Origin of the sequence: Undibacterium sp. Ji50W, assembly GCF_049340445.1 — a bacterium.
Lineage (GTDB): Bacteria > Pseudomonadota > Gammaproteobacteria > Burkholderiales > Burkholderiaceae_D > Undibacterium.
The window spans coordinates 1-115,343 of sequence record NZ_JBMPOX010000003.1 but is presented as its reverse complement, the minus strand read 5'-3'; the positions used below and the strand labels follow the sequence as shown (position 1 = coordinate 115,343).

Sequence of the window (115,343 nt, the reverse complement as noted above, 5' to 3'; positions counted from 1 at the left end):
GAAATAACGGGCGATTTCAAGCCCGAAGCCGGACGAACAGCCGGTAATGAGGATTGTTTTCATGCGAACTCCTGTGGTTGGGTGTGAGTCACTATAGCGCGCAGGGTCTGGACTTGCTACAATCAACCGTCCATATTTCGTTAGTCAGAGTCCAGATATGATCGATCCGCTTGCCGAGGTGGTGACGCTGCTGCAGCCGCGTGCCCGGTTCTCGAAAGTCGTTGGCGGCGCTGGCGCCTGGCGCGTGCGCCGCTCACTCGAGGGACAGCCGTTTTACTGCGTAGTGCTGGAGGGCACCAGCTGTCTCACGGTGGCAGGGCAGGCGCCGCTGCCGTTGCAGCAGGGCGATTTTGTACTGATACCGGAGTCGCACGATTTTGTCATGTGCAGCATGCAGCCACTGCCGGAAGATGCGCCCGACCTGTTGCCGGTCGCGCTGCCAGGTGGCGAAGTCCGCCTTGGCAGCACATCCGGCCCGGCAGAAACAGTGCTGCTGGTTGGCCATTGCGCTTTTGATTCGCCGGACGCAGCCTTGCTCGTGTCCTTGCTGCCGCGATTGATCCACGTGTGTGGTGAACAGCGCCTGGCCACCATCGTGCGACTGGTCGGCGAGGAATCGCGCGCCAAACGGCCGGGGCGTGATGTGGTGCTGGCGCATTTGCTGGAAGTGCTGCTGATCGAAGCACTGCGCTCGACGGCGGGTACGGCCGCTTCGCCAGGCTTGCTGCGCGGGCTGGCCGACGAACGTCTGGCACAGGCACTGCGGCGCATGCACGCGGAGCTGACGGCGCCCTGGACCGTAGCACAACTGGCCAAGGAAGCGGCCTTATCGCGCTCCGCGTTCTTTGATCGCTTCAGCCGCGCAGTCGGCGTGGCTCCGATGGAATATCTGCTGCGCTGGCGCATGGCCAAGGCCAAGAGCCTGCTGCGGCAGCGGACCGATAGTGTGGCCGAAGTGGCCGAGCGTGTCGGCTACGGTTCAGCCAGTGCGTTCAGCGCTGCGTTCACGCGGCATGTGGGTTTGTCACCCTCACGTTACGCACTTACGCCGCCGCCCGCTTGACCACTTGCGGCTGGCTATGCAACACGTCAAGCCGCTGGGTGGCCGGGTTTCCACAAGGAGGAAGAAGCGGAGATGCCATAGCACCATGATCGGGCTCTCCGCGTTTCGATCATACATCCACCGCCTTGAAAAATACTCAATGCACTTACCACGTGATCAGCGGAGAGCGATGCAACCAGGTATTGGCACTCACTTGATCCAAGACGAAGCTAGCAACGTCTTCTCGTGAAATGGAGCCGCCATGGAAGTCGGAAAGATCCGTGAGCGCGCGAATCGAGTTGCGACGAGTCTTATCGTTCAGGACGGTGGGTCGAACTATAATCCATTCGAGCCCGCTGTCCCGAATGATAGATTCCTGCCGATTTTTGTCGGCATACACTTTACGCAAAAGAAGTGGGAGGATCAGCTTGTCGAAGGCAAAGCCGCCGTGGCCAGCACTGTCACCCGCACCAAGCCCGGTGATGCAGACCAAGCGTGATACATGTTCCGCCTTCATCGCACTGACCAACTCGCGCGTCGCTGCGGAGAGCGACGTAACCTCTTTGAATGGACTGACTGCGGTGCCCAGCACGCTTATCACCGCATCCTGGCCTTTCACGGCTGGCGCAATGACATCGCATTGCGAGCGTCCCCTGTGACTAGCGTTACCCCCTTCAGATCAGCCGCTTTCTGCGGCGACCGTACCAGCGCGGTGACTTGGTGTCCCCGGGCCAACGCCTGTTCGACGATATGGCGGCCGGTTCCGCCGGTCGCTCCAAGGACGAGGAGTTTCATTGTTGCTCTCCTGCCTGTGGGTAATCGATATAACCCTTGGCGGTACCGCCGTACATCGTCGCGTGGTCCGGGGTGGCCAAGGCATGCCCGTCACGGAAGCGCTCGGGCAGGTCAGGGTTGGGAATGAACAGCGAGGCGAAAGAAACCGCATCTGCCAAGCCTTTGCTCACGACTTCTTCCGCGGACTTCTGATCATAACCATAGTTCAGAATTAACATGCCCGAGAAAATCTCGCGCACCTTCGGGGAAAAAGGCTGCACGCCTTCGGGCAATGTCGCCAATTCCATAAAGTGCAACATGCCCAGCTTCAGTTTCTCCAGCTCACGGACGACGTGCAGATAGGTTGCCTCTGGGTTGCTGTCGCTCATGCCGTTATAGGGATTGCGAGGCGACAAACGCACGGAGACGCGCTCGGGGCCCCAGACATCGCTGACGGCCTTCGTCACTTCCACGAGAAAGCGTGAGCGGTTTTCCAGGCTACCGCCGTACTCGTCCGTGCGTTGGTTGGAGCCGTCTTCCAGGAATTGCGCAGGCAGGTAACCGTTTGCCGCATGGATCTCGACGCCATCGAAGCCGGCTTCCTTGGCCAGTTTCGCCGAATTCTTGTAGTCGGCGATTATGGCCTTTACTTCGTGCGTTTCCAGCGCACGCGGAGTCACCACGTCCTTCGGGCCGGACGGGGTATATGCTTGTCCTTGAAAGGCAATAGCCGACGGCGCGACCGGTAAGCTGCCACCGTGGAATTCAGGGTGGGAAACGCGTCCCACATGCCACAGCTGCAGGTATATCTTGCCACCCTTGGCGTGAACGGCTTGTGTGATCTTCGTCCAGCCTTGGACCTGCTCCTGCGTATGGATGCCCGGGGTGAAGATGTAGCCGACACCTTGTGGGCTGATCTGGGCGGCTTCGGTGAAGATCAGGCCGGCCGATGCCCGTTGGACATAGTATTCAAGCATCATGTCATTGGGCTTCTGCTCCACGGCCCGTGAGCGAGTCATGGGCGCCATGAAGATGCGATTTTTGAAGCTGAGTTGGTTCTTGGTAAAGCCTTGTTGTAAAACTGACGTGGTCATGATGTTTTCTTTTAAGTTGGATAATTAACAGTGGTGGTCGAGTAGATCATGATGATGTTCCCTGGCCTGATGTTCAGCCGTCAGGCCAAGGTCACAATCTCGGAAACGAAGTCGCGATAGGAACGAAGGGGACGCCCCAGGAGCGTGGTCAAACGTTCCACATCGCCGGCTTCCGGAATCATTCCCTCAGTGAGAAAACGCTCGCTCATCAGGCGCATATCAAAGGCCATCCAGCTCGGCATGAATTGTCGAAGGTTTTTCTCAAACCCGGCGGTATCATCGCCCGGATAGCCGATCGGACGACCCAAGACTTCTGTCCAAATCGCAGCGACATCTGCGCCGGTCAACGTGTCAGGGCCAACGAGATTAATCCGGTCCAGTGGAAATGGGACGGTGGTTCGTTCTCGGCGGATAAGTTCGATGGCTGCGATCTCAGCGATGTCGCGCGTATCGACCATTGCCAGGCCCTTGCTACCGATCGGCATGGGATAAATGCCGTAGCTGGTTACCACATCCTTGATCGTGAGGTCGTTACCCATGAAGTAGGCGGGGCGCAGGATGGTTGCGTTGAGTCCCATTTGCTCGATCATGCGTTCAACGCCGAATTTGCCTGCGAAGTGCGGCACGTTCACGTAGAGGTCACTATGAATCACGGAGAGGTAGACGATCCGTTCGATGCCGGCCTCTCGGGCGACGTTAAGCGCGATCAGCGCCTGAGTGTATTCGTCGGGTGCCACCGCGTTGAGCAGGAACAGCGTCGAGGCACCGGAGAAGGCGGCGCGCAGCGAATCGACGTCGAGCAGATCGCCTTGGACGACGTCGACGCCTGTTGGGAAGTTTGCCTTCGAAGGGTCGCGAACGAGAGCGCGAACATCGGCGCCTCGCTTCACGAGTTGCTCGACAACTTGGCGGCCGATAGTGCCGGTAGCGCCGGTAACGATAATAGTCATGATGATTACTCCTTGGTATGGTTAGTAAATTCAAAGGTGGATAGAAACTCTCGATCAACTCGACACTGCTCTATCCACAGAAAGCCGTGCCGGGTGCACGTAGCGTTAGAGGAGATTGGCGAAATGCCTGGCGACGTGCCTCAAGCAGACGTCCATATACCCCTTCCACTGGGTACCGACAAATAGCCCCAGCGGAATCTTGGTAAAACTGTTTCTGGCCAAGAACGTATAAGTCCATGTCACCTGAGTACCGCCTTCCGTAGGTGTGAACCAAAATTGCCCACGTGCATAAGACATCAGATGTTTCAACGAAAAGCTCGGATCGCTGACCCGGTATGCGAAATACGAGGGACGGTCGTAATGCGTAATCTCTTCGTTGACGGTGCTGCCATCCAGTAGGTGCACGATACGGGTTGAACCGGGCTGATCCCACGGGCCGGAGACGTTCGAAGTTGACGCGACACCAGGCACAAGCCCGTAACCCGTCAGGATCTTCGGCAAAACATCTTGCGCGGCAACGAAGTCGAAAACGTCGCTGATGTCGCCAGGAATGAACATCTCCCGTGTGACAGCAACTTCTAACCGCGCCGTGCGATCGGCGGCAGGATCGACACCGTCTTTACCCAAATGTCTGCTGCTCGATTCAGGATCGGCACGCATGGTGTTTGCAATGCTCATGTTTTTCTCCTGTTAAGAAAGGTGATTAAAGGGAGAAATTCACTACGGTCTTACCGACTTGCGGCTGAGTCCGGTTACGCTCGATCGCTTCAGGCAGTTTGTCGAAGCTGACGACGGCGTTGATCTTTGACTGTAAGCGTCCGTGCACCACGTCTTCTGCGATCATTTGCAGCCGTGCGGCATCCGATGTGTTCATGAACCACAGGCCCCGGCGCCCTGCGGGGGTGCTCGCCAGAATGGCTGGCGATGCGGTGCTGACGATGACGCCATCTTCGGCAAGAACGGACCACGAGCGATTCAGCATCTCGCCGCCGACGTAGTCGAGTACAAGGTCGATGTCGTTAGCCGAGGCTTCGAATTGCGCTTTGTCGTAGGCGATGACATGGTCAGCGCCCAGGCTGCGGACGTAGTCCGCGTGACTATCCAAGGCGGTGGCAAAAACTACTGCTCCGGCTTGATGTGCGTACTGCACCGCGAATCCCCCAAGACCACCAGCCGCGCCTTGGATAAGGATCCGCTGGCCGGCCTGGATCGGACCGGCAAAATTCAGGCTTTGCCATGCCGCCACAGACGCCACAGGCAAGGCCGCCGCGTCCACGAAGCTCAGCGAGTCTGGTATCAGGCTAAGATTGGCCTCGTCTACCGCTACCAACTCGGCATAGGCGCCCAGGCCACCGCGTGGTCCCATGACGCGATCGCCTTTGCGCAGTTTGGTGCCCGGACCCACCGCTTCGACCACTCCGGCCAGTTCGATGCCTAATACGGTCGGCAATTGCAATGGGAAAGCATCTCGGACATAGCCTTCACGGACCTTCCAGTCCAGTCCATTGACACCGGCGGCCTCGACGCGGACCAGCACTTGGCCTTCTTTTGCCGTTGGTGCCTCGATGGACGAAATCTGGATGGCGGATGGGCCGCCGTATTCGGTAAGAATCAATGCACGGATGTTGTTCATGACTAAACTCCTTTGTGGTGTGGGTTGCGTACGAACAAATAATATGTTGTTCCACATTAAAAACAAAGACTGTAAAATGTAGACACTTCGTTTCAAAAGTGAGACATAATGGATTTCAATGCCCTTGAAGACTTCCAATTGGTGGCCGCTCACGGCGGCTTCGGAAAAGCCAGCCGCGCCAGCGGGCGGTCGAAAGCGACCCTGTCGCGTCGTGTTGCTGACCTCGAAGAAGCATTGGGGATACGGCTCATCGAGCGGGGTGCCCGTAGCCTGGAGTTGACCGAAGCAGGTCAACTGCTGCGAGCCAGAACGGAGGGACCAATGCACGAGGTCGCCGATGCAGTTGCAGCAGCGCGAGACGGCCTGGCGACGCCGCGAGGGCGTCTGCGCATCGCGGCACCGCTCCTGTTTTCGCAGTTGGCACTCGGGCGAATTGCCGCCCGGTTCCTGGCCAGCTACCCGGAAGTACAGATCGAAGCCGTGGCTGAGGACCGTCTCGTCAATCTAGTAGACGAACACTTCGATGTCGCCATACGGATAAATCCGAGCAAAGACAGCGCCTTGGTTGGCAGATGCTTTGCCAGGGACAGGATGGTCCTTGCGGCAGCACCATCCATTCAGATGCCGAAGGGAGATCGTGACAAGCCATTTCCCGTTCCTGCGGTCGTCACGACTAGCTATCGCGACGGGGACATCTGGTCCGTTCGTAATGGTCAGTTCACCATCGAACCGCAGCCTGTTCTGCGTCTGTCTTCGCTCCTGATGGTTCGGGACGCTATTGTCGACGGCGCAGGGGCAGCGATGCTGCCGCAATCCATCGTCGGGAGCTTGCTGGAAAAAGGGGAACTGGTATCGTGGGGAATTGCCGGCGGCGAAGTTGAGCTTTGGGTTCTGCACACCTCTCGCCGTTTGCAGAGTCCCAAAGTCCGGGCTTTCGTGGAGTTCATGTGCGAGCAATATCCCAATGGGTCGTTCAACATTCCAATCCGATGAATTGAATCAGGCTGTGACGCGATTAAGCTGAGGACTTCGCCGCCGTTCGGTTATAGATTGTTCTTTTGCTCGCTGAATTGATACTCATCTAGCCATCCTCCCTTCGGCAAGCGCCGAGAGATAAAGTTACGGTGCGAACCCACTTTATCAAAGGAGAACGGCATATTATTTTGTGGCATAGACCTCCATTCGAACAACAGCATTGACGCGGCGCACGAATTGAACGGACATACGCTCATCGGCCTCAAGCGCCTGATGGAAGTGGTCGAAGACGTCGGCGGCCGCCTGTCAGTGGTCCTGGCCGGTCACCCAAAACTGCGCAAGGATTTGTGCCGACCGACAATGGAGGCAATCGGCTACCGCACCGACATTGCGGAGTTCGTATGGACGGCCATTGCCCGAGTCCGTACAAATCATAGAAAAAGATCACGAGGACTCAAGCTTGGATGTCTGGCGCAAAAGCTGCCAGGCCCTGAGTGCTCGAGCGGTGGCGAGGTACTCGTGGACCAACGGCGTTAAGTCCACGGTGTCGGTATTCGCTTGCACCTCGTTCTGGGACGCAATTCCATTATTGACTTCACGCAGATGAGGGATTTCTTCTACAGTGTGGACTTGCGACATTGACGCGCTCCGAAAATAAATAACTTCTGCCGTGCGTATTTCACGCGGTAAATAGTCAAGTTTTTTATTTGTTGATATGGATAGGGCTTACCTAAATTTCATGATGTCGATGGGCTTTTTGGTTGCATACAAAGATAATCGTCAATTAATCCTTGCTTGACACGCTAATGGTTTGTTGAGTTTGTCTGGCGATGACGGGCAGTCTGATCTGAACCAACATGGCACAGGCAATGTGATTGCGCTGGATACGTGCCCGGCCCTGACAAGCTTCGATCGTAAAGTGCCACTATGGGGCAGTAACAAAGATGTGATTGAATTTCTTGTGGCCTGGTAACCTTGGCTTTGGTCAAGTATCGTCGGACAAAAAGTAATTTCTTTGTACGCTACCGTACGATTGATGGGCTTCGCCGGAGCTATAGTTGCACGAACTATAAAATAGAATAGTTTCCGGACGATCATGCCGCCATCAGGCCTCGTTCGGTTTGACGCGTCGTGGAAGTACGATACCCAGCTCTTATCCGTTATGGCAAATACGGTTGATACACTAGCTTACAAAGTTTGTTACCGTGGAAACAGCCGATGTCCATCCGAAATTTACCTGAAGATAAAAAACTCATTGAGGTGCCGCGCTTTCAGCTATTGGTTGATGCGATCACTGACTACGCGATATATATGCTGGACATTGATGGCCGCGTGATAAGTTGGAACGCCGGTGCGCAAAAATTCAAGGGCTACCTATCGCAAGAAATCATTGGCCAGCATTTTTCCCGGTTTCATACAGCAGAGGACCAGAAGGCAGGTGTTCCCGTGCGTGCGCTTCAGATTGCTGACACTGAAGGTCGTTACGAGAATGAGGGTTGGCGCGTGCGTAAAGATGGGTCCTGTTTCTGGGCCAGCGTGATCATAGACGCCATCCGGGAAAACGGTCAGCTAGTTGGCTTTGCACAAATTACCCGTGACATCACTGACCGCAAGAAAGCGGAAGAAGCATTGCGTCTGAGCGAGCAGCAATTTCGTATGCTGGTGCAGGGGGTGACGGATTATGCGATCTATATGCTGGACAAGGACGGTTATGTCAGTAACTGGAATGCCGGTGCGCAACGTATCAAGGGATATCGACAGGAAGAAGTGATCGGTACGCATTTTTCTCGCTTCTACACGCAGGAAGATCAGAATAGCGGGGTACCACAACGCGCGCTATTGACAGCCAGGACCGAAGGTCGTTTTGAACAGGAAAGCTGGCGTGTGAGGAAAGATGGCAGTCAATTTCGTGCCCATGTGGTGATTGATCCTATTTACAATGCCTTCTACGAATTCGTTGGTTATGCCAAGATTACCCGGGACATTACCGAAAAGTATGAAGCGGCAATCGCGCTGAAAAAAACCGAGCAAGCATTGCAGCACGCGCAGAAGATGGAAACAATCGGCAAATTGACGGGTGGCATAGCGCATGATTTTAATAACCTGCTACAGATCATTTCAGGCAACCTTCAACTATTGTCCGCAGAGATCGTCGGTAATCCGCATGCGCAGAGGCGCGTTAACAATGCGCTTGCCGGTGTCAGGCGTGGTGCTAAGCTGGCCAGCTATTTATTGTCTTTTGGGCGGCGTCAGGCGCTCGACCCCAAAGTTGTCAACATTGGTCGTTTTGTGATTGATATGGAAGATATGCTGCAGCGCAGCCTGGGTGAAACTATCGAAGTTGAGACCATACTGGCTGATGATTTGTGGAATACCTTTGTCGATGTCGCTCAAGTCGAAAATGCTTTACTTAACCTGGCAGTCAATGCACGCGATGCCATGGATTCCGTCGGTAAGCTCACCATAGAAATCGGTAACGCGGTTCTGGATGAAAATTACGCGCGCACTCACGCAGAAGTCGACGCTGGTGATTACGTGATGCTGGCGGTGTCCGACGTCGGCTCAGGCATGCCGCCAGAAGTTGTGGCCCAGGCATTTGAACCGTTTTTCTCGACCAAGGCTGAGGGCAAGGGAACAGGATTGGGTTTGTCCATGGTGTATGGCTTTGTCAAACAGTCGGGTGGCCATGTCAATATATATAGTGAACTTGGCTATGGTACTACCATCAAACTTTATCTTCCACGTTCGACAGAGCAGGAAGGTAGATTGGCGATACAGACAGCGGAAAAGATTGTCGGAGGAACCGAAACTATTCTTGTGGCAGAAGATGATGAGCAGGTTCGTACTACTGCCATCGAGATACTGAGCGATTTAGGCTATAAGGTATTGCATGCCGGCGATGCCGAAAGTGCCCTGGCAATCATTGGCACCGGTGTCAAGATTGATCTCTTGTTTACTGATGTCGTCATGCCCGGGGCATTGCGAAGCCCTGAACTGGCACACCAGGCGCGCGAGCGTTTGCCGGATCTGGCGGTATTGTTTACCTCGGGCTATACGCAAAATGCCATCGTACATGGAGGACGGCTGGATGCCGGCGTGGAATTGCTGAGCAAGCCCTATAGCCGTGAAGCGCTGGCACGCAAGGTCAGGTCTGTGATTGCTAATTGCAAGCAGCATAAAGCATCCAACCCCTTATAGTAACCAGTAATATCGATGTCACAGCTATGCAATACCGCACATTGCATCGTATCGGATAGATGTCGAGCCTGCCACAGCGCGCTGATATATTCGCATACCACTCAAATTCAAAATACTTTCAGATGACGACTGCCGTCGGTTCCTGTGCTGGTAACGAATCGGTTTTGTTGCTACAGAGATTGATTGGTTATGGCCATCTCGATTTTTCGCAAAAACTGATCCTTGGCGGCACTTATTTCTATATCTGACATTGAAGGCAGGCGGCTGATCAATTTATCGAGTGTATCTTTAAAATCTGCACTTGAACTGTCGTTTGGATTGTTCGAATTTTCTTTGACTTTCTTGGCCATGCCTATTCCTGTCTATTAAATATACGCCTGGCGTTGGCTGATTCCATGAACATAAGCAGTAAAGAAAAATATATGTTCCAGTTTATTGCATCGTCTTTCGTTTCCGGTGCGCAAATGAACATTGTCAGTTACTGCGCCAGACAGGTGAGCGCCAGGCTTTTTTGGGGCTCCCTCCATTTAGCTGGAGAAATACATGGTTCGCAAATTTCGACGGTGCTCTTCCATTTTCTTCAATTGCATATGGTGCTTTGCGGGAGTCAAGTTTTTCGGATTTTTAGCGCAGCCACCCTCTGTCGCTGTAATACCAGGATCAACTTTTTGTTCGTTGAGCGCAGAAAGTTTTTGATTTTTGGTTGAAAAATGGAAACCGAAAAAATTCCTCATGATGACTCCTCTGAAAAGATAGGTTGGTTACGTAATTTCTCTAGCGCATCAGTAACAGTATCAGCAGGGCCGACAAATTATTGCAGTTACTCTGCGATAGAGCTGTCATGGTAACTAGAATCCCGCATATTCAGTACCGGACAATAGCGACCACATTTGTAGGAAAAATCTTACCACTCGCCTTTATGCAATCTATACAGGATTTTCTGTTTATTCAACATTGTTATAGGTAAAAAAAGGCCAACGTGATCAGCCACATTGCTGAAATCCGGTATTGATAAAGGTGTATTTCTCCGATGAAATAACATTGCTTATCTTTGCCTCTTCCTGCTTCCAGTTCCGTGTGACTTACCGCACAGATGGTAGGTGATTAATTATTTTAATCTATCGCCACTTGTCCACAATGGACTTAATCAGGAGGAAAGAATGGGACGAATATTAAATCAGGTTGGCTGTGCCGCTTTGCTGGGCCTCGCCATTTTGCCAGGGACAGGTTTTGCAGCGGATCCAGTTCCCCCCGTTGTTACAGAAGGGAAAAGTGCGTCTAACGTCGACAATACGGCGATCAATAACCGTGACAAATATGCCGGGAATAAAACGCCAGCAGATCAAGTCAATACAAAAGCAGACCGCAAGCTTCTTGCTGCAGTCCGACGTTCGGTCGTGCACGAAAAATCGCTGTCAATGATGGCCCATAACATCAAAATTATGGTGGATGCGGGTGTCGTTACTTTACGCGGTCCGGTAAAAACCGCAGACGAAAAATCGCAAGTCGAAAAAATCGTCCAGGCTGTCAATGGTGTTAGTTCTATCAATAATTCACTGGATGTAAAAACCAATTGAACCTGGGCAAGCAAGGCAGGAAGGCAAGGCAGGCAAGGCAGGCATGTAAATAACTCACCAAAGGAAATCAAATGAAAACCGCTATCTACTGTATCGCAACAAATCGTGTTCAAGCAGAAACCATCGTCGACAAGTTGAAAATTTCAGGATTTTCAAGTGCTGATATCTCGGTCTTGTTGCCTGATCAAACCGGTACCCGGGATTTTGCGCATGAGCAAAATACCAAATTGCCCGAAGGGGCCGCCACTGGCGGGATTGCAGGTATGGGTGTAGGCGCCATACTGGGTTGGTTGACAGGCATAGGTACGTTGGCAATCCCTGGCGTTGGTCCTTTCATTGCGGCTGGGCCTATTATGGCTGCATTGAGTGGTGCTGCGTTGGTGGGGGCGGCCGGCGGCCTCATTGGTGGCCTGGTGGGTATGGGTATTCCCGAATATGAAGCAAAATTATATGACGGAAAAATTCGCGGCGGCAACGTTCTTATCTCTGTGCATACCGATAATTCTGATCAAGCTGAAATTGCAAAAGACATTTACAAAAAAGCTGGCGCAGAAGACATCAACTCGACGTCCGAGGCCAGCGTCGCTTAAGGTTTTTTCGGGGTAACAGATTACTTGTATCGCAAGAACGGACTGTGTAAGCAGTCCGTTTTTTTTCTTGAACTTGAAATACAAAATTCACGAAAAAATCATTAGAAATAAAAGGGTATTTCTATTGCCAGCCTGCCCTGAATGTTCGCTTCCGAACAAATGATTCAGACATTTTGGTCTATCGTCAAATCAGAAAAAATTAAGCGTCGATCTGATCTATGTTTGATTTTTATTGTGTCCAACTCGTCCTTTTGTAGATTGCCTGCCATGTCTAAAACTAATACGACCATCGCCAATCCCGAAATACAGGAAACAAAAAATCTGACTACCACTTCGATTGGTAATGGGGGAGAACTACATCAGATTGCTGGAAATACTCATCCTGAACTGACAACCAATCAAGGGGTCGTGATTGCAGACGATCAAAATTCTCTCAAAGCCAGTGTCAGAGGACCGACTCTGCTGGAAGACTTTATCTTAAGAGAGAAAATTACCCATTTTGATCATGAGCGTATCCCGGAACGTGTCGTGCATGCACGTGGAACCGGTGCTCATGGATATTTTGAACTGACACATTCACTGGAAAAATATACCACCGCCAAAATCCTGACCGAAACAGGGCATCAGACCCCGGTGTTTAGCCGTATTTCCACGGTGGCGGGCGGCTCTGGCTCTGTTGATACGCCAAGAGACGTGCGCGGGTTCGCCGTCAAATTTTATACATCAGAAGGCAATTGGGACTTGGTCGGCAATAATATTCCAGTCTTCTTTATCCAGGATGCCATTAAATTTCCTGACCTTGTCCATGCGGTAAAAATGGAGCCTGATCGCGGTTTCCCGCAAGCGGCGACAGCGCACGATACATTTTGGGATTTTATTTCACTGACGCCAGAAGCCATGCATATGGTGATGTGGATCATGTCCGACCGCACGCTGCCTAGATCACTACGCATGATAGAAGGTTTTGGCGTGCATTCATTCCGCCTCATTAATGAGATGGGTGAATCTACCTTCGTGAAGTTCCACTGGCGCCCGAAGGCCGGGCTGCAGTCCACCGTTTGGGATGAGACAGTAAAAATTGCCGGTGCTGATCCTGACTTTCACAGGCGCGATTTCTTCGATGCCATCGGTGCCGGTGATTTCCCCGAATGGGAATTGGCAGTACAACTATTTACGCAAGAGGAAGCAGACGAATTCCCGTTTGACCATCTCGACGCAACCAAGCTCATTCCTGAAGAGCTGGTACCACTGACTGTGATTGGACGCATGGTGCTTGACAGGTGGCCGGACAATTTCTTTGCCGAGACGGAACAAGTCGCATTTTGCCCGTCGCATATTGTTCCCGGCATCGATTTTTCCAATGACCCTCTGTTGCAAGGGCGTTTATTTTCCTATCTGGATACCCAACTGTCCAGGCTGGGTTCAGCCAATTTCCATCAGATCCCCGTTAATGCGCCGAAGTGTCCGTTTGCCAATCACCAGCGTGATGGCCACATGCAAATGACGCACCCTACCGGCAGGGTTGCGTACGAACCAAATTCGTTGGCAAAAGATGCGCCACGCGAACAACCGGCGACAGGTTTTAACAGCATGGCAGAACCTGTGGCGGGTGACAAAGGCAGGATACGCCCAGAAAGTTTTACTGATCATTACAGTCAGGCACGCCAGTTTTTTGCCAGCCAGAACGACACTGAACAAGCACATATCGTTGCGGCGCTGGTTTTTGAGCTGTCAAAAGTCGCGCATCCGCATATACGCGAAGCAATGGTCGGCCATATGCTGCATATCAACGAAGAACTGGCGCGACGTGTTGCCACTGGCCTGGGCATCAAGGATTTGCCAGCGGCACCAGCTATCCCGGTAGCGGTACAAAATTTACCTGTGTCACCTGCATTGCGATTGATCGACAAGATGAAGGACACCCTGGCCGGCCGCGTGGTTGGTATTCTTATTGCCGAAGGCTCCGATGCCAAGACCCTGGAAAAACTCAAAGCGGCTGTTGCCAGTGCAGATGCCAAGTACAAAATTATTGCTCCACAGATTAATGGCATACACCTGTCTGATGGCAAGGAAGCCAAAGTGGACGGACAACTGGCAGGTAGTCCCTCGGTAATATTTGACGCAATCGCGCTTGTTCTCTCCAGCGAATCGGCAAAGAAACTGGAGCGAGATATGGCAGCCGGCGACTTTGTCAGGGATGCTTATAGCCACTTGAAAGCGATTGCTTATGATGCAGGTGGTGAGATCCTGTGGAATGCGGCAGGTATCAATAAAGACACCGCTGTTACATCGACAGATAATGTGAAAGACTTTCTGGCGGCGGCAAAAACACGGCAATGGGGTCGCGAGAAATTGGTCAGGCCATTGCTGTGAGAAGGCAACTCCCACAAAACGGTTACGGACCGGACATCAAGGAATCTTGCGTCCGCAAGCAGGATAAAACGCTATCTTTGGTTTCTGTCCTACACGGCTTCAGCGCAGCGGCTTACTCCCATTTACAGCACAGGTCTTAAGATGACCATACCTGCTCGCCTGAGCTTGTTTTACAACCAGCTCTTGGTTTTTGAATGCGGCCAGACAGGCAGGTTTATTGCACTCTCTCTTATTAATGACATAACAACGACATAAAGGAATCACCATGCGTACTGCGACACCCTCGGCCAAAGCCAAGCTTGTAGAAAACCCAGCTGTTATCGCTAAAAAGGCTGATGACACGACGGCACAAGATGCTATCAGCCTGCTTAAGCAAGACCATGAAAACGTGAAGGCATTGTTCAGTAAATTCGACAGTCTGGGCGACGGCGCTTTAGTCAGCAAGAAGAAAATTGTTGCCCAGATCTGCCTGGAATTGACCAAGCACACCATTGCCGAAGAAGAGATTTTCTATCCAGCCATGCGTGAGATCGGTGAAGATACCAAGGACATGATGGATGAAGCCAATGTCGAACACGCTGCTGCCAAGGACCTGATTACACAGATCCTGGCGATGGAGCCTGGTGACGATCTCTATGATGCCAGAGTCAAAGTCTTATCTGAACAAATTGAGCACCATGTACAGGAAGAAGAAGGTGAGATGTTCCCCAGAGCAAAAAAAGCAAAGCTGGACCTGATGGCCCTGGGCGAAGCGATACAGGAGCGTAAGGATGAAATTGACCTGCCCCCCCTGCAATAAGTAAAGTAACACCAGGACCCAGGGTATGAAAGAGCTTCTTTCCTGCCCGAAGTTCTTAAATGTTGTGTCTGGGGTATCGCCATCAAGAACAGCTGTGCCACCCAGGATTGAGTTCAGAATTTTTTTGGGTGCAGTGATGATTACCCGGGTTTTTAAATTTTCGCCTTGATGACTCGTCAGATTGATTGGGAGCGGGAAGTTCCAGCGTCTGCGCGGGCTAAGTGCGCTGAATGTGTTCTAGCGCACAGATTTATTAAGGACAAGACTCCACCATCATGGCATGCGTCTCACTTTCTTGACGTAAATCCCCATAACGGCATTTCTCGCCGTAGGCCTGCAATTGACAGGCATGGGATACCTGCGAGGTCTACCATGATGCACGAATTTTTGATCGCCCATCGTGCGGAGCTTGAGCGTAGATGCCGCGAAAAAGTGTTAGCCAGATCTGGTGGATCCCCGAACAAGCAACAACTGGAACAAGGTATTCCTATGTTCCTGGATCAACTCATACGTACATTACAGGCGGAACACCGGGGCCGCGCGATTGAGGCACTGGCTGTATCAGGTTCGGCATTAGGCGACCCTCATCGGCGCGCTGAACTAGGCGTAACCGCTGCAATTCATGGAGCCGATCTTCTGACGCTGGGCTATTCGATTAATGAGGTAGTGCATAATTACGGTGATCTTTGTCAGGCTGTATCGGATTTGTCGATTGACCTTAAGGAGAAATTTGAGGTCAGTGAGTTCCGTACGCTCAATCGCTGCCTTGACAATGGTATCGCAGACGCTGTGACGGCATTTAGTGAACACCGCGACCTGGTGATCGCGGATGAACAGGCTTTGGAGGCGAACCAGCGTTTGGGATTTTTCGCTCATGAGCTTCGCAACTACTTGCACACGGCAATGCTGGCGCTAGCGGCCATCAAGTCTGGCAATGTGGGTCTGACTGGCTCTACCGGAGCCGTACTGGATCGCAGTATGGTGGGGCTTCGAGGACTGATTGACCGTTCTCTCGCTGAAGTCCGCATAGGGCCCGGTATGACGCTGCACCGCGTAGTTTTCAATCTTGCCAATTTTATTGGAGAAGTACAATATTCCTCTTCGCTCGAAGCTGAACTACACCAGTGCAACTTCAATGTTGAACAAACTCCTCCCCTATTGATGGTCAATGCTGACAAGGATTTGCTGTTCTCGGCGCTGGGCAATCTGTTGCAGAACGCATTCAAATTTAGTGGCAAAGGTGGTGTCGTCACGCTTGACGTCGACGCTACTGTTGACCGCATACGCATCAATGTCAAAGACAGTGGGCCAGGACTGAGCGAGGATGCTAGCCACAATATATTTTTGCCGTTCACGCAGAGTGGTTCCAACAAAAGCGGCCTGGGACTGGGACTCTCCATCGCACGGCGCAGTGTCGAAGCGAACGACGGCTTGCTGACGGTGAAAAGCCAACCCGGCCAAGGTTGCGTGTTCACTATCGATTTGCCTCGACGATGATTGAAAAATTGAATGATGTTTCCTTTTATAATTTATTGAAATAATGAAAAAAACTTCGATCCAGATAGATAAATTGAACGCAGGTGATCCTGCGTATACCATGTTGCCAGAGCTGCTTTCAACCCCAATAGGTAATCATGGTAAAGTCAAATCCTGATAAAGGGCACGAAACTTCCCTCATTATTGAGCCTGCCAGTGAGCTTGCCAATGAGCCTGCCAATGAGTTTGCCAGTCCGGCTGGGTCAGGCTTGCGTATTCTGGTTGTAGAAGATAATCAGGATTTGCTGGAAATGCTATGTGAAATGCTGGATATGACAGGGCATTTCCCTACCCCTGCTGCGACTGGGGAAAACGCTTTGGAATTACTGCGGCAACAGCGTTTTGACGTACTGCTGACAGATATCAATTTACCCAAAATGTCGGGTATCGCCCTGGGAAAACAAGCTATGCTGGATGCACCAGAGATGCATATTGTTTTTTCATCCGGTCATGGCCCTCATATTCATACTTATCTGAATTTCCGCTGCCATGTGTTGACCAAGCCGTATGAATTGAGTCAGATTCAGCAGCTACTTGATGGATTTTCCGTGTCGTCGTGATAGGGAAAACCGGTGTTATGAACGACGTACACTAAAGATTCCATTGCTTGATGCACTTTGATCACTACCGGGACGGTAACAATTTCCTATAAATTGGCTCTTTAATTGTCGGAGTTATCTTGCTCTATTTAATGTGTGGTTTGAATACGCAGGCGGAATAGCGCCAGCAGCTTCAGATTTGATCCATGTCGGGTGTGTTGGAAGGGGCAACCCAGAGTATTCCCTGGATTTACCAATTTGAGGAAACTTGACCTGCTGGACCTGAACTTCATTTTATTTTTCATGATAAGCACCGACCGCAGTTGACTAAATGAGATGACCAATCTTAAAGTCACTCAGGCGCGCCGCATATCAGTGGGCCCCTACCAGTCGTGTAGGAGGGGGACGACAAAGTAAGCTGAGCTTGACCAAGCCAGTTACAATGGCTTGATTATGGAATCGGACAAATACAGAAATGCGTCTGTGCACATGTAGCTACATATACCTGTGCATATATATCAGGCAGATTGGAATTTTAACTTCAGGCAAAGATCTGAGCTTTTTTTCAGGCAACTTGAAGAGTTTCTATGGCAAGCATAAGTTGCTGGAGTTTTAAAGGTTTGACGAAGTGGGCATCAAAGCCGGCTTCCATCGTCAGTCTATGGTCTTCACCGAGCCCATAACCGGTCAGTGCAATTAAGTACATGCCCTTGGTATCTTTATCACTGCGTAAGCGTCGTGCCACCTCATAACCATCCATGCCTGGCAATCCGATATCGATAAGGGCAATACCAGGCTTTTCCTCTTTCGCCAGGATGAGTCCCTCGGCCCCGGTCGCCGCATCAAGAACCTGAAACCCGTGCGCCTTGAGTAACTGTGTGGTCATTTCACGGGCATCTTCATTATCTTCAATCAGCAGCAGCTTCCTGGTCGTTTTCAGACTTCGAACCTCGTTAAGCTCAGGTGAGGGCCGGCTCTTCATATCCTGGGGTAATACGATAGAAAAAGTGCTGCCCAGATTTTCACCTTCGCTATGGGCGAGGATGTCGCCTCCGTGCAATTCAACCAATTGCTTAACCAGGGCCAGGCCTATACCGAGGCCGCCTCTAGCACGGTCCAGGGAATGTTCTCCCTGGACGAAAACATTAAAAATGCGGGGGAGCAAGTCTTTGCTAATACCTATTCCCGAGTCGGTGATCGTCAATTTTGTGGCACCCTTGCATACGGAATTTTTGATGCTGATGGTTCCACCCGCGGGGGTGTATTTGATGGCATTGTCCAACAAATTGGTAATGATTTGCTCTACACGAGTAGGATCTGCGTCTATCCACGTATCGATAGGATCAATACTCCATTGGTAATTGTCAACCGCGCGACTGGCCCTTAGGCTATCCAGGCAGGACAAGACAACTTCGCCGAGATTGACTGCAGTTTTGTTGAGAACGATTTTTCCGGCCATCACTCTCCCCAAATCCAGCAAATCATCGACTATACGCGTCAGATGGAGTGATTGTCTTGAGAGGATTTTTTTTGCACGCTCCACGCTATCTGCTTTTGCGCCCGGAAATCCTATGATGGATGCGGCGCTGGTGATTGCGCTTAAAGGATTGCGCAACTCGTGACCAAGCATGGCCAGGAATTTATCTTTCGCTTCATTTTGTTTAACAGCGATTTTTCTTTCTTTTATTTCACGCTGAAGTTTGTCATTTGCAGCCTGTAAATCCTGCGTACGAAGACCAAGAACCTCTGTTTGCGCTTTCAATTCCTGATTTTTTTTTGCCAGCGAAACAAATACGGATACCTTCGCTTGTAAGACCTGGGGAATGACGGGGGTGAAAAGATAGTCTACGGCTCCTTGCTGGTACGCTCTTAATTTATTCAGATCGTCGACCAGAAAAGCGGTAATGAAAATAATCGGTATCGAAGAGGAGCGTGCGCGCTTGTGTATCGCTTCTGCGGTTTCGAATCCATCCATGCCGGGCATGTTGACATCCAGCAGTATCACGGCAAAGTCATTCAGCAATACATGACGCAGTGCGTCCTCGCCAGATTTCGCGGTAACGACCAGGCAATTATTCTCATCAGCCCAACTCGTGAGCAGCCCGCTTAAGGCAAACAAACTCGCCGTATCGTCATTGACCACCAGAATCTTAGGTTTATATTTTTCTTGCACGGGTTTCCTCGCCGGCAGGATTTCCAGTTGGAGACATTTTCACCATTATATAAATATTCAATTGTCACGAATCTTTAAATTTGAAGTAAATTATGGCATCGTATCTCATTTTAAGGAAAGAAAAATACCTGGATATTTTTGAAAAGGTGTTTGCGGATTTTTTACTACTGCTTTCCCCGCATATTGCAGTGCAAGTTACATGCGTTATTTTGATATTGCCTGGGGGACACTACATCAATTCCAGTCAAATTCTTGCAGAAAAAGGGCAAGACAGTTGGTTGGGTAACATTTGCTATCAATCTTATTGCATAAAAGGCCCGAATGAACATGCTCACTGACATCTCAGAAACACTAGATTCCAAGCTATTGCTCGCTGCACTGACGGCGCTCAAGAAGGGTGATTTCTCAGTCAAAATGCCGTCTGACCTGACTGGCCTCAACGGCAAGATCGCCGATACCTTGAATGAGATTATCGAAAATAGCTCATCGATGACGCAAGGCATTCTCAGCGTCAGTCAATTAGTTGGTCAGGAAGGTCGCTTGTTGCAGCGTGCTTCTTCCGTACGGGCTGAAGGTGACTGGGGAACGATCGTCAATTCTGTCAATTCACTGATTGATGATCTGGTCCGTCCCACCACAGAAATGGCAAGGGTGATTGGTGCGGTGGCAAAAGGTGATCTTTCCCAAAGCATGGCACTGGAAGTCGATGGGCGCGCCTTGCAAGGGCAATTCCTCAGCGCCGCAACTACGGCTAACACGATGGTCAGTCAGCTCAGTTCTTTTGCGTCAGAAGTGACCCGCGTGGCGCGTGAGGTCGGCACTGAAGGTAAGCTTGGTGGTCAGGCGAATGTCCCTAGCGTGGCAGGTATCTGGAAAGACTTGACTGACTCGGTCAATTCCATGGCGGGTAATTTGACTTCACAGGTGCGCAATATCGCCGAAGTGACCACTGCCGTGGCAAACGGTGACTTATCCAAGAAGATCACGGTTGACGTGCGCGGTGAGATCCTGCAACTGAAAGATACTATCAACACCATGGTCGATCAGTTGCGGTCTTTTGCATCTGAGGTCACGCGAGTGGCACGCGAGGTGGGTACCGAAGGCAAGCTAGGTGGCCAGGCATATGTACCAGGCGTAGGCGGTACCTGGAAGGACCTGACCGATAACGTCAATTTCATGGCATCCAACCTGACGGGGCAGGTACGCAATATCGCCGAAGTGACAACAGCGGTGGCGAATGGAGACTTATCCAAGAAAATCGCGGCGGATGCCAAGGGTGAGATTTTGCAATTAAAAGATACCATTAACGTCATGGTGGATCAGCTCAGCTCGTTTGCGTCTGAAGTGACGCGGGTGGCAAGGGAGGTTGGTACCGAAGGCAAACTCGGTGGACAGGCGCAGGTCAAGGGTGTAGGCGGTACATGGAAAGATTTGACTGACTCTGTTAATTCCATGGCGGGTAACCTGACAGGCCAGGTACGTAATATCGCGGAAGTGACAACAGCGGTGGCCAACGGGGACTTATCGAAGAAAATCACGGTGGACGTGAAAGGGGAAATTCTTGAACTGAAAAACACTATCAACGTGATGGTGGATCAATTGAATTCGTTTGCATCTGAAGTAACCCGTGTGGCACGCGAAGTGGGTACTGAGGGAAAACTCGGTGGACAGGCAAACGTGCCCGGCGTAGCGGGTACCTGGAAAGATCTGACCGATTCGGTCAATTCCATGGCAGGTAATCTGACAGGGCAGGTAAGGAATATTGCCGACGTGACGACAGCGGTGGCGAATGGCGACTTGTCCAAGAAAATTACTGCGGATGCCAAAGGCGAAATTCTGGAGTTGAAAAACACCATCAACGTCATGGTGGATCAGCTCAGTTCTTTTGCGTCTGAAGTGACCAGGGTGGCCCGCGAAGTGGGCACCGAGGGTGAATTGGGCGGACAGGCGAATGTGCCTGGGGTGGCGGGTACCTGGAAAGATCTGACCGATTCGGTCAATTCCATGGCAGGTAACCTGACGGGGCAGGTGAGGAATATTGCCGACGTGACGACTGCGGTGGCGAATGGTGACTTGTCCAAGAAAATTACTGCGGATGCCAAAGGTGAAATTCTGGAACTGAAAAACACCATCAACGTCATGGTGGATCAGCTCAGCTCTTTTGCATCTGAAGTAACGCGTGTGGCGCGTGAGGTGGGTACGGAAGGTGTCTTGGGTGGCCAGGCGAATGTGCCTGGGGTCGCGGGTACCTGGAAGGATTTGACGGATAATGTCAACTTCATGGCATCCAATTTGACGGGTCAGGTGCGTAATATCGCCGATGTGACGACGGCGGTGGCGAAAGGTGATTTGTCGAAAAAAATTACGGTCGACGTCAAAGGCGAAATTCTGGAACTGAAAAACACCATTAACGTCATGGTGGATCAGCTTAGTTCGTTTGCGTCTGAAGTGACCCGCGTGGCGCGTGAAGTTGGTACGGAAGGCAAGCTGGGTGGACAGGCATTTGTGAAAGGGGTCGGCGGCACCTGGAAGGATCTGACGGACAACGTCAACTTCATGGCGTCCAATCTGACTGGTCAGGTGCGTAACATTGCCGAAGTGACGACGGCGGTAGCGAATGGTGATTTGTCGAAGAAAATCACGGCCGACGTCAAGGGTGAAATTCTCCAGTTGAAAAACACCATCAACGTCATGGTGGATCAGCTCAGTTCTTTTGCGTCTGAAGTGACCCGTGTGGCGCGTGAAGTTGGTACAGAAGGCAAGCTGGGTGGGCAGGCGAATGTGCCCGGCGTTGCTGGTACCTGGAAGGACTTGACAGATTCGGTGAACTCCATGGCAGGTAATCTGACTTCACAGGTGCGCAATATTGCCGACGTGACGACAGCGGTGGCGAATGGTGACTTATCCAAGAAAATTACCGTGGACGTGCGTGGCGAGATTTTGCAACTGAAAGACACCATCAATACTATGGTCGATCAGCTCAATTCCTTTGCCTCTGAAGTCACACGGGTGGCGCGTGAGGTGGGTACTGAGGGACGTCTGGGGGGCCAGGCGAATGTGCCCGGCGCTTCCGGCACCTGGAAGGATTTGACGGATAATGTCAACTTCATGGCGTCCAACCTGACTGGCCAGGTACGTAATATTGCCGACGTGACGACTGCGGTGGCGAATGGTGACTTATCCAAGAAAATTACGGTGGACGTAAAAGGTGAAATTCTTGAATTAAAAGACACCATCAACGTCATGGTGGATCAGTTGAGTTCCTTCGCTTCAGAAGTGACACGGGTAGCACGCGAAGTGGGCACAGAAGGCAAGCTCGGCGGGCAAGCGCAAGTGAAGGGCGTTGGTGGCACCTGGAAAGACTTGACAGAAAACGTCAATTTCATGGCGGCGAATCTCACAGCACAGGTCCGCGGCATTGCGGGTGTGGTGACAGCCGTGGCGAATGGTGACCTTAAAAAGAAACTGACTGTCGCCGCACAGGGTGAAATTGCCTCGCTGGCCAATACCATCAATGAAATGACGGACACGCTGGCCGTGTTCGCGGATCAGGTGACTACGGTTGCGCGTGAGGTCGGTGTCGAAGGTAAGCTCGGTGGCCAGGCCAGTGTGCCCGGCGCATCTGGCACCTGGAAAGACTTGACTGAAAACGTCAACCAGCTTGCTGCCAACCTGAGTACACAGGTTCGTGCCATCGCGGAAGTGGCAACCGCAGTGACGCGGGGTGACTTGTCACGCTCTATTCAGGTCAAGGCGCGTGGTGAAGTGTCCGACTTGAAAGACAATATTAATGAAATGATCCGTAACCTCAAAGAAACGACACAGAAGAATGCTGAACAGGATTGGCTCAAGACTAATCTGGCACGCTTTACCCGTTTGCTGCAAGGCCAGCGTGATCTGAGTACGGTCACCAAGCTGATCCTGTCTGAACTGGCTCCGCTGGTTTCTGCCCACCATGGGGTGTTCTACATGATGGACTCCAATAACGACGCCTCCTTGTTGGAAATGATCGCCAGTTATGGTTACCGTTCCAGTAGTAAATTACCGACTTCGTTCCTGCCGGGCGAAGGCCTGGTAGGACAGTGTGCACTGGAGAAAAGCAGGGTCTGGCTAACGAATGTGCCGCGCGACTATATCAAGGTGTCTTCCGGCCTTGGCTCTGCACCACCTACCAATATTGTGGTCTTACCTATTTTGTTTGAGCAGCAGGTCAAAGCGGTGATCGAGATTGCTTCGCTCGATAAATTCACGCAGACACATATGGGTTTTCTCGATCAGTTGATGGAATCTATTGGCGTCGTGTTGCATACCATCGAAGCTAATAGCCGTACTGAGAGTCTGCTGACACAGTCCCAGTCATTGGCGCAAAAGTTGCAACAGACTAATCAGGAGCTGGCAGAAAAAGCCAGTCTGCTGTCCGATCAGAACATTGAGGTGGAACGTAAAAACCGGGAGGTGGAGCAAGCCAAACTGGCACTGGAAGAAAAAGCGACTCAGTTGGCTTTGTCATCCAAATACAAATCCGAATTCCTGGCCAATATGTCACATGAGTTGCGTACGCCACTGAACAGTTTGTTGATCCTGGCCCAGCAATTAAGTGATAATCCGCAGGGTAATCTATCTGGAAACCAAGTGGAATTCGCCAGGACCATCTTTGGTTCTGGTAGTGATTTACTGACGCTGATCAACGATATTCTGGATTTGTCGAAGATAGAATCCGGTACCGTCACACTGGAACTCAGCGAATCGCGCCTGTCCATACTGGCCTCTTATGTCGAGCGCACTTTCCGTCACATGGCAGAAGCCAAGAATATCAATTTTTCGATTACTCTGGATCAAGGTTTGCCAGCTGCTATTAAAACCGATACCACACGCTTGCAGCAGATTTTAAAAAACCTGTTATCCAATGCCTTCAAATTTACTTCTCGCGGTGAAGTGCGGCTCAGCATTGGTGTCGTGCAGTCAGGCTGGACACCGGATCTGCCCCAGTTAAGCCATGCAGATGCCGTGCTGGCATTCTCGGTAGCTGACACGGGTGTTGGTATCGCCAGTGACAAATTGCAATTGATTTTTGAGGCGTTCCAGCAGGCAGACGGTAGTACGGCACGTAAATACGGTGGTACAGGACTGGGGCTTTCCATTAGTCGCGAACTTGCGCGTTTATTGGGAGGGGAAATCCGCGTTACCAGTATAGTCGGGCGAGGTAGCACATTTACCCTGTTCTTGCCATACAGCGGTGGGGGGCTGATTAGTCCGATGCCACACCAAAGCACGATCTCAACGCCTCCCACACTGACCAGGGTGTTAGAAACACCCGCGAGTTCTGCTGACGGCTCGGTGCATCCTGTCACTAGCGAAGCAGCGACGATGAGCCTGAACTATGCTGACGGTGAGGCTGCATTCGATGACAGGAATATGATTGCCAGCGGGGACCCAGCGCTATTGATCGTTGAGGATGATGCCAGGTTTTCTGCGATTTTACTCGCTTTCGCCAGAGAGAAAGGCTTCAAGGGTATAGTCAGCCAACGTGGCGATGCGGCGTTGACGCTGGCACGCGATTACAGTCCGACTGCGATTTTGCTCGATATGGATTTGCCGGACTGCGATGGTTTTACCGTGCTCGACCGTCTGAAACGCGACCCCGGCACCCGGCATATCCCCGTGCATATCATGTCCAACGCAAATGAGCGCGAGCGTGGTCTGCTACATGGTGCCATTTCTTATCTTACCAAACCGATCAGGCGCGAGAGACTGGAAGAAGAGTTCAACCGCATTCAACAATTTCTGATTCGCGGTAAGCGCAGTTTGCTGGTAGTGGAAGATGAAGAATTGCAACGTGCCCATATTGTAGAGTTGATAGGGGAGCATGATGTGCAGATCACTGCTGTAGAGAGTGGCCAGAAAGCGCTGGACGCACTAAAAAGCACGCATTTTGATTGCATGGTATTGGATCTGACTTTGCCTGATATTGACGGTTTTGAGTTACTGGACATCATCAGCAAGGATAAAAAACTCAGAGATTTGCCGGTGATTATCTATACAGCCAAGGAATTGTCACGCAAGGAAGTCACAAAGATACGCAAGGTCGCGAAAACCATTGTGGTTAAAGATGCCCGTTCTCCAGAGCGCCTGCTTGATAAGACGGCACTTTTCCTCCATCGGTCGCCAGCCGATTTACCCGAGTTGCAAAGACGCATGCTGGAAGACATGCATGCATCCGATCGCAGCCTGGCAGGACGTAAAGTGCTTGTCGTTGACGATGATTTACGTAACATCTTTGCCCTGACGACAGTATTGGAAAGGCAGGACATGCGGGTCGTCTTTGCGGAAAATGGCAGGGATGGCATAGAGTTGCTGGAACAGGACTCCGATATCGAAATAGTCTTGATGGATATCATGATGCCGGAAATGGATGGCTACGACACCATGCGCGCCATCAGGAAAATACCCAAGTTCAAAAGCATGCCTATCATCACCCTGACTGCCAAGGCCATGAAAGGAGACCGGGACAAATGCTTTGCGGCGGGGGCGTCCGATTATATTACCAAGCCGGTGGATAGTGCGCAGTTACTGTCATTGATGCGTGTCTGGCTGACGGAATAAAGCAGGTATCTGATGAACGCATTAAAAGTCGAAGATATCGAACTTGATATGCTGCTGGAAGCCATCTACCGCTATCGCGGTGATGTCTGTGTGCTGGTTTCATGCTTGTCATGTCTCAATCTGATTTCTTAGATTGAGTGTCAGAGTAAAGCACTATTGTGCCGTGCTGTATCGGACTTTTTGACGTTCTGTGGTAGGAGAGTGGCTAATCACGGCAGGCAAAGAGCATCGTTGTCAAGGGGTGCGTGACATAGAAAAGATGCAGCAAAAACTGACAGTACCCCTCAATGGAGATAAATACATGGGGATAAATACATGCGGACAAATACATGGCGACGCTAACAGGCTTGGAAATAGTGAAGCATCATGATGCAGACCACGCGGGTATGAATCAGTTTCAAATTTCCAAGCCTGTCCTTTCATTCAGCGACTGTAGCAATTAAACACTGATTGCGCAGTCGCAGCCATTCAGATTGAATGGCAAAAAGAGTTAACGATTCTTGGAATCCGAACTGGATTTGGAATCGTTACGTTGCGAGTTGCCAGCGCTGTTATTGCCGCCGGTAGATTTGGAACTCTGGTTCGAGCCCTGGGTGTCATTTTTGTGGCTTTGTTGACCGGCTTTCACATGTTGCTCATGCGTGCCGCCTTGTGAATTACCTGATTTCTGAGATTGGTTGTTGTTTGCTTGAGAGGGCATACTTAACTCCTTAAAGTTTTCCGCTGAATGCCGCGGCTGCATTTCACTGATCGTTTGCAATCAGTAAGGCCATGATAGGTGCAATACTTTTGGGAGGGAGTAGGACCAGCGTAGGAGAGTGCGCACTATCCATGTCAGAAGATGAAGCGGTAAATTTGTGCGGGCGTAGTTTCATTCCGCAATGTTAAAGCAGATATTTCGCAATCCTTGCCAAGGCATTTTACTTTTACAAACCCATCTTCAATGGGGGGGCTTGGCAACAACAGATTGACGTTACCTATCCATAATCTACTTACTGTTCACTTATCTGTGTAGTGGAGTTTTGGAGTTTTGGATGTCTTACCTGTCACCGATACATGTTTTGCAGGTTTCAGGCAGTACTTGTGACTGCGCCTGCCTATGCTTGTGACACATTCACCATCCATGACAAACCAAAGCGATCGACTACCATGCCGGACAATGATGACCAGAAAGTTTTTGCCAGTGGCATTTGCACCTGTCCACCATTGCTGAGTGCAGCAAACAGGTGTTTGGCCTCATCATCGTCTTTGGCCCCAAGATTAAGTGTTATGCCCTTGAAATCCGGTTGACTCAAGGTGTCGATACCGTCCGTTAACATCAGTGTGGTTTCGCCGATGCGAAATGAAGCATGCATGATTTTTTCTGGATCAGAAGAGACAGTGCGTAGAACCGGGTCTGGGCTGTCTTTCCAGCGTATCATGACGATCAGTTCGGCACCGAGTGCTTCGGTATAAAATTTGAGTGCTTGTTCGCTATGACCACCAAAGGCCAGAATGGCTTCAACTTGCATGATAATTTCCCTCACTTTTCCGTTAAAGAAGGTGTGACAGCAGGTCAGAACTCCTGGGCTGGCTGTATTGCAGGTTGTGCCAGTTTTTAATCCTTACGCAAGCCCTCAACCGCCTTCAATTCTTTCGCACGATCAACAGTTTGATTGCTTGTGGCAAATAGTTTGTTAGCCGGCAGTTTGATTTCAATATCAGATACGGCACCTACCTTGATCACACCCTGGCTGAGGTTGAGGGCCAGTACGTGGCCGCCAGCTTTGTGGTCGTTGGAAAGATAGTGCCAGTGATAACCGGGTACATTAAAGCCCTTGGAAAAACCGGGGCTGCGAAAGGCTACCAGTACGCCATTAGTATTGGTGAAGTTGAACAGGGTCTGTGTCTTGGTGACTTCGGCCAGTGGTTTGTAGGGCTTGTCCTGTGGCGCAATGGCGCGTGTGGTCAACTGTTTAAAATCACCCTCTACCCGGATCGCATAGAAAAGATTTTTATTTTCCAGGCGCTGATCCAGCATGTCTTCCAGTTCTTTCATGCTGGTTTCTTTACTGACCTCATAGCGATAGTCGGTGTTGAATCTGGTGACCACAGCGAAGGGTGTCAATTGCGTGCCGCTGGCTTTTACCACGGTGCCATCGGCTTTGAACTGGAACACCTCACCGTCGAGGACGATCATCTCCCCATCCACCCGGTTGAAGGTGCCAATACCAAAATCACCCTTGAGTTTGAGCTCATCGACTGTCAGTTCACCTTCATAGGCACCCGCCAGCAATGCGTCTATGGTGGAGTAATGAAACGCTTTGCGTTCCTGTGGTGTTTGCGCGCAGCTTAATGTTGCAACGAGGAAAAGCAGGGATGCAAGACTCAGATTTTTCATGGTTTCAATGGATGATAGTGTTGCGATAGCAGGGGGTAGAAAAGACGTGCGCCATATATTAACCCAGGATAAGTTTACTATATGGTCAAATAGGTAATTGTGGATTGTGCTGCAAAAACCGACAAAAGGCACGTTTTAAAATGATGGCGGGTTTTTGCTGAATGGACATACTGAACTCGAACTATAGGAAGACGCGACTGTCTGAGACTCTATGGAACTGTCTTGACTGTCTGACATTGGCAAGCAAGCGGACTGCGTGTGTCCATAAAACATCGGTGATCATCATGAAACGATTAATTGAAATACGGACTTATCGCCTGAAACCAGGTACGGCCGAGGCCTTCCATCAGGCGGTACATAGTCTGGCAGTACCCATGCTGAAGAGCTGGCACATGGATGTTGTTGCTTACGGGCATACAAACCATGAAGAGGCCAGCTATTTCTTGATACGCTCCTATGAAAGCCGTGAGGCACTGGAGCGGGAGCAGAATGATTTTTATAGTTCCAGCGAGTGGAAAGATGGCCCCAGGAAAGAATTGGTGGATCGCATAGACAGTTATCTGAACACGCTGATCTGGCTGTCGGCTGAAGCGATTGACAGTATGCGGGAATTGAATCAAGCCTGAGCCTACCTTGCTTTGCTACAAATCTGCAACTTTGTGGTATTCAGGAATTGTGAAAACCACCAAATCGAATAACGATTCTTCCTAGCTGTGACCAAAGCAATGGGCTGTTTCATTTTCATCTGATAAGCTTTTTGAACTTGAATCAGACTTGGTGCTGATCATGCAAAAGCAATTTGCAATACTATAAAATATAGTCAACCGTGCAACCTCGGCCATCGCTTAGCAGTGGTCCTCGTTTTAACGGCAGGGAGTACGCGAGGTGCTCCAGTTAAACGTCATGCCGCAGGCATGTGCGTTAGTGATAACTGGAGACTGGCAATGTACCGTTTTACTTCCGTTCGAATTCATCAACCTGGCCTGAACGTGCAGGGTTTGCTTGGCCTAATCGCACTTGCTTTATGGGCCAATGTGGCCCAGGCGCAAGACACACGCGACGTGCATGAACCCGTGATGCCACCAACCTGCGCAGTGTTGCAGGCAGAACCAGCGACACCCAATCGTAACGATGCGCCGCGCATTCAGGCCGCGATGGACAAATGTACGCCAGGCCAGGCGGTGCATTTGGCACCCGGCAATGGCAATACGTCGTTCACTTCTGGCCCGTTGAAGCTGCGTTCTGGCGTAACGCTGGCGGTCGATGCTGGCACAACTTTGTATGCCAGCACCAATCCTTTGCTGTTTGATCGTGGTACAAAAACCTGTGGTATCAACGATGCTGCGGGCAAAGGTTGCCTGCCATTTATCACTGTCGAAGGTGTACGGGGCGCTGGTATCATGGGCGAGGGTGTCATCGATGGCCAGGGTGGACAACTGATTGAGGGCAAGAGTGAGACGTGGTGGCAAATTGCACGCCGGGCGCAGAAAGAAAAGCAGCGCCAGAATGTGCCGCGCCTAATCCAGTTGGACAAGGTGCAGGATTTCACCATGTACCGTATCACCTTGCGTAATTCACCGAATTTCCATGTGGCGATGAATCGTGTCGATGGCTTTACGGCCTGGGGTATCCGCATCGATACCCCGCATGATGCACGCAATACCGATGGCATAGATCCGGGTGCATCGCGCAATGTGACGATTGCGTATAGCCACATCCGCACGGGTGACGACAATGTCGCCATCAAAGCCGGCAGCAGCGGGCCTAGCGAAAACATTTCCGTCCTGCATAACCACTTCTATAGCGGCCATGGGATGTCCATAGGCAGTGAAACCAATGGTGGTGTACGCAACGTGCTGGTCGAAGACCTGGTGATGGATGGAACCACGTCTGGCTTGCGCATAAAGAGTAATGACAGGCGCGGCGGCATCGTCTCTGGCATCGTGTATCGCGATGTCTGTCTGCGCGACATACGCTGGCCGCTGTACATCAATACGCAATATGAACCAGGTCCATCGGGCGATTTGATTCCTTCCTATACCGATATCCGCATGGAGCGCGTGCACAGCCTGACCCCGGGGCAAGTGATCTTGCAAGGGTATGACGAGCAACGTCCACTGCAACTGGGATTGAAGGATGTGGTGGTGGATGGCAACCCGGTGGTCAAGCTTGAATTCGCCAAATTGACGGGGCAACTGAATGCAGCGGGAGCGCAGGCGGTCAATTGCACAGAACGCTTCGTGCCGTTTCCACAATCATGATGCAAGAGCCTCAGTCGCCAGTTTAATGACTGCTACTGGCTGAGGCTTCTTTCAGAAAATCTCACAACACATATCAATGAACACAAGACATTTACTGCTTGCTTTGCTGGCGGCCATATTGTCATTGCCCGCATGCGCCGGTACCTGCCCTGGCAATGCAAGCTGGTGCGACGATTTTGAAAATGGTGCAGGGCGCTGGTTAAGCAAGGGCACTGGCGCATCTGAGGTGGCCGCTTCTGACGTGACCGCATCTAACCTGATAATACGCAGCCAGGAGGGATCGAACAATCATGTGCTGGTACTGAACGGCCAGGGCGGCCCCTTGCTGGTATCCGACCCGGCAGCACAGGTAAACGGTGCTTACTTCGTAGAGGCACGCATGCGTCCAGTTGCAAGCGCCACTACGGCAGGTGGGCAGGGCTACCTGATCGCCCGCTATCAGGATGATAACAATTGGCTGGGTGCCAGTGTCAGTGTCAATCGTGACAAGCAAAGGCTCGCCGTTGACCTGGTCAAAATGCAGAATGGCAAGCTGCTACGCTTGAAACAGTCTGGAAAAGATGCGGGCCCCAATGGCAGTTTTTACACGATCCGGCTGGAAGTTGCCGGTGACGCGCTGGTGCTGTACCTGAATGGCGAAATGCTGGTCAGCGCCACGGACTCTTCGCAGTTTGAAGGCCGGATAGGCTTGCTGGCCAAAGGCCAGAGTGTCGAGTTTGATGATGTGCGTATAGGTACAGGTGCCGGTACAGGTGCAGCTGCCAGCAAGCCAGTGCGCCTTGCCTTGGCACGTATGATGGATCGCGTTAGCTTGCAGCTAGGTGAGGTGCCTCAGCCTTACCCAGTGCTTGCGTTCTCAGGCAAGGACAAGCTCACACTGCCTCTGAGTGCAGTCTCCAGTGATGCCAGTATTGTGGGCGTTGTTGTGGAAGACGGGAAGCTGGTATTCACAGCAAAACACCCTGGCCTGGCGACCATCGTTGTCAGCAGCCAGGCGGATGCCAACGTGGCCACCTATATCGCGGTGCGGGTTGATCCGGCTTTCACAACATCATCGCAGCAGTATGTGCTGCAAGGCAAAGTCAAACCAGCAGCGCATGCTGAAGACGTGCCAGTGGATACCCCTTTGCAGATGGAATTTGATCAGGTACCTACCTTGGGGCAAAGTGGATCGGTGCGAATTTATCGTACAGCAGACAATGCCCTGGTCGATGTCATTCGCGTCGGTGACGACATCGATGAGATTGGTTACGAAGGGCAGGAATTCAAACGTGTGGTGCGCTTCAGGCCTATCAGGATAGATGGCAAGACGGTGACTATCCAGGCGCACAATGCGCGCCTGGCCTATGGCACTGCGTATTACATCGCCATTGACGCCGGGGTTTTCGTCAACGCCAGCCTGGCGGGGCAAGCATTTACCGGCCTGGGGCAATCTGCCGCTTGGGGTTTCAGCACGCGCAAGCAGGCACCGTCTGGCACCAGTCTGACCGTTGACGCTGATGGCACGGCTGATTTCCGCACGGTACAGGGGGCCTTGAATCATGCAATGCACTATTTGTCGCGGTCAGAACCGGTATCCATACACATTGCCAATGGCCGCTATGACCAGTTACTTTACTTGCGTGGAAAAGACAATATCACCCTGCGCGGTGAAAGCCGCGACGGTGTCATTTTGCAAGCCTACAACGACGATGGCAATAATCCGGGAACAGGTGTCAGCCAGGGGCCAATGACGCCATCCATCACCGGTGGCCGGTCAGTGTTCCTGATTGAAGATGCTGACCTGCTGACGCTGGATACGCTCACCCTCATCAACACCGCAGTGCGTGCCAAAAGTGTCGGCGCGCAGGCAGAAACACTGGTGTTCAGCAGTGATCGTGGCCGCCTGGTGGTGCAGCATGCCAGTTTTTTCAGCGAGCAAGACACCATACAGGTGAAGGGTTACTCGTGGTTTTACCGCTCGCTGATTGCCGGCAATGTGGATTTTATCTGGGGTGCCAACAGGGCTGCCTTGTTTGAAGAAAGTGAAATCCGCTCGGTCGGTGACAGTGCCAATCCCGGCAAGGGTGGCGGTTATGTGGTGCAGGCCCGCACGGTTGCTGCCAATGAAGCCGGCTTTGTTTTTCTGAACAGCCGCCTGACGCATGGCAATGGCCCCGGGCAGAACGATGTCTTGCCCGGCACGGCGTATCTTGCCCGTCAGGGGCCACCAAGTACCTGGGACAGCGTCAGTTTCATCCACTGCATGATGGACAAACATATCGCACCCGTGGGCTGGCTGATGCCACGCCCGGAATCCGCCCAGGCGCAGCCCGGTGCTGGCTGGGGTGAGTACGGCAGCATGGATATCCACGGCAAGCCACTGGATGTATCGCAGCGCTTGCCGGGGCACACATTAACTGAACAACAGGTGGCGGCACGCTTCGCCAGCCGCCGCCTGGTTTTCGCAAGTTTCGATAACGGCAAAGGCTGGAACCCATCGCCATCGGATAGCAAGTAAGGCTGTAAATAAGGTCGTAAATAAGATCGTAAATAAGGCTGTAAATAAGGTTGCAAAACAGTAATACACATAAAAAATGATAAAACAAGGAGATAGACAATGAACAAAATCAGGCGCGCCACAGCCCCACAGTTAGTACTCAGCACGGTCACCCTGGCCGTGCTGAGCTTGATGAGCCAGGCCCAGGCTCAACAGGTGCAGCAAGCCCCGGCGACCCCCACCCCACAGCCGGTAGCCAAGATAGAAATAACCGGTTCGTCGATAAAACGGCTAGCCACAGAAAACGCCTTGCCGCTCACCACCTACAAGGCAGAAGAACTGGAAGCACAGGGTTTAACGACCATGTCCGAAGTGGCCACATCCTTCGTCATGGGTGCCACCAATGAACCCGTTGGCGGTGGTGGTGGCGGCACCATGATTAATATGCGTGGCCTGAACACCAACCGCACCCTGGTCTTGCTGAACGGGCGGCGCTTGCCGAATGAAGCCATTGGTGACAGTTCGATTAACGTCGACGTCGTACCTATGAGTGCGATTGAGCGCGTTGAAGTCTTGCGTGATGGCGCATCGTCAATTTATGGTACCGACGCGATTGCCGGGGTCGTCAATTTCATCACCCGGCGTACGATGAACGAAATCAAATTGACTGCCAGTGTTGTCGCACCAGAGCGTGCGGGCGGTGGTGATCAACGTCGCTTTTCCATCGCCGGTGGCAAGGGGGATTTGAATAAGGATGGTTGGAACGTGTATGCAGTATTTGATACACAGATGCGCTCGTCCCTGCTGCAAAAGGACAGGCCTAACATCACAGATCCAGATGCCATCGCCCGCTTGGGTGGAAGTGTATTCAGCACCAATACCGCTGGGTCTTCCTCTGCCCCTGCCAACTTTACGGTGTACACCAATGGCAAGGCGACCAGCACTACCGGAAACCCGTATTGGGCTACCGGTTGCTCCAGCACATATGGCGCGCAATATAGTCTTCCTTCGATCAAGACTTCTGGTTCTGGCATCAAGACCTGTATTCTTGACCCGACTCTTTACCCACAATTGTTGCCAGAGAACAGGCAGACTACCTTATTTACCAAAGGGTCTTTGCGCCACGGTGACAACAAATTGCTGACGGTTGAAGTGCTTGCCAGTGAATCCTATATTGATGCACTCAACCCGCCGCAGGTGTTTGGTGCACAGACGGATTACGATAAGTTCAACCCCGGTGTACGCAAGCCGCTGTTTATTACCAAGAGCAGTAAATGGTATCCGGGTGGCAGTGGCGGTGTGCCGGCGGTCGCCGGGGTAACCGGGCAGGATTTGGCATTGACCTGGAGCATGGATGAACTCGGCCCTGCCGCTACAGATGACCGTCAAAACACCAATCGTTTCGTCATCGCTGATGAAGGCGAATTCATGGGGTGGGATTATCGTATAGGCTTCAATGCCGCGATGAGCAAACGGCGCGTAGGCTGGAAGAGTGGCTTTGTCACCACCCCGAAACTGTATGACGGTGTGGCAAATGGCATCCTCAATCCATTCGGTGCGCAGGACGCCACTGGTCAGGCCTATCTCAACAGTATCAAGGTGGATGACACTACCTATCGCACCGCCAGCGTGAAGTACTTCGGCCCTGATGTTAACCTGTCACGCGCATTGACAGAGCTGGCCGGCGGTTCACTGTCGGTGGCAGTGGGTGGCGACCTACACCGGGAAACCTATACAGATTCCACGAGTCTTCTAACCAATGATGTAGTCTACAAGGTATCTGGTACGCCCGGCGCCAATCCAAGTGGTGCCCGTACTATTGCGGGTCTGTATGTGGAACTGGATGCACCGCTGACCAAACAGCTTGACCTGACCTTTGCTGCCCGTGCTGATCGTTTCAGTGATTTTGGCTCTACCGTGAACCCCAAGGCGAGCATACGTTGGGAACCGCACAAGTCTGTCATGCTGCGTGGTACCGCCAGCACCGGCTTCCGCGCACCGACCTTGCCTGAACTGTATGGCACACCGCGCACCAAGACGGCATCTACCAATCGCTGGGATGACCCTTTGCTTTGCCCAAGCGCCACCCCGTCACAGCCAAATACCGGAACGCTGACTACCGACCCTAAATATGCCAGTTTGAATCTTGACCCGGCACGCGTATGTAATACCCAGCAGACCATACTGACGGGTGCAAATCCTGATCTGCAGCCAGAAAAATCACGCACACTGACGGCTGGTATCGTGCTTGAACCTGTGCAGAACATGATGCTGTCTTTTGACATCTGGGATATCCGCATGAAGGGAACCATCGCCCAGATTACGGAAGAAACGATTTTTTCTGACGTGAACAAATATGCCAGTCTGTTTGTGCGCAACCCTGATGGCACGCTGAACTACATCGTGGTGACGCGTCTGAACATGGGTGGAGTACACACCCGTGGTGTGGATGTCAATTTGCGCTATCTTTTCCCAACTGCCAGATGGGGTAAGTTCGGGGTAAGCATGGATGGCACTTACGTCAACAAGTATGAAGGGCAAAACGATGTCGGCGGTGCCTGGGTGGATAGTGTAGGCCGGCCAGGCGCCTTGGCGACTGGTTCTACCTCGGCCAATACCTATATCTACCGCTGGCGTCATAATTTGCGTCTGTCCTGGGGTATGGGGAAATTCGCAACGCAGTTGTCTCAATCGTATACCGCCAGCTATGAGGACACCAATGCACTGCCGACGCAAAAAATCGGGCAGCCGTATTACAACGTGATCGATTCCTACATCATCTATAACCTGAGCGCCAACTATAGATTTTCGGATAAATTCAGGTTGAACTTTGGCATCAACAATCTGTTGAATGTTGACCCGCCTCTGTCGAATCAGCGATTGAGTTCACGTGTGGTGTTTGCGCAAAATGTCGCCAAACCTATAGGTCGTGCTTATACTGTCAAGGCAGAATACGCATTCTGATTTTTGCTTTGAGCATTTTCCGCACTTAACAAGTCGAAGAGTTGCCTGCGCAGCTCTTCGCGCGAATATTAAAATGATCGTTACCAGCATGCCCACTTACACGTTTTCCACTATGCACCGCATCACGTCAACCATCCTTCTCGGGCTCAGCATGGCTGCCTGTCAGCACACCCCGACTACGCAAGGCGAGGCGACCAAAGAACCGTGGGTGGCTGACCTGGGTGATGGGCGCTATAAAAACCCGGTGCTGCATGCCGATTATTCTGATCCGGATGCGATACGGGTTGGTGACACGTATTACATGACATCGTCGAGCTTTAACAGCTCACCGGGTTTGCCTTTGCTTCAATCCAAGGATTTGGTGAACTGGGAACTGGTGGGCCATGCACTGCCGCAATTGGTTCCTGCAGAACGTTTTGTAGTGCCACGCCATGGCGAAGGTGTCTGGGCGCCATGCCTGCGTTATCACGACAATCAATTCTGGATATTTTACCCCGACCCCGACCTGGGTATTTTTGTCATCACGGCAAAAAGTTTTTCCGGGCCATGGAGTACACCCAAGCTCTTGCTGCCGGGTAAAGGCATCATCGATCCCACACCGCTGTGGGACGACGATGGCAAGGCTTACCTTTTGCATGGCTGGGCCAAAAGCCGGGCCGGGATCAACAATCTCCTGACCTTGCGTGCCATGGCCCCGGATGCCAGCCATCTGCTGGACAGTGCTGGCCAGATTATTATCGATGGCAATAAAATACCAGACTACCGTACGCTGGAAGGCCCGAAATTTTACAAGGCTAACGGCTATTACTATGTATTTGCGCCGGCAGGTGGGGTTGAACAGGGCTGGCAGGCGGTATTCCGCTCGCGCAACATCAATGGGCCGTATGAAGTCCGTACTGTCATGGATCAGGGCAATAGTCCCATCAATGGCCCGCATCAGGGTGCCTGGCTGCGGGCGCAGGATGGCAAGGACTGGTTCCTGCATTTCCAGGACAAGGAAGCCTATGGCCGCGTCATGCATCTGCAACCCATGCGTTGGGTGGATGACTGGCCTGTCATTGGTGAGAATGGCCCGAAAGCTGGCATAGGCCAACCGGTGCTGACGTATGCAAAACCGGTAGCAGGTGCGGCAATCAAGGTGCCACCGACGTCCGATGAATTCAATGGAACCAAGCTGGGCCTTCAATGGGAATGGAATGCTAACTTTAGTGAGCAATGGTATTCATTGAGTGAACGTCCCGGCATGCTGCGTCTTTACACGCAAATTGAACCAGAAATGATCAATAGCATAAGGCGCGCACCATCGGTGTTGGCGCAAAAATTGCCGGCACCAGAATTTGTAGTCAATACCCATGTCCAGTTAAACAATGCAGCAGATGGCGACAGGGCTGGCTTGATTTTGAATGCCATGCAATATGCCTGGCTGGGCTTGCAAAAAACCGCTGGCATGACGCAACTTGTGTATGTGACTTGTACCGCGTCTGCCGACCGCTGCAAGGAAACACCTGTGGTGATCTTGCCATCCGCACCAGCTTCCATGTATCTGCGCCTGAGTATGGCCGACGGTGCAATGGCAAGTTTCGCTTACAGCACAGACAATGTGAATTTCCAACCAGTCGCTCAAAGCTTCAAGGTCGGCAAGGGGCGCTGGGTGGGCGCACAGGTGGGGCTTTTCAGTATTGGGGAAAAAGCTGCTACACCACGTTCCAACCTGGATGTCGATTACTTTCGCGTTACAGCGAAATGATGAGACTCCTTCGATAAAGGCGCATTGCAGCAGTATTATCCGCACAAGGATGCATATAAAAAACGACGCCCAATAAAAATTGGGCGTCGTTTTTTTAAGCGGCAATCTCTCGACGAGACCGCCATTCCCAGCGGATTACTTCGATGCTGCTGGTGTTGATGCAGCTGGTACTACTTTGGCATCGTCCGCTTTCATGTCTTTTTTCGCGTGCTTTTCATGCTTCGCGTGTTTCTCATGTTTCATTGTTTTTTCTGTCGCCGCTGGTTTGGCTTCAGGTGTTGCCGGTGCAGCCAGTGCTACAGCGGCAGGAGCCGATTTTGCGATGCTGGCTGCAGCCGCTGCAGATGCTGCCTTGACTGGCTTATTTGCTGCCGCACTTGCCGCTGTACTGGCTGGCGTCTGAGCAAATGCGCTACCCATGATAACGGTGGTAGCAACGAGAGCGGTGATGAGCTTGTTCATGTTTATTTCCCTGATATAAATGTTTTGTTTTGATGATTTCTTTACCGGCAGCTTTTGCTGCCGGTAATACCTGCGCTTATTGCCTATTGCTTATGGCTTATAGCTTATTTCGATGCTGCGCTAGCTGAGGCTGATGCAGCTTTGGTGTCATTTTTCTTGACTTCTTTTTTTGCATGTTTTGTCGTTTTGTCTGTCACTGGTTTGGCTTCAGTTGTTGCGGCGGCAGAGGCAGGGGTAGATGCAGCGCTGGCTTTGGCAGCGGGAGCGGCTTTCGCTACGCTGGCTGCTGTGGCTGCCGACGCGGCCTTTACTGCTTTTACTGGTGTGCTGGCAACTGTTGCAGATGCCGCTGGCGTCTGTGCAAATGCGCTACCCATAACAACAGTGGCGGCGATGAAAGCGGTGATGATTTTGTTCATGATGTTTTCCTATTCCTGTTTGGGTTTGCTTGCTTTGTTTTGCGTAGTCAGCCTACGTAAGCCAAGAACGCGGTCGACGACAAGCCCGTTGACGAAAAAAAGACAGTTTCAGCCTGTTAGTGTTGTTGATCTAATGGGAGTGCAGGCTGTCAACCAAAAGCATGGTTCGTACGTTACGCACGTATGCTTGTATAAATCCTGGAAAGCAAGGGAACAAAAAACGACACCTGCATAGAGCCAGGTGTCGTTTTTTTTATAGGCCGTTAGCCTGGCCTGCGGCAAGCCTGCTAGCTATGGCTTGATTTTTTCGCTATAACTGACACGATAGAGGCGTCCGCCAAAGTCATCCGAGATGAGCATGGACCCATCCGGCAGGAATGCGATATCGACGGGGCGGCCGATCACCTTTTCATCTTGCAAGAAGCCATCGACGAACACGGTGTCACTGACAACCTTGTTGTTATGTAAGGTGATCAGGGCGACGCGATAACCGATTTTTTGTGTGCGGTTCCATGAACCGTGTTCTGCGATAAATAGCTGATTCTTGTATTGCGTAGGGAACTGCGTGCCTTCGTTGTAGGCCAGGCCCAGTGAAGCAACATGCGGCCCCAGCTTGGCTGCGGGCTCTGCAAATTCTTCGCAGCGCCTGTTTTTGTGGAACTCCGGATCTTCCACCACACCGCCAGCGCAATAAGGAAAACCAAAGTGCATGCCGGGTTTAGGGGCGTAGTTCAATTTATCAGAAGGCATGTTGTCGCCCATTTCATCGCGACCATTGTCGGTGAACCACATTTCCCTGGTTATCGGATGCCATGCAAAACCGACGGAATTTCTGATGCCGCGTGCATAGATTTCAAAGCCTGAGCCATCGGGATTCATACGATAAATCTTGGAATGTGGGGCATCTTCCTTGTCGCAGACATTGCACGGTGCACCTATCGGTATATACAGTTTTCCATCCGGGCCTGCCTTTATTATTTTCTCACCATGCCATTTGTCTTTGGGGAAGTCATCTTTGACTACATGCAGTTGCGGCGATTTTTCATACGTCTTTTCAATGTCGTCAAAACGAATGACACGCGTCATTTCTGCTACGTACAGTGAACCATTCAGCAAGGTCAGCCCGATAGGAGAATCCAGGCCTTTGGCGACGGTGACCACTTTGGGCGGCACATTGTCCTTGCCGCTATTGATGACGGCATAAATTTTTCCGACTTTACGTGAACCGACGAAGACAATGCCGGATGCAGTCACCGCCATGCCACGAGCGTTTTCAAGTTGGTCGCTATATACGGAAATGGAAAAGCCGACTGGCAGGCGGAACTTTTTGAGTTCGGGATAAGGGTCTGCTGGTGCCTCCTTTGTGTTTGCTACCTGAGTCGCTGGTTCAGGCAGCAACAGATATTCAGCGATGGCAGCAATTTGCTTCGGGTTCAAGACATTCTTCCATGCAGGCATGCCGGTATTGGGCAAACCTTCGCTGATGAAGCGTTGCAGGCTATCTTTTTTTCCATCGACCTTGACCCATGGTCGCTTGAGCAGGCTGGGGCCTAAGCCTCCTTCGCGATGGGCACCGTGACATTGGGCGCAACTTTGTTTATACAGGTCGCCACCTTCCCCGGCAAGGACAGAGGAGGTGTTCAGTAGCAACAGGGTGGCGAATAGAGTAATGATTTTCATAGGGTGTTGTCAGTGTCGGAATGGCTGGAATGTCTTTTAATAGCCTAACCTTACCAAGGAAACAGCCTGGCGCGGTAGCTGCATGTGCAGGGTCACTTGCTGCTCACGTACCTGCAAGTACGTAGGAGCTTCGAGTTCAGCCAGTTGCCCGGCTTTTTCCAGTTCTGCAATCTGCGCAGTGCTTGGGTTTTGTGGTGAGCCCATCTTTTTCCAGACTGCATAGGAATTGCTGTGTGTTTCATCAATGCGATAGTGACGCATGGTGAGTTTGTCTGCAGGTATGCCCTTGATGGTCAGTGTCACGGGCGAGCCCGCATCGATGATGTCGGTGTCGTGGTAATTCCACACCAGAATGCTGACCCCCTTTTTATCTTTGGCGGCAAGTGCATTGATGTCGGTTCTTTCTGCACGTACACCGGTTTTGATGACGGCTGCGGTGTCGTAGGCAATATCGCCACTGACTTCAACCCGTTGACCCGACATCATGCCCAGCATGCGAAATACATTGAGTACTGGCTTATCGACGCCATTGGTGGCCAGGTCGCGAAAGCCGGCAAACCATGGCTGGTCTTCAAATTCAAACGACCAGTTGACGGCACCCAGCAGATTGACGCCACGCTGATCGGCAATCTCGTATTCACGGGCAATGGATGCAGCAGTGTAGCTGGAATACAGGGTGCCATTGCGATAGGCATTTTCTGGATTGGTCTGCATGCCGCAAGCAGCACAGCCTTCGGGGTCAGATTCACCGATGATGATGGGTATGTTCTTCAACTCGGGATAAGCAGCAATCATGGAAAAGCCGCGATCAATTTTGCTGAGATGCGCCATGATGCCCATTTGCACCACGCCATTGACCAGTCTGGGTGAACCCTTGGCATGAAAGGCGACAAAATCAAGCGGCGCGCCGGTCTTGCCTGTTGCCATATTGGTTTCGTACAGAGCGTGCTTCAGGAAATGATCAAAAAATTTGCCTAAGCTGGCAGTGTGCGGGCCACCCATGCGCGCCGTTGGCAAGGCGCGTTTGACGGCATCGGCTGCATAATCGTACATCTTGAAATATTCGCGCTCTGTGTCTGCGGCTTTTAAATAGGCACCGTCTGGTTCATTCCATAATTCCCAATACCAGCTTTCGACTTCGGCTTGACCATAGCGGTCCACGCTGTGCTTCACCCATTGATAAATCAGTGCTGCCCATTTGTCGTAGTCCTTGGGCGGGTGGGCCCATCCTGTCATGATGTCTTTGTATTTTTTACCAGGCTCCCAATTGTGGCGGTAGGGTTGCGGTACTACGGACAGTGCTTCCGGCATAAAGCCGATTTGCGCCAAAGGCTTCATTTTTCGTTCGACATAGGTATCGAAAATCTTGTCGATGATGGTCCAGTTATAGATGGGTTTGCCATCTTTGTCTTCTTTGTACATATCGGTCGACCCCCATTTCAGCGCGGCTGTGCCATCGCCGGAAGTCATCAGATTGTGAGCGCGTACATACACCGGGACCGGGCTCAGCGCGGCGATCTCGCTGAGTAATTTCTTGCCGTCTTTCATTGTCGTGTAATTGGGTTCGTCATAACCAAACCATGCCCATATCGGCTTCATGTCACCTTTTTCCCTGGCCAGGTCGACTTGCAGGGCCACGGCAGGGGCTTGACTGTGCGCTGTGACAGACGCACCCAAAAGGCAGCAACTAAGAATGATACTTTTCATGATCTTGTCGTTTTTCAGATGGTGAAGATGGTGATTGGGCGCGCAATGACATACAACTGCGCAACGGAAGGTGACTGCCAGGCCTCCGGGATTACTGTGTTGAGTACGGATTTTTATAAGGATCAGTACTCTTGTTTGCCTGGGGCAGTATTGTGGTTGAAGGGAATATTGTCAATAATATTGCTCTCACATTTTTGATTGAATCCTATGTTGGATAGTTAATCGATTGTTTTGTAAGGTAAAATTTAGAAATGCCACAGATCGCTATTTATTTTACTTAGTTAATATTATCGATAATAGATGAATGGCAGATTTTCATCGCCATCAACCATACTTCCATCCTGACGAGTTTTACCCATGCCTCAAGCACAACGCCGCACTATTGATCCATCCCTTGATAGCGTGCAGGCCATCGGCGAAGCCGAACTGGTCATGCAACTGGAGGAGGACATACTTTTTTTGCGTGTCAAACCAGGCGAGCGGCTGGTGGAAGATCTCTTGATGCAGCGCTTTGGGGCAACAAGGCATTGCGTGCGTCAGGCGCTGAATCGGCTGGAGCGCACCGGGATAGTCACGCGTGAACCCAACAAAGGCGTGCGTGTACGTTCGTTTTCGCAAGAAGAGGTGAACCAGATTTATGAGGTACGCGAGTTTTTGCAGCGCCAGGCCGTACTGATGTTCAAGCTGCCAGCACCGCCAGAATTTATTGATGAATTGAATGCGATTCATCAGACGTATTTAGTGCATGTGAAGAATGCTTACCTGCGTGGTGTGCATGAATTGAATGATCAATTTCATTCGAAAATATTTTCTCTGTGTGGCAACAGCTATCTGGAACGCTCGATTCAGGATTATATGAATTTGAGTTATGCAATCCGCACCAACTCATTGGCTGTGCCAGACAAATTGCAGATTTCTGTGGCCCAGCATGCATTGATGATAGAACTGCTGAAGGGACGTGACAACTGGACGCTGGCACAACTTTGCGTCGACCATATCTTGCCCAGCAAGTACGAGTATCTTGCGCAACGCAAGGCTAGTGACGCTGCAGATGAAGCCTGATTTGGCTACTGTTTGCGTGCCGCTTGGCCTGAATACTTGAAGCAAAGAAGAGATATGCATAAAAAGAGAGTTTTTCTGGGGCTGAGCCTGCTTGTACAGTGTAGTCTGATTGGTCTGATGCCAGCATATGCCGATACGCCGGGTGATGTCGTAGTCATCAGTGGCAGTCGTGTTGAACGCAGCAGCTTTGATCTGGCGGCTGCGATTGATGTCGTTGACGATACCCGCACGGGTGAGGCGCAGATGCGCGTCAATCTGTCTGAGGCGCTGGTATCGGTGCCTGGCCTGGTGGTATCGAACCGGCAGAATTATGCGCAAGACCTGCAAATATCTTCCCGTGGTTTTGGTGCACGCTCTGCCTTTGGTGTCCGTGGCATGCGTTTGATCAGCGACGGCATCCCAGCCACCATGCCTGACGGTCAGGGACAGGCGGCCACATTTAACCTCGATGTCGCCAGTCGCATCGAGGTTTTGCGCGGCCCGCTTGCCGCCATCTATGGAAATCATTCTGGTGGAGTGATGCAGTTGCTGACCAAAACTGGTGAGGGCCCGGCTTCGGTTGAGCTGAACCTGCTCAGTGGCAGTGATGGTGTCGGTAAGATTGATGTCAACGCCCAGGGGGAAAGTGCAGGCATTGCCTATGTGGTAGATAGTTCGCGTTTTCAGACTAGCGGATATCGACAGCACAGTGCCGCAAAACGCGAGGCTAATTTCGCCAAGATAGCGCTGGTCCCATGGGAGAAAAGCAAGCTGACACTGGTGGCAAACAGGCTGGTCCAGGCGGATACCCAGGACCCGCTGGGCGTGCAATGGCTGACATTCCTGAATAATCCACGCCAGGCAGAAATTGACAGTTCTGACACGCAGAACCCAAAGCGCTCATTTGCCGAACGTTACAACACCCGCAAAAGTATCAATCATGTGCAATTCGGGCTGACTTATGAGCAACTGATGGATAGCGGTCGCTTGCGGCTCAGCTTGTATGACGGTGACCGTCAGGTGAGCCAGTACCAGGCGTTTTCCAAGGCGTTCCAGGCAACTGCCAGCCAGTCGGGTGGCGTGGTTGATTTTGACCGGCATTTTTACGGCGCGGAAGTTAACTGGCTTACTACCACTGAATTGGCTGGCGGCGTGTTGACCACGACACTGGGACTGGATTACGCAAGATCCAGCGACAAACGCCAGGGGTTTGAAAATTTTATCCTTGCGCAGTATGGCGTGAAAGGTAATTTGCGACGTGATGAACAAGATATCGTCACCAGCCTTGACCCCTATCTGCAAACGGAATGGGTGGCTGGACCATGGCGATTCAGTGCTGGCTTGCGACGCAATCAGCTGGATATCCGGGTATATGATTATTTTCTGGCGAATGGCAATGACAGCGGCAGCCTGAGCTATGCGAAAACCACGCAATTTGCCGGACTATTGTATAAATGGAACCCCGATCTGAACCTGTATGCCAGTGCAGCGCGTGGTATGGAAAGCCCTACGCTGAATGAATTATTTTATTCAGGCAGTGGTAGTGGATTTAATTTCAATTTGCGGGCGGCACAAAATACCCAGATGGAAGCAGGTGCAAAAGTCGTCTTGCCGGGTGGTGCAAGATTGAACGCGGCCATTTTCCAGGTGCGTAGCACCGATGAACTGGTGGTTGACACAGCCGTCGGCGGGCGGACCAGCTACTGGAATGCTGCCAGGACTTTGCGCCAGGGAGTGGAAGTGGCGCTGGACTGGTCCTGGCACAATGGGGTCAGTGCCCGGTTTTCCGGCACGGCTTTGCGGGCAATCTATGACCAAGCCTATGGAGCGATTGCGGCAGGTAACCGCTTGCCAGGTGTGCCAAATACCAACTGGTATGGCGAACTTGCATGGCATGCTCAGGATGAGCGTTTTAATGTGGGATTGGAAATGCTCGGTAGCGGCAAGTTATATGTCGAAGACAGCAATAAAGAGACAGCTGCGCCGGCTTATGCCATTGCCAATTTCCGTATTGGTGCCAGACAAGATGCTGGTGCCTGGCGCTTCAAGGAATTTTTGCGTGTGAATAATTTATCGGATAAGACGTATGTCGGCTCGGTGATCGTCGCTGATACAAACCGGCGGTTTTACGAAGCAGCCCTGGGGCGTAACTGGCTGCTGGGCGCAAGCATCCAGATGACGTTTTATTAATGCAATCCTTGCAAGCACAGGCAGCGATACTGTCCCTGGTTATTGAAGGCAGGATGTGGTCAACGTAAATCCGGTCAAGCTGAATGCGTAAGCGGAATGAATAAGTTGAATAAGTAAGTTGGGTAAGTAAGTTGGGTAAGTAAGTTGGGTAAGTAAGTTGGGTAAGTAAGTTGGATGGGATGCTGTCGACGTGCTTTTTCGACATCTGCCTGGTAAGTCGAAGTGAAAAAACACCTTGTTAGTTGACTTCCTATTTGTTACGGATTGTTAAAGAAAACTGGCGAAAAGCCTGTTTTTTACGCAAAAACAGGCTTTTTTATTGTTTTTTTATAAAAAATATGAAAAAAATCCGGGCTTTTGTAACGTTCCGTGTCAACTGAACTGCGGGTCGAATCGTTTTGGACTAAAGAATCTTTGCTGACTACTTCCATTAAGCAAAGTTTCACTTACAGGAGTCAGAAAATGATTTACGAAATACTGGTTCGCCCCTCGGACAATAGCAAGAAGATGACGTCAGATCATTTGATCTGGATAGAAAGCGACATGACTACCCGTTCTTTCGAGAACTGGCTGCGCGAAAGATCCTTGCTGGACGGTAGCGGCCATGCGCCTGTAGCGCGCTGGAGTATCGTACAGACGCAGCGTGCTGCGCATTTTAAACTGGTTACGCAAGCCAAGGCCCTGAAAAGCCGTATTTCCGAATTGATGACCGGTGTACCGGAAGTTGTCGCCGTACCAGATGCGAAACGTGCACTGAAAGTGTTCCGTCTGAAGAGTCCAGCAACACCACAGTTGATCGCAGCCTGATTTTAGTACGGTCTGACCTCAGTCAGATCGCCAGCTGAAGTCTGGCGTGCTTGTCAAAATATATTGCCCTGTGCTGCGTCAGGGCAATATATTTTGACAAGCACGCCTTGGGCAAGCACAATCCAGTCTCTTTTTCGGATTGCACCTTGCTTGCCCTGCCATGGCCAGATTAGCCCGACTCGTTATCCCGCATCAGCAACATCATGTCATCCAGCGTGGAAACGCTGGTGCCATGGTTTTTATTGATGCGGAAGATTACACAGCCTTTCTCGATTGGCTGAAGCAGGCGGCTAACCTGTTTGATGTCGCCATCCACGCCTATGCCTTATTACCCGATCACCTGCATTTGCTGCTGACACCAGGTGATGAAACCGGTCTGGGCAAGATGATGCAATGGCTGGGGCGGCACTATGTCCCCTATTTCAATCGCAAATACCAGCGCAGTGGCACCTTGTGGCAAGGGCGCTATCGGGCCACGGTGATCGAATCTGCCGCTTACTTCATACCCTGCAGTATTTACATTGAAAGCAACCCCCAGCGGGCTGGGCTGGTGGCGGATTTGCTAGATTACACCTGGTCCAGTTACCGTCATCACATAGGTCTGCATATTGATCCGCTGATCACCGATCACAGCACCTATTGGGCTTTAGGCAATACGCCGTTTCAACGCGAAGCTGCGTATCGCGAAGGGATGGAGCAGGGCTTGTCCAGCCAGCAGATTATGGAAATTACCCAGGCAACTTCCAAAGCCTGGATGCTGGGTTCATCCCGTTTCAAGATAGAGATGAGCAAACTGACAGAAAGACGGGTAGAGCCCATCAAGCGTGGCCGCCCCCGCAAAGCTGTCGTTAATTCCTGAACACCATCATCCCGCAAGACGCAAACCATTCAGTTTACATTCCAAAGAATGTCGAAACAGCTATAAATTTCCCTGTATTTACTATGTCCCCAATTAAATAAATTTGAAAATTTGATTGATTTAATTTGACACTGACCCTAAATAAACTTGTTGAATAATCTTTTGCACCGCAGTATTCTCTCCCTTAGTCCTTTTCAGGATTTACGCAAAACTGTTTACTACCCTGTCTTCATGCCTGCAAGTCACTGTCGGCGACATTGCCGGCGAGTTTCCAACAGACACCCAATCCTGATCTACCAGGGTATGGCTGTGATGGCCCCGGGTTTGAACAAGCGATAGCAGTTTTGCGTAAGTGCTGAATTTATATTTGTTTTCCGGAGATCGCTATGCATGCTCAAGGTTTATACGACCCATCCAATGAACACGATGCCTGTGGCGTCGGTTTTGTTGCCCATATCAAAGGTAAAAAGACCCATGCCATCGTTGATCAGGGTTTGCTGATATTGAAAAACCTGGACCACAGGGGCGCCGTAGGTGCGGATGCCCTGATGGGTGACGGTGCCGGTATCCTGATCCAGATTCCTGACCAGTATTATCGTGAAGAGATGGCCAAGCAGGGCATCAGCCTGCCGCCGCCAGGTGAATATGGCGTCGGCATGATCTTCTTGCCTAAGGAACATGCATCCCGTCTGGCCTGTGAGCAGGAAATCGAACGCGCCGTGCGCGCCGAAGGCCAGGTCGTACTGGGCTGGCGTGATGTGCCGGTGGACCGCGACATGCCGATGTCGCCGACCGTACGCGAAAAAGAACCCGTCATACGTCAGATTTTCATCGGTCGTGGCCCGGACATCATGGTGACCGATGCGCTGGAACGCAAGCTGTACATCATTCGCAAATCTGCGGTACATGCGATTGAAGCGCTGAAGCTGATCCACGGTAAAGAATACTTTGTTCCGTCGATGTCGGCCCGCACCATAGTGTATAAAGGCTTGCTGCTGGCGGATCAGGTTGGTGTCTACTATAAAGACTTGCAGGATGAGCGCTGTATTTCTGCGCTGGCGCTGGTGCATCAGCGTTTCTCTACCAATACTTTCCCTGAATGGCCGCTGGCTCATCCTTACCGCATGATTGCGCATAATGGTGAAATCAATACAGTAAAAGGCAACTTCAACTGGATGCGCGCCCGCGAAGGGGTGATGAAATCCGCCGTGCTCGGTGATGATTTGCAAAAACTGTATCCGCTGATTTTTGAAGGCCAGTCCGACACAGCCAGTTTCGACAATGCGCTGGAACTGCTGGTCATGGCTGGTTACCCTATCGCCCAGGCAATGATGATGATGATCCCGGAAGCCTGGGAAAATCACACCATGATGGATGAAAACCGTCGCGCCTTCTACGAATACCATGCGGCCATGATGGAACCATGGGATGGCCCGGCTGCGATGGCATTTACCGATGGCCGCCAGATCGGTGGCACGCTGGATAGGAATGGCCTGCGTCCGGCACGTTACATCATCACCGATGATGATTTGGTAGTCATGGCATCCGAATCCGGTGTCTTGCCAATTCCTGAATCCAAGATCATCAAGAAATGGCGCCTGCAACCTGGCAAGATGTTCCTGATCGACCTGGAAGCAGGCCGCATCATCGACGACAAGGAAATCAAGGATACCTATGCCAATGCCAAGCCTTACAAGCAGTGGATACAATCGGTACGCATCAAGCTCAATGACCTGAAACCCGGAGCAGACAAGGCTGACTACAGCGCCAGCCTGCTGGACCGCCAGCAGGCATTCGGCTACACCCAGGAAGACCTGAAGTTCCTGATGGCACCGATGGCTATTGGTGGCGAAGAAGCAATCGGCTCCATGGGCAATGATTCTTCACTGGCCGTCATGTCGAACAAGCTGAAGCCCCTGTACAACTACTTCAAGCAATTGTTTGCCCAGGTGACCAACCCGCCTATCGATCCTATCCGTGAAGCGATGGTGATGTCGCTGGTATCCTTCATCGGCCCCAAGCCGAACCTGCTGGACACCAATAACATCAATCCACCTATGCGCCTGGAAGTGTCGCAGCCTATCCTGGATTTTGCCGATATTGCCAAGTTGCGTAACATCAGCGCGAATACCGGTGGCAAGTTCCAGTCGTATGAACTGGACATCTGCTATCCGGTGGCATGGGGCAAGGACGGCATTGAAGCACGTCTGGCTTCCATCTGTGCTGAAGTCGTGGATGCGGTCAAGTCTGGCCATAACATCATGATCATCACTGATCGCAAGATGGATGCCAACTATGTGGCGATTCCAGCATTGCTGGCAACATCGACCGTGCATCAACACCTGGTCAGCAAGGGCTTGCGTACCACCACTGGCCTGGTAGTGGAAACAGGTTCTGCCCGTGAAACCCATCACTTCGCCTTGCTGGCAGGATATGGCGCAGAGGCAGTTCATCCTTACCTGGCGATGCAGACACTGGCAGACATGGCGAAAGACCTGTCCGGCGATTTGTCGGCAGAAAAAGCCATCTACAACTACACCAAGGCAATTGGCAAAGGCTTGATGAAAGTCATGTCCAAGATGGGTATTTCCACCTATATGTCTTACTGTGGCGCGCAGATTTTTGAAGCCATCGGTTTGAACAAATCACTGGTGGACAAATATTTCAAGGGTACGGCCTCGAATGTGGAAGGTATAGGCGTGTTTGAAGTGGCAGAAGAAGCTCTGCGTTTGCACAAACTGGCTTTCAGCAGCGACCCGGTATTGGAAAATGCCCTCGACGCCGGTGGCGAATATGCGTACCGTGTGCGTGGTGAAGACCATATGTGGACACCGGATGCGATTGCCAAACTCCAGCATTCCACCCGTTCCAACAACTACAATTCGTACAAGGAATACGCCCAGATCATCAATGATCAAAGCAAGCGTCACATGACTTTGCGTGGCCTGTTTGAATTCAAGATCGATCCGGCCAAGGCCATCCCGCTGGACCAGGTAGAACCAGCCAAGGAAATCGTCAAACGCTTTGCGACTGGCGCGATGTCCCTGGGTTCCATCAGTACGGAAGCACATGCCACACTGGCAGTGGCGATGAACCGCATAGGCGGTAAATCGAATACCGGTGAAGGTGGTGAAGACCCGGCGCGTTATCAGCAAGAACTGAAAGGTATCCCGATCAAGCAGGGCCAGACCCTGGCTTCGGTGGTTGGCAAAGACCAGATCGAAGTCGATATTCCCTTGCTGGACGGTGATTCGCTGCGTTCAAAAATCAAGCAGGTAGCTTCCGGCCGCTTTGGCGTGACGGCAGAATACCTGAGTTCGGCCGACCAGATACAGATCAAGATGGCGCAAGGTGCCAAGCCGGGCGAAGGCGGTCAGTTGCCAGGCCACAAAGTGTCTGAGTACATTGCCAAACTGCGTTTCTCGGTACCTGGCGTGGGCTTGATTTCACCGCCGCCACACCATGATATTTATTCGATCGAAGATCTGGCGCAGTTGATCCATGATTTGAAAAACGTCAATCCTAAAGCGTCGATCTCGGTCAAGCTGGTATCTGAAGTGGGGGTCGGCACGATTGCTGCCGGTGTATCCAAGGCCAAGGCTGATCACGTGGTGATCGCTGGTCATGACGGCGGTACAGGTGCATCGCCTTTGTCGTCCATCAAGCATGCCGGTACACCATGGGAACTGGGCTTGTCTGAAACCCAGCAAACACTGGTCTTGAATGGCTTGCGTGGCCGTGTCCGGGTACAGGCTGATGGTCAGATGAAAACCGGCCGTGACGTCGCGATTGCCGCCATGCTGGGTGCCGACGAAATCGGTTTTGCGACTGCACCGCTGGTGGTTGAAGGCTGCATCATGATGCGCAAATGCCATCTGAATACTTGCCCGGTCGGTGTCGCTACACAAGACCCTGTATTGCGCGCCAAGTTTTCTGGCAAACCTGAGTATGTCGTGAATTACTTCTTCTTCGTTGCTGAAGAGCTGCGTCAGATCATGGCGCAACTGGGTATCCGCACGTATGACGATTTGATCGGACGTGTTGATTTGCTCGACAAATCCAAGGCTGTCGGTCACTGGAAAGCCAAGGGGCTGGACTTCAGCCGCATTTTCCATCAGCCAGAAGTGGCTGAAGGGGCTGCAATACGGCATATTGATGTGCAGGATCACGGTCTGGAAAAAGCGCTGGATAACAAGTTGATTTCCCAGGCAAAAATTGCCCTGGAAAGCGGTGAAAAAGTATCCTTTATCTCTCCTATCAAAAACCTTAACCGTACTGTCGGCACCATGCTGTCCGGTGAAGTGGCGAAAAAATATGGCCATGCCGGTTTGCCGGATGACACCATCCATATCCAGTTGCAGGGTACGGCGGGGCAGTCTGCTGGTGCCTTCCTGGCGCATGGCGTGACGCTTGATCTGGTGGGTGAGGGCAATGACTACGTCGGTAAAGGTTTGTCAGGTGGTCGCATCATCATCCGCCCGAATACTGAATTCCGTGGCTGGGCTGTCGATAACATCATCTGCGGCAATACCGTGCTGTACGGGGCGATTTCTGGTGAAGCCTTCATCAACGGCGTTGCCGGTGAACGTTTTGCAGTACGTAATTCCGGTGCGCTGGCAGTGGTTGAAGGAACCGGTGACCATGGTTGCGAATACATGACTGGCGGTACCGTCATCGTGCTGGGTGACACCGGCCGTAACTTCGCTGCCGGTATGTCGGGCGGTATCGCTTACGTGTATGACCCGGAAGGCGAGTTCGAAGCCAAATGCAATATGTCCATGGTGACACTGGAGCCAGTGCTGGCTGGCGATGTACAGGTGGCCACGCTGGATAAATCGATCTGGCATAGCCGCCTCAGCGGCGGTGAAAGAGAGACGGACGAAGCTATCTTGCGTAATCTGATCGAGCGTCATTTCAAACACACAGGCAGCACCCGTTCCCGCAACCTGCTGGACGACTGGGCGCGCAGCCGTGCCAAGTTCGTCAAGGTATTCCCTACCGAATACAAGCGTGCGCTGGGTGAAATGTATGCGGCCAAGCAAGCCGCAGCCAAAAAGGAAAAAGTCGCCGCCTAGGCTGGATGGTCGCGCCGCAGCCTGGCTGCGGTGGCGTCTCCATGTGTTGTTCAGACTATTTAGCTTATTCAGATTAAGACAGGGCAGATGCCCGCAACGATATTGAGGTTAGAAAATGGGTAAAGTTACCGGCTTCATGGAATACAAGCGCTTGCAGGAAGCAAGCGAGGCACCACAGTCACGTAAAAAGCATTACAAAGAATTTTTGGTGCATCTTGATGATGGCCAGGCCAAGGTGCAGGCAGCGCGCTGCATGGATTGCGGCATTCCTTTCTGTAACAACGGCTGTCCAGTGAATAACATCATTCCCGACTGGAATGATCTGGTCTTCAACGGCAATTACAAACTGGCGCTGGACACGCTGCATTCCACCAATAACTTCCCGGAATTTACTGGTCGTATTTGCCCTGCACCTTGCGAATCCGCCTGTACCCTGGGTATCAATAGTGATGCAGTAGGTATCAAGTCGATCGAACATTTCATCATTGACAAAGGCTGGGAAAACGACTGGGTCGTGCCGCAAGTGCCGTCCATCAAGACCGGCAAGAAAATCGCCGTGGTTGGCTCTGGTCCTGCAGGCATGGCGGCGGCGCAGCAATTGGCACGTGTCGGTCATGATGTGACCGTATTTGAAAAGAATGATCGCGTCGGTGGCTTGTTGCGTTATGGCATTCCTGATTTCAAGATGGAAAAATCGCATATCGACCGCCGTGTCGACCAGATGAAAGCAGAGGGCGTCACTTTCCGCACCAGTGTGTTTGTCGGCAAGGATTTCCCGGCCACCGTCACCAACTGGGCCAAGGAAACCGTCTCACCTGAACAACTGCAAAAAGAATTTGATGCGGTCATCATTGCCGGTGGAGCAGAAACCCCGCGTGATTTGCCAGTGCCTGGCCGTGAACTGAAAGGCGTGCACTTTGCCATGGACTTTTTGCCCTTGCAAAACAAGGTCAATGCGGGTGACAAGGTCAAAGACCAGATCATGGCCAGTGGCAAGCATGTCGTGGTGATCGGTGGTGGTGATACCGGTTCGGACTGCGTTGGAACCTCGAACCGCCATGGTGCCAAATCGGTTGCCCAGTTTGAACTGATGCCACAACCGCCAGAACAGGAAAACAAACCCATGGTCTGGCCTTACTGGCCTACCAAATTGCGTACCTCTTCTTCCCATGAAGAAGGGTGCGAGCGTGACTGGGCGGTTGCCACCAAACGTCTGGAAGGCAAGGGCGGCAAGGTTGATAAGTTGATCGCCTGCCGCGTTGAATGGAAAGATGGCAAGATGCAGGAAGTGCCGGATTCCGAATTTGAAATGAAGGCTGACCTGGTCTTGCTGGCCATGGGCTTTGTTTCACCAGTCCAGCAGGTGCTGGATGCTTTCGGTGTCGATAAGGACGCGCGTGGCAATGCCAAGGCAACGACAGATGGTGCTGGCTGCTACAAAACCAATGTCGACAAAGTGTATGCGGCAGGTGATATGCGTCGTGGCCAGTCGCTGGTTGTATGGGCGATCCGTGAAGGCCGTCAGTGTGCACGCGAAGTGGATGTCTTCCTGATGGGTGATTCGGTACTGCCACGTTAATCTGCATCGGCTTGCCGGGCAGCTGATGTGCATATGGCTGGCATGACAAGACATAAGACAGGGAGCAGGCACGCAAGGCTTGCTCCCGCTTCATTTGTGCAGCTATTAGAGTTACTGATTTGTGTTGTTATTGGCACTTATAGTGCCCGGCATTGATCATGAACAAGCAGTTTTTGTGTATGCTTGGCGCATAAACCAGACTGTCAAAATAGCGAAGAACTTAATGAAAGAGTAAGTATTTGTAAATAACTGACTTCTTGTTCATTAAAAAATTTATTTTTTCACCCCTCATTTTCGAATAAAATTTTGAGATGGGTGACTTTGCTGTGTTTTGCGTGGATTTATTCAGTTATTCCGAATTTATCCTGAATCATTGTATTTTTGTCATAGTTGTCTGTACAACTCTCTTTGCTGTTCTGCATTACAATCTAGCTTTTACAAAACTATCTCCTCTGCTGTGCCAAATCTTGTAGAAATTCGTGATATCCATTTTGGGTATGGAGACCGGGCGATTTTGTCTGGACTGCATATGGATTTTCCACGCGGTAAACTGATTGCCGTGATGGGTGGTTCTGGATCAGGTAAGACAACCATACTGCGTTTGATCGGTGGGCAGATTCGCGCCCAGCAAGGTAGTGTCAGCGTCAATGGACAGGAAATCAGCGGGCTTGATAATGATGGCTTGTATGCCATGCGCCGCAAAATGGGCATGCTGTTCCAGCATGGTGCCTTGTTCACTGATCTGAGCGTGTTTGATAACGTGGCTTTTCCCTTGCGTGAGCATACGGATCTGAGCGAGTCCATGATACGCGACCTGGTGCTGTTGAAATTGCAGGCCGTCGGTTTGCGTAATGCGGCAAGTCTGATGCCATCTGAAGTGTCGGGTGGTATGGCCAGGCGTGTAGCTCTGGCGCGCGCGGTGGCGCTGGACCCGCAACTGATCATGTACGATGAACCATTTGCCGGTCTGGATCCGATTTCCATGGGGGTTGCTGCCAATTTGATACGGAACTTGAACGACGCTTTGGGGTCTACATCCATTCTGGTTTCGCATGACGTGCATGAAACCTTTGCGATTGCGGATTATGTCTATTTCTTGTCCAAGGGCAAAATCGTCGCACAGGGTACGCCGGAAGAAATGCAGGTTTCGGATGATCCTTATGTCAGGCAGTTTGTGCATGCCGAGGCAGATGGTCCGGTTCCTTTTCATTACCCCGGCGCTTCCCTGCAGGATGATCTTGGACTGGAGAAGCGTGCATGATAATTGAAAAAATAGGCGGTGCTGTCAGATCGACTGTGGCTGATCTTGGCTATTCTGCACGCAGCTTTTTTTCTATCCTGAGTAATTGCCTGGGTTTGTGGCGCCGGCCACGCCTGGTGACAGACCAGATACATTTCATCGGCAATTATTCCATGCTGATCATTGCCGTATCCGGATTATTCATCGGTTTTGTGCTGGCTTACCAGGGGTATTATGTCCTGAACCGTTATGGTTCAGAAGAAGCCCTGGGTTTACTGGTGGCCTTGTCACTCACGCGCGAACTGGGCCCGGTGGTGACAGCATTGCTGTTTGCCGGACGTGCCGGTACGTCATTGACGGCAGAAATAGGCTTGATGAAGGCTGGTGAACAATTGGCCGCTATGGAAATGATGGCAGTCAACCCCATACAAAGGGTGCTGGCACCACGTTTTCTGGCTGGCATTATTGCGATGCCGGTGTTGACATCGGTATTCAATGCGATGGGTATTATTGGTGGTTACATCGTCGGCGTGAAGCTGATCGGCGTTGATAATGGCGCGTTCTGGTCGCAGATGCAGGCTGGCGTAGAAATCTGGCAAGACATCGGCAATGGCGTCATCAAAAGTATCGTGTTCGGTTTCGCAGTCAGTTTTGTCGCCTTGTTTCAAGGTTATGAAGCACAGCCTACCCCTGAGGGCGTGGCACGTGCTACTACCAGGACGGTGGTTGTTTCTTCCTTGCTGGTGTTGTGTCTGGATTTCATACTGACTGCGTGGATGTTTCAATGATCGTGCATGACATGACGAAGAAACATGTAGCTTGTATATAGTAGATAGTAGACACGAGCAACTAAGAGCAACTGTAAGCAACTAAGGTATATCTGAATTTTAAACATCGCCCGCCTGTAATGATGCACGGTTTCATTCATACAGGCAGCGCATACGGATTGATTTGTTGATGCCTCGCTCAATGGCTGGCTAACAAAATGTAGGAAAAAAGAAAATGCAAAAAAAATCTCTGGATTTCTGGGTAGGTCTGTTTGTGGTGCTCGGCGCTCTGGCTTTGCTGTTCCTGGCGCTGAAGGCCGGTAACCTGAGCTCGCTCTCATTTGAGCAAACCTATTCCGTAACGGCACGTTTTGACAATATCGGTGGCCTTAAACCACGGGCGGCGGTGAAAAGCGCAGGCGTGGTGGTCGGTCGTGTCAGCCAAATCAAATTCGATGATAAAACCTTCCAGGCTACGGTCGTGATGGATCTGGAAAAACGCTACAAATTCCCGCAAAACTCGTCTATCAAGATTTTGACGGCTGGTTTGCTGGGCGAACAATACATAGGTCTGTCACCTGGCAGCGATGAAGAAAAAGTCCTGGTTGCCGGTGACAGAATTAAATATACACAGGATGCCATTGTGCTGGAAAACCTGATCAGCCAATTCCTGTTTAGTAAAGCCGCGGATGGCAATACGGAAGAGAAAAAATGAAATCCCAATCCCCATTCCCTGCATTCTCCGGGTTACGCAGACTGCTTCCCCTGTTATTGCTACTTACCAGCATCGTGTTGACGGGATGTAGCACGGTCACGGTAGAAAAGATCAAGGACAAGGCAGACCAAACCCTTGATGTACTGAGCACCAAGACCAATATCGGTAAAAACCCGCGTGATCCGCTTGAGGGTTTTAACCGTGCCATGTTCAGTTTCAATGACACCGTCGATCAGGCGATCGTCAAACCGGTGGCGGAAGGCTATCGTGCTGCTTTGCCGACGTTTGTGCAAACCGGTGTCGGTAACTTTTTCAGCAATATCGGCGATGTCTGGAATGCAGTGAACAATATATTGCAGGGCCGCGTCAATGATGGCGTCACCGATGTGATGCGTTTTGCGGTGAACACCACCTTTGGTATTGGTGGTTTGCTGGACATCGGCTCTGCTGCCGGTATGCCCAAGCACAATGAAGATTTTGGACAGACTTTGGGCAAATGGGGTGTCAAGTCCGGACCTTACCTGGTGTTACCGGTGTTGGGGCCATCAACGGTACGTGATGCGCTGGCGACCCCGGTTGATTTGAAAGGTGATTTGTGGACATACAAGCGGCCGGTCTACGTGAAAAACATAGGCACAGTGTTGCGCCTGGTGGATAAACGGGCATCGGTGCTGGATGCCGGCAGTTTGCTTGAAGAAGCGGCGCTGGATAAATATGTATTTTTCCGGGATGCCTATTTGCAACGTCGTGCAGGTCAGGTGAATCCTGACGACGATTAAAATTATTGTATTTGTGCAAATTATTTGCCGGATCTGCTGATCTGGTGTGCACAAATTGTAAGAAATAATAACTGCCGTCAACCTGCTTGCAGGCTGGCAGGTTAACGCGATATGCATATCGCATAAAAAAGGAATAAAAAATGAAGAATCTAATCACAAAAATAATTGCTCTGACCTTGCTTGGTGTGACCCTGTTCAGTGGTAATGCCATGGCGCAACAGGAAGCGCCGGATGTATTGATCAAGCGTCTCAGTCAGGAAATTCTGGATCTGGCCAAGAACGACAAGGAAATTCAGGCCGGTAATCAAAAACGTGTCTATGACATGGTGGAAAGCAAGATCCTGCCGTTTATCGACTTCCCACGCATGACATCGCTGGCTGCCGGTAAAAGCTGGAAAGAAGCCACGCCTGAGCAGCAAAAGCAGCTGACCAATGAATTCCGCACCTTGTTGGTGTTCACTTACTCTGGTGCTATAGCCCAGATCAAGGATCAGCGCGTGGAATTCAAGCCTATGCGTGCGGCAGCTGAAGACACTGAGGTGGAAGTGCGTTCCCAGGTGATTCAGACCCGTGGCGAGCCTCTCCAGTTGAACTATCGCCTGGAAAAATTGCCAGCCGGTTGGAAAATTTTTGACATCAATGTACTCGGTGCCTGGTTGGTGGAAACCTATAAAGGCAGCTTTTCAGCAGAAATCACCAAGTCTGGTATCGATGGCCTGATCAAGACACTGTCTGAAAAAAATAAGAAACTGGCATCTTCCGGGGCTGCCAAGGCTGCTGCAAAATAAGCATGACGAAAATAAGCTGACGAGGTATTTGTGTATAAAGTAACAGGCGAGCTATGCCATGACAATGCCCCCGCAGCAGTGACTGCGGGCTTGTCTGCGATTGCCTCGGGGCAATTAGCTTTTGATTTATCTGAATTGAGCAAGATAGATTCCAGTGCCGTGGTTGTCATGATTGAATGGCAACGTAACGCCTTGCAGCAAGGTAAAGAATTGCAATTCCAGGGACTGCCAGCCAGTCTGCTCAGCCTGATCGCTTTATATGGCCTGAGCGAACAGTTTCAGGTCACCGTTCCAGAACGACATTGACGCTTCTTAGAACCTGATTACGATCTGTAGCGAGCGTCAGCGGGAGTAAGGGTAACAAAAAACGCAGCGCAAAAAGCGGAATGTACTTAAGTACATGAGCATTTTGAGCAGCACATGAGCCCCGATCACGCATGCGCAGTAAGATCGTAAACAGGTTCTTGCCTGGCGGCGTCGTGCTGCTAGCCACCGAAATGCACAGTACCTACCCATGAAGCTGTGCCATTTCAGATCAAATCCGGAAAATCCCCTATAATCAAAGGTTTCGCCACCTGAATGGCGTTTAGCCCAAGCTTCCGGTTCTTTCTACCCCTGATGAGCACGTAAGTGCAAACAACGCCAGATGGCAGCCATACAAATTACCAATATACAAAAACGCTACCAGTCGCTACAAGCACTGGGTGGTGTTTCACTCACGGTTGAAGAAGGTGAGTTCTTCGGCTTGCTGGGCCCAAATGGTGCTGGCAAGACCACGCTGATTTCCATACTGGCGGGCTTGAACCGGGCTGATGCTGGCAATATCACTGTGCAAGGGCACGATGTGGTCAGTGATTATCGCAATGCGCGCAAGAAGCTTGGTGTGGTACCACAAGAACTGGTGTTTGATCCTTTCTTCACGGTACGTGAAACCTTGCGCATGCAATCCGGTTACTTTGGCCTGAAAAACAATGACAAATGGATAGACGAGGTGATGGAAAACCTCGACCTGACCAATAAGGCCGACACCAATATGCGTGCCCTGTCCGGCGGCATGAAGCGCCGGGTGCTGGTGGCCCAGGCACTGGTGCATAAGCCACCCGTCATCGTGCTGGATGAACCGACTGCAGGTGTGGACGTCGAATTGCGTCAGACGCTGTGGCAATTCATCGCCCGTCTGAACCGCGAAGGCCATACGGTCGTGTTGACCACCCATTACCTGGAAGAGGCGCAGGCCCTGTGCAATCGCATCGCCATGCTGAAACTGGGCCAGGTAGTGGCACTGGACAGTACGGCCAACCTGATCAAACGCATTTCTGGCTCGCAGTTGCGGATTACGCTGGCGGCCAGTGGTGTGGTTGCGTTGCCAGTCAGCCTGCGCGACAAAGTCATTACCCATGAAACACCGTCTGACCCGCGTTCGTTTGCCCTGCGTGTGACGGACTACAACCAGGTCGAAGGCATGCTGGCAGCTTTCCGTGCCGATGCTTGTGTCATAGAAGATATGCATTTACTGCAAGCCGATCTGGAAGATGTCTTCCTGCAAATCATGGAGGGCTCCAAATGAGCAGCATGACGGGCTTTAATACACTGTTCTACAAGGAAGTCTTGCGTTTCTGGAAGGTGGCCACCCAGACCATTACTGCACCTATCATGACGGCTTTGTTGTATCTGCTGATATTCGGCCACGTGCTGGAAGAACATGTACAGGTGTATCCGGGCGTGAAATACACGGCTTTCCTGGTGCCGGGCCTGGTGATGATGAGTGTTCTGCAAAATGCCTTTGCAAATTCGTCGTCGTCGCTGATACAGTCCAAGATCACCGGCAACCTGGTGTTTATTTTATTGCCACCCTTGTCGCACTGGGAAATATTCAGTGCCTATGTACTGGCGGCCATCCTGCGTGGTATTGCCGTTGGTGCCGGGGTTTTTATCGTAACAGCCTGGTTTGCCGACCTGCATTTTGTTGCGCCCTGGTGGATAGTGATTTTTGCCTTCCTTGGTGCTGCCATGTTGGGTACTATGGGTTTGATTGCCGGGATCTGGGCAGAAAAATTTGATCAGCTCGCGGCTTTTCAAAATTTTCTGATCATGCCTGCCACCTTCCTGTCGGGCGTGTTTTATTCCATACATTCCCTGCCAGGTATCTGGCAAAGCATTTCGCGCTTCAACCCGTTTTTCTACATGATAGACGGCTTCCGCTTTGGATTCTTCGGCAAGTCCGATGTTGATCCTTTGCATAGTTTGATGATTGTTTGCGTGTTCTCGGTTTTGTTGGCAAGCATCGCCATCAATATGTTAAAACGCGGATATAAGTTGAGACACTGAATACCGCACTACCTACAACACCAATTGCGTCACCATTTGATCAAGAAAGTTAGCCGTGTTTCCTACGCCCGAACAAATTAAACATTACATAGCAGCCGGTCTGGAATGTACGCACCTGGAAGTCGAAGGCGATGGCCAGCATTTCAAGGCCGTGATCGTCTCCACGGCCTTTGCCGGCAAACGCCCGATACAACGCCACCAAATTGTGTACGCCGTGCTGGGTGACCGCATGCGCGAAGAAATACATGCCCTTTCGATGAAAACCCTGACTCCTGAAGAGTACGCCGCATAATGGATAAATTATTGATTACAGGCGGCAATCGCCTGAATGGTGACATACACATCTCCGGTGCCAAGAACGCGGCACTGCCTATCCTGTGCGCAGGCTTGCTGACCTCGGGTGACGTGGTTTTGCATAATGTGCCATCGTTGCAGGATGTCAGCACCATGCTGAAACTGCTGCGTCAGATGGGTTTGCAAGTGACGCAGGAAAATGGTGTGACTACCCTGAACGGTGCCGCCGTCGACAAACTGGAAGCACCGTATGACCTGGTGAAAACCATGCGCGCGTCGATACTCGTGCTGGGCCCTCTGCTGGCGCGTTTTGGTGAAGCCAAGGTGTCCCTGCCTGGCGGTTGTGCGATAGGTTCGCGTCCTGTGGATCAACACATCAAGGGCCTGCAAGCCATGGGTGCCGAGATCACCATAGAAGCTGGTTACATCCATGCCAGGGCAAAAAAACTCAAGGGTGCACGCATAGTCACTGACATGATTACCGTGACAGGTACAGAAAATCTGTTGATGGCAGCCACGCTGGCCGAAGGCGAAACCGTGCTGGAAAATGCAGCGCGTGAACCGGAAGTCACCGACCTGGCCAACCTGCTGCTTGCCATGGGTGCGAAGATAGAAGGCATAGGCACTGACCGCCTGGTCATCCAGGGTGTGGATAGTCTGCATGGTGCGACCCATACCGTGATCGCCGACCGCATAGAAACCGCAACCTTCCTGTGTGCCGTAGCTGCCACTGGTGGTGACATCACTTTGAAAAACACCCGTAGTGACATCCTGGATGTCGCTCTGGATAAATTGCGTGAAGCGGGCGTGATATTGACGACCGGCCCCGACTGGATACGTGCGCAAATGAGTGGCCGCCCCAAGGGCGTCGGTTTCCGTACTACCGAATACCCCGGTTTCCCGACCGATATGCAGGCGCAATTCATGGCGCTGGACTGTATTGCCCAAGGTACCAGCATTGTTACCGAAACGATATTTGAAAATCGCTTCATGCATGTACAGGAAATGAACCGTCTGGGCGCGAAGATAGAAATCGATGGCCACACAGCGATTGTGAATGGCGTCGATAAGCTGGTCGGTGCACCGGTGATGGCAACCGATTTGCGTGCCTCTGCTTCGCTGGTGATTGCTGCTATGGCAGCAGAAGGTGAAACCCTGATTGACCGTATCTACCATCTGGATCGCGGCTATGACCGCATGGAAGTCAAACTTTCCGCAGTTGGTGCACAGATACAGCGAGTCAAATAATGTCTTCACAACTGACATTGGCCTTGTCCAAGGGCCGCATCTTTGAAGAAACCCTGCCCCTGCTGGAAGCAGCGGGCATACGCGTGACCGAAGACCCGGAAAAATCGCGCAAGCTGATTTTGGCCACCAATGATCCCGATGTACGCGTCATCATCGTGCGTGCTTCTGACGTGCCTACTTATGTGCAATATGGCGCTGCCGATTTCGGCGTGGCCGGCAAGGATGTCTTGCATGAACATGGTGGCGCTGGCCTGTACCAGCCTATCGATCTGAACATTGCCAAATGCCGCATGTCGGTGGCTGTATCGCTTGGTTTTGATTATGAAAACGCCGTGCGCCAGGGTGCGCGCCTGCGTGTCGCTACCAAGTACACGGAAACCGCACGTGAGCATTTCGCCAGCAAGGGAGTGCACGTGGATTTGATCAAGCTGTATGGTTCGATGGAACTGGCACCGCTGGTAGGCCTGTCGGATGCGATTGTTGACCTGGTCAGCACCGGTAGCACCCTGCGTGCAAACAACCTGGTTGAAGTTGAGCACATCATGGAAATTTCTTCACGTCTGGTGGTGAACCAGGCAGCGCTGAAGTTGAAACGTGAACGCTTGCAACCCATATTGGAGGCATTTGATCGTGCCTCCAAAGCAAATGCATCATTGACCTAGAGAATAGCATGGCATCCCTGATTACCCGGCTTGACACTGCCGATGCAGATTTTTCCAGGAAACTGACTTCCCTGCTGGCCTTTGAAGCCAGCGAAGATGAGGCGATAGATCGCGCTGCAGCGCAGATTCTGGCCAGCGTCAAAGCCAGTGGTGACACCGCCGTGCTGGAAGCGACCAATCGCTTTGATCGCCTGAATGCCAGCAGTGTCGCCGCGCTGGAGTTGTCACAGGAAGAAATGCATGCGGCACTGGCATCACTGAATACAGAGCGTCGCGCAGCGCTGGAAACCGCAGCGGCACGCGTACGTGCCTATCACGAAATTCAAAAGACAGAATGTGGCTCTGCCGGTTTCAGTTATACCGAAGCTGATGGCACCGTGCTGGGACAAAAAGTCACGCCGCTGGATCGCGTTGGTATCTACGTACCCGGTGGCAAGGCAGCTTATCCCTCATCGGTATTGATGAATGCGATACCGGCCAAGGTAGCTGGCGTCAAAGAAATCATCATGGTCGTGCCTACACCAGACGGTGTGAAGAACCCGCTGGTATTGGCAGCGGCCGCGATTGCCGGGGTTGATCGTGTATTCACCATTGGCGGTGCCCAGGCTGTCGGGGCGCTAGCGTATGGTACTGCAACGATTCCTGCTGTCGATAAAATCGTTGGTCCCGGCAATGCCTATGTAGCTGCTGCCAAGCGTCGTGTGTTTGGTGTAGTCGGCATCGACATGATCGCCGGTCCGTCAGAAATTTTGGTCTTGTGCGATGGCACGACCGACCCGGACTGGGTCGCCATGGATTTGTTCTCACAGGCAGAACATGACGAGCTTGCGCAATCCATTTTATTGTGCCCGGATGAAGCGTATATCGAAGCCGTGCAGGCCAGCATTGTCAAGCTGTTGCCTGCCATGCCCAGGCATGCAGTGATCCGTACTTCGCTGGCGAATCGTGGTGCACTGATCAAGGTGCGTGATATGGATGAAGCCTGTGAAATTGCGAATAGCATTGCGGCTGAACATCTGGAAATTTCTGCAGAAAATCCGCAACAATGGGCAGACAAGATACGCCATGCCGGTGCCATGTTCCTGGGCCGTTATTCATCTGAAGCCCTGGGTGATTATTGCGCTGGTCCCAACCACGTATTACCGACTTCGCGTACTGCGCGATTTTCTTCACCATTGGGCGTGTATGATTTCCAAAAGCGTTCATCCATGATCCATGTCAGCGAGCAAGGTGCGCAGACCCTGGGTAAAGTGGCGGCCGAACTGGCCTACGGCGAAGGCTTGCAAGCCCACGCGCGTAGTGCAGAATTGCGACTCAAGCCATGAAAGAAAAACCGCAGCCTGAGATGAATACCTGCATATGATGGCTGACTGGCGTAACCAGGTGTTTTGTGAAGATGCGCTGCAAGGTCTGGCGCGCCTGCCCGACGCCAGCATCGATTTATTGCTGGCCGACCCGCCATATGGTCTGGGCAAGGATTATGGCAATGATTCTGACAAGATGGAATCTGCCGCCTACCTCGAATGGATGGCGCAATGGGTGGACCTGGCCCTGCCCAAGCTGAAGGCGAATGGCAGTCTGTACATTTTTCTGACCTGGCGTTATTCACCGGAAGTTTTTGTCATGCTCAAGCAACGCATGAGCATGATGAATGAAATCATCTGGGACAGACGGGTGCCATCCATGGGTGGCAGTGTGCGCAAGTATTCATCTGTGCATGACACCATAGGCTTTTTTGTCAAAGCCAAGGATTATTATTTTGACCTGGATGCGATACGCATCCCGTATGATGCAGCCACCAAGAAAGCGCGCAGCCGGAAAATTTTCGAAGGCGCGAAGTGGCTGGAAATGGGATTCAATCCCAAAGATGTCTGGAGTGTGTCGCGCCTGCACAGAGAGCATGCCGAACGCGAAGAACATCCTACCCAAAAACCGCTCGAAATCATCGAGCGCATGATCAAGGCTTCCTGCCCACCCGGCGGTGTTGTTCTCGATCCCTTCATGGGCAGCGGCACCACCGCCGTAGCTGCCAAACGTTGTGGGCGTGATTTTGTCGGTTTCGAATTGAACCCAGACTATTGCGCAATGATAGAAAATCGCCTGGCCCTGATCGATACGGAAGAACTTCCTGCCTGATTGATTCTGGTGGTCTGCGCGATTTTCAATATAGAGTGGACTGTACGGTAGTAGTTGAAGGCGGAGTATTTGTCACGCGCCCTTCACTTCTGCTTCGACCGTTGCACTCCATTAGCCCTGAACATGGAGCAAGAATTGAGCATCACCAAACTGATACGCCCTGAAATCGCCAGCCTGTCCGCCTACCACGTGCCGGATGCCAGCGGTTTTCTGAAACTGGATGCGATGGAAAATCCCTACCAGTTGCCAGCGGACATGCAACAGGAACTGGCCCGGCATCTGTCGGGTGTGGCACTTAACCGTTACCCACAACCAGCCTATGCCAGCCTCAAGCAATTAATTGCCGACAAGCTAGGCGTGCCTGCAGCGCATGACATCGTGCTGGGTAATGGCTCGGATGAACTCATCAGCATGGTATCCATCGCCTGTGCCAAACCTGGTGCCAAGGTATTGGCCCCCGTACCTGGCTTTGTCATGTATGCGATGTCTGCCCTGTTTGCCGGACTGGAATTTGTCGGCGTAGACCTGAATGCAGATTTCACGCTGAACAAAGTCGCCATGCTGGCTGCTATTGCCGAGCATCAACCTGCCATCATCTATCTGGCCTATCCAAATAATCCCACCGGCAGTTTGTATGATGCCGATGACATGGTCGCGATTTTGCAGGCAGTCGGCAACCAGGGCATCGTCATCGTTGATGAAGCGTATCAACCCTTTGCCCAGGCCAGCTTCATGCCCAGACTGGCGGAATTTGATAACCTGGTGGTCATGCGTACCGTGTCCAAGTTGGGCTTGGCAGGTATACGCCTGGGTTATATGGCTGGAAATAATGCTCTGATGCATGAATTTGAAAAAGTGCGTCCGCCCTACAACATCAATGTGCTGACCCAGGCGGCGGCAGAATTTGTGTTGGCAAGAGTGGAAGTACTGGATGCCCAGGCAGCAGAATTGCGCCAGCAACGCACTGCCCTGATGGCTGCGATGGCAGGTTTGCCAGGCGTGCAAGTGTTCCCGTCGGCTGCCAATTTTGTGTTGATTCGTGTTGCGAATGCCGAACAAGTCTTTGTGAAATTACGCGAACAAAAAATTTTAGTCAAAAATGTAGGTAAAATGCATAATCTGCTGGGAAATTGTCTGCGCATTACAGTCAGTACCCGGGAAGAGAATGCTCTTTTTCTTGCTGCCCTGGCAGCATCTTTATCATCAAAATGAACAAGCCAATTGAACGCATTGCGGCGGTTACCCGCAATACCAATGAAACGCAAATCCGTGTTGCCATTAATCTGGATGGCAGCGGCCAGCAAAAACTGAACACCGGTGTGCCTTTTCTTGACCACATGCTGGATCAGATCGCCCGTCATGGCCTGATCGATCTGGACATAGAAGCCGTTGGTGATCTGCATATCGATGCCCACCACACCGTGGAAGATGTCGGTATTACGCTGGGCCAGGCATTTGCCAAGGCGATCGGTGATAAAAAAGGTATACGCCGTTATGGCCATGCCTATGTGCCCCTGGATGAGGCACTGTCACGCGTGGTCATCGATTTTTCTGGCCGCCCCGGCCTGGAATACCATATTCCCTTTACCCGCGCCATGATAGGCAATTTTGATGTGGACCTGACCCGTGAATTCTTTCAGGGCTTCGTCAATCATGCCCTGGTGACCTTGCACATCGACAACTTGCGCGGCGACAACTCCCATCATCAGTGCGAAACCGTATTCAAAGCTTTTGGCCGCGCCTTGCGCATGGCAACCGAGCTGGATGCGCGTGCCGCGGGGACCATACCTTCGACCAAAGGCAGCCTTTAAATCCTGATACCAGCCTTGCTGGTAAATCATTATGAACAAAATTGTTGTTGTAGACTACGGTATGGGCAATTTGCGCTCGGTAGCGCAAGCCCTGCGTGCCGTTGCGCCGGATGCCGATGTATTGATCTCTGGCGAAATCGCCGATATCCAAAACGCTGACCGCATCGTCTTGCCGGGGCAGGGGGCCATGCCCGATTGCATGAGTTGCCTGCGTGAATCAGGCTTGCAAGATGCCTTGCTGGAAGCTGCCCGTAACAAACCGTTGTTCGGTGTTTGCGTAGGCGAGCAAATGCTGTTTGACATCAGTGAAGAAGGTGAAACACCCGGCCTGGGCCTGTTGCCCGGCAGAGTGGTACGCTTTGCGCTGGAAGGTCAGTTGCAGGAAGATGGCTCGCGTTACAAAGTGCCGCAAATGGGCTGGAACCGCGTGCATCAATCGCGGTCTCACGCTTTGTGGCAAGATATTGCAGACGATGCTTATTTTTATTTTGTGCACAGTTACTATGCGCGCCCTGCCGATGGCCTGCATACCGTCGGTCTGACCGATTATGGTAGCCCGTTTGCCTGCGCAGTAGCCCGCGACAATATTTTTGCGACACAGTTTCACCCTGAAAAGAGTGCAGCAGCCGGCTTGCAACTGTATAAGAATTTTGTACACTGGAAACCTTAAGCGCATTTTTTCCTGAACAGGTTTTTTTGCTTTTCAGTTTTACTAATCAGTTTTACTAATCACTTTTATTGTCTATCTGACGCCCACACTTTTTCTCATATCATGCTGCTCATTCCTGCTATCGACCTGAAAGACGGTCACTGCGTACGCCTTAAACAAGGTGATATGGACCAGGCTACCGTGTTTTCCGAAGATCCTGCTGAAATGGCGCGCCACTGGCTGCGCCAGGGCGCTCGCCGCCTGCATCTGGTGGATCTGAACGGTGCTTTTGCCGGCAAGCCCAAAAATGAGGCTGCGGTCAAAGCCATCATCCAGGCCGTGCGTGACTATGCCGAAGAAACCGATACCGAAGAAATTCCCGTGCAGCTAGGCGGCGGTATCCGCGATCTGGACACGATAGAACGTTATCTCGACGATGGCCTGTCCTACATCATCATTGGTACTGCAGCGGTCAAGAACCCTGGCTTCCTAGCAGATGCCTGCAGCGCTTTCCCGGGCCAGATCATCGTCGGCATCGATGCCAAGGATGGCAAGGTGGCGACGGATGGCTGGAGCAAATTATCCGGCCATGAAGTCATCGACCTCGCCAAGAAATTTGAAGACTACGGTGTCGAAGCCATCATCTATACCGACATTGGCCGTGACGGCATGATGGGTGGCGTCAACATTGATGCCACGGTCAAGCTGGCGCAAGCGGTCAGCATCCCTGTGATTGCCTCTGGCGGCGTGCACAATCTGGCGGATGTGGAAGCCTTGTGTGCGGTCCAGGATGAAGGTGTTGAAGGCGTGATTTGTGGCCGTTCGATTTACGAAGGCACCCTGGATTTGTCGTCAGCACAAGATCGTGCCGATGAACTCAGCGGTGAATTCGACGACGAAGAAGAGATGGAATGAGCTTAGCCAAACGTATTATCCCTTGTCTCGATGTGACTGCTGGTCGCGTTGTCAAGGGCATTAATTTTCAGGAATTGCGCGATGCCGGTGACCCGGTAGAAATCGCCCGTCGTTATGATGGGCAGGGCGCAGATGAAATTACTTTTCTCGATATCACCGCCTCCTCCGACGGACGCGACCTGATCTTGCCGATTATCGAAGCCGTGGCTTCGCAAGTGTTTATTCCGCTGACAGTCGGTGGCGGTGTGCGCACGGTGGCTGATGTGCGCCGTCTGTTGAATGCCGGTGCCGACAAGGTTGGTATCAATACCTCGGCAGTCACCAACCCGCAACTGGTGGCGGATGCGGCGCATAAATATGGTTCGCAATGCATAGTGGTTGCCATTGATGCCAAGAATGTAGCGCCCGGCAAGTGGGAAGTATTTACCCATGGTGGCCGCAATGCCACTGGCCTGGACGCGGTTGAGTGGGCTCAGCATATGGCGAAACTGGGTGCCGGTGAAATCCTGCTGACCAGTATGGACAAGGATGGTACCCGTTCCGGCTTCGATCTGGGCCTGACCCGTGCGGTGTCGGATGCCGTGTCCATCCCCGTGATTGCCTCTGGCGGCGTGGGTGGTCTGCAAGACCTGGCGGATGGTATCAAAGTCGGCGGTGCGGATGCCGTACTGGCGGCCAGTATTTTCCATTACGGACAACATACAGTAGGTGAAGCAAAGCAATTTATGGCGGCACAATATATTCCCATGAGGTTGTCATGAGCGCGGCAAAATGGTTGAACAAGGTCAAATGGGATGAAAATGGCCTGGTGCCTGTCATCGCCCAGGAAGCCAGCAGCAATGACGTACTGATGTTTGCCTGGATGAACCGGGATGCCCTGTCAAAAACGGTAGAGCTGGGTGAGGCCGTGTACTGGAGCCGTTCCCGCAAGAAGCTTTGGCACAAGGGCGAAGAATCGGGCCACATCCAGAAGGTCAAGGAAATCCGCATCGATTGCGATGAAGATGTGGTTTTGCTGAAGATAGAACAGATTGACAGCATCGCCTGCCACACTGGCCGTCATTCCTGCTTTTTCCAGAAATTTGAAGGTAGCCTCAATGATGGTGACTGGGAAGCGGTTGATCCTGTACTGAAAGACCCCGAAAACATTTACAAATGAGCATTTACAAATGAGCGCGGCGAAATGACAGCTACACAAGAACAGACTTTGCAGCGCCTGGCAGACATCATAGAAAGTCGCAAACTGGCGAATGGTGGTGATCCGGACAAATCGTATGTGGCCCGACTGTTTTCCAAGGGTGATGACGCCATATTGAAAAAGATAGGCGAAGAAGCAACGGAAACCGTGATGGCCGCCAAGGATGCGCGGGTCTCCGGTGATGTTAGCAAGCTTTTATATGAGTGCGCTGACCTGTGGTTTCACTCGCTTGTCATGTTGGCGCAGTATGATCTCAGCCCTCAACAGGTGCTGGATGAGCTGGCCAGGCGCGAGGGTATTTCTGGTATAGACGAAAAAGCGGCACGCAAGGATGCGTGACCGGTCTCAAAATAATCATGCATCTTGTTGAAATGAACGGGTAAAACGTGGATAACTGCATTTTTTGTAAAATCGCCGCCAAACAGATTCCTTCCGCCAGTGTCTATGAAGATGAAGAATTACTGGCTTTTAAAGATATCAACCCTGCTGCCCCGGTGCACCTGCTGATTATCCCTAAAATCCATATCGATGCCTTGTCTTCAGTACAGCAGGAACATACGGTTTTGTTGGGTAAAATGCTGGCTTTGGCCCCAAAACTGGCGCAAGAACAAGGTTGTGCCCCAGTGCAACTGGCGGATGGCAGCCTGTCCGGGGGGTATAAAACCCTGATCAACACCGGACCGGATGGCGGGCAAGAGGTGTATCATCTGCATATGCATGTGATCGGCGGACCCAAACCATGGCGTGGGCAACGCTGAGACTGGCTTGACTGTGCGAGAGAATAAGCGTTATGGTCATCGGATTCTCGTCAGGACTGGGCGTTCTGATCATCATATTTATCGGGAGCAAGTCTCTCACAAGGAGTAAGTAATGGGTTCATTAAGTATTTGGCATTGGCTGATTGTTCTGGTGGTAATCGTACTGGTATTTGGTACCAAAAAACTGGGTAATGTCGGTTCTGATCTGGGCAAAGCAGTCAAGGGCTTCAAGGATGGGATAAAAGGCGAAGAGGAAAAAACTGCTGCTTCCCAGCAGGTTGCCGATAAAAGCACTATAGACGTAGAAGCAAAAGAAAAATCCAAGTTGTGATGTTTTTTTTGACTGTTCATCCGGATTTCTTGCCCAGGTCTGACCAATGATAGATTTGGGTATTAGCAAACTCGCCTTGATTGGTGTGGTTGCTTTGATAGTGATAGGCCCTGAAAAATTGCCCAAAGTGGCAAGGATGGCCGGTACCCTGCTGGGACGGGCGCAGCGCTATATCAATGAAGTGAAATCCGAAGTCAGCCGCGAAATCGAGCTGGAAGAGTTGCGCAAGATGCAAAAGGATGTGCAGGAAGCTGCCCAGAATGTCGAGCAATCGATACATCAGACCTGGTCAGAAACCGAAAATGAACTGCGTAACATCGGTCAGGAAACCGAATCTGCACTCTTGCATACCGCAACGCCGGAACAACTGGCAGTCAAGGTAAAAAATTTCCGTCGCAAGAAATTGGCCCGCACTTCTGCCGTACCAGCCTGGTACAAAAATCGTCATGGCCAAAGACAGAAAATCATCTCAGGCTCGGCTAGGATGGCACGCCATCGCGTAACAGCCCGTTCTGGCAGTAGCTTCTTTTAATTGTCGCTTATGTTTTTGCGTTTTTATAATCTGGCGGTATTCGCATGAGCGAGCAAACGGAACACAGTCCTGAAGAAAGTTTCATCTCGCACCTGGTCGAATTGCGCGACCGGCTGGTCAAGGCCATGTATGGCCTGCTGATTGCCTGTGCTGCCCTGATGGCATGGCCAGGCCCATCGGCGATCTATGACTTTCTTGCAAAACCCATGCTGGCATCTTTGCCGGCAGGGTCAAAAATGATCGCGACAGGCGTCATATCACCGTTCCTGGTACCGATGAAAGTCACCTTGCTGATGGCTTTCATGCTGGCGTTGCCGTGGATACTTTACCAGGCCTGGGCTTTCATCGCTCCCGGCTTGTACACCCATGAAAAACGCCTGGTTGCACCGCTGGTGATTTCTTCATCGGTGCTGTTTCTGAGTGGCGTCGCGTTTTGTTATTTCCTGGTGTTTGGCCGCGTCTTCAAATTCATCAATGAATTTGCACCTGCTTCCATCAGCGTGGCGCCAGACATAGAGAACTATCTGGATTTCATCATTTCCATGTGCCTGGCGTTTGGGGTGACGTTTGAAGTGCCGGTGGTGGTGGTGGTGCTGGTACGCATGGGCCTGGTACCACTGGAAAAACTCAAGGCCATACGCCCCTATGTCATTGTGGGCGCCTTTGTGATTGCCGCCATCGTGACACCACCCGACATCGTCAGCCAGTTTTCGCTGGCGGTACCGATGATTATCCTGTTTGAACTGGGTTTGCTGATTGCCCCCCTGTTTGTGAAGGCAACCCAGGCACCCGAATCGACAGAATCAAACGGCGGGCACTGACCTCAACCAGCTTACCAGCGGCTTCGCGCTCTGGTAGGCTTTCAGCAGGGTGGCTTTCAGATCATCCGTATCCATACCCTTGAGCGGGCATTCTGTCCACACCATGAAATTCTTCAGCTTGATCTGCTCTATGTGGGGCAGATCAGCATCAAAGCCTTTCGGCGGACGTTGCAGTTTGCCTTCATCCTGTAAGACACCAAAATACTGTTTCAGCTTCTTGTCCTTCAAGACCTTGGCAAAGCCATCCGGGTCAGCCACGATGTGATTGCGTATCGCTTTCAGGCGGTCTGAAGGCGGCATGTATTCTCCGCAGGCATAAAACAGGCGGCCAGTCCCATCCATCTGAAAATAATAGGCTGGCCCGCCACCTTCGCTGGGTTTTTTGCGTCCGTTGGGCACGATGGACGAAGAAAATGTGGTCTTGTAGGGTGACTTGTCATGGGCAAAACGGACGTCACGGTTGATGCGGAACAGGGCTTTTTTGGGTTCCAATCCGGCAATGGAGGGATCAAACCTGCTGATGTCGGCGATCAGTTCTGTTACCAGTTGCAAAAATTCTGCGCGCAAGATGTCATAGCGCGGCTTGTTCATGACAAACCAGGCGCGGTTATTGTTATCGCCCAGTTCGGACAGATAAGCTTGTAAATCAATCAGGTGCATGGGGTTTTACTCTCTCTGTTCTTCTTTGCGTGCCGGTGGGCGTTTGCCTATCAGGACTTCCAGTGTGGGTTCCTTGGTGTCACGCAAGACAGTAATTTTAGCCTTGTTGCCAGGTTTTAGCTGAGCCACCAGATTCAGCATCTGGGTGGTGTCGCCAACGGCTTTGCCTTCTATCGCAATCAGAATATCACCTGGCTTCATGCCGGCCTTGTCGGCCGGGCCACCACGGATGACGCCAGCAATGATGGCACCGGATTTTTGCTTCAGGCCAAAACTGTCAGCCAGTTCAGGGGTGATGTCTTGCGGTTCCACACCTATCCAGCCGCGCACCACATGGCCATTGGTGATGATGGATTCCATCACCAGTTTGACGGTGGACACTGGAATGGCAAAACCGATGCCGACCGAGCCGCCATTTTGCGAATAAATCGCGGTATTGATGCCGAGCAGGTTACCGTTCACATCCACCAGTGCACCACCAGAATTACCGGGATTGACAGCAGCATCGGTCTGGATAAAGTTTTCAAAGGCATTGTCGGTCAGGTTATTGCGACCCAGGGCAGAAATAATGCCCATGGTGACAGTCTGGCCGACACCGAAAGGATTGCCTATGGCCAGCACGACGTCGCCGACGCTGGCCTGGTCCGAACGACCAAGGGTGATGGCCGGTAAATCGGTCAAATCGATTTTGATGACGGCCAGATCGGTTTCCGGATCGGTACCCACCACCTTGGCATTTGCCTTGCGGCCATCGGCCAGCGCGACTTCGATGTCGTCCGCAGATTCAACGACATGGTTATTCGTCAGGATATAACCCTGGGTGCTGACGATCACGCCAGAACCCAGGCTGGACAGGCGTTCTGCCTGCGGATTTTGCTGGTCGCCAAAAAAACGCTTGAGGAAAGGGTCATTCAACAGCGGATTGTGACGTTGCCTGACTTCTTTTGAGGTATAAATATTGACCACCGACGGCATCGCATGCTTGGCCGCTGCGCCGTAAGAACTTTGTGCCGGCACGCTGTTGGCCGGTGCTTCCTTGACGGTGACACCTGCGTTCAAGGGCAAATCCTGGCCTGCGCGATAACCGCCTTTTACCCACCCGGGTTTCAAGGTGGTTACAATAAACCATATCGCCAGGCCGACAGTGACAGTTTGGGCAAACAATAACCAAAGACGACGCATAGTGAGAATGAGTATGAAATCAGTGAATCGGGATGAACTGGGACAGTTTTTGGCAAAAGAATTGCAAGTCAATTACTTTCGTGATTATTGCCCAAATGGCTTGCAGGTGGAAGGGCGCGATACAATAAAACATATAGTCAGCGGCGTGACTGCCAATCTGGCCCTGCTGGAGAGGGCGATAGAACTGCAGGCGGATGCCGTATTGGTGCACCATGGCTATTTCTGGCGTGGCGAAGACATGCGCGTGATCGGCCAGAAACACCGCCGCTTGAAACTGTTACTGAAGCATGATATCTCGCTGTTTGCTTATCATCTGCCACTGGATGGGCATGCAGAACTGGGTAACAACATCGGCCTGGCCCGCTGCCTGGGTTTGTTGCCGGATGGGCGTTTTGGTGAAAATGACCTGGGCTGGCTGGGGCGGGCAGACAATGTGCAACTCAACACCATGGCTGACCTGGCGCTGCACGTAGAGCTTAAACTGGGGCGCAAGCCCTTGCTGGTTGGTGATCCGGCAACACCGCTGGGACGCATTGCCTGGTGTACCGGTGCCGCACAAAACATGCTGGATCAGGCGATTGCGGCGGGTGCCAGTGTCTATCTGAGTGGGGAAATTTCAGAACCTACGGTACATCTGGCGCGGGAATCAGGGGTTGCCTACCTGGCTTGCGGCCATCATGCGACTGAGCGTTTTGGCGTGCAAAGCCTGGGTAACTTCATTGCTGCGCAACTGGGCATACAGCATAGCTTCGTGGATATTGATAATCCGGTGTAGCGACACCCGGTGTGGCGACACCCGAAGCAACTCTCCCTTGCAGACAAGGGAGAGAGTATGTCCTTAGAACCTGTCTACGATCTTACTGCGCGGGCGTGATCGGGGTTCATGCGCTGCTCAAAATGCTCATGGTCTTAAGTACATTCCGCTTTTTGCGCTGCGTTTTTTGTTACCCTTACTCCCGCTGACGCTCGCTCGCTACAGATCGTAAACAGGTTCTTACTTCTTCAATGCATCGCGTATCTCGCGTAACAACAGGATGTCTTCGGCAGTCACTGCTGGTGCCGGTTCTGGTGCTGGCTCTGCCTTTTTCATCGCGTTCACCAGTTTCACCATCTGGAAAATCACAAAAGCCAGGATGACGAAACCGACGCTGACCGTAATGAAATTACCGTAAGCGATCACACCACCAGCCTTTTTGGCTTCCGCCAGTACCAGATGCGTGCCCTGGCCATTCAGCGGGATATAGTAATTGGAAAAGTCCAGGCCACCGACGATACGGCCGATGACAGGCATGACGATGTCGCCGACCAGCGAATCAACGATTTTGCCAAAGGCGGCACCGATAATGACGCCAACGGCCAGATCGACGACATTGCCACGGCTGACAAAGGTTTTAAATTCTTGCAACATACTCATGAAAGTCTCCTGTTTGATGGGCTTGACGGATATGCATGTCATGCCCCGCATCTTGCACCAAATATAAGTGACAAGATTTTAATGCCCAAATCATATGAAAAGGGGAGGGAATTTTGTCAATTTTGTTTTCGATCCCCAAGCAAATGCCAAATCCCGATGGGAATTCTGGACTTTAAACAGATTTAAGACTAGCTGAAGCACGCTATTGAGGGGCTAAATGTCAAAAAAAGCCTTCAAGTTGGCGATTCGGATATCTTTTTCTTTAAAACCATACCCGCCTCATTTATAATTTAAGGTTGCTAGAAGCTGGGTTGTGCTTCATCAAGTTTTGATTATTGACAGAATGGGGTTGGTATGAGTATCGAAAAGCAGGTCGATTCCGGCCGTCGCGGTTTGCTCGTCGCCACTTGCGCGGCGGGTGGTGTGGCAGGCTTGGCAACGGCAGGAGCGCTGGTAAGCACTTTCCAGCCATCCGAGCGTGCTAAGGCAGCAGGCGCGCCGGTGGAAGTGGATATTTCGGCCTTGAAACCGGGTGAAATGACGACCACGGAATGGCGCGGTAAGCCAGTATGGATACTGAAACGTACGCCAGAAATGATGGCGAGTCTGGCCAAGACAGAAGACAAGGTAGCCGATCCAAAATCGGAAAAGCCCTACACCATGGAAATGCCGGACTATTGCGAAAAGCAAAGCCGTTCACGTAAAGAACACAGCGATATCCTGGTGGCAGTCGGTATCTGCTCCCACCTGGGGTGCTCTCCAAGTTCCAAATTCCAGGAAGGTGCACAGCCATCCTTGCCGGATGACTGGAAAGGCGGCTTCCTCTGCCCATGCCACGGTTCGACTTTTGATCTGGCTGGCCGTGTATATAAAAACAAACCAGCGCCTCAAAATCTGGATGTGCCTCGTCACATGTTTTTATCAGACACCAAAATCATCATCGGTAAAGATGAGAAAGGCGAGGCTTAATCATGGCATTTGTTGAGAAAAAACTCCCGGCGGACGCTCCTGTCGTGGACAAGGCCTTGAACTGGGTAGATTCCCGTTTTCCGCTGACCAAGCTGTGGAATGATCAATGGGGCAAGTACTACGCGCCCAAGAACTTCAATTTCTGGTACATCTTCGGTTCCCTCGCCATGCTGGTGCTGGTTATCCAGATCGTTACCGGTATTTTCCTGGTCATGCATTACAAACCAGATGCGACGCTGGCGTTTGCGTCGGTTGAATACATCATGCGTGATGTGCCGTGGGGTTGGCTGGTGCGCTATATGCACTCAACGGGCGCTTCGGCATTCTTTATCGTCGTGTACCTGCACATGACCCGTGCTTTCCTGTACGGTTCATATCGCAAGCCACGTGAACTGATCTGGCTGTTCGGTTTTGCCATCTTCCTGTGCCTGATGGCCGAAGCTTTCTTCGGTTACCTGCTGCCATGGGGCCAGATGTCTTACTGGGGTGCACAGGTTATTGTTAACTTGTTTGGTGCCATTCCTTTCATCGGTCCTGATCTGTCTCTGTGGATCCGTGGTGACTACGTGGTGTCTGATGCGACATTGAATCGCTTCTTCTCTTTCCATGTCATCGCTATTCCCCTGGTCTTGCTGGGCCTGGTGGCCGCTCACTTGATCGCCTTGCATGAAGTGGGTTCGAACAACCCTGACGGTATCGAAATCAAGGATAACCTGGGACCGGACGGTCACCCTGTTGATGGCGTGCCTTCTCACCCTTACTACACTTTCCACGATATTTTTGGCGTGACTGTGTTCCTGACGATTTTTAGTGCAGTTGTCTTCTTTGCACCAGAAATGGGTGGTTACTTCCTGGAATACAACAACTTTATCCCGGCTGATTCCCTGAAAACGCCTCCGCACATTGCACCGACATGGTATTTCACGCCGTTCTACTCGATTCTGCGTGCAACTACTTCCGAGTTCCTGTATGTCGTACAAATTGGTGCCGCTGCTTATGTTGCACTGGTCTGGCTGACAACCAAGCTGCCGCAATTGCTGAAGATCGCCATTGCACTGATCGCTCTGGTTGCCATCATCGGCATGACACCTTTCGGTCTCGATGCAAAATTCTGGGGTGTGGTATTGTTTGGCGGTTCTGTCGTGATCCTGGCTTTCTTGCCATGGCTGGACGTCTCCCCAGTTAAATCAATACGTTATCGCCCTGACTGGCACAAATATGTGTACATCGTATTTGGTATTGTGTTCGTGACGCTGGGTTATCTGGGCGTGGAACCACCTTCACCAGTTCGTGAGCGTATTTCTCAAGTTTGTGCGGTCATTTATTTCGGCTTCTTCATGCTGATGCCATGGTGGAGTGCAATGGGAACATTTAAGCCCGTGCCCAAGCGCGTTACATTTGCAGCGCACTGAGAAAAAGCGAGGAAGAATAAGCATGAAATTACTTAAAAAACTGATCGCTGTATTGGCTTTTGCACCTGCATTGGCATTGGCAAATAGCGGTACTTTCCCACTGGATCACGCTCCTGACCGCTCTACCGATATGGCAGCGCTACAAAACGGCGCAAAATTGTTTGTCAATTACTGCCTGAATTGCCATTCTGCATCTGCGATGCGTTACAACCGTTTGAAAGATATCGGTTTGACTGATGACCAGGTCAGGCAAAACCTCTTGTTCACCGGTGAAAAAGTCGGTGACCTGATGAAGACCACCCTGGCAGCAAAAGATGCCAAGGCGTGGTTCGGCGCGGTGCCACCTGACCTGTCCGTGATTGCCCGTGCCAAGGCATCCGAAGCAGGTTCCGGTGCTGACTGGATTTACACTTATCTGCGTACTTACTACAAAGATGAATCCCGTCCAACCGGCTGGAACAATATGGTATTCCCCAACGTCGGCATGCCGCACGTACTGTGGGAATTGCAAGGCACGCGCACGGTCAAAATGGTAGAAGAAAAAGACGCGCATGATGAATCCAAAACCGTTCATAGATTCGACGGTTTTGAAACAGTCAAGCCAGGTACCATGACTTCTCTCGAGTATGACAATGCGGTGGGCGACCTGGTCGCTTACCTGCAATGGATGGGCGAGCCTGCACAAAGCACACGCAAACGTCTGGGCGTTTGGGTATTGCTGTTCATGGCGAGTTTGGCCACACTGGCATGGCGCTTGAATGCGTCCTACTGGAAAGAAGTCAAATAAATGTAATGTTCCCGGTTGGCGCTGCTTACAGTGCGAGCCGGGGATTTTTGAGATCGTCCGTTTTTCTCCGTCGTAAATGGACGTGTAATCCCTGGGGTGAGGTGCGCAAAACTGGCTCCTCGCCCTGATCGTTTCTAAGGAACTATAAAATGATGGTTCTCTACTCGGGCACAACTTGCCCATTTTCCCAACGTTGCCGCCTGGTTCTGTTTGAAAAAGGCATGGATTTTGAAATCCGCGATGTTGATCTGTTTAATAAACCGGAAGATATCTCGACCATGAATCCTTATGGTCAGGTACCGATTCTGGTTGAGCGTGAATTGATATTGTATGAATCCAATATCATCAACGAATACATCGATGAACGTTTTCCGCATCCGCAACTGATGCCGGCAGACCCGCTGCAACGTGCACGTGCCCGCCTGATGTTGTTCAATTTCGAAAAAGAATTGTTCATCCACGTCCATACCCTGGAAAACGACAAGAACACCGCGTCGGCCAAGGTACAGGACAAGGCACGCGCAGAAATCCGCGATCGCCTGACGCAGCTTGCCCCTTTGTTCGTCAAGAACAAATACATGCTGGGTGATGAATTCTCCATGCTGGACGTGGCCGTTGCTCCCTTGTTGTGGCGCCTCGATCACTACGGTATAGAATTGTCGAAAACAGCAGCACCGCTGATGAAATATGCAGAACGCATCTTCTCTCGTCCTGCCTATATCGAAGCACTGACGCCTTCTGAAAAGGTCATGCGTCGTTAAGAACCTGTTGACGATCTTACTGTGCGAGCGCAATCGGAGTCCACGGGGGGCTCATGTGCTGCTCAAAATGCTCATGTACTTTAGTACATTCTGCTTTTTGCGCTGCGCTAAGTTACTCTGACCCCGCTGATGCACGCACGCAGGCTCGCTACAGATCGTCAACAGGTTCTAAGAGCGCTGGCTGTAGCAGATAGGGGATAACAAGGCTGATGCGCTACGTCAGCCTTGTTGTTTTTCGACTCCGCGCCTATTCTTGAAATACAATTTCCGTCTGATGGTATAGCCATGCAAGAAATACCCACCAAGCCTTATTTTATGCGTGCCATTTATGAATGGTGTACCGACAATGGCTACACTCCGTATATGGCAGTCAAAGTGAATCATGCCGCACGCGTCCCCATGGAATTTGTACGCAATGGCGAGATTGTCCTCAACATCAGCTTCGGTGCCACCAGTGGTCTGAAGATGGATAATGATGCCGTCGCCTTCAAAGCCAGATTTGGTGGCGTTTCGCGCGAAATCCATGTGCCAGTCGAAAACGTCATGGCAGTGTATGCCAGTGAAAATGGCCAGGGGATGGCATTTGAAGTCGATCTCGGCGAAGCGAGCGCGGCCCCTGCAGCCGATGAGACGGCAGCAGAACCCGTCAAACCTGTCATCGGTCTGGCGGCAGTGAACAGCAAGCCAACACCGGTGGAAGCTACGGCGCCACAAGCGGAAGTAAAAAAACCTGAAAAAAAATCAGAAAAGCCCTCGCTAAAAATAATAAAGTAGCCTATAATCTTGGTCTTCGGGAATGCAACGGAAACGAAGCAAAAACGAAAACAGTTTCGCCGACTTAGCTCATTTGGTAGAGCAGTTGACTTGTAATCATCAGGTGGCCAGTTCGATTCCGGCAGTCGGCACCAAATTAAAAACCCATCGTTAGCAATAGCGATGGGTTTTTTCTTTTCCCCTTCTTTGTTGCAAAATCCCTTGTAGTTTTCAGGCAGGTCAGTCGTCTTTCCAGATTTTATCTGCCTTGCATTGAGCGCGAATCCTGTTCGTAGCTAGCAACAGCATTTATTCGAAGAAAGTCCCTTCGCCTTGACAGGCAAATAATCAAATCAATAATTGCTGGCAAAACGGAGTTTTTCTGATATTCTCATTTTGTCAATTGTTGAAATTACCATGATTGACAGATATTAATGCACTAAGATCGCAAACAGGTTCTAAAACTTGATGCAAGTCTGGAGCAGCTTGCCTGAATCTGATCCTGAAGTGGCATGTGTTTGAATAGGCATCAAACTTTGACCGTAAGGAGAACCGGACTATGAAGCGTCTTGTCACTCAACCGGGATTGATCGGGCTAGGCTTGATTGCGCTCGGTGCAGAGACGATGATAGGCTGGGTGACACGGCAGCCACTGTGGGTTCTGCTGTTCCCCAGCAGTACGGTCATGGTGTTTTCTACTGCATTCTGTTTTTTTTGTGCAGGCATTGCATTTGTGCTGCCTATGTTTCGCGCGGCACATACCGCACTGATACGTAATTTGGCGGGCATCACCATTGTGTTGATTGGTGGGGTGATGTTGCTGGAGAACGTGCTGTCCATCGGTACGGGCCTGGATATGCCCGACCTGCATCGCTGGTTTGACGATGCCAACCCCTACCCGGGTCGCATGGCACCCAATACCGCGCTGGCATTCATGGCGGGTGGCGTTGGCTTGCTGTACAGAGAGGGGTTTCTTTACCTGAAGCCGCGCATGCTGGCGGCCATCATGCTGACCATCAGTTTGCTGGGCATGGTGGGATATGCATTGTTGCTGGATCTTGCCTATACCTGGTATGGGTTTCCGCGCATGGCTTTTTCAACCGGCCTGGGTATGAGCCTGTTTGCCTGTACGCTGCTACTGGAAAGAGCGAAAGCCGATGGTGCAGCCAAAAAAGAATCGAATATCTACCTGTTCCTGGGTGTTGCAATCACGGTGCTGATCAGCACCATGTTTGTTTCTTATGGTAGCCTGCGGGCACTGGATGCGCGTACCAATTGGGTGGATCACACTTATCAGGTCAGGCTGTTTGCAGATGAAGTGATCAGTACTTTGCAGCAGGCCAGGCGCGCCGGCGATCAACATGAATTCAAGGCCATCACTGCGGCAATGGACGACAAACTACTTGAGTTGCAACGCCTTAGCAAAGACAATCCCACGCAGCAAAACAGGTTGACGCAATTACGTCAGGTATTGCAAAAGCACCTGGATGCTGCGCAGCGGATTTTGCCGGAAGAATCCAGCGATGCGAATGGTTCCAGGCTGGATGTGGAATTTAAACCTTTGATACTGATGATGAATCAGTTTGCAAATGCAGAGAGTCTTTTGCTGGTACAAAGAAAACAGGATTCCATACAAAGTACGTCCAGCACGATTTCCATTATTGTGATCGGTAATCTGCTCGGTTTCGCGATTTTGCTGTTCACTTTCTGGCTGCTAAAAAATCAGAATGATCAGCGCAATGTGCTGGAACTGGCTTTGCAACAATCGAATACTGAACTTGAAAGCAAGGTCGAAGAAAGAACCCGGGCACAGGCCCTGCTGAATGACGAACTGCAAGAACTGAATCAGACGCTGGAAGCAAGGATTGCAGAGCGCACCGCCGATCTGGAGAGCTTCACTTATTCGATCTCGCATGATTTACGCGCACCTTTGCGCGCCATTGATGGCTTTGGCCGCATGCTGGAAGAAGACTATGCCGCCACCCTGGACAAGAGCGCAGCACGTTACCTTGCAGTCATACGTAGCAATAGTCAGCGCATGGGTAATCTGATTGATGACTTGTTGGCCTTTTCAAGGCTGGGTCGCCAGGATGTCGTCAAATTTCAGATCGATATGGCAGTGCTGGTGCAGGAAGTCATTAACGACGCCGTACAGAACTTGCCCGATCCGCCAGAGATACAAGTGCAGGCCTTGCCGTCGGCATTCGCCGACCGTAGCCTGATGAAGCAAGCCTGGGTGAACCTGGTGTCCAATGCGATCAAGTACAGCAGAAAAAAAGAGCAGCCACGTATAGAGATCAGCGGCAGTGCAGAGGATGGTGTGCTCAGGTACATGATCATGGATAACGGTGCCGGTTTTAATATGGAATACTATGACAAGTTGTTTGGTGTGTTTCAGCGCCTGCATCATGTCGATGAATTCAGTGGTACCGGTGTAGGTCTTGCCATCGTACATCGCATTGTCAGCCGGCACGGTGGACGTATCTGGGCGGAATCCGTCGTCGATGAAGGAGCCACTTTCTTTTTCACCTTGCCTATGGGAGAGCACAATGGATGAACTGGAAGCAATAGAGATTTTGCTGGTTGAAGACAGTGAAGAAGACGCAGAATTGACCATGCGTGCACTGAAAAAGAATAACCTGGGTAACAAGCTGGTCTGGGTCAGGGATGGCGTGGCTGCGTTGAATTTTATTTTTAACACTGGTGAATACGCAGGCCGTAACAAGGGCGATCCCAGGCTGATTTTGTTGGACATCAAAATGCCGAAAATGGATGGTGTCGAGGTGCTCAGGCAGCTCAAGGCCGATGACCGCAGCAAGACTATCCCGGTAGTGATGCTGACGTCGTCAGCAGAAGGCCGGGATGTGACGGAATGTTATAAGCTGGGCGTGAATAGCTACCTGATCAAGCCGGTTGATTTCGATGCCTTCATGAGCGTCGTTGCACAGGCGGGTCTGTATTGGACAGTGATGAACAAGGTGCCTAAATAAAAACTGTTTTCCCTGCCAGGGACAAGACCAGCTTGCCGCATCCGCCCGGTAATCGATCGCATAGCACCTGTTTGCATGATCGACTGATCGTGCGATTTCACACTATTTTTCTTCATATTCTGGCTGTGCAGGAACTGTATTCCCGTGACTGCAGTCATAATTCCCTGGCAAGACGAGAACTCATTTCACACCGCGTGGTGAAATCAGTCCACATCCTGCTTCATGCCCTGGCATGGAATCATCTAATTTTCCTATATTAATGGGTGAGAAATGTTATGAAGTTGCGTAATGTATATCGTAAGGCGAGCGTGTTGTGTCTTTGTCTGGCGAGTATGGCGGCCATGGCTGCCAGCCAGGTACAGGCACAAGAGGGGATGTTGAGTCTGGAGATGCTGTATCACCCGACAAAAAAAGAAAAATTTGATACCAGGCCGCTCACCCGCCTGGCATGGGATGCGCAAAACCGGCTGATAGAAACCCAGAGTGTCAATGGTGTTGTCCAGCAGCTGGTGGTCGATCCTGTCACCTGGGAAAAACAGGCTTTGCCGGTGGATGGCAATATCCTGGCCATGATGACGGCGGCCGGTATCCCGGAACCTGAAGCCAAAGCCCAGGTGGACAAGTTGACGCCACTGATCAAGCCTGAACTGAAGTCTTATCTGTTTACTTACAAGAATGATGTATGGTTGCTCGATCTACAACAGGGCAAAGTCAGGGAACTGACCCACACACCTGATGTGGCAGAAGATGAAGCCCTGCTATCCCCCGATCTGCAATCGGTCGCTTACCTGAAAGGGAATGACCTGTATGTGACCAACGTCGCCAGTGCTACCGAAAAAAGGCTAACCACAGGCGGCAGTGAAACTGTGTTCAATGGCCGTCTTGACTGGGTGTACATGGAAGAAGTGTATGGTCGTGGCCCTCTGCGTGCTTTCTGGTGGGCACCCGATTCGCAAAAACTGGCTTACCTGAGTTTTGATGAAAGCCGGGTGCCGGTGTATACCCTCAGCGGTGACCATGTACAGCCGACCAGGACTGAGCGCGCCCGTTACCCCAAAGCTGGCGACCCCAATCCCGATGTCAGGCTGGGTGTCGTCGATATGGCCGGCAAAACCAGCTGGACTGAAAACCCGTACGCCGGCAAGGAAACCCTGATCGTGCAGGTAGGCTGGACACCAGACGGAAAATTGCTGGCATCCTGGCAAGACCGGGTGCAGACCTGGCTGGATTTGCGTTTGTATGACGCTCGATACCGTAGCACGCAATTGCTGCGTGAAAGCAGTCCGGCATGGACAGATCGTTTGCCACTGCCTCAGTTCTTGAAGGATGGCAGCTTTGTCTGGGAATCGGACCGTACGGGTCACCGGCATCTGTACAGGTATGACACACATTACCAGTTGAAGGGGGCCATCACGCAGGGTGAGTGGGATGTTCGTAGCATTTATGGGGTGGATGAAAACCGGGGCAGGGTATTGTTTGCCGCCAATGAACGCAATCCCATAGGCAACGATGTGTATGCCGTCAGCCTGGAGGGTGGCAAGCTGCAAAGACTGACGACAGAGCCAGGCACGCATATGGTGCACTGGAATACCGCCTATACGCACTTCATCGATAGCTGGAGCAGCCTGAAGCAGCCGCCAAGGCAAGCTGTCTTCAATGCCGAAGGCAGATCCCTGAAGCTGGTTGACGATGTCGGTATGTCAGAAAAAATGCAGGGCCTGAAGCTGGCTACCGTGACGCAACAGCAAATCAAATCGCGGGATGGTTTTTTGATGGAAAGCCTGTTATTCCTGCCGCCAGATTTTGATCCGAAGAAAAAATACCCTGTCTACCAGCATCTGTATGCTGGCCCCATGACACCGCAGGTTACAGACCGCTGGAACAACAATCTCTGGCATCACTTCCTGGCGCAACAGGGCTATGTGGTGTGGATACTGGATAACCGCAGTGCCAGCAACAAGGGCGCAGTCAGTGCCTGGCCGATATATAAGAAACTGGGTCAACTGGAATTGCAGGATCAACTGGATGGCCTGGACTGGCTGCGCCAGCAAGGCTGGGCAGACATGGACAGGATAGCTCTGAATGGCTGGAGTTACGGCGGCTATATGACCTCGTATGCGATGACCCACAGCAAGGCCTGGAAGATAGGTTTTGCCGGCGCGCCAGTCACTGATTATCGCCTGTATGACAGCATCTATACCGAGCGCTACATGGGTTTGCCGCAGGAAAATGCCGAGGGCTATGACAAAGGCAGTGTGTTGAAAGCAGCCAATAAGCTGAGCGGTAAAATCCTTATCATGCATGGCACAATGGACAACAATGTGCATCCGCAAAATACTATCATGCTGATCGATGAATTGATCAGGAATGGTAAGGACTACAGCCTGCAATTGTATCCAGGTGCAGGCCACAGCCCACGTGGTGACTGGATAATATGGTCGCTGCAAAAAGTCAAGTGGGAGTTTTTGAAGAACAATCTTTGATTGCTCATTTACCCCAATAAAAAACGGGACAGATTTATCATCTGTCCCGTTTTTCTATTTCTGTTTTTATTTAAGTACGCACACTTCAGGCCCTCGACTGTCGCATCCAGAAATACACCATTCACAGGCACTCTCAGCTTGCTAAGCGTTTTCTTTGATACCTTGCCAGCGCGGTGTCAGTTGATGTGGCAGGGCAAACATGTCAAGTACGCGACCGAGGGTGTGGTCGACCATCTCGTCTATGCTTTGTGGGCGGTGGTAAAAACCCGGCAGGGGTGGGAAGATGATGCCACCCATTTCGGTGACGGCAGTCATATTGCGCAAGTGGGCCAGATTGAAGGGTGTTTCGCGCACCATCAAGACCAGGCGGCGGCGTTCTTTCAAGACCACATCGGCCGCACGTGTGATCAGATTGTCAGACAAGCCGTGGGCCACGGCTGCCAGGGTCTTCATTGAGCAAGGGGCGATGACCATGCCATCCGATAAAAACGAACCGCTGGCAATACTGGCACCGACATCGCGCACATTGTGGACAACATCGGCCATGGCTTCGACATCCTTGCGTTTCATGTCCATTTCCTGATGCAGATTCAGTACGCCTGCTTCTGAAATCAGCAAATGACTTTCTACACCGGAAATATTACGCAAAACCTGCAATAGGCGCACGCCGTAGACAGCACCCGTAGCGCCAGTAATGGCAACAATCAGGCGCTTGGAGGCGGCAGGTGCAGTCATTCCTGTCTTAGTCTTTCAGCAGGGCTTGCAGTTCGCCGCTTTCAAACATTTCATTCATGATGTCAGAACCGCCAACAAATTCACCCTTGATATACAGTTGGGGAACCGTAGGCCAGTTGGAATAATCCTTGACGCCCTGACGTACTTCCGGGTCTTCCAGCACATTGATGGTGACCAGGTTTTCCACACCACTGGCTTTCAGTAATTGCACGGCACGGCCAGAGAAGCCGCATTGCGGGAACTGGGCCGTCCCTTTCATGAATAAAACGACAGGGTTTCCTGTGACGGTTTCTTTAATCCAGCTTTGTACGTCGCTCATGGCTATTTTCCTTTAATAACGAATCCTCCCATTATAGAGGAAAGCACAATTCAGTGTAGCTGACCTGGGTCAAGATGATGGGAGAAAGGAAGGACTAAAATCTGATTGGAGTTGCCGACATCAGATACCAATGGTGTTACATTAAGCCCTCAGAGCCAATAAAATCGGCCATGTTGCTGGAGACCCGTATGCACATACGTGATACAAGAATTTCATCAGGGCAAGTTTCTGACCTTGGCCTGATTTCTGCTTCATCTGCTCACATGATGATAGAACAGGCTCATGAACGTTCCGCCGCCTATGGCATACCGCGCACAGCTGCGCCGGATTACGGCCCTTTGGGCAAGACTGACCTGAAAGCGCTGCTGGAGCAAAACCAGGTCTTGCACCAGCATGCAGTGCCAGTCATGGAAACCCTGTATGAACAAATCATTAACACCCACAATATGGTCATATTGACGGATGTGAATGGGCTCATCATTCACACTCTGGGTGATGCCGATTTTCTGGAAAAAGCCGACAGAGTGGCACTTAGCCCCGGTGTGGCGTGGTCAGAACGTAGCAAAGGTACCAATGCCATCGGCACCGCCATTGCCGAGAAAACGCCAACAATAGTCCATGCAGATCAACATTACCTGGAAGCAAACAGCTTTCTGACCTGTTCTGCTGCCCCGATTTTTGATGTCATGGGCAATGTCATCGGCGTACTGGATGTGACCGGTGACCAGCATAATTTCCACAAACACACCATGGCGCTGGTGCGTATGTCGGCGCAGATGATAGAAAACCAATTATTTGCCTCATCTTTTCAGGATGCCATCAAACTGAGTTTCCATAGCCGCCCGGAATTTCTGGGTACGCTGATGGAAGGCATTGCCTGCTTTGACAGCGATGGCCGCTTTTTGTCGGCTAGCCGCAGTGGCTTGTTCCAACTGGGGTTGAGCTTGTCTGCCCTGCAGGCACATACCTTTTCGTCCCTGTTTGGCTTGCCGGTATCCGCCCTGCACGAGCATTACCGGACGGCTGCACCGGGTTTGCTGACGCTGTGCCTGCACAACGGTGTGCGCGTGTATGCCAAGAGCCAGAGCCTGAAGCGACAGTCTGCAGCCGCCCGCCATGTGCTTGACAATGCGCGTGAACCGCAGACAGCACAGGTAGCCGAAACCAGGCCCAAATTATCCAGCCTGCATTATCTGGATACGGGTGATGAACAAGTCGCCCGCGCCATCGATAAACTCAAGCGCGTCATAGGACGGGATATTTCCGTGCTGGTGACAGGTGAAACCGGTACCGGCAAGGAATTGCTGGCGCAGGCTGTGCACAATGACTCACCGCGCAAATCTGGTCCCTTTGTGGCAGTGAATTGCGCCTCGATACCGGAAACGCTGATTGAATCCGAATTATTCGGCTATGAAGATGGTGCCTTTACCGGTGCGCGCAAGAAGGGCAATATAGGCAAGATCTTGCAGGCGAATGGCGGCACACTGTTCCTTGATGAAATCGGCGACATGCCCCTGAACCTGCAAGCACGCTTGCTGCGTGTCTTGCAGGAACGCATGGTGACACCGCTGGGCAGCAGCAAATCCATCCCCGTCAATCTTGCCCTGATTTGCGCCACCAACCGTAACTTGCGCGAGATGATAGGCAAGGGCGAATTCCGTGATGACTTGTATTACCGTCTGAATGGACTGGTCGTGCGCCTGCCGCCCTTGCGTGAACGCTCTGATCTTGGCATCGTCATAGAGAAAGTGCTGGCGACAGAGAGCGAGGGGCGGCATTACAGAATTGCGCCCGCGGTCATGCAAGTCTTTCACGCCCATGGCTGGCCGGGTAACTTCCGTCAATTGACGAATTTGTTGCGCACGGCCATCGTCATGACGGATGCCGATATGGAAATCCGGCTGGAACATCTTCCTGAAGATTTTCTGGAGGACATGGAGGCGATCAGCGCGCCAGCGATCTCATCTGCAACGACCACCCAGCCGGCATCCAGCCTGGAAGTATTGGAAATGGATGCCATACAACAGGCTTTACAACTGCATCAGGGGAATGTTTCTGCCGCCGCCAAGGCATTGGGCGTGTCGCGCAATACAATTTATCGCAAACTGGCGGCTTTGAAGAGCGATTGATTACACTTGTGGACCGTGCAACACGGCAGTGCCCAGCAAATTATTTTCTTCATCTGTGAACAGACGTGATCGCGTCAGGAAGCGTTTGCCTGTGCCATTGTCGAGCGAAAACATGCCGCCCATGCCAGCCACCACATCAATGATCAATTGTGTGTGCCGCCAGTATTCAAACTGATCGCTACCCATGTAAAACGGCGTGCCATCCAGATCGCCCAGATACACATCGGCGTCACCGATGCCATATTCATTCCTGGCGTAACACAGTGGCGAACTGCCATCACAGCAACCACCCGACTGGAAAAATAATAGCGGACCGTATTTGTTTTGCAGCGCACTGATAAATTCCAGCGCAGCAGGTGTAGCGGTGACGCGGGCAGGTGCGTTGGTCATTTTTTTCTGTATCCTATGTTTTTTTTGTTACTTCATTTAACAAAAATCCAGATATAAATTCCCTCCCTTTCAAGGGGAGGGTTAGGGTGGGGATGGGTTTCAGTTGATGGGCCATTATTCCATTTTCTGAAGAACCCCATCCCCATCCCAACCATTCCACTGCGCCGCTTGCATGCGGCTTAGATATTTGTGGCGCAAAGCAATGCTTTGCGAATTCCCACAAATATCCCCTTGAAGGGGAAGGAGCTAAAATCCTGACGGTTTCCTGCTTTCCTCCGTGCCTCTGTGTTGAGAGGTCTTGAACTTAATGGTTACTAAAAGAACCCCATCGCATTCGGGTTATAGCTCACCAGCAGGTTTTTGGTCTGCTGATAGTGATCCAGCATCATCTTGTGGTTTTCACGACCTATGCCGGATTGTTTGTAACCACCAAAGGCCGCATGGGCTGGATACAGATGGTAGCAATTGGTCCAGACGCGGCCAGCTTCTATGGCGCGACCAACACGGAATGCGCGTGAGCCGTCGCGTGTCCACAAGCCAGAACCCAGACCGTACAAGGTATCGTTGGCAATCGAGAGTGCCTCTTCTTCATCCTTGAAGGTGGTGACCGACACCACTGGCCCAAAGATTTCTTCCTGGAAGATGCGCATCTTGTTATGACCCTGGAAGATCGTTGGCTTGACGTAATAACCCTTGGCCAGATCACCATCCAGCATATTTCTTTCACCACCCAGCAAGAGTTGTGCACCTTCCTGTTTGCCTATGTCCAGATAAGACAGGATTTTTTCCAGTTGTTCCTGCGATGCCTGCGCACCTATCATGGTCGTACTGTCGAGAGGGTTGCCCTGCTTGATGGCGGCGACACGCTTGATGGCTCTTGCCATGAATTGATCGTAAATGGATTCCTGTATCAACACGCGCGAAGGACAGGTACAGACTTCGCCCTGGTTCAACGCAAACATGGCAAAGCCTTCCAGGCATTTATCGAAGAAGGCATCATCATGATCCATGACATCGGCAAAGAAAATATTCGGCGATTTACCGCCCAGTTCCAAAGTCACCGGGATGATATTTTGCGACGCATATTGCATGATCAGACGACCGGTGCCGGTTTCACCTGTGAAGGCGATCTTGGCGATACGTTTGCTGCTCGCCAATGGCTTGCCAGCTTCCAGACCAAAGCCGTTGACGATATTCAAGACACCGGGCGGCAATAAATCCTTGATCAGGTCGATCAAGACCATGATGGAAGCGGGGGTTTGTTCTGCCGGTTTCAGGACAATGCAATTACCTGCGGCCAGTGCCGGTGCCACCTTCCAGACGGCCATCAGGATGGGGAAATTCCAGGGGATGATCTGGCCGACCACACCCAGAGGTTCATGGAAATGATAGGCATACGTCTGCTCATCAATTTGCGCAACCGAACCTTCTTGTGCACGTATGCAGCCAGCGAAATAGCGGAAGTGATCGATGGCCAACGGTATATCCGCCGCCATGGTTTCGCGTATGGGTTTGCCATTGTCTATGGTCTCTGCCGTTGCCAGCAGGCTCAGATTGGCTTCCATGCGGTCGGCGATTTTGTTGAGTATGTTGGAACGTTCCGCCAGCGAGGTCTTGCCCCAGGCTTTCTTGGCTGCATGGGCGGCATCCAGGGCCAGTTCCACATCTTCTGTCGTTGAACGCGCGACTTCGCAAAAAGCCTGGCCGATGACGGGGCTGATATTCTCAAAATATTCACCCTTGACCGGTGCTACAAATTTGCCACCGATAAAATTATCGTAGCGTTTAGCGAAAGGATTGCTGATACCCAGTTTGCTGATGTCTGCCATGTTCATGATGGTGATCTCCGTTGTTTGTTAGAGGGTGCGCATAGGTAATGCGACACATCGATAACAACGCAAACGGCGTGCCATGCTGGAGATGTTGAACTGGCGAAATAGTTGGGCGTAAAAGGCAGATGAATTCCCTCCCCTTGAAGGGGGAAGGAGCAAATATGGCAAAATATTCAGATAGGAGTAACTGTGTACTTGTGTTGCAGCAAGTGCGAGCTTGTCACATTATTTCGCAACACTGGTCAGACTGTCACAATTTGGGACAGTTGGATAAATCACATATTCCTTCCCTTCAGGGGGAAGGAATATGCAGGCTGCAATATTATTACCCACGCAATTTCGCAAACGCCGCAGCCATCGCATTGCCAGCAGGTGCTGGTGCCTGGGCTTGTGAACGGTGTTGATTCAAGCGCTTGGCATCGTTACGGTCGCCGCGCTGTTCAGGTTTGCTGCCGGCTACCGGTGCCGCATCCGTCAGGCGCATGGTTAGCGCAATACGCTGGCGTTTTACATCCACTTCCAATACCTTCACCTTAACTACCTGGCCAGCCTTGACCACGGTATGCGGGTCTTTGACAAAGGTGTTCGACAGCGCCGAGATATGCACCAGACCATCCTGGTGTACACCGATATCAACAAAAGCGCCAAAGGCGGCCACGTTGGTAACCACGCCTTCCAGTATCATGTCTGGACGCAAGTCCTTGATTTCTTCCACGCCATCTTTAAAGGTGGCAGTAGTGAATTCAGGACGTGGATCACGACCCGGTTTTTCCAGTTCGCGGATGATGTCGGTAATGGTAGGCACGCCGAATTTTTCGTCGGCATATTTGGCCGGGTTCAAAGATTTCAGCAAGCCAGCATCACCAATAACACCCTTCACGTCCTTCTTGATGTCAGCCAGAATTTTTTCTACCAGCGGATAAGATTCAGGATGGACTGCGGATGCATCCAGCGGGTTGCTGCCGTTCATGATGCGCAAGAAACCGGCTGCCTGTTCAAAAGTCTTGTCGCCCAGACGTGGTACTGCACGCAAGTCAGAACGTGAGCTGAACATACCCTTGGCATCGCGGAAATTGACGATGCTTTGCGCCACGCTGGACGACAGGCCGGAGACACGCGCCAGCAAAGGTGCAGAAGCAGTATTCACATCCACACCAACCGCATTTACGCAATCTTCGACAACTGCGTCGAGCGAGCGCGCCAGTTGGGACTGGCTGACATCATGCTGGTATTGACCCACACCGATGGATTTGGGATCAATCTTCACCAGTTCAGCCAATGGATCTTGCAGGCGGCGCGCAATCGATACGGCACCACGGATGGATACATCCAGGTCAGGCAATTCTTTTGAAGCAAATTCAGATGCGGAATACACAGATGCACCGGCTTCAGACACGACGATCTTGGTCAGCTTGAGTTCAGGCTTGAGCTTGATCAGGTCACCCGCCAGCTTGTCGGTTTCACGCGAAGCCGTACCATTGCCGATAGAGATCAATGAGACATTGTGTTTGGCCGCCAGTTGCGCCAGGACGTGCAGCGAACCATCCCAGTCATTGCGTGGCTGATGCGGGTAGATCGTCGCATACTCAACCACTTTGCCAGTGGCATCAACGATCGCTACTTTGACACCGGTACGCAGGCCAGGGTCAAGACCCATGGTGGCGCGCGGGCCGGCAGGTGCTGCCAGCAACAGGGCTTTCAGGTTACGGGCAAAGACATTGATGGCTTCGATTTCTGCGGTTTCACGCAGCTTGCCCATCAATTCAGTGTCCAGATGCATGAAGACTTTCACGCGCCAGGCCCAGCGCACGGTATCGACCAGCCATTTGTCGGCAGGGCGGTCTTTCTGGCTGACACCAAAGCGGGCGGCGATGCGGCTTTCGCAAGGGTTCAGTGGGGCATCCCATTTTGGTTTTTCTTCTTCGCTGTCCAGACGCAGGGTCACCGTCAGCATTTCTTCGCGGCGGCCACGGAACAGGGCCAGCGCACGGTGAGAAGGGATAGTGCCCAGGGTTTCGGAATAATCAAAATAATCGGCAAATTTTTCACCGGCCTCTTCTTTGCCAGCGACCACCTTGGATTCCACAATGCCGTGGTCATTCAGGTATTCGCGCAAGGCTTGCAGCAGGGTTGCATCTTCAGCAAAGCGTTCCATCAGGATTTGGCGGGCACCATCGAGCGCGGCTTTGGCATCTGGCACGCCGGGGTTGTCGCCATTGTCGGTGGTGAAGGCCGGTTTCAGATAGCTTGCTGCTTCTGTATCTGGGTTCAGCATGGGGTCAGCCAGCAAGGCATCGGCCAGTGGCAACAGCCCGGCTTCAACGGCGATCTGGGCCTTGGTGCGGCGTTTGGGTTTGTATGGCAGGTACAAATCTTCGAGACGGGTCTTGTCTTCGGCATGGGTGATGGCATCCAGCAGTACCGGCGTCATCTTGCCCTGTTCTTCTATGGAAGCAATGATGGCAGTACGGCGGTCTTCCAGCTCGCGCAGGTAGCGCAAGCGCTCTTCCAGCAGGCGCAACTGGATATCATCCAGGCCACCAGTCACTTCTTTACGGTAACGGGCGATAAACGGGACGGTCGCACCTTCGTCCAGCAAGGCAACAGCAGCGGCAACCTGAACTGGTTTGGCAGCCAGTTCTACGGCAAGTCTTTGTTCAATCGAAGGCAACATAAATCCAGAATCCAGACAATAAAAAAGCAATCAAGGCGCAGATGATACGCAATTTGCGACTTTGCGCCAGTCTTGACATGGGCGCGGACTAAGGTTAGAAGAGTGAGATTGTTAAAAACACAGCATTGAATTTCGCTGCTGCTACCTCTGGAAACTGCTTTAGCCCTTCTTGCAGCGTCCCTGAGGTTTCCTTCTCCACTTACCAAGTTTTACAGGATACTGCTTACAGGAATGATAAAGTCGAGCATTGCAATATCTATTTTGCTACTTATCAACCGGTGCGTGCATCGCATTACGACGAACGTGGCCGCCTACAAGCTGAGTGCAGTTGGGATGAAAACCACAAATAATTGTCGGGTGATCAGCTTGATGAAGATGTGTCACACAAGGCATTTTCAAAAAGGGGTTGTATTGCGCGGTAATCAGCTAAGCCACGGCACATGACTATATTTGATTTCAAATACCTGCGTAGACATGCATCCGTGCTGATCAGCATGATACTGTGCTGCCTGCTATCCGCTTGCAGCATGGCCGAACTGCAACGCGGACGGACGCTAGTGCAACTGAGTCAATTCCAGTTCAGTGATGGTGGCAAGGCGATTTACTATCAACTGGAAAAAAAGCCCTGGCGGCAACAGGATGCCGATGGCACGCTGGCGAACCTGATCTTTGTGATTTCCGGTTCGGACTGCGTCAGCATGGGCGAATTTCTGCCGCAGTATTTTTCTGGTCTGGAAGGCGAGTCTGGTCGTACACGCATTCTTATTCTGCACAAGCGACATATTTTTCCTGGTTCAAATGGCCAATCATGTGGTGACGCATTTGTGCGTGCCGATTACCCCTCGCGCTGGCAGGCAGATCAACTGCAATTCATGCGAACGCAACTGGCCAGCCTGCAGCAACAGGGCATCACACCCAGGCGCGTGATTGTGTGGGGAGTGTCTGAAGGTGCGGAGCTGGCGCCGATATTGGCGCAACAAATACAGGCGACGCATCTGGTGTTGCTCTCGCATGCAGGCATGAATGCACTGGATGCTTATCGTTCGCTGGCCACACATCACCCCCATATGCAACAGGGCTGGCAAGCCTTGCAGAGCGCATTGCTGACGGTGCCGGCTGATCAAGATGCCCTACGCATTCATGGACGCAGCTGGCGTTACTGGTCTGAAATTGCAGCTATTCCGCAAACGCAGAATTTGCTGCATGCAGGCATACCCATCTTCCTGGCAGTGGGGGAAGCCGATCCTGTGATACCTCCCGGTGCCGTCGATAATTTGCAGCAAACCTTTAGTCTTGCCGGCAAGCAAATTCATATCAGTCGCTTTCCCGGCGTGGGGCATAGTCTTGCTGGCAAGGACATGAATCGCCTGCCGGATTTCATGCATCAGGTGGATAATTGGCTGGTGGAAACAGATGCACACAAAACTTCCATGCACTAATGTTCTTTTGAGATAAGTTAATTACAACTCGTTACACAACTGTATTTTTGTAGCAGTTCTTTCAATGACAATATGGCATAGCCTTACTATACTCCGTGGCTGTGCTTGCGCCGTAGTATGTTGAAGGAAGCGTCTTGCATGTTGTGCCTTTTCGTTTCTCTCAAAAAAAAATCATAATCATAACTATGCGCCTATCGACTGTCTCCTATACCCCTATTGTCGCGGCACTATTGCTCGCCGGTTGCGTGACTACACCAACCCATGACAGCAAAGTGGCAGCTTCTCTTTCTGTTGCCAAAAGTGGCCAGATCGACGAAGCGATCAAACAAGTGGAAGCACAAACACAGGGCAATAATAAAGCTGATCTGTTGCTGAACCTGGAAAAAGGTGAACTGATGCGCATAGGCAAGCGCTACAAGGATAGCCTGGATGCGTTCGATGTTGCCGACACCAAAGTGAAGGAATGGGAAGAAACAGCCAAGTCTTCGCCGCAGAAATTGATGGGCCAGATCGGCGCCACCATTATGGGCGATGCCAGCCTTGACTATGAAGGCCAGGACTATGAAAAAGTCATGCTGACCACACGCATGGCCATGAACCGGCTGAACCTGGGTGATCTTGATACGGCCCGCGTCGATATCAAGCGTACCCATGAACGCGAAGCCGTGATCGCCGAATTCCGCGCCAAGGAAACTGCAGAAGCTGAAAAAGAAGCAAAAGACAAAGGCGTCAGCACGTCAGGCAAAGAACTCAATGGTTATCCGGTAGAAACCTTGAATGATCCCGAAGTACTGAAACTCAAAAATGGCTACCAGAATGCACTCAGCCATTACATGGCAGGTTTTGTGTATGAAGCCCTGAATGAACCTGGTCTGGCCGCACCTGGCTATCGCAAGGCGATAGAATTGCGCCCTGATTTGCCGGTGCTGGAAGATGGCCTCAAGGGTCTCGACCAACGTACCAGCTTCCGTCGCAAAAAAGGTGTGACTGATGTCTTGTTCATTATCGAAGCCGGCAATTCGCCAGCGCGTCAATCCAAGAAAATTGCTTTCCCGGTACCTACTGGCAGGGGTTTGGTGACGGTGTCCTTCGCTTTCCCGGTGATTTATCCGGATACCAATGCGCCTGTGATTGACAGTGTGCGTGTCGGTAACCAGGTGTTGCCAACGGCGCTGGTGACCGACTTCAATGTCATGGCCCGCAAGGCATTGAAAGATGAATTGCCCGGCATACAAACACGCGCCGCGATTCGCACCGTGACCAAGGCGGTGGCACAGGATCAGGTCAACAAGAAATTCGGCGCTCTTGCCGGACTGGCAGCAAACGTCGCCGTCGCCGCGACTGAAAGCCCGGCAGATGACCGCATGTGGCGCAGTCTGCCAGAACGCGTTTTTGTTGCGCGTGCCTTTATTGCACCTGGTGAATATGAAGTGAACTTTTCCAACCGCCCAGGTGACAGCATGAAGCTGACGGTGGATGGTCGTTACATGGTAGTACCGGTCCGCATGTATCAGGACAAGACCTATCTGGGCGACCAGGCAAAGTTTGGCAGCGTGACACCAGTGGCACAATTGCAGGCCGAGCCAGAAGCCAAACCTGCGGAAACAGCAAAAGGCAAGTCCAAGACCGCAGCAAAAGCAAAACCGGCAGCCAAGGCTGCTACAGCCACAGCAACCACCAGTACTAGCAGCACCAGCAGTGCCAAATCCAATTGACATCCAATTGATAACAGAGGGTATATGAAACAGTTTTCCAAACAATTTGCAGCATGCGCCGCTCTGGTTGCCGCCTGTTTTGCCACACCAGTCATGGCGGATGATATTCCTAACGCCGTTTCTCCCGGCATTGCCGCCAAGCTGATCGTGCGTGGCACGCTGGAAGGCGTCCAGGTGACCGACCTGCGTTCACAACGCAAAAATGATGTCCTGGTGGTACAGGCAGAATTGGTCAATCAAATCGTCAAGGATGTGCGCGTGTATTACCGCTTCCGCTGGACAGATGCCGCAGGCATGCAGGTAGGTGACGGTGAAGTATGGAAACCCTTGATGATACTGGGCAAGCAAAGCCAGTTCATCAGAGGCACAGCCTATGGTCCGCAAGCGACAGACTTCAAGATTGAAATGAGCGCAGAACCACGCTAAGTGGATACAGATTTTGCAGAGTTGAAACAGATAAAATTTAATTACGGAGCACCTATGAAAAACATTTCCTCATTGTCCAAATCCTGCGTCATGCTGGCGCTGGTGTGTGCCTCACTCAGCGCCTGCCAGACAAAATTGTCTCAGCCTACCGTCAGCCTGGCGCGTCAGACCACCTATGGCGACAACAAGGCAGTAGAAACAGTTACCAATGAATTCGGCTCCACTGACTTGCAGATGATTGCAGAAAAAATGGTCGGTTCTCTGCTGGAAGATCCGGTATTGGCAAATCGCCCTACCATGACACTGGCCGGTGTACGCAACAAGACCAGCGAATACATCGATACCAAATCCATCATGAACAGTATCCAGACTGCGCTGGTAAAAAGCCGCAAGGTCAAGTTCACCCGCAGTGCCGATGAAATGCAGCAAGGCGTCGATGAGTTGCAACGTCAAAATCAAAGTGGCCTGTACAAAAATGATGGCAAGGCAAAAATCGGCAACATGACAGCCGCCAAGTATTCCCTGGAAGGTGAGATTGTGTCCATCGTCAAGCAAAGTGCAAACACCAAAGACGTGTTTTATAAAATGACCTTGAAGTTGTATGACGTGGAAGATGGTTCCATCGAATGGCAAGACGAAAAAGAAATTCGTAAAACTTCCAAGCGCTAATCCTTCAAAAAGGAAATACGATGTTGAATTTGAAAAAATTGGTGGCAGGCCTGTTTTGCTCGGTCACTGCATTCAGCGCTTATGCGGCTGAACCAAAAATTGCCGTGACTGATCTGACATACGAAGAAAAAGTCAGTGAATATTTCCATGTGGTGTCTGCTTCCAGCAAAAGCAGTGTCAAGGGCAGCTATAGCGAGCGTGAAACGGATCGCAGCTATTCACAACGTGGCAATGTGAACGCCAAGAGCGAAAGCAATTACTACGAAGCTGAAGGCTTTTATACCTATATTGACCGTGGCGAACTGAAAACCTATACCGCCGACCTGAAAGGTTCGCTGATCAAGGGCGGTGGCGTTACGCTGGTACAGGCACGCCCCTATGTTGGCAAGCCTATGGAAAAAATTTACGACATCATCGGTCGTATCAAACAGGGTATGTATCCAGGCGCTGATTATGTCTTGTTTGGCACGCTGAGCAATATCCAGTTCCGCCAAGAAAGCAATCAACTGCAATACGGCAATTCCATGACAGCCAGCCTGTCACTCGACCTGGTTGCCGATTTCAGCCTGATCAATACCAAGACGTATGAAGTCAAGGCCGCTTTCAGTGCCAGCGGTTCAGGCGTTGACACCAAGATCATCAGCCGTGCCGGTGACCGTGTGGTGTTCAATCGCGGTAAAGTCATGCAAGAGACTTCGCGCACGCTGGCAGACAATGCCTACAATGAGTTGATGGTGCAGTTCGGTTATCCACGCGGTAATAACCGTGGACAGAATGTCCGCATGCAGGGCCAGCCAGTGACACCGGTGCAAAATCCTGAGCCGGTGACTGTCTATAAGTAATTGATTCAGTTTTTATGTAAAAAATGGCTGACCTGATAGTCAGCCATTTTTCATTTGCGCTGGGTGAAGAATGATTTGATCGAACTTAAACCTCAGGATTGATATCAACCTTGTACAGGTTCTTGCCATCAATATCGTGCAGGGACACCGTCATCACCTTGGTTTTTGCATCGATTTTGGCGATGCCAAAGAATTGCAGTAAATCTGCTGGTGAGCGATTTTGTTTCAGGTCTTTCGGTACGCTGACATAGCGCACGTCGGGGCCAAAGGTCTGGTCGACTTCGTTGGGGCCAAACGTGCCTGCGTTCAGTGGGCCACCGACAAATTCCCAGAATGGCTTAAAGTCGGTAAAGCTGGCTTTGCCGGGTGAATAATAAGTGGCTGCGGCATAGTGCACATCAGCAGTAACCCACACCACGTTCTTGATATTGTGCTGCTTGATGAATTTCAATAGCTCTGCAATTTCCAGCTCGCGTCCCAAAGGTTTGCCATTGTCGCCATTGGCCCAGGCTTCAAATGTACCTTGTGGCACGTCCGGGTTCAGGTCGGGCACCACCAGGGAAATTGGCATATCGCTTGCGATGACTTTCCAAGTCGAGCCTGAACGCAGCAGGGCCTGTTTCATCCATTGCAATTGTGCCTTGCCCAGAAAGGCCGCATCCTTGTCCAGCCTGCTTTGACGATTGGGAGAATTGGCACCGCGATAGCTGCGCTCGTCCAGCATGAACACTTCAAGCATGGGGCCGTAGTTGAACATGCGGTAAATGCGCCCGGGATCGTTCTCGTCTATGCGATAGGGATTGTATTCAAACATCGCACGGCGGGAATTTTGCGCAAGTGCATTTAAGTCGCGTTCGTGATAACGCTTTTCCGCAGCACCGATTTGCTGGCCCGGATACCAGTTATTGCGTACTTCGTGATCATCCCATTGCACCAGAAAAGGCACTTCGGCGGCAAAGCGTCGTTTATTTGCGTCGAGGAAGTTATAGGCAAAATTACCGCGATAATCTTCCAGGGTTTCTGCGACTTTGGATTTGGCTGGTGTCACCAGGTTATTCCACAGGCTGCCATCGTCAAGTTTGACTTGCGCCTGTATCGTCCCGTCAGCATAAATCTGGTCGCCGGAATGAATAAAAAAATCAGGCTGGAAGCGACGCATACTTTCATAAATCCGGTATCCGCCAAATGCCTCATTGATACCCCACCCCTGGCCGGCTTCATCGCCTGAAAATGCAAAAATGATGTCGCGCGCCGTGCCGCCTGGTATCAGCAAGCTGCCTTGTACGGGTTCGCTGTTTGCCGATGGATTTTGTAAATCCTGAAAGCGCACGCGGTAAAAGGTACGCTGACCAGCAGGCAAGCCACTGAGGTCCATGCGTGCCGTGTAATCGCTGCCAGGTAATGCCAACGGGCCGCTGATGCTGCGCGCATCTTTGAAGGTTTCATTGCTGGCATACTCAAGCAACATACGGGCTGGCCTGTCGGTGCGACTCCAGATGATGGCCTTGTTGCCGGTAATGTCGCCGCTCATGACACCACAAGGCAATTGCGGTCGCAATTTATCTGAGGTGATATAGGCCGGTGACAAAGCAAATGCCGGCAAGCTTGATCCACCCAAAAGAGTGCTGGCGCCGACGGTGGCCTGGCGTAAAAACTGGCGACGGGAATTCTTGCTGAGTTTTTGCATGGCTTTACAGAGTTGGCTATGAATGCTTTAGAAATCTCTGGTTGCGTGTAGCGAGTGGCGTACGCCTGGGTTCAGCAACGCAGTTTACAAGACTGCATCATGAACACAACAGACCTTAAGTTACGCTACATCGTCACTCAATCCGGGTTTTCGTCATTGTAGGGCCTCTGTATGACTAGATGATGTCAGTTTCAGCGTGTTTTGACGGCGAGACTTACGAAAATCGGTAACGGTGAGGGCCGTGACTAACAGCATTCCCAAGGGTAATAACCAGGCACAGATCAAGACCATGACGCCGAAATAACCGAGATAAGGCGCTCGTGCCAGTGTCCCTTCATAGGGATGAAATTCCATGGTATCAGTTGGGTCACGGCGCTGACCATCCAATACCTTGACCATCAGGACTGCCGATTTGTACGGTGTTGTATGCTGCTCTTGAATATGGAAAGCCATGCCAGGCCGCCCCGTCTGCGCATAGTGTAGATTCGCGACTTCGGTGGCCCAACAACTGGCCTGACCCATTGGCAGCAATATCAGGCAACTCAGCAAGATGAAGATTTTCCTGACCATTGCAGTGTTTTTTCTGCCGAAAAAAAGCTTGCCTTCATACCGAGCACCAGGTTTTTCTGGTCAGGAATTGTAATGCCGTTGCGTCAGACAGATCCAGTGCAGGCATCGGTTTTTCTGGCGCCTGGATTTTGCCAGCACCATGAATCACGCCCAGTTTCACCTTGCGTAACTTGACGTTGACGGTAATCAGGGTTTCCATCCTTTTTTGGCTAATTTCATTAAACGTCGCCAGCCAGTAGATATCATCAACTTTCAGGGTTTCTGCCCTGATGTTGTCGCGAACCGGATCTGCGCAGGGCAGGCCAAAACTATTATCGTTGCCAGTTGTCCTGGAAATGATGTCGACAGATGTGATAGTCATGATTTCGTGTGTCCTTCGATAGCTCGTGGAGTCGGTTTCATTAATTCGATGCAAGTGTCTGGTATCTGGGCAAAAAAAACGTCTGGTCAGCAATGACCAGGTATCGGGTTTCATTTGCTGACCGGGCGTTGCAAGAAATCATCCATCTATCTTCCAGACATACTGCACCTTGGTCCAGCTTTGCTGCGGTACGCCATCAATGGTGCCAGGAGTGAAGCGGCATAAGGACAGGGCCTGGCTTGCAGACCGGTCGAGATTGCGATGGCCACTGCTGGCTTCGGTTCTGGTGTCCATTACACGGCCATTGGCACCGATGAGCATGGCCAGGGTCACTGTTCCCTCTTCGCCATTGCGTATGGAGCTGGCAGGATAGACAGGTTTCTCGCAGCGACTCATGTCGACTACCGCAGCCACGTGGACTGGCACCTTGGCTTGCACGGGTAAATCGCTGGTGCCGGTGGTTTCGCCACCGCTGCCGGCATCTCCTTTGCCGGGATTAATCCTGGCCCCATCACTGTCTGTTGTTTTTGGTGGGGGCGTATGAATGACCGGGCCATCAACGACGGGTGGGTCGATGACAGGAAATTTCAGTGGTGGTGACTTGGTCGGTTCAATAACAGGATCATGTGTGACAGTTTTTTCCAGCTTGGGCTCTTCAAATTTTACGATCAGTGGATCAACATGGGGAAGCGTAATCTTGATCTTCATGTCGTTTAGTACCACCGCCAGCAAGACCACATGCAATGCCGCGACGACACCCAAACGTGACAGGCGTTTGAAGGACTGATGCTGGTGGTTTGTGAATTCCATATTTTTCTCCAGGTTTGGGGTCAGGCCAGTCATGGGTTTTTATTCAAGCCATGCTGGTTGTTAGCCTGGACAGGCACTCGATTCCCTCTTTTTCTATTGGATGAAGTGAAAAGAAGTTTGATGTGCAATCCATGTGCTTTAATGTAGCAATTAAAAATGCTTTTGAAAAGCATTTAAATTTCAATGTGAAAGAATTTATCTTGCTATTTCTTGAGTGAGTGTTGTTTTTTGATCCAAAAAATCAGGTTTAAATGCTTTATTGGCAATTTAGTCAAAGAGCCTGGTGAAGCTGCGTAGTTTGATGGAGGGGATGCAATAGCGAAGAAAAGCGGAAAAATGAGGGATAAAACCGTTTGGCAGGTATTGAAGGGTGATATTGCTAGGGAAAAGCATTATCATTGCATGTAAAGGGTAATTTACTCTGCTGGACAGGGAAATAGTGTGAATATGCAAAAACAAAACGACATCAAAGTATTACTGGCCGACGATCACCCTATCGTGATGACGGGCTTTGCCATGTCGCTCAGCAATCTGGGAATAAAAGTGCTGGGTCAGGCCAAAACCCCGCAAGAAGCGTTTGAACTCTTTGCGACCCTGCAGCCCGACGTGGTGATACTGGATATACGCTTTGGTGCCGAACTGACAGGACTCGACGCTGCGCGCAACATCCTGGCAAAATTTCCCGTTGCGAAAATCATTTTCCTCAGCCAGTTTGATCAGGATGCCCTGATCAAGGAAGCCTACAGGCTGGGGGCCAAGGCTTTTGTCACCAAGGATTGTGATCCAGCCGATCTGGCAAACGCCGTGCAACGCGCTCATCAGGGCGAATTGTATTTCTTGCCGCATATTGCTGAACGGCTGGCGAACCTGTCTGTGCGTGGTGATGAATCACCGCAATCCCTGTTGAGTGAACGTGATCTGGAAATTTTCAAGTTGATGGCAGAAGGCCTGACCAATGCCGAGATTGCCGAGCGTCTTGAGCTGTCGCTGAAAACCATCAGCAATGTCAGCCAGACCATTAAAGAAAAACTCGGTGTGCACCGGCCTGCATATATCACCAAGCTGGCCGTCAAGCATGGCTTGATCGCCCCGTGATGTTGTCGTCAGCGATGGGCTGCTGATGTTGGGCGCAGCTATCTTCAACTGGAAGAATTGGGGCATACGCACGCGGCTGATATTGATCACCTTGCTGCCGGTGATTTACATGTTCTGTTCCATCGTCTGGTATTCGTATCACTCGCGTTTGCAGGAAGCCCGCACGGAACTGGCCGAGCGGGCCTATGTCGTGTCTACCGCGCTGGCAGAAAGCGTGGAATACAATCTGCTGTCCAAAAACATGCCCGGCTTGAGAAGCACGATGACCGATGTCATGCAGTCAGATCACAGTATTTTCAGGATCGATGTGCTGGATATAGACAAAAAAGATATCGTCCACATCATTTCCGCCCGTCGCGTGCAGAGTGATGAAAGCTATGTCGAAGTCCCGATCAAGAAGCAGATGGTATGGGTCAATATCCTGAAAGACCCGACGAATGCGGGATTGGCCGCGCGCAGCATGGACGGTGAAAAAAAAGCTGGAAAAGACAGCGACATCATCGGCTACGTGCGGGTCACCATGTCGCCCACGCGGATACAGGAAAAGCATAGCCAGCGCTTCCAGTTTGAACTGGCCCTGAGTGCACTGGCGCTGCTGGTCAGTGCCATGGTGGCGGTGTTCCTGTCGCAAAGCCTGACCTACCCTTTACAGCGATCGATAGAAACCTTGCGTGAAATACGTGAAGGTGATTATTCCACCACACTGGAATTGAGTACTGGCGGTGAACTGGGGGACTTGCAGACTTCCATCAACACCATGTCGGTCAGCCTGCAGCAAGCCAAACAGGATCTGGAAAACAAGGTGCAGGAAAGAACCAGGGACTTGCTGGAGTCGCGCAATGATGCCCTGAAAGCGAATGCAGAAAAAAGAAAGCTGATACAGAAAGTGCATACCATCGTCGAAGATGAACGCAAGAGCATCGCGATAGAGATTCATGATGAGTTGAATGCATCCCTGATCGCGGCACGGCTGGAATCGCAACGCATCCTGCATCTGGCGGCGCAGATGACGCCAGGTGCGGTGGCAGATGAAATACAGGAAAGAGCCAAAGCCATCACCACGCTGACACTGGATCTGTATGCCAATGGCCGCAATCTGGTGCGTCGCCTACGCCCTGAAGTGCTGGACATGCTGGGTTTGCAGGGGGCAGTCGAGGATATGCTCAGGCATTACAACAGCAATGCACAGGGGTGCCAGTTTCACTTTGATAGTGAAGGCGATTTTTCTCAGCTTGACAATGCACTGGCAATTTCCGCCTACCGCATTATTCAGGAAGCCTTGTCGAATGTACTCAAGCATGCCCAGGCCACGCAGGTGGAAGTGGCATTGACGCTGATGCCTGAGCAACAGGTATTGCAGATCGAGGTCAGTGATGATGGTGTCGGCTTCGACATCGGCCATAGTACTGCAGGCATAGGTATTACCGGCATGCGCGAACGGGTGGCTGCCTTCAACGGCGAATTTGACTTGCACTCTGCCAACGGCCAGGGAACCCAGGTTACCATACGCCTGCCGCTGACAGCTGCGTGAAGGCAGCTGTCAGCAAGAGACAAACAAAGGGCCACAAATCCTATACAGAAATTGCCACGGACAAAGTGACGACGTAGCCTTGCGTCGCATTGCCGGTCACGCTGACCATTTGCAGGCTGGTGCCGTCACTGAATACATTGTCGGTTGCATACGTGATCTGTGCCAGATTGCGTACGCTGGCGGTGTAGCCGGTGGCCAGATAGGCTTCATTCAGCGTCGCCATCGGGAAAGTGAATTGCGAGGTTTTCACCTTATTGTTGGCGCTGCTGATTTTAGTCAGGCTTGGGTACACCTCAAAATGCACATGCGGTATGCGCCCTGAATAACAGCCGGGGAAGATGGTCGTGAAACTGACATTGCCGCTGCTGTCGGTTTCCTGCACGCCACGCAAATAGTTTTCAGTGGTGATACCCGATGAATACATGGAGTAATTGCCGTCACGGTCGCAATGCCACAGATAAATCGCATATCCTGCGAGGGATGCACAACTGGTTTTGGTATTCACTAATTGCAATTTGATGGTCAGCGGCACACCGGCAGCAACCGCACTGGCACCGGCAATGCTGGAGCGTATGTCACTGCGCACTATGCCTGACAGCAACAGTGCGTTGGCAATGCTGCTGCCATTGCTGTTACTGCCATCACCAGGATAGGGGCCGGCCGTTTCTTCCGGAATGACGGTACATGAGCCAGTGCCGGTGCTTGTTCCTGTAGTAGTACCGGTGGTTGTGCCCGTGGTGGTACCAGTAGTTGTACCGGTACTGGTGGTCGTCCCGGTTGTGGTCGTAGTTGTCACCGTGGTGGTGCCAGTCGTGGTGGAACTGGCATCGCTACTACCGCCTCCACATGCCAGCAGGGACATGGCGCTACCGGCTGACAGCCAGCGCAGCATCTGCCGTCTGTTGGTCGCCATTTGCAGCAGAGTGTTCAGGTCGGTTTCGAGGTGTGGGCTGTGCTTGTCCATGGTATTTTTATGTGGAAGTTGTGGTTGTGGTATTTTGTTCTTTCCACTTGTAAAGCGCCGTAAATCGAACGTAAAGATAGGTAAGGAATTTGTGTAATTGGTCTGAAATGACTGTAAAAGCAGGTAAATTTGCCAAAAATCCAGACGAATTTTGCTATGATTTACAGACTCGCATAATAATTTTATATTGATAACTGACCGCTCCCGATGACCAAGGTATTACTCGCTGACGATGATGTCGAACTGGTAGGCATGCTCAAGGAATACCTTGAGCGTGAAGGCTTTGTCATTACGACAGCGTATGATGGTGAGCAGGCAGCAAAGGAAGCTTTGTCTGGCGAGCATGAAATTGCCGTACTGGATGTGATGATGCCGCGCATGAATGGTATTGATGCCTTGCGTCGCATTCGTGCCGAAAGCCGCATCCCGGTGCTGATGCTGACCGCCAGGGGGGATGACGTCGACCGCATCATCGGTCTGGAGCTGGGGGCAGATGATTACGTTCCCAAGCCTTGCACACCGCGTGAATTGCTGGCCAGGTTGCGCGCCATCTTGCGACGCACTCAGATCGGCGTCAATATTGAGCATGACCGTCAAACCCTGGTGGTGGGATCCTTGCAAATATGGCCAGGACAACGCCGGGCGGAATGGAATAATAAATTGCTGGACCTGACCAGTACCGAATTCAGCCTGCTGGAATTGCTGGCAAAAAATGCCGGACAGACCGTCAGCAAGAGTGATTTGTCGGAACAGGGGCTGGGCCGGCCCCTGACCAGGTTTGATCGCAATATCGATGTACACCTGAGCAGCATACGGCAAAAAATCAGTGCATTTTCCGATGGCCGCACTGTCATACAGACGGTCTACCGGCAGGGTTATATGTTGACCCGCGAGTAATCATGGGGCGATTGTTCTGGAAGTTTTTTTTCTTTATCTGGCTGGCGCAATTGACTGCAATTGCCGGTATCAGCATGACTTTCTGGCTCAAGCATCTTGACCAGGACAGCAATATTTCCGCACGCAGCCCCGATTTTGACAAACCCCCTCTGCACGGTGATGGTCCGCGTTTTTCTGATGGCGAACAACGGTCGCGGCCTGGCTTGCCGCCACGAGGGGAGCCACCACCCAGAGGCGGGCCGCCAATGCGCGGGCAACCGCATGATGAAAACTCGCGCGCACTGGTGCCCATGGTAGGAGCCTTTTTTGCCAGCTTGCTGTTTGCTGCCCTGATGGCTTGGTACATGGCGAAACCAATACGGCGACTGAGCGAAGCTTTTCACGCACTGGCAGGCGGCAGCCTGCATACACGCATAGGTGACAGCATGGGGCAGCGCCAGGATGAATTGACGGCACTGGGCCGTGACTTTGACCGCATGGCCGAACAGTTGACGGGTGCCTTGCAGAGTCAGCGCCGCCTGTTGCACGATGTGTCACATGAATTGCGTTCGCCATTGGCGCGCTTGCAGGCGGCGATCGGCCTGGCAAGACAACAACCACAAAAAGCCGAAGAATATATGACCAGGATGGAGCGTGAAGCCATACGCATGGATAAGCTGGTGGGCGAACTGCTGACCTTGTCCAGGCTGGAAGCTGGCGCCAATATAGGGCAAGACCTCATCCACATGGATGAACTGATGTTAGAGCTCATGGATACCGCCAGCTTTGAAGCGCAGTCCGTACAGAAAAATTTTGTCACCACCTGCCAGCCAGAACGGCTGGCCCAGGCTGGTGTGGTGGGCAAATATGAGTTGTTATACCGCGCATTTGAAAATGTATTACGGAATGCCTTGCGGCATACCCGGCCGGGCAGCACAGTGACACTGGAAGTGGCGGTGCTGAGCAATGAAATCCAGGTGACGGTGTTGGATGAAGGCAGTGGCGTGCCAGAAGCAGAACTGGATAATATTTTCAGGCCGTTTTATCGTGGCCATGATGCCGAACGCAATACCGATGGGTATGGCCTGGGCCTGGCGATTACCCAGCGCGTCATACAGGCACATGGTGGCCGCATCGTGGCCAGTAACCGTCAGACGGGTGGTCTTTCCATGCGTATGAGCTTGCCGCTGGTCGGCACGCAGTAAGCAAAGTCCTGAGTGTATTTACCTGATCGCATGCTTGACAGGCAAAAACAGGCTGACTGACAGCCCGCCACCATCCCGGTTATTCAGAGTAATCCGACCGCCATGGGCTTCAATGATTTCACGTACCAGCGCCAGCCCCAACCCGGTGCCGCTGCGTTTGGTGGAATAGAATGGAATCAGCGCATTCGACATCACGGTATCTGTCATGCCGCTACCCCTGTCCATGATTTCTATACGGGCGATATCTTGCACGACTCGTATGGCCAGACAGACTTCGTTTTCTGCTGAACCCGATTCATGGGCGTTCTTCAACAGGTTGAGCAGGGCATGTTCCATTTGTGCTGGATCGACACTGATGCTTTCATCGGGTATGTTGCCGGTGATCGTGAATGCGATTTGTGATTTCAGGCCGTTGATAAAGCGCGTCCAGTTGATACTTTCCAAGCGGGGTGTAGGCAGTTTCGCAAATCGGGCATAACCATCGATAAAACTTTCCAGATGGCGTGTGCGCTCTTCGATGGTGTGCAGGATGGCGGGCAGGCGTTCTGTTTGTCCGCGTCGCACCAGTTCTGCTGCCGAATTGGCCAGCGAGGCGACGGGGGCCAGTGAATTATTCAATTCATGGCTGATGACCCGTATGACTTTCTTCCAGGTCTGCACTTCCTGGCGCCGTAATTCCACGGTCAGGTGACGCAGCAGGAACAATTCATGATGCCGCCCATTCAGACTGAAATGGCGGCGCGCCAGATGATAGACTTCTTCCTCTTCTTCTGCGCTGGTTGCACTGACCGTGAACAGACCGTCACCGCTGCGCTGTATGGCTTCGCGTAAAGACGGCGAGACCCGGGTCAGCAATTCATTGAAATGATGGCCTTCCAGTTTGCGCCCCTGGTTCAGTAATTGCCGGGCAGCGATATTCGCAAATACGATCACGCTCTGGTCGGTAATCAGTAGCATGGCTACCGGTGTATTTTGCAGCATGGTGTCGAGCAACAGCTCGCGTTGCACCAGGTCCAGGCGCTGGCTGCGCAATACATCACCCAGCGCATTGTGGGCGTCGACCAGCTCCCCCAGTTCATCCGCATAAGGCCAATGCACGCCGAAAGAAAAATCATTGTCCTGATAACTGATGACCGTACCGGCCAGTGCATGGAACAGCCGTATGACAGAGTGCAACTGGCTGCGTATGATGACCAGGCCAACCGGCAGCATCACCAGCAGGCTGAGTGAGACCGCCAGTAAGGGATGTAGATCCAGCCAGTAGTGCAGGGCCGTTGTCAGTGATACCGCCAGTGTCAGCAAGCCTGCAACGCTGAGACTGAGACGGCTGATCAATGACGGTACCAGCGTTTTCCCGGTTTTACTGTGGCTGCTGGATGAGTCTGGCATCATGCGTTGCGGTTGATGCCCAACCTGTCCATGCGGCGATACAGGGCTTGCCGGCTCAGCCCCAGTTCGGCGGCTGCCTGCGCCACGACGCCACCAGCCCTGCTCAGTGCACGTTCTATGGCTTCCTTGTCTGGTTCATTGTCGCTACTGGCCCAGGAGGTAGTGACAGGCAAGCCTAAATCGGCTGGCACGATCTCGTTTTTAGCTGCCAGCAGGCAGGCGCGCTGCAAGACATTTTTCAATTCCCTGACATTACCTGGCCATGCATATTGCTGCAGACAGTTTTGTGCCGTCGGGTGCAGGCTTTTGCCGTCGGACAGAAAATAGTCTGCCAGTGGCAAGATATCGCCCGTCCGTTCAGCCAGCGGTGGCAGATGCAATTCGATCACATTTAACCGGTACAACAAGTCTTGCCGGAAACTGCCGGCCCTGATCATGGCTTGCAAGTCAGCATTGGTTGCACTGAGTACCCTGACCTTGACTTGTCTTTCCTTGTTGGACCCCAGGCGTTCGAAGCGCCCGGTTTCCAGTACGCGCAATAATTTCATCTGGCCTGCCAGCGGCAGGTTGCCGATTTCATCGAGAAACAGCGTACCGCCATCGGCAGCTTCAAACTTGCCTTCGCGGGCCTTGCCAGCACCGGTATAGGCACCTGCTTCTGTTCCAAACAATTCAGCCTCGATCAGCTCAGATGGCAGGGCGCCGCAATTCAGGATGACAAAGGGGCCATCCCTGACACTGGAATTGGCCTGGATGATTTGCGCTATCCTTTCCTTGCCTGCGCCATTGGGGCCGGTAATCAGCACCGGCACATCAGCACGTGCTACCTGGCAAGCCATGCCCAACACGCGCTCGGTGGCGGCATCATTCCAGACCAGCCCGCACAGGTCGAATTTTTGTTCCAGCTCGCGTTTTTGCTTGCGCTCTCTTTGCAGCCGCTGCTGCAGGGCACGGTTAGTCTGGCCCAGCTCTATCAGGTTGCGTACCGTTGTCAGCAGCTTCTGATCATTCCAGGGTTTGCCCAGGTAATCTGCTGCGCCCGACTTGATTAGGTCGACGGCGGTATCGAGATGGGTCCAGGCTGTCAGCAACACCACTGGCAAGTCTGGAAAACGCTTGCGAATTTCGCTAAACAAAGCCTTGCCTTCTTCACCAGACGTCGTGTCTGCGGTAAAGTTCATGTCCTGTATCACCAGATCGACGGCGTGCTGGTCCAGCATCGCCAGACCCTGCTCTGGCGATATGGCACAGATCGCATCGATATCATGCAGCGAGAACAGTACTTCCAGTGCCACCGCGACGGTGGCGTTATCATCAATAATCAGTACGGTAGGCATGGTCAGTGTTTAGGTTTTCAGTGCTTCAGGTACTGCGGGTGGCAGTTGCCGGCGAAATGGCTGCTGCACGTGCCGCAGGACCCACAACCGCGATGATACCAAGTATCCAGAAAATAACACTTCCTACTATCAAATATTGCACAGGCAACTTGGCCAGTTCCAGTTTGCTGACCAGAAGCTGGTTCAGGGCGATCGCCAATGCCACACCAAAGAAGATACCGATACTGGTGATCATGATATTTTCCATCACGAAGTACCGCAGGATATCGATGCGGCGCGCACCCAGTGCACGGCGCACACCGATATGTTTGCGGCGTTGTGTCACCCACAGGCTGGAAATACCGACGATGCCACTGGCAGTCACCAGCAAGAGCAAGACGCAGACGGCTATCAGCATCCAGGCCAGGCCATTGTCGGCGCGATAGCGTCTGGTTCTGTCTTCTTCCAGGGTACGCATATTGATAATCAGGGGTGTCGCAGACGATTTTCTGAGTGCCATCTCAACATCCTTCATGACACGTTCACGCTGGCCAGGTTCGGCACGAACCGAATACTTGGAATACGGGTCATTCGACATACGCATGGGCAATATAACCGAACTTTCACCCGTAATACCGAGTTGGGCTCCATGGGTTTGCAAACGGTCAAGCACACCGATAATACGTGTTGCATTTGCGTCGTCACCCGTACCAAAATAAATGGTTTTTCCTACGACACTTGCCTGGCTGGGAAAAATTTTCTCTGCAAGGGCCTTGGTAATGATGACTACGTCAGGAAAATCCTTGCTGGTGCTACTGTCAATTTCACGGAATTCAATCTGATTGAAATCCCGCCCGTCAGCGAGTTTCAAACCCCAGAGTTTCATCACAGATTCGGAAGCCGTATACATCGACACTCTGGCGCTTATGCTGGCCTGTTTCCTGTCCAGCGAAACGCCAGTGGTACTGCCGGACCAGGACAATGGCGTCTGGTTGACCCGTGTGACACCCTGCACGCCAGAGACGCCGCGTATGGTCGCTTCATCCTGCTTTTGTGTGGTGATCTGTTCCGCATGTTCGGCAACTTTCCGGTTGCTGAGATTGATGGAAAACAGATCATTTTCTTCTGCAACGCCGCTGGGGCGCGCCACCATCTCCATGCGCAGTTTAACGATGTACACGGCGTTCGCTAAAATTGCCAGGCTGATGGCGACCTGCAGGGCTACCAGGATGGCACCGGTCTTGCTGCGCAGTAGCGCAGACAAAATGGGTCGGATTTCCAAATTGAGTTTCATGGTAACCTCATTGTGATTTGAGTTGTATCGCGGGGGTCACCTGACATGCGCGCCAGGTCGGGAACAATCCCGCCAATATGGCTGCAGTGACTGACATCACGAAGGTAATGGTCAGCATTTGCCAGTCCATATGTGCCACAAGGGTAAGTTGTTTCGATTGCATGGCGATCAGGGCAAGCGCGCCAAATGCCAATAGCAGACCGGTGAGACCGCCGGCCAGGCCGACAACACTGCTTTCGATGAGAAATTGATTAAATATCTCTTTGCGGGATGCGCCCAGCGCACGCCGTACGCCGACTTCTGATGCCCGCACCGAAAATTTGGCCAGTAAAAGTCCCACCGTATTCACCAGGCACAATAGCAGAAAGCCAAAAGCCAGCCATGCAGACAGCTTATTGTCGTTGCCAACCACTTTGGATTCATCCAGCCATTCCATGACATTGAACAGTTTATTTTTTGCCTGACGCATGTAACGACCCAGTTTGCGCTGTTCAGTTGCGTAATTATCGAGATAGCTTTGCAATTCCTGACGCTGGCTTTCTGACTTTAATTCAAACCAAAAGTATAGCCATGTGCATTCAGAATCCAGTCTCCCCTGCCAGCCGGGTGCGTAGTCGCTAGTACAGCCCATGCTGCCAGCGTGGACGATTTCATGCCGGATGGCGCTTGCAAGAGGAACGAAGAACTCCTCCTGCATGCCAAATGTTGTATCCCGATAAAAGCGTGGGCTGAGCTCCCAGGTGTCTAGCACGCCGACAATCTGGAACTGGTGGCCTATCATGGTCAGGTACTGGCCAACAGGATTGGTTTTTCCATACAGTTTTTCAGCCAATTTTTTTCCAAGAACGACAACGTCCGCAGCTTTTGCGTCATCGTTGTCAGTCCATGTCTGTCCATACAAAAAGGGTGCATCAAACATGGCGAAAAAATCTTTAGTCACGGCGACACCTTCCGATGCCATCGCGGGCAGGTCTTTGCGTGCCGGTTCTATAGCCATTAATATGCCGTACAGCGCCGTACGCCTTTCCCCAATTTTGGCTGGCAAGTGATTCATGACATCCCGGTAACTCATTTGGTGATCATGTGGTTCATCACCGGGGTTATAACCTTTCAATGGACCGTTGTCCATCAAGGGCATGAGCAGACGCCTGCTTTTCTGGGGGATCGGATCACCCGACATCACATGCAGGATGGTCAGAGTGGAAATGCTGGCAGCTACGCCAACCGCAAGGGTCAGCACCATCAGCGCAGTCAGGGCCGGATTGCGGCGCAGACTACGTATGCCCAGGAAAAAATAATATTGAAACATGTCACTGCTCCTCAGGCGACGGCCGAACGATCGACTTCATTGGCAGAATCGTCTGCCTTGCCTTCAGCCTTGGCGTCATATAGCGAAGGCATCTTGCGCACCAGATCGCTGACCTGACCATCGATAATGTGGACATTGCGCTGGGCACGTATGGCCAGTTCGGGGTCATGCGTTACCATCAGGATGGTCGTGCCCTTGGCATTGATTTCTTCCAGCAATTCCATGACGCTGCGAGCCATCTGGGTATCCAGGTTACCGGTAGGTTCATCGGCCAGTAACAGCTTTGGTGAACCGGCCAGTGCGCGTGCAATGGCGACACGTTGTTGCTGGCCGCCCGACAATTCGGCTGGAAAATGTTTCATGCGCGAGGCCAGGCCAACCTGCGCCAGTGAGGCTTCTATGCGTTCCTTGCGCTCGGCTGCATTAAAACCGCGATAACGTAGTGGCACGTCGACATTGTCGAATAAATTCAGATCAGGAATCAGGTTGAAACCCTGGAAAATGAAACCCAGTTTTTCATTACGCAAGCGGGTGCGGGCATTGTCATTCATACCTTTGACATTGATGCCGTCGAGCAGGTAATCACCATCATTGAATTCTTCCAGCAAACCGGCGATGTTCAGGAAAGTGGTTTTGCCGGAACCGGACGGGCCGGTTACAGTCACAAATTCACCTTCCTTGACATGGATATCAAAGCCGCGCAGGGCGTGGGTTTCTATCAGATGGGTACGGTAAACTTTGCTCAGGCTTTTCATGCGTAACATGGGATATTCCTTTTCTAAATTAATTATTGATAGAAACGCTGGTAGCGTTTTCAAATGTATCGGTACCAGAGATCACGACCTTGTCGCGGTCCTTCAAACCACTGAGAATTTCTACTGCAGAGATACTGGTTGCACCCATTTTGATAGGGCGGCGCTGGGCAACGCCGTTTTCTACGACATAGGCAAAACGTCCACCGTCTGCCTCAACAAAGGGGCCGCGTGGCAAGATCATGACGTTGGCTTTTTCTTCCATCAACAAGCGGGCTGAGACGCGCTGGCTTTGACGCAAGCCTTCAGGTTGCTTGCCACTGAAACGTACTCTGGCGAGTATCTGGTTCTTCACCACTTCCGGTGAGATAGCCGTCAAGCTACCCATGATCTTGTTATTGTTGATCATGATTTCTGCCTTCATGCCCAGGCCAAGGTCAGTCATATACGATTCAGGAATTTCCACTTCGACTTCCAGTTGCGACAGATCCACCAGGGTCATCAGCGCAGTATTGGCGGCCACTACACTGCGGTTGGAAATTGCCAGGCTACCGATGATGCCGTCTACTGGCGCACGTAATTTCAATTCTTCGACACGGCGTTTGGCATAGTCCAGACTCAGACGCTGGCGCTGTAACTGGCTCATTTTTGTTTTCAGTTCCAGGCTCACATCTTCGCTTTCCAGATCGGCTGCCTGGGCCGCATGTCTGGAACGTATTTCCGTGGAATGCATGGCATCCTGGGCTTTCAGGAAATCGTTCTTGGCGACCACGCCAATGACACCAGCAGCTTCTATGCGCTGGAAGGCACGTTGTGCTGCCACGCGATCTATTTCTGCCTGGTCGGCATCACGACGGGCGATCAGCTTTTGCTTTTTGGCCAGTATCTGCTGGCGAGCGACTTCGGCTTCCAGCTGTTCGGTATTGGATTGCTCGCGTTTGAACTGGTCGGTCAGGTCAGGCGATTCTATCTCGGCGACGATGTCACCTTTCTTGACTGTTTCACCAGCGCTCACCTTCAAGGTGACCGTGCCGCCAGCACTGGAATACAAGGTCGGGCTGATCGCTGCCACAATCCTGCCATTGACTGCTGCATCCCTGACCAGAGTGCCGTGAGTCACTTCCGCAATGCGCAGGCGCGACGCATTCACCGACTGGCTGCTGCTACGCCAGGCAGACATCAGCAACACCAGGGCGGCGATGCCAGCCAGGCTGGCACCTGTCACCATCAACAGGCGCTTGCGGGTTTGTCCCGTATTGGTGGACAACACGGTATCTTGGGCTGAGGTATCTCGTATCATGATGTGCTAATTAATTGGAATGCATGAAGAATGCATAACGTTTAGCAGAAACCATGCCAGTTGTAAGTCATTGAATAGTAAGGGAAATATTTTAGTGCGACTTGTCCGCCCCGTCCGGTATTTGTCCGCGTGACAAGCAGACAGCCGTGGTGGAAGGGCGAGCGGACAGTAGAGAGGGAGGCTGATAAAGCAGGGCGAACGAGGCAGGCAGAAAACTTACCCACAAGCTATCCACAGGTCATCCACCGTTTTGGGCAGACTTATACAGGACTTGTCCACAGCCTGGTTGCAACTTATTTGCCACTGATCTAACTCAGATGACGTCGCAAATGCTGGTCGAATATATTTTCGTGGTGGCGGTTATGTCAGGCGCATGAGCCTATACTGGTTAGTCACCAAATTCTTGGTGTTACCAGGAGATTATCGTGAGTAAGGTACAACAGAGTAATAAAGAGACTAAGAAGCAGGCCGCCAGCACACCTAAGGAAAAGAAGGCAGCCAAACAGGCCAAGAAAGAGGCTTCGACGGTTATTCCGTGGACGCAACGTAACGTTGCCTGATCTGACAATCTGATCCGTGGCTGGCACCGGCTAGCTGCCGCTCCCATCACTGCCCCTCATTTACCCTCCGTCACATCTGGCGGTAAAGTAAGGGGCAGCTTCGGTCAAACTGCCTCATCCAGTTTGACGTCTGTTCATCCCCCTCAAACCGGCATAAACCTGGCCAGATACTCAGGCGAATTAATAAACTGCCCGATGAGCGTGACGGCATCCGCGCCCGACTGAGCCAGCAAAGCATTAAAGGTCGCCGCATCCGGTGCATGTC

The 115,343-nt window shown here is 51.8% G+C and carries 99 protein-coding genes, 1 tRNA gene and 2 pseudogenes (1 of these 102 running past the window's edge); 66 read left to right on the top strand and 36 right to left on the bottom strand.

Annotation, left to right across the window (positions count from 1 at the left end; genetic code table 11):
- Nucleotides 1-63: the 5' portion of an SDR family oxidoreductase gene (locus ACO0K9_RS07465; RefSeq protein ID WP_422983373.1), read on the bottom strand. The gene continues 669 nt to the left of window position 1, outside the view; the window shows 63 of its 732 coding nt (coding positions 1-63); the start codon lies at nt 61-63; the stop codon falls past the left edge of the window.
- Between the two features lie 94 nt (nt 64-157).
- Here ACO0K9_RS07465 and ACO0K9_RS07460 point away from each other — a divergent pair, with 94 nt between their 5' ends.
- Complete coding sequence (locus tag ACO0K9_RS07460; RefSeq protein WP_422983371.1) at nt 158-1,063, top strand: AraC family transcriptional regulator; 906 nt, start codon at nt 158-160, stop codon at nt 1,061-1,063.
- Nucleotides 1,064-1,208: 145 nt separating this feature from the next.
- Here ACO0K9_RS07460 and ACO0K9_RS07455 read toward each other — a convergent pair.
- The 5 genes and pseudogenes from ACO0K9_RS07455 to ACO0K9_RS07435 all read right to left on the bottom strand — a co-directional run bounded on the left by ACO0K9_RS07455 (nt 1,209) and on the right by ACO0K9_RS07435 (nt 5,493).
- Nucleotides 1,209-1,837 (bottom strand): annotated as a pseudogene (locus ACO0K9_RS07455) (NAD(P)-dependent oxidoreductase).
- On the bottom strand, nt 1,834-2,910 hold the full coding sequence (locus ACO0K9_RS07450) for an alkene reductase (RefSeq protein ID WP_422983369.1): 1,077 nt from the start codon (nt 2,908-2,910) through the stop codon (nt 1,834-1,836). Before ACO0K9_RS07450 ends, ACO0K9_RS07455 begins: the two are co-directional and overlap by 4 nt.
- A gap of 80 nt (nt 2,911-2,990) precedes the next feature.
- Nucleotides 2,991-3,860, bottom strand: coding sequence for an SDR family oxidoreductase (locus ACO0K9_RS07445; RefSeq protein ID WP_422983367.1), 870 nt, complete (start codon nt 3,858-3,860; stop codon nt 2,991-2,993).
- A gap of 105 nt (nt 3,861-3,965) precedes the next feature.
- Entirely contained in the window at nt 3,966-4,538 is a 573-nt protein-coding gene (locus ACO0K9_RS07440) for an SRPBCC family protein (RefSeq protein ID WP_422983365.1), read from the bottom strand.
- Between the two features lie 25 nt (nt 4,539-4,563).
- Nucleotides 4,564-5,493, bottom strand: a complete 930-nt coding sequence (locus ACO0K9_RS07435) for an NADP-dependent oxidoreductase (RefSeq protein WP_422983363.1) — start codon at nt 5,491-5,493, stop codon at nt 4,564-4,566.
- Between the two features lie 108 nt (nt 5,494-5,601).
- Between ACO0K9_RS07435 and ACO0K9_RS07430 the strand changes: the two genes are divergently transcribed.
- Complete coding sequence (locus ACO0K9_RS07430; protein ID WP_422983361.1) at nt 5,602-6,486, top strand: LysR family transcriptional regulator; 885 nt, start codon at nt 5,602-5,604, stop codon at nt 6,484-6,486.
- 719 nt (nt 6,487-7,205) lie between these two features.
- Here the strand turns inward: ACO0K9_RS07430 and ACO0K9_RS07425 are convergent.
- Nucleotides 7,206-7,363: pseudogene (locus ACO0K9_RS07425) on the bottom strand (IS701 family transposase); the annotation flags it as partial.
- A 323-nt stretch (nt 7,364-7,686) separates the two neighbouring features.
- Here ACO0K9_RS07425 and ACO0K9_RS07420 point away from each other — a divergent pair.
- Complete coding sequence (locus ACO0K9_RS07420) at nt 7,687-9,666, top strand: PAS domain S-box protein (RefSeq protein WP_422983359.1); 1,980 nt, start codon at nt 7,687-7,689, stop codon at nt 9,664-9,666.
- Between the two features lie 170 nt (nt 9,667-9,836).
- Here the strand turns inward: ACO0K9_RS07420 and ACO0K9_RS07415 are convergent, their stop codons facing one another.
- A complete protein-coding gene (locus ACO0K9_RS07415) occupies nt 9,837-10,016 on the bottom strand; it encodes a hypothetical protein (RefSeq protein ID WP_422983357.1) in 180 nt (59 codons plus the stop codon).
- 177 nt (nt 10,017-10,193) lie between these two features.
- Nucleotides 10,194-10,400 (bottom strand): hypothetical protein, encoded by a 207-nt coding sequence (locus ACO0K9_RS07410; protein WP_422983355.1) that lies wholly within the window; start codon nt 10,398-10,400, stop codon nt 10,194-10,196.
- Between the two features lie 426 nt (nt 10,401-10,826).
- Between ACO0K9_RS07410 and ACO0K9_RS07405 the strand changes: the two genes are divergently transcribed.
- The 6 genes from ACO0K9_RS07405 (at nt 10,827) to ACO0K9_RS07380 (ending at nt 17,101) form a co-directional block, all read left to right on the top strand.
- Nucleotides 10,827-11,243 carry a BON domain-containing protein gene (locus tag ACO0K9_RS07405; protein ID WP_422983353.1) on the top strand — a complete coding sequence of 139 codons (417 nt, stop codon included), beginning with the start codon at nt 10,827-10,829 and terminating at the stop codon, nt 11,241-11,243.
- Nucleotides 11,244-11,314: 71 nt separating this feature from the next.
- Nucleotides 11,315-11,833 carry a hypothetical protein gene (locus ACO0K9_RS07400; protein ID WP_422983351.1) on the top strand — a complete coding sequence of 173 codons (519 nt, stop codon included), beginning with the start codon at nt 11,315-11,317 and terminating at the stop codon, nt 11,831-11,833.
- A gap of 267 nt (nt 11,834-12,100) precedes the next feature.
- Nucleotides 12,101-14,206: a catalase gene (locus ACO0K9_RS07395; protein WP_422983349.1), complete on the top strand. Its 2,106-nt coding sequence runs from the start codon at nt 12,101-12,103 to the stop codon at nt 14,204-14,206.
- 265 nt (nt 14,207-14,471) lie between these two features.
- Nucleotides 14,472-15,005 carry a hemerythrin domain-containing protein gene (locus tag ACO0K9_RS07390; protein WP_422983347.1) on the top strand — a complete coding sequence of 178 codons (534 nt, stop codon included), beginning with the start codon at nt 14,472-14,474 and terminating at the stop codon, nt 15,003-15,005.
- Between the two features lie 372 nt (nt 15,006-15,377).
- A complete protein-coding gene (locus ACO0K9_RS07385) occupies nt 15,378-16,502 on the top strand; it encodes a sensor histidine kinase (protein ID WP_422983345.1) in 1,125 nt (374 codons plus the stop codon).
- A gap of 137 nt (nt 16,503-16,639) precedes the next feature.
- Entirely contained in the window at nt 16,640-17,101 is a 462-nt protein-coding gene (locus tag ACO0K9_RS07380) for a response regulator (RefSeq protein ID WP_422983343.1), read from the top strand.
- A 544-nt stretch (nt 17,102-17,645) separates the two neighbouring features.
- Here the strand turns inward: ACO0K9_RS07380 and ACO0K9_RS07375 are convergent.
- Entirely contained in the window at nt 17,646-19,253 is a 1,608-nt protein-coding gene (locus ACO0K9_RS07375) for a response regulator (RefSeq protein WP_422983341.1), read from the bottom strand.
- Between the two features lie 321 nt (nt 19,254-19,574).
- Here ACO0K9_RS07375 and ACO0K9_RS07370 point away from each other — a divergent pair, with 321 nt between their 5' ends.
- Nucleotides 19,575-25,856 carry a HAMP domain-containing protein gene (locus tag ACO0K9_RS07370; protein ID WP_422983339.1) on the top strand — a complete coding sequence of 2,094 codons (6,282 nt, stop codon included), beginning with the start codon at nt 19,575-19,577 and terminating at the stop codon, nt 25,854-25,856.
- Nucleotides 25,857-26,346: 490 nt separating this feature from the next.
- Here the strand turns inward: ACO0K9_RS07370 and ACO0K9_RS07365 are convergent, their stop codons facing one another.
- The 3 genes from ACO0K9_RS07365 to budA all read right to left on the bottom strand — a co-directional run bounded on the left by ACO0K9_RS07365 (nt 26,347) and on the right by budA (nt 28,236).
- Complete coding sequence (locus ACO0K9_RS07365; protein ID WP_422983337.1) at nt 26,347-26,556, bottom strand: hypothetical protein; 210 nt, start codon at nt 26,554-26,556, stop codon at nt 26,347-26,349.
- A 397-nt stretch (nt 26,557-26,953) separates the two neighbouring features.
- Nucleotides 26,954-27,367 (bottom strand): VOC family protein, encoded by a 414-nt coding sequence (locus tag ACO0K9_RS07360; RefSeq protein ID WP_422983335.1) that lies wholly within the window; start codon nt 27,365-27,367, stop codon nt 26,954-26,956.
- Between the two features lie 86 nt (nt 27,368-27,453).
- A complete protein-coding gene (gene budA, locus ACO0K9_RS07355; RefSeq protein WP_422983333.1) occupies nt 27,454-28,236 on the bottom strand; it encodes an acetolactate decarboxylase in 783 nt (260 codons plus the stop codon).
- Nucleotides 28,237-28,520: 284 nt separating this feature from the next.
- Between budA and ACO0K9_RS07350 the strand changes: the two genes are divergently transcribed.
- From ACO0K9_RS07350 to ACO0K9_RS07330, 5 genes are all read left to right on the top strand, one after another.
- Nucleotides 28,521-28,862, top strand: a complete 342-nt coding sequence (locus ACO0K9_RS07350) for an NIPSNAP family protein (RefSeq protein ID WP_422983331.1) — start codon at nt 28,521-28,523, stop codon at nt 28,860-28,862.
- Nucleotides 28,863-29,180: 318 nt separating this feature from the next.
- The gene (locus ACO0K9_RS07345) at nt 29,181-30,497 is read left to right on the top strand and encodes a glycoside hydrolase family 28 protein (protein ID WP_422983329.1); all 1,317 of its coding nucleotides are present in this window, start codon (nt 29,181-29,183) and stop codon (nt 30,495-30,497) included.
- A 76-nt stretch (nt 30,498-30,573) separates the two neighbouring features.
- Nucleotides 30,574-32,997, top strand: coding sequence for a pectinesterase family protein (locus tag ACO0K9_RS07340; RefSeq protein ID WP_422983327.1), 2,424 nt, complete (start codon nt 30,574-30,576; stop codon nt 32,995-32,997).
- A gap of 99 nt (nt 32,998-33,096) precedes the next feature.
- Nucleotides 33,097-35,940 (top strand): TonB-dependent receptor plug domain-containing protein, encoded by a 2,844-nt coding sequence (locus ACO0K9_RS07335; protein ID WP_422983325.1) that lies wholly within the window; start codon nt 33,097-33,099, stop codon nt 35,938-35,940.
- Nucleotides 35,941-36,013: 73 nt separating this feature from the next.
- Nucleotides 36,014-37,687: a glycoside hydrolase 43 family protein gene (locus ACO0K9_RS07330; RefSeq protein ID WP_422983323.1), complete on the top strand. Its 1,674-nt coding sequence runs from the start codon at nt 36,014-36,016 to the stop codon at nt 37,685-37,687.
- Nucleotides 37,688-37,822: 135 nt separating this feature from the next.
- On the opposite strand, the gene ACO0K9_RS07325 is transcribed toward ACO0K9_RS07330, so the two are convergent.
- The 4 genes from ACO0K9_RS07325 to ACO0K9_RS07310 all read right to left on the bottom strand — a co-directional run bounded on the left by ACO0K9_RS07325 (nt 37,823) and on the right by ACO0K9_RS07310 (nt 41,955).
- Nucleotides 37,823-38,149: a hypothetical protein gene (locus ACO0K9_RS07325; protein ID WP_422983321.1), complete on the bottom strand. Its 327-nt coding sequence runs from the start codon at nt 38,147-38,149 to the stop codon at nt 37,823-37,825.
- A gap of 104 nt (nt 38,150-38,253) precedes the next feature.
- Complete coding sequence (locus ACO0K9_RS07320; protein ID WP_422983319.1) at nt 38,254-38,568, bottom strand: hypothetical protein; 315 nt, start codon at nt 38,566-38,568, stop codon at nt 38,254-38,256.
- A gap of 291 nt (nt 38,569-38,859) precedes the next feature.
- On the bottom strand, nt 38,860-40,248 hold the full coding sequence (locus ACO0K9_RS07315) for a PQQ-dependent sugar dehydrogenase (RefSeq protein WP_422983317.1): 1,389 nt from the start codon (nt 40,246-40,248) through the stop codon (nt 38,860-38,862).
- 36 nt (nt 40,249-40,284) lie between these two features.
- Nucleotides 40,285-41,955 (bottom strand): GH39 family glycosyl hydrolase, encoded by a 1,671-nt coding sequence (locus ACO0K9_RS07310; RefSeq protein WP_422983315.1) that lies wholly within the window; start codon nt 41,953-41,955, stop codon nt 40,285-40,287.
- A gap of 357 nt (nt 41,956-42,312) precedes the next feature.
- On the opposite strand from ACO0K9_RS07310, the gene ACO0K9_RS07305 reads away from it, so the two are divergent.
- From ACO0K9_RS07305 to tatC, 30 genes are all read left to right on the top strand, one after another.
- Complete coding sequence (locus ACO0K9_RS07305; protein WP_422983313.1) at nt 42,313-43,017, top strand: GntR family transcriptional regulator; 705 nt, start codon at nt 42,313-42,315, stop codon at nt 43,015-43,017.
- Between the two features lie 117 nt (nt 43,018-43,134).
- Nucleotides 43,135-45,186: a TonB-dependent receptor family protein gene (locus ACO0K9_RS07300; RefSeq protein ID WP_422983311.1), complete on the top strand. Its 2,052-nt coding sequence runs from the start codon at nt 43,135-43,137 to the stop codon at nt 45,184-45,186.
- 462 nt (nt 45,187-45,648) lie between these two features.
- A complete protein-coding gene (locus ACO0K9_RS07295; RefSeq protein ID WP_422983309.1) occupies nt 45,649-45,993 on the top strand; it encodes a hypothetical protein in 345 nt (114 codons plus the stop codon).
- Between the two features lie 160 nt (nt 45,994-46,153).
- Nucleotides 46,154-46,852 carry a transposase gene (locus ACO0K9_RS07290; protein ID WP_422983307.1) on the top strand — a complete coding sequence of 233 codons (699 nt, stop codon included), beginning with the start codon at nt 46,154-46,156 and terminating at the stop codon, nt 46,850-46,852.
- A gap of 386 nt (nt 46,853-47,238) precedes the next feature.
- Nucleotides 47,239-51,927, top strand: a complete 4,689-nt coding sequence (locus ACO0K9_RS07285; RefSeq protein WP_422983305.1) for a glutamate synthase-related protein — start codon at nt 47,239-47,241, stop codon at nt 51,925-51,927.
- Nucleotides 51,928-52,042: 115 nt separating this feature from the next.
- Nucleotides 52,043-53,506, top strand: a complete 1,464-nt coding sequence (locus tag ACO0K9_RS07280) for a glutamate synthase subunit beta (protein WP_422983303.1) — start codon at nt 52,043-52,045, stop codon at nt 53,504-53,506.
- A 457-nt stretch (nt 53,507-53,963) separates the two neighbouring features.
- Complete coding sequence (locus tag ACO0K9_RS07275; RefSeq protein WP_422983301.1) at nt 53,964-54,767, top strand: ABC transporter ATP-binding protein; 804 nt, start codon at nt 53,964-53,966, stop codon at nt 54,765-54,767.
- On the top strand, nt 54,764-55,534 hold the full coding sequence (gene mlaE / locus ACO0K9_RS07270; protein ID WP_422983299.1) for a lipid asymmetry maintenance ABC transporter permease subunit MlaE: 771 nt from the start codon (nt 54,764-54,766) through the stop codon (nt 55,532-55,534). The genes ACO0K9_RS07275 and mlaE overlap by 4 nt, the downstream gene beginning before the upstream one ends.
- A gap of 214 nt (nt 55,535-55,748) precedes the next feature.
- Entirely contained in the window at nt 55,749-56,228 is a 480-nt protein-coding gene (gene mlaD, locus ACO0K9_RS07265; RefSeq protein WP_422983297.1) for an outer membrane lipid asymmetry maintenance protein MlaD, read from the top strand.
- Nucleotides 56,225-57,007, top strand: coding sequence for an MlaA family lipoprotein (locus ACO0K9_RS07260; RefSeq protein WP_422983295.1), 783 nt, complete (start codon nt 56,225-56,227; stop codon nt 57,005-57,007). Before mlaD ends, ACO0K9_RS07260 begins: the two co-directional genes overlap by 4 nt.
- A gap of 140 nt (nt 57,008-57,147) precedes the next feature.
- Nucleotides 57,148-57,795 carry an MlaC/ttg2D family ABC transporter substrate-binding protein gene (locus ACO0K9_RS07255; RefSeq protein WP_422983293.1) on the top strand — a complete coding sequence of 216 codons (648 nt, stop codon included), beginning with the start codon at nt 57,148-57,150 and terminating at the stop codon, nt 57,793-57,795.
- A 30-nt stretch (nt 57,796-57,825) separates the two neighbouring features.
- Nucleotides 57,826-58,101 (top strand): STAS domain-containing protein, encoded by a 276-nt coding sequence (locus ACO0K9_RS07250; RefSeq protein ID WP_422983290.1) that lies wholly within the window; start codon nt 57,826-57,828, stop codon nt 58,099-58,101.
- Nucleotides 58,102-58,441: 340 nt separating this feature from the next.
- Complete coding sequence (locus ACO0K9_RS07245; RefSeq protein ID WP_422983288.1) at nt 58,442-59,362, top strand: ABC transporter ATP-binding protein; 921 nt, start codon at nt 58,442-58,444, stop codon at nt 59,360-59,362.
- A 5-nt stretch (nt 59,363-59,367) separates the two neighbouring features.
- Nucleotides 59,368-60,123, top strand: a complete 756-nt coding sequence (locus tag ACO0K9_RS07240) for an ABC transporter permease (protein WP_422983803.1) — start codon at nt 59,368-59,370, stop codon at nt 60,121-60,123.
- A gap of 55 nt (nt 60,124-60,178) precedes the next feature.
- A complete protein-coding gene (locus ACO0K9_RS07235; RefSeq protein WP_422983286.1) occupies nt 60,179-60,415 on the top strand; it encodes a BolA family protein in 237 nt (78 codons plus the stop codon).
- Nucleotides 60,415-61,665 carry a UDP-N-acetylglucosamine 1-carboxyvinyltransferase gene (gene murA / locus ACO0K9_RS07230; RefSeq protein ID WP_422983284.1) on the top strand — a complete coding sequence of 417 codons (1,251 nt, stop codon included), beginning with the start codon at nt 60,415-60,417 and terminating at the stop codon, nt 61,663-61,665. Before ACO0K9_RS07235 ends, murA begins: the two co-directional genes overlap by 1 nt.
- Nucleotides 61,665-62,327, top strand: a complete 663-nt coding sequence (hisG, locus tag ACO0K9_RS07225) for an ATP phosphoribosyltransferase (RefSeq protein WP_422983282.1) — start codon at nt 61,665-61,667, stop codon at nt 62,325-62,327. The genes murA and hisG overlap by 1 nt, the downstream gene beginning before the upstream one ends.
- Before the next feature lie 8 nt (nt 62,328-62,335).
- Complete coding sequence (gene hisD / locus ACO0K9_RS07220) at nt 62,336-63,652, top strand: histidinol dehydrogenase (RefSeq protein WP_422983280.1); 1,317 nt, start codon at nt 62,336-62,338, stop codon at nt 63,650-63,652.
- A gap of 37 nt (nt 63,653-63,689) precedes the next feature.
- Nucleotides 63,690-64,463, top strand: coding sequence for a DNA-methyltransferase (locus ACO0K9_RS07215; protein ID WP_422983278.1), 774 nt, complete (start codon nt 63,690-63,692; stop codon nt 64,461-64,463).
- 123 nt (nt 64,464-64,586) lie between these two features.
- Entirely contained in the window at nt 64,587-65,675 is a 1,089-nt protein-coding gene (gene hisC / locus ACO0K9_RS07210) for a histidinol-phosphate transaminase (RefSeq protein WP_422983276.1), read from the top strand.
- Nucleotides 65,672-66,274, top strand: a complete 603-nt coding sequence (hisB, locus tag ACO0K9_RS07205) for an imidazoleglycerol-phosphate dehydratase HisB (RefSeq protein WP_422983274.1) — start codon at nt 65,672-65,674, stop codon at nt 66,272-66,274. Before hisC ends, hisB begins: the two co-directional genes overlap by 4 nt.
- A gap of 31 nt (nt 66,275-66,305) precedes the next feature.
- Nucleotides 66,306-66,944, top strand: coding sequence for an imidazole glycerol phosphate synthase subunit HisH (gene hisH, locus ACO0K9_RS07200; protein WP_422983272.1), 639 nt, complete (start codon nt 66,306-66,308; stop codon nt 66,942-66,944).
- 102 nt (nt 66,945-67,046) lie between these two features.
- Complete coding sequence (gene hisA / locus ACO0K9_RS07195; protein ID WP_422983270.1) at nt 67,047-67,838, top strand: 1-(5-phosphoribosyl)-5-[(5-phosphoribosylamino)methylideneamino]imidazole-4-carboxamide isomerase; 792 nt, start codon at nt 67,047-67,049, stop codon at nt 67,836-67,838.
- Complete coding sequence (hisF, locus tag ACO0K9_RS07190; RefSeq protein WP_422983268.1) at nt 67,835-68,599, top strand: imidazole glycerol phosphate synthase subunit HisF; 765 nt, start codon at nt 67,835-67,837, stop codon at nt 68,597-68,599. The genes hisA and hisF overlap by 4 nt, the downstream gene beginning before the upstream one ends.
- Entirely contained in the window at nt 68,596-68,997 is a 402-nt protein-coding gene (gene hisI / locus ACO0K9_RS07185; RefSeq protein WP_422983266.1) for a phosphoribosyl-AMP cyclohydrolase, read from the top strand. Before hisF ends, hisI begins: the two co-directional genes overlap by 4 nt.
- Before the next feature lie 24 nt (nt 68,998-69,021).
- Entirely contained in the window at nt 69,022-69,375 is a 354-nt protein-coding gene (locus tag ACO0K9_RS07180; RefSeq protein ID WP_422983264.1) for a phosphoribosyl-ATP diphosphatase, read from the top strand.
- Nucleotides 69,376-69,422: 47 nt separating this feature from the next.
- Complete coding sequence (locus ACO0K9_RS07175) at nt 69,423-69,794, top strand: histidine triad nucleotide-binding protein (protein ID WP_422983262.1); 372 nt, start codon at nt 69,423-69,425, stop codon at nt 69,792-69,794.
- Nucleotides 69,795-69,906: 112 nt separating this feature from the next.
- Nucleotides 69,907-70,125: a Sec-independent protein translocase subunit TatA gene (gene tatA, locus ACO0K9_RS07170; protein ID WP_422983260.1), complete on the top strand. Its 219-nt coding sequence runs from the start codon at nt 69,907-69,909 to the stop codon at nt 70,123-70,125.
- Between the two features lie 46 nt (nt 70,126-70,171).
- The gene (gene tatB, locus ACO0K9_RS07165; RefSeq protein ID WP_422983256.1) at nt 70,172-70,657 is read left to right on the top strand and encodes a Sec-independent protein translocase protein TatB; all 486 of its coding nucleotides are present in this window, start codon (nt 70,172-70,174) and stop codon (nt 70,655-70,657) included.
- A 44-nt stretch (nt 70,658-70,701) separates the two neighbouring features.
- Nucleotides 70,702-71,478, top strand: a complete 777-nt coding sequence (gene tatC / locus ACO0K9_RS07160) for a twin-arginine translocase subunit TatC (protein WP_422983254.1) — start codon at nt 70,702-70,704, stop codon at nt 71,476-71,478.
- Here the strand turns inward: tatC and ACO0K9_RS07155 are convergent.
- Nucleotides 71,461-72,138, bottom strand: a complete 678-nt coding sequence (locus ACO0K9_RS07155; RefSeq protein ID WP_422983252.1) for a DUF2461 domain-containing protein — start codon at nt 72,136-72,138, stop codon at nt 71,461-71,463. The genes tatC and ACO0K9_RS07155 overlap by 18 nt on opposite strands.
- A gap of 6 nt (nt 72,139-72,144) precedes the next feature.
- On the bottom strand, nt 72,145-73,320 hold the full coding sequence (locus tag ACO0K9_RS07150; protein WP_422983250.1) for a Do family serine endopeptidase: 1,176 nt from the start codon (nt 73,318-73,320) through the stop codon (nt 72,145-72,147).
- A 7-nt stretch (nt 73,321-73,327) separates the two neighbouring features.
- Between ACO0K9_RS07150 and ACO0K9_RS07145 the strand changes: the two genes are divergently transcribed.
- Nucleotides 73,328-74,095, top strand: a complete 768-nt coding sequence (locus ACO0K9_RS07145) for a Nif3-like dinuclear metal center hexameric protein (RefSeq protein ID WP_422983248.1) — start codon at nt 73,328-73,330, stop codon at nt 74,093-74,095.
- 219 nt (nt 74,096-74,314) lie between these two features.
- Here ACO0K9_RS07145 and mscL read toward each other — a convergent pair whose 3' ends face one another.
- Nucleotides 74,315-74,734 carry a large conductance mechanosensitive channel protein MscL gene (gene mscL, locus ACO0K9_RS07140; RefSeq protein WP_422983246.1) on the bottom strand — a complete coding sequence of 140 codons (420 nt, stop codon included), beginning with the start codon at nt 74,732-74,734 and terminating at the stop codon, nt 74,315-74,317.
- A 354-nt stretch (nt 74,735-75,088) separates the two neighbouring features.
- On the opposite strand from mscL, the gene petA reads away from it, so the two are divergent.
- From petA to ACO0K9_RS07095, 9 genes are all read left to right on the top strand, one after another.
- Nucleotides 75,089-75,703, top strand: a complete 615-nt coding sequence (gene petA, locus ACO0K9_RS07135) for a ubiquinol-cytochrome c reductase iron-sulfur subunit (RefSeq protein ID WP_422971913.1) — start codon at nt 75,089-75,091, stop codon at nt 75,701-75,703.
- A complete protein-coding gene (locus ACO0K9_RS07130; RefSeq protein ID WP_422983801.1) occupies nt 75,703-77,115 on the top strand; it encodes a cytochrome b in 1,413 nt (470 codons plus the stop codon). The genes petA and ACO0K9_RS07130 overlap by 1 nt, the downstream gene beginning before the upstream one ends.
- Before the next feature lie 22 nt (nt 77,116-77,137).
- On the top strand, nt 77,138-77,902 hold the full coding sequence (locus ACO0K9_RS07125) for a cytochrome c1 (RefSeq protein WP_422983244.1): 765 nt from the start codon (nt 77,138-77,140) through the stop codon (nt 77,900-77,902).
- Between the two features lie 149 nt (nt 77,903-78,051).
- Entirely contained in the window at nt 78,052-78,663 is a 612-nt protein-coding gene (locus ACO0K9_RS07120; RefSeq protein WP_110256517.1) for a glutathione S-transferase N-terminal domain-containing protein, read from the top strand.
- 285 nt (nt 78,664-78,948) lie between these two features.
- Nucleotides 78,949-79,437 (top strand): ClpXP protease specificity-enhancing factor, encoded by a 489-nt coding sequence (locus ACO0K9_RS07115; RefSeq protein ID WP_422983242.1) that lies wholly within the window; start codon nt 78,949-78,951, stop codon nt 79,435-79,437.
- A 58-nt stretch (nt 79,438-79,495) separates the two neighbouring features.
- Nucleotides 79,496-79,571 (top strand) — tRNA-Thr (locus tag ACO0K9_RS07110).
- Between the two features lie 404 nt (nt 79,572-79,975).
- Nucleotides 79,976-81,973: a sensor histidine kinase gene (locus ACO0K9_RS07105; RefSeq protein ID WP_422983240.1), complete on the top strand. Its 1,998-nt coding sequence runs from the start codon at nt 79,976-79,978 to the stop codon at nt 81,971-81,973.
- A complete protein-coding gene (locus ACO0K9_RS07100; protein WP_422983238.1) occupies nt 81,966-82,406 on the top strand; it encodes a response regulator in 441 nt (146 codons plus the stop codon). The genes ACO0K9_RS07105 and ACO0K9_RS07100 overlap by 8 nt, the downstream gene beginning before the upstream one ends.
- 275 nt (nt 82,407-82,681) lie before the next feature.
- Nucleotides 82,682-84,889: a S9 family peptidase gene (locus ACO0K9_RS07095; RefSeq protein WP_422983236.1), complete on the top strand. Its 2,208-nt coding sequence runs from the start codon at nt 82,682-82,684 to the stop codon at nt 84,887-84,889.
- Nucleotides 84,890-85,030: 141 nt separating this feature from the next.
- On the opposite strand, the gene ACO0K9_RS07090 is transcribed toward ACO0K9_RS07095, so the two are convergent.
- Both ACO0K9_RS07090 and grxD read right to left on the bottom strand, forming a co-directional pair.
- On the bottom strand, nt 85,031-85,624 hold the full coding sequence (locus tag ACO0K9_RS07090) for a UbiX family flavin prenyltransferase (RefSeq protein ID WP_422983234.1): 594 nt from the start codon (nt 85,622-85,624) through the stop codon (nt 85,031-85,033).
- Between the two features lie 7 nt (nt 85,625-85,631).
- Nucleotides 85,632-85,943, bottom strand: a complete 312-nt coding sequence (gene grxD, locus ACO0K9_RS07085; protein ID WP_186947667.1) for a Grx4 family monothiol glutaredoxin — start codon at nt 85,941-85,943, stop codon at nt 85,632-85,634.
- Nucleotides 85,944-86,209: 266 nt separating this feature from the next.
- Here grxD and ACO0K9_RS07080 point away from each other — a divergent pair, with 266 nt between their 5' ends.
- Nucleotides 86,210-88,072 (top strand): sigma-54-dependent Fis family transcriptional regulator, encoded by a 1,863-nt coding sequence (locus ACO0K9_RS07080; RefSeq protein ID WP_422983799.1) that lies wholly within the window; start codon nt 86,210-86,212, stop codon nt 88,070-88,072.
- On the opposite strand, the gene ACO0K9_RS07075 is transcribed toward ACO0K9_RS07080, so the two are convergent.
- The 3 genes from ACO0K9_RS07075 to ACO0K9_RS07065 all read right to left on the bottom strand — a co-directional run bounded on the left by ACO0K9_RS07075 (nt 88,073) and on the right by ACO0K9_RS07065 (nt 92,968).
- Nucleotides 88,073-88,462, bottom strand: a complete 390-nt coding sequence (locus ACO0K9_RS07075; RefSeq protein ID WP_422983232.1) for a DUF779 domain-containing protein — start codon at nt 88,460-88,462, stop codon at nt 88,073-88,075. It lies immediately after the preceding gene.
- 314 nt (nt 88,463-88,776) lie between these two features.
- Nucleotides 88,777-90,297, bottom strand: a complete 1,521-nt coding sequence (gene adh / locus ACO0K9_RS07070; protein ID WP_422983230.1) for an aldehyde dehydrogenase — start codon at nt 90,295-90,297, stop codon at nt 88,777-88,779.
- 322 nt (nt 90,298-90,619) lie between these two features.
- Nucleotides 90,620-92,968 carry a Tex family protein gene (locus ACO0K9_RS07065; protein WP_422983228.1) on the bottom strand — a complete coding sequence of 783 codons (2,349 nt, stop codon included), beginning with the start codon at nt 92,966-92,968 and terminating at the stop codon, nt 90,620-90,622.
- 440 nt (nt 92,969-93,408) lie between these two features.
- Here ACO0K9_RS07065 and ACO0K9_RS07060 point away from each other — a divergent pair, with 440 nt between their 5' ends.
- The 5 genes from ACO0K9_RS07060 (at nt 93,409) to ACO0K9_RS07040 (ending at nt 98,059) form a co-directional block, all read left to right on the top strand.
- Nucleotides 93,409-94,407 (top strand): alpha/beta hydrolase family protein, encoded by a 999-nt coding sequence (locus ACO0K9_RS07060; RefSeq protein ID WP_422983226.1) that lies wholly within the window; start codon nt 93,409-93,411, stop codon nt 94,405-94,407.
- A 185-nt stretch (nt 94,408-94,592) separates the two neighbouring features.
- On the top strand, nt 94,593-96,122 hold the full coding sequence (locus ACO0K9_RS07055) for a COG3014 family protein (protein WP_422983224.1): 1,530 nt from the start codon (nt 94,593-94,595) through the stop codon (nt 96,120-96,122).
- Between the two features lie 24 nt (nt 96,123-96,146).
- Nucleotides 96,147-96,548, top strand: a complete 402-nt coding sequence (locus ACO0K9_RS07050; protein ID WP_422983222.1) for a YcfL family protein — start codon at nt 96,147-96,149, stop codon at nt 96,546-96,548.
- A 54-nt stretch (nt 96,549-96,602) separates the two neighbouring features.
- Nucleotides 96,603-97,217, top strand: coding sequence for a penicillin-binding protein activator LpoB (lpoB, locus tag ACO0K9_RS07045; protein WP_422983220.1), 615 nt, complete (start codon nt 96,603-96,605; stop codon nt 97,215-97,217).
- A 20-nt stretch (nt 97,218-97,237) separates the two neighbouring features.
- Nucleotides 97,238-98,059, top strand: a complete 822-nt coding sequence (locus ACO0K9_RS07040; protein WP_422983218.1) for a hypothetical protein — start codon at nt 97,238-97,240, stop codon at nt 98,057-98,059.
- An 85-nt stretch (nt 98,060-98,144) separates the two neighbouring features.
- Here the strand turns inward: ACO0K9_RS07040 and ACO0K9_RS07035 are convergent, their stop codons facing one another.
- The 4 genes from ACO0K9_RS07035 to ACO0K9_RS07020 form a co-directional block, all read right to left on the bottom strand.
- Entirely contained in the window at nt 98,145-99,746 is a 1,602-nt protein-coding gene (locus ACO0K9_RS07035) for an alkaline phosphatase D family protein (protein ID WP_422983216.1), read from the bottom strand.
- Between the two features lie 153 nt (nt 99,747-99,899).
- On the bottom strand, nt 99,900-100,316 hold the full coding sequence (locus tag ACO0K9_RS07030) for a hypothetical protein (RefSeq protein WP_422983214.1): 417 nt from the start codon (nt 100,314-100,316) through the stop codon (nt 99,900-99,902).
- Between the two features lie 34 nt (nt 100,317-100,350).
- The gene (locus ACO0K9_RS07025; protein ID WP_422983212.1) at nt 100,351-100,677 is read right to left on the bottom strand and encodes a hypothetical protein; all 327 of its coding nucleotides are present in this window, start codon (nt 100,675-100,677) and stop codon (nt 100,351-100,353) included.
- Nucleotides 100,678-100,815: 138 nt separating this feature from the next.
- Nucleotides 100,816-101,487 (bottom strand): energy transducer TonB, encoded by a 672-nt coding sequence (locus tag ACO0K9_RS07020; RefSeq protein ID WP_422983210.1) that lies wholly within the window; start codon nt 101,485-101,487, stop codon nt 100,816-100,818.
- A 447-nt stretch (nt 101,488-101,934) separates the two neighbouring features.
- Here ACO0K9_RS07020 and ACO0K9_RS07015 point away from each other — a divergent pair, with 447 nt between their 5' ends.
- Both ACO0K9_RS07015 and ACO0K9_RS07010 read left to right on the top strand, forming a co-directional pair.
- Nucleotides 101,935-102,582, top strand: coding sequence for a response regulator (locus ACO0K9_RS07015; RefSeq protein ID WP_422983797.1), 648 nt, complete (start codon nt 101,935-101,937; stop codon nt 102,580-102,582).
- A 25-nt stretch (nt 102,583-102,607) separates the two neighbouring features.
- Nucleotides 102,608-104,113, top strand: coding sequence for a HAMP domain-containing sensor histidine kinase (locus tag ACO0K9_RS07010; RefSeq protein WP_422983208.1), 1,506 nt, complete (start codon nt 102,608-102,610; stop codon nt 104,111-104,113).
- A gap of 40 nt (nt 104,114-104,153) precedes the next feature.
- Here ACO0K9_RS07010 and ACO0K9_RS07005 read toward each other — a convergent pair whose 3' ends face one another.
- Nucleotides 104,154-105,077, bottom strand: coding sequence for an intradiol ring-cleavage dioxygenase (locus tag ACO0K9_RS07005; protein WP_422983206.1), 924 nt, complete (start codon nt 105,075-105,077; stop codon nt 104,154-104,156).
- A 207-nt stretch (nt 105,078-105,284) separates the two neighbouring features.
- Here ACO0K9_RS07005 and ACO0K9_RS07000 point away from each other — a divergent pair, with 207 nt between their 5' ends.
- On the top strand, nt 105,285-105,974 hold the full coding sequence (locus tag ACO0K9_RS07000) for a response regulator (RefSeq protein WP_422983204.1): 690 nt from the start codon (nt 105,285-105,287) through the stop codon (nt 105,972-105,974).
- Between the two features lie 2 nt (nt 105,975-105,976).
- On the top strand, nt 105,977-107,158 hold the full coding sequence (locus tag ACO0K9_RS06995) for an ATP-binding protein (RefSeq protein ID WP_422983202.1): 1,182 nt from the start codon (nt 105,977-105,979) through the stop codon (nt 107,156-107,158).
- Nucleotides 107,159-107,176: 18 nt separating this feature from the next.
- On the opposite strand, the gene ACO0K9_RS06990 is transcribed toward ACO0K9_RS06995, so the two are convergent.
- Genes ACO0K9_RS06990 through ACO0K9_RS06965 form a run of 6 tightly spaced genes read right to left on the bottom strand, consistent with a single transcriptional unit; the run spans nt 107,177 to nt 114,518 of the window.
- On the bottom strand, nt 107,177-108,547 hold the full coding sequence (locus ACO0K9_RS06990; protein ID WP_422983200.1) for a sensor histidine kinase: 1,371 nt from the start codon (nt 108,545-108,547) through the stop codon (nt 107,177-107,179).
- Nucleotides 108,547-109,884, bottom strand: coding sequence for a sigma-54-dependent transcriptional regulator (locus ACO0K9_RS06985; protein ID WP_422983199.1), 1,338 nt, complete (start codon nt 109,882-109,884; stop codon nt 108,547-108,549). Before ACO0K9_RS06985 ends, ACO0K9_RS06990 begins: the two co-directional genes overlap by 1 nt.
- A 25-nt stretch (nt 109,885-109,909) precedes the next feature.
- Nucleotides 109,910-111,157, bottom strand: coding sequence for an ABC transporter permease (locus tag ACO0K9_RS06980; RefSeq protein WP_422983198.1), 1,248 nt, complete (start codon nt 111,155-111,157; stop codon nt 109,910-109,912).
- 7 nt (nt 111,158-111,164) lie between these two features.
- Complete coding sequence (locus ACO0K9_RS06975) at nt 111,165-112,466, bottom strand: ABC transporter permease (RefSeq protein ID WP_422983196.1); 1,302 nt, start codon at nt 112,464-112,466, stop codon at nt 111,165-111,167.
- A gap of 11 nt (nt 112,467-112,477) precedes the next feature.
- A complete protein-coding gene (locus tag ACO0K9_RS06970; protein WP_422983194.1) occupies nt 112,478-113,230 on the bottom strand; it encodes an ABC transporter ATP-binding protein in 753 nt (250 codons plus the stop codon).
- 19 nt (nt 113,231-113,249) lie between these two features.
- A complete protein-coding gene (locus ACO0K9_RS06965; protein ID WP_422983192.1) occupies nt 113,250-114,518 on the bottom strand; it encodes an efflux RND transporter periplasmic adaptor subunit in 1,269 nt (422 codons plus the stop codon).
- 425 nt (nt 114,519-114,943) lie between these two features.
- On the opposite strand from ACO0K9_RS06965, the gene ACO0K9_RS06960 reads away from it, so the two are divergent.
- Nucleotides 114,944-115,078 (top strand): hypothetical protein, encoded by a 135-nt coding sequence (locus ACO0K9_RS06960; RefSeq protein ID WP_422983190.1) that lies wholly within the window; start codon nt 114,944-114,946, stop codon nt 115,076-115,078.
- Nucleotides 115,079-115,343: the final 265 nt, after the last annotated feature.

Bases quoted from the DNA above. Each gene is read 5' to 3' on its own strand.
- ACO0K9_RS07005 (WP_422983206.1), bottom strand. From the start codon at position 105,077: ATGGACAAGCACAGCCCACACCTCGAAACCGACCTGAACACTCTGCTG.
- ACO0K9_RS07330 (WP_422983323.1), top strand. From the start codon at position 36,014: ATGATCGTTACCAGCATGCCCACTTACACGTTTTCCACTATGCACCGC.
- ACO0K9_RS07400 (WP_422983351.1), top strand. From the start codon at position 11,315: ATGAAAACCGCTATCTACTGTATCGCAACAAATCGTGTTCAAGCAGAA.
- ACO0K9_RS07345 (WP_422983329.1), top strand. From the start codon at position 29,181: ATGTACCGTTTTACTTCCGTTCGAATTCATCAACCTGGCCTGAACGTG.
- petA (WP_422971913.1), top strand. From the start codon at position 75,089: ATGAGTATCGAAAAGCAGGTCGATTCCGGCCGTCGCGGTTTGCTCGTC.
- ACO0K9_RS07295 (WP_422983309.1), top strand. From the start codon at position 45,649: ATGATTTACGAAATACTGGTTCGCCCCTCGGACAATAGCAAGAAGATG.
- ACO0K9_RS07305 (WP_422983313.1), top strand. From the start codon at position 42,313: ATGCCTCAAGCACAACGCCGCACTATTGATCCATCCCTTGATAGCGTG.
- lpoB (WP_422983220.1), top strand. From the start codon at position 96,603: ATGAAAAACATTTCCTCATTGTCCAAATCCTGCGTCATGCTGGCGCTG.
- ACO0K9_RS07405 (WP_422983353.1), top strand. From the start codon at position 10,827: ATGGGACGAATATTAAATCAGGTTGGCTGTGCCGCTTTGCTGGGCCTC.
- mlaD (WP_422983297.1), top strand. From the start codon at position 55,749: ATGCAAAAAAAATCTCTGGATTTCTGGGTAGGTCTGTTTGTGGTGCTC.
- adh (WP_422983230.1), bottom strand. From the start codon at position 90,297: ATGAACATGGCAGACATCAGCAAACTGGGTATCAGCAATCCTTTCGCT.
- hisD (WP_422983280.1), top strand. From the start codon at position 62,336: ATGGCATCCCTGATTACCCGGCTTGACACTGCCGATGCAGATTTTTCC.
- ACO0K9_RS06980 (WP_422983198.1), bottom strand. From the start codon at position 111,157: ATGAAACTCAATTTGGAAATCCGACCCATTTTGTCTGCGCTACTGCGC.
- ACO0K9_RS07340 (WP_422983327.1), top strand. From the start codon at position 30,574: ATGAACACAAGACATTTACTGCTTGCTTTGCTGGCGGCCATATTGTCA.
- ACO0K9_RS07335 (WP_422983325.1), top strand. From the start codon at position 33,097: ATGAACAAAATCAGGCGCGCCACAGCCCCACAGTTAGTACTCAGCACG.
- ACO0K9_RS07440 (WP_422983365.1), bottom strand. From the start codon at position 4,538: ATGAGCATTGCAAACACCATGCGTGCCGATCCTGAATCGAGCAGCAGA.
- murA (WP_422983284.1), top strand. From the start codon at position 60,415: ATGGATAAATTATTGATTACAGGCGGCAATCGCCTGAATGGTGACATA.
- ACO0K9_RS07255 (WP_422983293.1), top strand. From the start codon at position 57,148: ATGAAGAATCTAATCACAAAAATAATTGCTCTGACCTTGCTTGGTGTG.
- ACO0K9_RS07090 (WP_422983234.1), bottom strand. From the start codon at position 85,624: ATGACTGCACCTGCCGCCTCCAAGCGCCTGATTGTTGCCATTACTGGC.
- ACO0K9_RS07040 (WP_422983218.1), top strand. From the start codon at position 97,238: ATGTTGAATTTGAAAAAATTGGTGGCAGGCCTGTTTTGCTCGGTCACT.
- ACO0K9_RS07365 (WP_422983337.1), bottom strand. From the start codon at position 26,556: ATGCCCTCTCAAGCAAACAACAACCAATCTCAGAAATCAGGTAATTCA.
- ACO0K9_RS07155 (WP_422983252.1), bottom strand. From the start codon at position 72,138: ATGCACCTGATTGATTTACAAGCTTATCTGTCCGAACTGGGCGATAAC.
- ACO0K9_RS07020 (WP_422983210.1), bottom strand. From the start codon at position 101,487: ATGGAATTCACAAACCACCAGCATCAGTCCTTCAAACGCCTGTCACGT.
- ACO0K9_RS07025 (WP_422983212.1), bottom strand. From the start codon at position 100,677: ATGACTATCACATCTGTCGACATCATTTCCAGGACAACTGGCAACGAT.
- ACO0K9_RS07350 (WP_422983331.1), top strand. From the start codon at position 28,521: ATGAAACGATTAATTGAAATACGGACTTATCGCCTGAAACCAGGTACG.
- ACO0K9_RS07320 (WP_422983319.1), bottom strand. From the start codon at position 38,568: ATGAACAAAATCATCACCGCTTTCATCGCCGCCACTGTTGTTATGGGT.
- ACO0K9_RS07095 (WP_422983236.1), top strand. From the start codon at position 82,682: ATGAAGTTGCGTAATGTATATCGTAAGGCGAGCGTGTTGTGTCTTTGT.
- ACO0K9_RS07080 (WP_422983799.1), top strand. From the start codon at position 86,210: ATGATAGAACAGGCTCATGAACGTTCCGCCGCCTATGGCATACCGCGC.
- hisC (WP_422983276.1), top strand. From the start codon at position 64,587: ATGGAGCAAGAATTGAGCATCACCAAACTGATACGCCCTGAAATCGCC.
- ACO0K9_RS06965 (WP_422983192.1), bottom strand. From the start codon at position 114,518: ATGATACGAGATACCTCAGCCCAAGATACCGTGTTGTCCACCAATACG.
- ACO0K9_RS07300 (WP_422983311.1), top strand. From the start codon at position 43,135: ATGCCAGCATATGCCGATACGCCGGGTGATGTCGTAGTCATCAGTGGC.
- ACO0K9_RS07065 (WP_422983228.1), bottom strand. From the start codon at position 92,968: ATGTTGCCTTCGATTGAACAAAGACTTGCCGTAGAACTGGCTGCCAAA.
- ACO0K9_RS07370 (WP_422983339.1), top strand. From the start codon at position 19,575: ATGAACATGCTCACTGACATCTCAGAAACACTAGATTCCAAGCTATTG.
- ACO0K9_RS06990 (WP_422983200.1), bottom strand. From the start codon at position 108,547: ATGCCAGACTCATCCAGCAGCCACAGTAAAACCGGGAAAACGCTGGTA.
- hisH (WP_422983272.1), top strand. From the start codon at position 66,306: ATGAACAAAATTGTTGTTGTAGACTACGGTATGGGCAATTTGCGCTCG.
- ACO0K9_RS07055 (WP_422983224.1), top strand. From the start codon at position 94,593: ATGCGCCTATCGACTGTCTCCTATACCCCTATTGTCGCGGCACTATTG.
- hisG (WP_422983282.1), top strand. From the start codon at position 61,665: ATGTCTTCACAACTGACATTGGCCTTGTCCAAGGGCCGCATCTTTGAA.
- ACO0K9_RS07150 (WP_422983250.1), bottom strand. From the start codon at position 73,320: ATGCGTCGTCTTTGGTTATTGTTTGCCCAAACTGTCACTGTCGGCCTG.
- ACO0K9_RS07180 (WP_422983264.1), top strand. From the start codon at position 69,022: ATGACAGCTACACAAGAACAGACTTTGCAGCGCCTGGCAGACATCATA.
- ACO0K9_RS07315 (WP_422983317.1), bottom strand. From the start codon at position 40,248: ATGAAAATCATTACTCTATTCGCCACCCTGTTGCTACTGAACACCTCC.
- ACO0K9_RS07430 (WP_422983361.1), top strand. From the start codon at position 5,602: ATGGATTTCAATGCCCTTGAAGACTTCCAATTGGTGGCCGCTCACGGC.
- ACO0K9_RS07325 (WP_422983321.1), bottom strand. From the start codon at position 38,149: ATGAACAAGCTCATCACCGCTCTCGTTGCTACCACCGTTATCATGGGT.
- ACO0K9_RS07390 (WP_422983347.1), top strand. From the start codon at position 14,472: ATGCGTACTGCGACACCCTCGGCCAAAGCCAAGCTTGTAGAAAACCCA.
- ACO0K9_RS07010 (WP_422983208.1), top strand. From the start codon at position 102,608: ATGTTGGGCGCAGCTATCTTCAACTGGAAGAATTGGGGCATACGCACG.
- ACO0K9_RS06970 (WP_422983194.1), bottom strand. From the start codon at position 113,230: ATGTTACGCATGAAAAGCCTGAGCAAAGTTTACCGTACCCATCTGATA.
- ACO0K9_RS07145 (WP_422983248.1), top strand. From the start codon at position 73,328: ATGAGTATGAAATCAGTGAATCGGGATGAACTGGGACAGTTTTTGGCA.
- grxD (WP_186947667.1), bottom strand. From the start codon at position 85,943: ATGAGCGACGTACAAAGCTGGATTAAAGAAACCGTCACAGGAAACCCT.
- ACO0K9_RS07385 (WP_422983345.1), top strand. From the start codon at position 15,378: ATGATGCACGAATTTTTGATCGCCCATCGTGCGGAGCTTGAGCGTAGA.
- ACO0K9_RS07075 (WP_422983232.1), bottom strand. From the start codon at position 88,462: ATGACCAACGCACCTGCCCGCGTCACCGCTACACCTGCTGCGCTGGAA.
- tatA (WP_422983260.1), top strand. From the start codon at position 69,907: ATGGGTTCATTAAGTATTTGGCATTGGCTGATTGTTCTGGTGGTAATC.
- ACO0K9_RS07395 (WP_422983349.1), top strand. From the start codon at position 12,101: ATGTCTAAAACTAATACGACCATCGCCAATCCCGAAATACAGGAAACA.
- ACO0K9_RS07240 (WP_422983803.1), top strand. From the start codon at position 59,368: ATGACGGGCTTTAATACACTGTTCTACAAGGAAGTCTTGCGTTTCTGG.
- ACO0K9_RS07310 (WP_422983315.1), bottom strand. From the start codon at position 41,955: ATGAAAAGTATCATTCTTAGTTGCTGCCTTTTGGGTGCGTCTGTCACA.
- ACO0K9_RS07260 (WP_422983295.1), top strand. From the start codon at position 56,225: ATGAAATCCCAATCCCCATTCCCTGCATTCTCCGGGTTACGCAGACTG.
- ACO0K9_RS07215 (WP_422983278.1), top strand. From the start codon at position 63,690: ATGGCTGACTGGCGTAACCAGGTGTTTTGTGAAGATGCGCTGCAAGGT.
- ACO0K9_RS07280 (WP_422983303.1), top strand. From the start codon at position 52,043: ATGGGTAAAGTTACCGGCTTCATGGAATACAAGCGCTTGCAGGAAGCA.
- ACO0K9_RS07435 (WP_422983363.1), bottom strand. From the start codon at position 5,493: ATGAACAACATCCGTGCATTGATTCTTACCGAATACGGCGGCCCATCC.
- hisA (WP_422983270.1), top strand. From the start codon at position 67,047: ATGCTGCTCATTCCTGCTATCGACCTGAAAGACGGTCACTGCGTACGC.
- mscL (WP_422983246.1), bottom strand. From the start codon at position 74,734: ATGAGTATGTTGCAAGAATTTAAAACCTTTGTCAGCCGTGGCAATGTC.
- hisI (WP_422983266.1), top strand. From the start codon at position 68,596: ATGAGCGCGGCAAAATGGTTGAACAAGGTCAAATGGGATGAAAATGGC.
- budA (WP_422983333.1), bottom strand. From the start codon at position 28,236: ATGAAAAATCTGAGTCTTGCATCCCTGCTTTTCCTCGTTGCAACATTA.
- ACO0K9_RS07410 (WP_422983355.1), bottom strand. From the start codon at position 10,400: ATGAGGAATTTTTTCGGTTTCCATTTTTCAACCAAAAATCAAAAACTT.
- ACO0K9_RS06985 (WP_422983199.1), bottom strand. From the start codon at position 109,884: ATGCCTACCGTACTGATTATTGATGATAACGCCACCGTCGCGGTGGCA.
- ACO0K9_RS07125 (WP_422983244.1), top strand. From the start codon at position 77,138: ATGAAATTACTTAAAAAACTGATCGCTGTATTGGCTTTTGCACCTGCA.
- mlaE (WP_422983299.1), top strand. From the start codon at position 54,764: ATGATAATTGAAAAAATAGGCGGTGCTGTCAGATCGACTGTGGCTGAT.
- ACO0K9_RS07290 (WP_422983307.1), top strand. From the start codon at position 46,154: ATGGCCAGATTAGCCCGACTCGTTATCCCGCATCAGCAACATCATGTC.
- ACO0K9_RS07050 (WP_422983222.1), top strand. From the start codon at position 96,147: ATGAAACAGTTTTCCAAACAATTTGCAGCATGCGCCGCTCTGGTTGCC.
- ACO0K9_RS07120 (WP_110256517.1), top strand. From the start codon at position 78,052: ATGATGGTTCTCTACTCGGGCACAACTTGCCCATTTTCCCAACGTTGC.
- hisB (WP_422983274.1), top strand. From the start codon at position 65,672: ATGAACAAGCCAATTGAACGCATTGCGGCGGTTACCCGCAATACCAAT.
- ACO0K9_RS06995 (WP_422983202.1), top strand. From the start codon at position 105,977: ATGGGGCGATTGTTCTGGAAGTTTTTTTTCTTTATCTGGCTGGCGCAA.
- ACO0K9_RS07015 (WP_422983797.1), top strand. From the start codon at position 101,935: ATGCAAAAACAAAACGACATCAAAGTATTACTGGCCGACGATCACCCT.
- ACO0K9_RS07450 (WP_422983369.1), bottom strand. From the start codon at position 2,910: ATGACCACGTCAGTTTTACAACAAGGCTTTACCAAGAACCAACTCAGC.
- ACO0K9_RS07100 (WP_422983238.1), top strand. From the start codon at position 81,966: ATGGATGAACTGGAAGCAATAGAGATTTTGCTGGTTGAAGACAGTGAA.
- ACO0K9_RS07460 (WP_422983371.1), top strand. From the start codon at position 158: ATGATCGATCCGCTTGCCGAGGTGGTGACGCTGCTGCAGCCGCGTGCC.
- ACO0K9_RS07380 (WP_422983343.1), top strand. From the start codon at position 16,640: ATGGTAAAGTCAAATCCTGATAAAGGGCACGAAACTTCCCTCATTATT.
- ACO0K9_RS07030 (WP_422983214.1), bottom strand. From the start codon at position 100,316: ATGGTCAGGAAAATCTTCATCTTGCTGAGTTGCCTGATATTGCTGCCA.
- hisF (WP_422983268.1), top strand. From the start codon at position 67,835: ATGAGCTTAGCCAAACGTATTATCCCTTGTCTCGATGTGACTGCTGGT.
- tatB (WP_422983256.1), top strand. From the start codon at position 70,172: ATGATAGATTTGGGTATTAGCAAACTCGCCTTGATTGGTGTGGTTGCT.
- ACO0K9_RS07285 (WP_422983305.1), top strand. From the start codon at position 47,239: ATGCATGCTCAAGGTTTATACGACCCATCCAATGAACACGATGCCTGT.
- ACO0K9_RS07445 (WP_422983367.1), bottom strand. From the start codon at position 3,860: ATGACTATTATCGTTACCGGCGCTACCGGCACTATCGGCCGCCAAGTT.
- ACO0K9_RS07360 (WP_422983335.1), bottom strand. From the start codon at position 27,367: ATGCAAGTTGAAGCCATTCTGGCCTTTGGTGGTCATAGCGAACAAGCA.
- ACO0K9_RS07105 (WP_422983240.1), top strand. From the start codon at position 79,976: ATGAAGCGTCTTGTCACTCAACCGGGATTGATCGGGCTAGGCTTGATT.
- ACO0K9_RS07415 (WP_422983357.1), bottom strand. From the start codon at position 10,016: ATGGCCAAGAAAGTCAAAGAAAATTCGAACAATCCAAACGACAGTTCA.
- ACO0K9_RS07060 (WP_422983226.1), top strand. From the start codon at position 93,409: ATGACTATATTTGATTTCAAATACCTGCGTAGACATGCATCCGTGCTG.
- ACO0K9_RS07115 (WP_422983242.1), top strand. From the start codon at position 78,949: ATGCAAGAAATACCCACCAAGCCTTATTTTATGCGTGCCATTTATGAA.
- ACO0K9_RS06975 (WP_422983196.1), bottom strand. From the start codon at position 112,466: ATGTTTCAATATTATTTTTTCCTGGGCATACGTAGTCTGCGCCGCAAT.
- ACO0K9_RS07420 (WP_422983359.1), top strand. From the start codon at position 7,687: ATGTCCATCCGAAATTTACCTGAAGATAAAAAACTCATTGAGGTGCCG.
- ACO0K9_RS07245 (WP_422983288.1), top strand. From the start codon at position 58,442: ATGGCAGCCATACAAATTACCAATATACAAAAACGCTACCAGTCGCTA.
- ACO0K9_RS07035 (WP_422983216.1), bottom strand. From the start codon at position 99,746: ATGCAAAAACTCAGCAAGAATTCCCGTCGCCAGTTTTTACGCCAGGCC.
- tatC (WP_422983254.1), top strand. From the start codon at position 70,702: ATGAGCGAGCAAACGGAACACAGTCCTGAAGAAAGTTTCATCTCGCAC.
- ACO0K9_RS07000 (WP_422983204.1), top strand. From the start codon at position 105,285: ATGACCAAGGTATTACTCGCTGACGATGATGTCGAACTGGTAGGCATG.